Origin of the sequence: Meiothermus sp. Pnk-1, assembly GCF_003226535.1 — a bacterium.
In the GTDB taxonomy this organism is placed as follows: domain Bacteria; phylum Deinococcota; class Deinococci; order Deinococcales; family Thermaceae; genus Allomeiothermus.
The window spans coordinates 1-111,280 of record NZ_QKOB01000002.1; the positions used below are offsets into that span (position 1 = coordinate 1).

General features: G+C 65.4%; 111 protein-coding genes, 1 tRNA gene, 1 rRNA gene, 2 pseudogenes and 1 riboswitch (1 of these 116 cut by a window edge). Of the genes and pseudogenes, 65 read left to right on the top strand and 50 right to left on the bottom strand.

Annotated features, from left to right (window positions below; all coding sequences use genetic code 11):
* Nucleotides 1-168, bottom strand: a 16S ribosomal RNA gene (locus DNA98_RS02815); the annotation flags it as partial.
* 237 nt (nt 169-405) lie between these two features.
* On the opposite strand from DNA98_RS02815, the gene DNA98_RS02820 reads away from it, so the two are divergent.
* Both DNA98_RS02820 and DNA98_RS02825 read left to right on the top strand, forming a co-directional pair.
* Nucleotides 406-1,128, top strand: coding sequence for a PIG-L deacetylase family protein (locus DNA98_RS02820; RefSeq protein WP_110525453.1), 723 nt, complete (start codon nt 406-408; stop codon nt 1,126-1,128).
* Nucleotides 1,129-1,145: 17 nt separating this feature from the next.
* Nucleotides 1,146-1,808 carry a hypothetical protein gene (locus tag DNA98_RS02825; RefSeq protein ID WP_110525456.1) on the top strand — a complete coding sequence of 221 codons (663 nt, stop codon included), beginning with the start codon at nt 1,146-1,148 and terminating at the stop codon, nt 1,806-1,808.
* A 45-nt stretch (nt 1,809-1,853) separates the two neighbouring features.
* On the opposite strand, the pseudogene DNA98_RS02830 reads toward DNA98_RS02825, so the two are convergent.
* The 3 genes and pseudogenes from DNA98_RS02830 to DNA98_RS02840 form a co-directional block, all read right to left on the bottom strand.
* Nucleotides 1,854-2,180: pseudogene (locus DNA98_RS02830) on the bottom strand (tRNA (cytidine(34)-2'-O)-methyltransferase); the annotation flags it as partial.
* 29 nt (nt 2,181-2,209) lie between these two features.
* Nucleotides 2,210-2,560: a P-II family nitrogen regulator gene (locus DNA98_RS02835; protein WP_110525462.1), complete on the bottom strand. Its 351-nt coding sequence runs from the start codon at nt 2,558-2,560 to the stop codon at nt 2,210-2,212.
* A gap of 14 nt (nt 2,561-2,574) precedes the next feature.
* The gene (locus DNA98_RS02840; RefSeq protein WP_110525466.1) at nt 2,575-3,936 is read right to left on the bottom strand and encodes an ammonium transporter; all 1,362 of its coding nucleotides are present in this window, start codon (nt 3,934-3,936) and stop codon (nt 2,575-2,577) included.
* 219 nt (nt 3,937-4,155) lie between these two features.
* On the opposite strand from DNA98_RS02840, the gene DNA98_RS02845 reads away from it, so the two are divergent.
* The gene (locus DNA98_RS02845; RefSeq protein WP_110525469.1) at nt 4,156-5,070 is read left to right on the top strand and encodes an HrcA family transcriptional regulator; all 915 of its coding nucleotides are present in this window, start codon (nt 4,156-4,158) and stop codon (nt 5,068-5,070) included.
* Between the two features lie 10 nt (nt 5,071-5,080).
* Here DNA98_RS02845 and DNA98_RS02850 read toward each other — a convergent pair whose 3' ends face one another.
* Nucleotides 5,081-6,040, bottom strand: coding sequence for a polyprenyl synthetase family protein (locus DNA98_RS02850; protein ID WP_110526475.1), 960 nt, complete (start codon nt 6,038-6,040; stop codon nt 5,081-5,083).
* A gap of 129 nt (nt 6,041-6,169) precedes the next feature.
* Between DNA98_RS02850 and DNA98_RS02855 the strand changes: the two genes are divergently transcribed.
* The 8 genes from DNA98_RS02855 (at nt 6,170) to recF (ending at nt 13,231) form a co-directional block, all read left to right on the top strand.
* Nucleotides 6,170-6,871, top strand: coding sequence for a class I SAM-dependent methyltransferase (locus tag DNA98_RS02855; protein ID WP_110525472.1), 702 nt, complete (start codon nt 6,170-6,172; stop codon nt 6,869-6,871).
* Between the two features lie 250 nt (nt 6,872-7,121).
* Nucleotides 7,122-8,096, top strand: a complete 975-nt coding sequence (locus DNA98_RS02860; RefSeq protein WP_110525475.1) for a GNAT family N-acetyltransferase — start codon at nt 7,122-7,124, stop codon at nt 8,094-8,096.
* Entirely contained in the window at nt 8,093-9,067 is a 975-nt protein-coding gene (locus DNA98_RS02865) for a GNAT family N-acetyltransferase (protein WP_110525478.1), read from the top strand. The genes DNA98_RS02860 and DNA98_RS02865 overlap by 4 nt, the downstream gene beginning before the upstream one ends.
* Complete coding sequence (locus tag DNA98_RS02870) at nt 9,064-9,951, top strand: N-acetyltransferase (protein WP_110525482.1); 888 nt, start codon at nt 9,064-9,066, stop codon at nt 9,949-9,951. Before DNA98_RS02865 ends, DNA98_RS02870 begins: the two co-directional genes overlap by 4 nt.
* Before the next feature lie 66 nt (nt 9,952-10,017).
* Nucleotides 10,018-11,082, top strand: a complete 1,065-nt coding sequence (locus DNA98_RS02875; protein WP_110525484.1) for a C45 family peptidase — start codon at nt 10,018-10,020, stop codon at nt 11,080-11,082.
* A 3-nt stretch (nt 11,083-11,085) separates the two neighbouring features.
* Nucleotides 11,086-11,613 carry a GNAT family N-acetyltransferase gene (locus DNA98_RS02880; protein WP_110525487.1) on the top strand — a complete coding sequence of 176 codons (528 nt, stop codon included), beginning with the start codon at nt 11,086-11,088 and terminating at the stop codon, nt 11,611-11,613.
* A gap of 36 nt (nt 11,614-11,649) precedes the next feature.
* Entirely contained in the window at nt 11,650-12,129 is a 480-nt protein-coding gene (locus DNA98_RS02885; protein WP_110525491.1) for a macro domain-containing protein, read from the top strand.
* A 58-nt stretch (nt 12,130-12,187) separates the two neighbouring features.
* The gene (gene recF / locus DNA98_RS02890) at nt 12,188-13,231 is read left to right on the top strand and encodes a DNA replication and repair protein RecF (RefSeq protein ID WP_110525495.1); all 1,044 of its coding nucleotides are present in this window, start codon (nt 12,188-12,190) and stop codon (nt 13,229-13,231) included.
* Between the two features lie 3 nt (nt 13,232-13,234).
* Here the strand turns inward: recF and DNA98_RS02895 are convergent, their stop codons facing one another.
* On the bottom strand, nt 13,235-14,008 hold the full coding sequence (locus tag DNA98_RS02895) for a sulfite exporter TauE/SafE family protein (protein ID WP_110525499.1): 774 nt from the start codon (nt 14,006-14,008) through the stop codon (nt 13,235-13,237).
* Nucleotides 14,009-14,092: 84 nt separating this feature from the next.
* Here DNA98_RS02895 and DNA98_RS02900 point away from each other — a divergent pair, with 84 nt between their 5' ends.
* A complete protein-coding gene (locus tag DNA98_RS02900; protein WP_110525502.1) occupies nt 14,093-14,908 on the top strand; it encodes a DUF721 domain-containing protein in 816 nt (271 codons plus the stop codon).
* A gap of 3 nt (nt 14,909-14,911) precedes the next feature.
* Here DNA98_RS02900 and DNA98_RS02905 read toward each other — a convergent pair whose 3' ends face one another.
* Complete coding sequence (locus tag DNA98_RS02905) at nt 14,912-15,637, bottom strand: M48 family metallopeptidase (RefSeq protein ID WP_233493043.1); 726 nt, start codon at nt 15,635-15,637, stop codon at nt 14,912-14,914.
* Nucleotides 15,638-16,015: 378 nt separating this feature from the next.
* Between DNA98_RS02905 and DNA98_RS02910 the strand changes: the two genes are divergently transcribed.
* The 6 genes from DNA98_RS02910 (at nt 16,016) to DNA98_RS02935 (ending at nt 20,927) form a co-directional block, all read left to right on the top strand.
* Nucleotides 16,016-17,110 (top strand): SDR family NAD(P)-dependent oxidoreductase, encoded by a 1,095-nt coding sequence (locus tag DNA98_RS02910; RefSeq protein ID WP_110525505.1) that lies wholly within the window; start codon nt 16,016-16,018, stop codon nt 17,108-17,110.
* Nucleotides 17,107-18,243 carry an S-adenosylmethionine:tRNA ribosyltransferase-isomerase gene (locus tag DNA98_RS02915; RefSeq protein ID WP_110525508.1) on the top strand — a complete coding sequence of 379 codons (1,137 nt, stop codon included), beginning with the start codon at nt 17,107-17,109 and terminating at the stop codon, nt 18,241-18,243. Before DNA98_RS02910 ends, DNA98_RS02915 begins: the two co-directional genes overlap by 4 nt.
* Nucleotides 18,244-18,346: 103 nt before the next feature.
* Complete coding sequence (locus DNA98_RS02920; RefSeq protein ID WP_110525511.1) at nt 18,347-18,688, top strand: hypothetical protein; 342 nt, start codon at nt 18,347-18,349, stop codon at nt 18,686-18,688.
* Nucleotides 18,685-19,053: a nuclear transport factor 2 family protein gene (locus DNA98_RS02925; RefSeq protein ID WP_158531593.1), complete on the top strand. Its 369-nt coding sequence runs from the start codon at nt 18,685-18,687 to the stop codon at nt 19,051-19,053. Before DNA98_RS02920 ends, DNA98_RS02925 begins: the two co-directional genes overlap by 4 nt.
* 94 nt (nt 19,054-19,147) lie before the next feature.
* The gene (locus DNA98_RS02930; protein WP_110525517.1) at nt 19,148-20,308 is read left to right on the top strand and encodes a GAF domain-containing sensor histidine kinase; all 1,161 of its coding nucleotides are present in this window, start codon (nt 19,148-19,150) and stop codon (nt 20,306-20,308) included.
* A gap of 4 nt (nt 20,309-20,312) precedes the next feature.
* Nucleotides 20,313-20,927 (top strand): response regulator transcription factor, encoded by a 615-nt coding sequence (locus DNA98_RS02935; protein ID WP_110525520.1) that lies wholly within the window; start codon nt 20,313-20,315, stop codon nt 20,925-20,927.
* A 468-nt stretch (nt 20,928-21,395) separates the two neighbouring features.
* Here the strand turns inward: DNA98_RS02935 and DNA98_RS02940 are convergent, their stop codons facing one another.
* From DNA98_RS02940 to DNA98_RS02950, 3 genes are read right to left on the bottom strand one after another with little or no spacing between them, the layout of a single operon-like run.
* On the bottom strand, nt 21,396-22,583 hold the full coding sequence (locus DNA98_RS02940) for an alanyl-tRNA editing protein (protein WP_110525523.1): 1,188 nt from the start codon (nt 22,581-22,583) through the stop codon (nt 21,396-21,398).
* Nucleotides 22,584-22,629: 46 nt separating this feature from the next.
* The gene (locus DNA98_RS02945) at nt 22,630-23,541 is read right to left on the bottom strand and encodes a tripartite tricarboxylate transporter substrate binding protein (protein WP_233493044.1); all 912 of its coding nucleotides are present in this window, start codon (nt 23,539-23,541) and stop codon (nt 22,630-22,632) included.
* Between the two features lie 22 nt (nt 23,542-23,563).
* On the bottom strand, nt 23,564-24,229 hold the full coding sequence (locus DNA98_RS02950) for a GntR family transcriptional regulator (protein ID WP_110526481.1): 666 nt from the start codon (nt 24,227-24,229) through the stop codon (nt 23,564-23,566).
* Nucleotides 24,230-24,339: 110 nt separating this feature from the next.
* On the opposite strand from DNA98_RS02950, the gene DNA98_RS02955 reads away from it, so the two are divergent.
* Nucleotides 24,340-25,110 carry a pseudouridine synthase gene (locus DNA98_RS02955; protein WP_110525529.1) on the top strand — a complete coding sequence of 257 codons (771 nt, stop codon included), beginning with the start codon at nt 24,340-24,342 and terminating at the stop codon, nt 25,108-25,110.
* A gap of 85 nt (nt 25,111-25,195) precedes the next feature.
* Here the strand turns inward: DNA98_RS02955 and DNA98_RS02960 are convergent, their stop codons facing one another.
* From DNA98_RS02960 to glp, 3 genes are all read right to left on the bottom strand, one after another.
* Nucleotides 25,196-25,606: a thiol-disulfide oxidoreductase DCC family protein gene (locus tag DNA98_RS02960; RefSeq protein WP_110525532.1), complete on the bottom strand. Its 411-nt coding sequence runs from the start codon at nt 25,604-25,606 to the stop codon at nt 25,196-25,198.
* A 184-nt stretch (nt 25,607-25,790) separates the two neighbouring features.
* Nucleotides 25,791-27,380, bottom strand: a complete 1,590-nt coding sequence (locus DNA98_RS02965; protein ID WP_110525535.1) for a DEAD/DEAH box helicase — start codon at nt 27,378-27,380, stop codon at nt 25,791-25,793.
* Nucleotides 27,381-27,579: 199 nt separating this feature from the next.
* On the bottom strand, nt 27,580-28,797 hold the full coding sequence (gene glp / locus DNA98_RS02970; RefSeq protein ID WP_110525538.1) for a gephyrin-like molybdotransferase Glp: 1,218 nt from the start codon (nt 28,795-28,797) through the stop codon (nt 27,580-27,582).
* A 59-nt stretch (nt 28,798-28,856) separates the two neighbouring features.
* Here glp and ilvA point away from each other — a divergent pair, with 59 nt between their 5' ends.
* The gene (ilvA, locus tag DNA98_RS02975; protein WP_110525541.1) at nt 28,857-30,089 is read left to right on the top strand and encodes a threonine ammonia-lyase; all 1,233 of its coding nucleotides are present in this window, start codon (nt 28,857-28,859) and stop codon (nt 30,087-30,089) included.
* A gap of 157 nt (nt 30,090-30,246) precedes the next feature.
* Here ilvA and DNA98_RS02980 read toward each other — a convergent pair whose 3' ends face one another.
* A complete protein-coding gene (locus DNA98_RS02980) occupies nt 30,247-31,035 on the bottom strand; it encodes a DUF692 family multinuclear iron-containing protein (RefSeq protein ID WP_158531594.1) in 789 nt (262 codons plus the stop codon).
* Between the two features lie 56 nt (nt 31,036-31,091).
* Nucleotides 31,092-32,276 (bottom strand): acyl-CoA dehydrogenase family protein, encoded by a 1,185-nt coding sequence (locus DNA98_RS02985; RefSeq protein ID WP_110525548.1) that lies wholly within the window; start codon nt 32,274-32,276, stop codon nt 31,092-31,094.
* Between the two features lie 86 nt (nt 32,277-32,362).
* Here DNA98_RS02985 and DNA98_RS02990 point away from each other — a divergent pair, with 86 nt between their 5' ends.
* The 7 genes from DNA98_RS02990 to thiD all read left to right on the top strand — a co-directional run bounded on the left by DNA98_RS02990 (nt 32,363) and on the right by thiD (nt 38,920).
* Nucleotides 32,363-33,865, top strand: coding sequence for a PASTA domain-containing protein (locus DNA98_RS02990; protein WP_110525551.1), 1,503 nt, complete (start codon nt 32,363-32,365; stop codon nt 33,863-33,865).
* Between the two features lie 37 nt (nt 33,866-33,902).
* Nucleotides 33,903-34,009, top strand: a riboswitch (TPP riboswitch).
* Between the two features lie 58 nt (nt 34,010-34,067).
* Nucleotides 34,068-34,724 (top strand): thiamine phosphate synthase, encoded by a 657-nt coding sequence (gene thiE, locus DNA98_RS02995; RefSeq protein ID WP_110525554.1) that lies wholly within the window; start codon nt 34,068-34,070, stop codon nt 34,722-34,724.
* Complete coding sequence (gene thiS / locus DNA98_RS03000; RefSeq protein WP_110525557.1) at nt 34,711-34,917, top strand: sulfur carrier protein ThiS; 207 nt, start codon at nt 34,711-34,713, stop codon at nt 34,915-34,917. Before thiE ends, thiS begins: the two co-directional genes overlap by 14 nt.
* A 2-nt stretch (nt 34,918-34,919) precedes the next feature.
* Nucleotides 34,920-35,717 carry a thiazole synthase gene (locus DNA98_RS03005; protein ID WP_110525560.1) on the top strand — a complete coding sequence of 266 codons (798 nt, stop codon included), beginning with the start codon at nt 34,920-34,922 and terminating at the stop codon, nt 35,715-35,717.
* The gene (locus DNA98_RS03010; RefSeq protein ID WP_110525563.1) at nt 35,714-36,721 is read left to right on the top strand and encodes an FAD-dependent oxidoreductase; all 1,008 of its coding nucleotides are present in this window, start codon (nt 35,714-35,716) and stop codon (nt 36,719-36,721) included. Before DNA98_RS03005 ends, DNA98_RS03010 begins: the two co-directional genes overlap by 4 nt.
* A 12-nt stretch (nt 36,722-36,733) precedes the next feature.
* Nucleotides 36,734-38,071, top strand: a complete 1,338-nt coding sequence (thiC, locus tag DNA98_RS03015; protein WP_110525566.1) for a phosphomethylpyrimidine synthase ThiC — start codon at nt 36,734-36,736, stop codon at nt 38,069-38,071.
* Nucleotides 38,072-38,128: 57 nt separating this feature from the next.
* Entirely contained in the window at nt 38,129-38,920 is a 792-nt protein-coding gene (thiD, locus tag DNA98_RS03020; RefSeq protein WP_110526484.1) for a bifunctional hydroxymethylpyrimidine kinase/phosphomethylpyrimidine kinase, read from the top strand.
* Between the two features lie 366 nt (nt 38,921-39,286).
* Here the strand turns inward: thiD and coaBC are convergent, their stop codons facing one another.
* Together coaBC and DNA98_RS03030 are read right to left on the bottom strand one after the other, a co-directional pair.
* A complete protein-coding gene (gene coaBC, locus DNA98_RS03025; RefSeq protein ID WP_110525569.1) occupies nt 39,287-40,510 on the bottom strand; it encodes a bifunctional phosphopantothenoylcysteine decarboxylase/phosphopantothenate--cysteine ligase CoaBC in 1,224 nt (407 codons plus the stop codon).
* Nucleotides 40,507-41,271, bottom strand: coding sequence for a type III pantothenate kinase (locus tag DNA98_RS03030; protein ID WP_110525572.1), 765 nt, complete (start codon nt 41,269-41,271; stop codon nt 40,507-40,509). The genes coaBC and DNA98_RS03030 overlap by 4 nt, the downstream gene beginning before the upstream one ends.
* A gap of 31 nt (nt 41,272-41,302) precedes the next feature.
* Here DNA98_RS03030 and DNA98_RS03035 point away from each other — a divergent pair, with 31 nt between their 5' ends.
* Nucleotides 41,303-41,629, top strand: coding sequence for a YraN family protein (locus DNA98_RS03035; RefSeq protein WP_110526487.1), 327 nt, complete (start codon nt 41,303-41,305; stop codon nt 41,627-41,629).
* Here the strand turns inward: DNA98_RS03035 and DNA98_RS03040 are convergent.
* Nucleotides 41,626-42,117: a YbhB/YbcL family Raf kinase inhibitor-like protein gene (locus DNA98_RS03040; RefSeq protein WP_110525575.1), complete on the bottom strand. Its 492-nt coding sequence runs from the start codon at nt 42,115-42,117 to the stop codon at nt 41,626-41,628. The genes DNA98_RS03035 and DNA98_RS03040 overlap by 4 nt on opposite strands.
* An 86-nt stretch (nt 42,118-42,203) precedes the next feature.
* Between DNA98_RS03040 and DNA98_RS03045 the strand changes: the two genes are divergently transcribed.
* The 3 genes from DNA98_RS03045 (at nt 42,204) to DNA98_RS03055 (ending at nt 44,841) form a co-directional block, all read left to right on the top strand.
* Nucleotides 42,204-44,021, top strand: coding sequence for a menaquinone biosynthesis decarboxylase (locus DNA98_RS03045; protein ID WP_110525578.1), 1,818 nt, complete (start codon nt 42,204-42,206; stop codon nt 44,019-44,021).
* Nucleotides 44,022-44,136: 115 nt separating this feature from the next.
* Nucleotides 44,137-44,559: a hypothetical protein gene (locus DNA98_RS03050; RefSeq protein ID WP_110525582.1), complete on the top strand. Its 423-nt coding sequence runs from the start codon at nt 44,137-44,139 to the stop codon at nt 44,557-44,559.
* Nucleotides 44,560-44,571: 12 nt separating this feature from the next.
* Nucleotides 44,572-44,841 carry a hypothetical protein gene (locus tag DNA98_RS03055; protein ID WP_110525587.1) on the top strand — a complete coding sequence of 90 codons (270 nt, stop codon included), beginning with the start codon at nt 44,572-44,574 and terminating at the stop codon, nt 44,839-44,841.
* 75 nt (nt 44,842-44,916) lie between these two features.
* Here DNA98_RS03055 and DNA98_RS03060 read toward each other — a convergent pair whose 3' ends face one another.
* From DNA98_RS03060 to DNA98_RS18010, 6 genes are all read right to left on the bottom strand, one after another.
* Nucleotides 44,917-45,912: a LacI family DNA-binding transcriptional regulator gene (locus DNA98_RS03060; protein WP_110525590.1), complete on the bottom strand. Its 996-nt coding sequence runs from the start codon at nt 45,910-45,912 to the stop codon at nt 44,917-44,919.
* A gap of 220 nt (nt 45,913-46,132) precedes the next feature.
* Nucleotides 46,133-47,092 (bottom strand): branched-chain amino acid transaminase, encoded by a 960-nt coding sequence (locus DNA98_RS03065; RefSeq protein ID WP_110525593.1) that lies wholly within the window; start codon nt 47,090-47,092, stop codon nt 46,133-46,135.
* Nucleotides 47,093-47,276: 184 nt separating this feature from the next.
* The gene (nrdR, locus tag DNA98_RS03070; RefSeq protein WP_110525596.1) at nt 47,277-47,747 is read right to left on the bottom strand and encodes a transcriptional regulator NrdR; all 471 of its coding nucleotides are present in this window, start codon (nt 47,745-47,747) and stop codon (nt 47,277-47,279) included.
* A gap of 73 nt (nt 47,748-47,820) precedes the next feature.
* Nucleotides 47,821-48,531 carry an SDR family NAD(P)-dependent oxidoreductase gene (locus DNA98_RS03075; protein WP_110525599.1) on the bottom strand — a complete coding sequence of 237 codons (711 nt, stop codon included), beginning with the start codon at nt 48,529-48,531 and terminating at the stop codon, nt 47,821-47,823.
* 186 nt (nt 48,532-48,717) lie between these two features.
* The gene (locus DNA98_RS18005) at nt 48,718-49,086 is read right to left on the bottom strand and encodes a DDE transposase family protein (RefSeq protein WP_233493050.1); all 369 of its coding nucleotides are present in this window, start codon (nt 49,084-49,086) and stop codon (nt 48,718-48,720) included.
* A gap of 117 nt (nt 49,087-49,203) precedes the next feature.
* Nucleotides 49,204-49,815 carry a transposase family protein gene (locus DNA98_RS18010; RefSeq protein ID WP_233493052.1) on the bottom strand — a complete coding sequence of 204 codons (612 nt, stop codon included), beginning with the start codon at nt 49,813-49,815 and terminating at the stop codon, nt 49,204-49,206.
* 89 nt (nt 49,816-49,904) lie between these two features.
* Between DNA98_RS18010 and DNA98_RS03085 the strand changes: the two genes are divergently transcribed.
* The 5 genes and pseudogenes from DNA98_RS03085 to DNA98_RS03105 all read left to right on the top strand — a co-directional run bounded on the left by DNA98_RS03085 (nt 49,905) and on the right by DNA98_RS03105 (nt 54,431).
* A complete protein-coding gene (locus DNA98_RS03085) occupies nt 49,905-50,567 on the top strand; it encodes a PspA/IM30 family protein (protein ID WP_110525602.1) in 663 nt (220 codons plus the stop codon).
* Between the two features lie 74 nt (nt 50,568-50,641).
* Nucleotides 50,642-51,091, top strand: coding sequence for a hypothetical protein (locus tag DNA98_RS03090; protein ID WP_110525605.1), 450 nt, complete (start codon nt 50,642-50,644; stop codon nt 51,089-51,091).
* 76 nt (nt 51,092-51,167) lie between these two features.
* Entirely contained in the window at nt 51,168-51,824 is a 657-nt protein-coding gene (locus tag DNA98_RS03095) for a hypothetical protein (RefSeq protein WP_110525608.1), read from the top strand.
* A gap of 86 nt (nt 51,825-51,910) precedes the next feature.
* Nucleotides 51,911-53,776, top strand: coding sequence for a 1-deoxy-D-xylulose-5-phosphate synthase (gene dxs, locus DNA98_RS03100; RefSeq protein WP_110525611.1), 1,866 nt, complete (start codon nt 51,911-51,913; stop codon nt 53,774-53,776).
* 14 nt (nt 53,777-53,790) lie between these two features.
* Nucleotides 53,791-54,431: pseudogene (locus DNA98_RS03105) on the top strand (MBL fold metallo-hydrolase).
* Between the two features lie 122 nt (nt 54,432-54,553).
* Here the strand turns inward: DNA98_RS03105 and DNA98_RS03110 are convergent.
* From DNA98_RS03110 to DNA98_RS03155, 10 genes are all read right to left on the bottom strand, one after another.
* Complete coding sequence (locus tag DNA98_RS03110; protein ID WP_110525614.1) at nt 54,554-54,994, bottom strand: hypothetical protein; 441 nt, start codon at nt 54,992-54,994, stop codon at nt 54,554-54,556.
* Between the two features lie 37 nt (nt 54,995-55,031).
* Nucleotides 55,032-56,645 (bottom strand): amidohydrolase family protein, encoded by a 1,614-nt coding sequence (locus DNA98_RS03115; RefSeq protein WP_110525617.1) that lies wholly within the window; start codon nt 56,643-56,645, stop codon nt 55,032-55,034.
* Nucleotides 56,646-56,746: 101 nt separating this feature from the next.
* Complete coding sequence (locus DNA98_RS03120; RefSeq protein WP_110525620.1) at nt 56,747-57,061, bottom strand: hypothetical protein; 315 nt, start codon at nt 57,059-57,061, stop codon at nt 56,747-56,749.
* A gap of 4 nt (nt 57,062-57,065) precedes the next feature.
* Complete coding sequence (locus tag DNA98_RS03125) at nt 57,066-57,788, bottom strand: zinc ribbon domain-containing protein (RefSeq protein WP_110525623.1); 723 nt, start codon at nt 57,786-57,788, stop codon at nt 57,066-57,068.
* 98 nt (nt 57,789-57,886) lie between these two features.
* Nucleotides 57,887-58,801 carry a hypothetical protein gene (locus DNA98_RS03130; protein ID WP_110525626.1) on the bottom strand — a complete coding sequence of 305 codons (915 nt, stop codon included), beginning with the start codon at nt 58,799-58,801 and terminating at the stop codon, nt 57,887-57,889.
* A 93-nt stretch (nt 58,802-58,894) separates the two neighbouring features.
* A complete protein-coding gene (locus tag DNA98_RS03135; RefSeq protein WP_110525629.1) occupies nt 58,895-59,824 on the bottom strand; it encodes a nucleoside hydrolase in 930 nt (309 codons plus the stop codon).
* A gap of 36 nt (nt 59,825-59,860) precedes the next feature.
* Nucleotides 59,861-60,784, bottom strand: coding sequence for a hypothetical protein (locus DNA98_RS03140; RefSeq protein WP_129865725.1), 924 nt, complete (start codon nt 60,782-60,784; stop codon nt 59,861-59,863).
* A 111-nt stretch (nt 60,785-60,895) separates the two neighbouring features.
* A complete protein-coding gene (locus DNA98_RS03145) occupies nt 60,896-62,935 on the bottom strand; it encodes a molybdopterin-dependent oxidoreductase (RefSeq protein WP_110525635.1) in 2,040 nt (679 codons plus the stop codon).
* Between the two features lie 46 nt (nt 62,936-62,981).
* Nucleotides 62,982-63,494 carry a GNAT family N-acetyltransferase gene (locus tag DNA98_RS03150; protein ID WP_158531595.1) on the bottom strand — a complete coding sequence of 171 codons (513 nt, stop codon included), beginning with the start codon at nt 63,492-63,494 and terminating at the stop codon, nt 62,982-62,984.
* Nucleotides 63,440-64,522: an MFS transporter gene (locus DNA98_RS03155; RefSeq protein ID WP_110525641.1), complete on the bottom strand. Its 1,083-nt coding sequence runs from the start codon at nt 64,520-64,522 to the stop codon at nt 63,440-63,442. The genes DNA98_RS03150 and DNA98_RS03155 overlap by 55 nt, the downstream gene beginning before the upstream one ends.
* 101 nt (nt 64,523-64,623) lie before the next feature.
* Here DNA98_RS03155 and DNA98_RS03160 point away from each other — a divergent pair, with 101 nt between their 5' ends.
* The 3 genes from DNA98_RS03160 to moaA all read left to right on the top strand — a co-directional run bounded on the left by DNA98_RS03160 (nt 64,624) and on the right by moaA (nt 68,755).
* Nucleotides 64,624-66,819, top strand: a complete 2,196-nt coding sequence (locus DNA98_RS03160) for a primosomal protein N' (protein WP_110525643.1) — start codon at nt 64,624-64,626, stop codon at nt 66,817-66,819.
* Between the two features lie 223 nt (nt 66,820-67,042).
* Entirely contained in the window at nt 67,043-67,432 is a 390-nt protein-coding gene (locus DNA98_RS03165) for a S1 RNA-binding domain-containing protein (protein ID WP_110525645.1), read from the top strand.
* Between the two features lie 348 nt (nt 67,433-67,780).
* Entirely contained in the window at nt 67,781-68,755 is a 975-nt protein-coding gene (gene moaA, locus DNA98_RS03170) for a GTP 3',8-cyclase MoaA (RefSeq protein WP_110525648.1), read from the top strand.
* A 74-nt stretch (nt 68,756-68,829) separates the two neighbouring features.
* Here moaA and DNA98_RS03175 read toward each other — a convergent pair whose 3' ends face one another.
* Together DNA98_RS03175 and DNA98_RS17885 are read right to left on the bottom strand one after the other, a co-directional pair.
* Nucleotides 68,830-69,369: an inorganic diphosphatase gene (locus DNA98_RS03175; RefSeq protein ID WP_110525651.1), complete on the bottom strand. Its 540-nt coding sequence runs from the start codon at nt 69,367-69,369 to the stop codon at nt 68,830-68,832.
* A gap of 290 nt (nt 69,370-69,659) precedes the next feature.
* On the bottom strand, nt 69,660-70,859 hold the full coding sequence (locus tag DNA98_RS17885) for an Ig family protein (protein WP_199489349.1): 1,200 nt from the start codon (nt 70,857-70,859) through the stop codon (nt 69,660-69,662).
* Nucleotides 70,860-70,979: 120 nt separating this feature from the next.
* Between DNA98_RS17885 and dcd the strand changes: the two genes are divergently transcribed.
* The 11 genes from dcd (at nt 70,980) to DNA98_RS03235 (ending at nt 81,391) form a co-directional block, all read left to right on the top strand.
* On the top strand, nt 70,980-71,528 hold the full coding sequence (gene dcd / locus DNA98_RS03185; protein ID WP_110525653.1) for a dCTP deaminase: 549 nt from the start codon (nt 70,980-70,982) through the stop codon (nt 71,526-71,528).
* Nucleotides 71,529-71,654: 126 nt separating this feature from the next.
* A complete protein-coding gene (locus DNA98_RS03190; RefSeq protein WP_110526490.1) occupies nt 71,655-72,275 on the top strand; it encodes a peptidylprolyl isomerase in 621 nt (206 codons plus the stop codon).
* Between the two features lie 4 nt (nt 72,276-72,279).
* Nucleotides 72,280-73,377: an ATP phosphoribosyltransferase regulatory subunit gene (locus DNA98_RS03195; protein WP_110525656.1), complete on the top strand. Its 1,098-nt coding sequence runs from the start codon at nt 72,280-72,282 to the stop codon at nt 73,375-73,377.
* Nucleotides 73,374-73,994 (top strand): ATP phosphoribosyltransferase, encoded by a 621-nt coding sequence (gene hisG / locus DNA98_RS03200; RefSeq protein WP_110525659.1) that lies wholly within the window; start codon nt 73,374-73,376, stop codon nt 73,992-73,994. The genes DNA98_RS03195 and hisG overlap by 4 nt, the downstream gene beginning before the upstream one ends.
* A gap of 100 nt (nt 73,995-74,094) precedes the next feature.
* Nucleotides 74,095-75,111, top strand: a complete 1,017-nt coding sequence (locus DNA98_RS03205) for an aldo/keto reductase (protein WP_110525662.1) — start codon at nt 74,095-74,097, stop codon at nt 75,109-75,111.
* Between the two features lie 44 nt (nt 75,112-75,155).
* Nucleotides 75,156-75,824, top strand: a complete 669-nt coding sequence (gene trmH, locus DNA98_RS03210; RefSeq protein ID WP_110525666.1) for a tRNA (guanosine(18)-2'-O)-methyltransferase TrmH — start codon at nt 75,156-75,158, stop codon at nt 75,822-75,824.
* Nucleotides 75,825-75,833: 9 nt separating this feature from the next.
* Nucleotides 75,834-77,048: a M20 family metallopeptidase gene (locus DNA98_RS03215; protein ID WP_110525669.1), complete on the top strand. Its 1,215-nt coding sequence runs from the start codon at nt 75,834-75,836 to the stop codon at nt 77,046-77,048.
* Nucleotides 77,049-77,261: 213 nt separating this feature from the next.
* Nucleotides 77,262-78,767, top strand: coding sequence for an ABC transporter substrate-binding protein (locus DNA98_RS03220; protein ID WP_110525672.1), 1,506 nt, complete (start codon nt 77,262-77,264; stop codon nt 78,765-78,767).
* 86 nt (nt 78,768-78,853) lie between these two features.
* Nucleotides 78,854-79,801, top strand: coding sequence for an ABC transporter permease (locus DNA98_RS03225; RefSeq protein WP_110525675.1), 948 nt, complete (start codon nt 78,854-78,856; stop codon nt 79,799-79,801).
* Nucleotides 79,794-80,603 (top strand): ABC transporter permease, encoded by an 810-nt coding sequence (locus DNA98_RS03230; RefSeq protein ID WP_110525677.1) that lies wholly within the window; start codon nt 79,794-79,796, stop codon nt 80,601-80,603. Before DNA98_RS03225 ends, DNA98_RS03230 begins: the two co-directional genes overlap by 8 nt.
* Nucleotides 80,600-81,391 carry an SDR family NAD(P)-dependent oxidoreductase gene (locus DNA98_RS03235; protein WP_110525680.1) on the top strand — a complete coding sequence of 264 codons (792 nt, stop codon included), beginning with the start codon at nt 80,600-80,602 and terminating at the stop codon, nt 81,389-81,391. The genes DNA98_RS03230 and DNA98_RS03235 overlap by 4 nt, the downstream gene beginning before the upstream one ends.
* Here DNA98_RS03235 and DNA98_RS03240 read toward each other — a convergent pair.
* Nucleotides 81,388-82,617, bottom strand: a complete 1,230-nt coding sequence (locus DNA98_RS03240) for a 2,3-bisphosphoglycerate-independent phosphoglycerate mutase (protein WP_110525683.1) — start codon at nt 82,615-82,617, stop codon at nt 81,388-81,390. The two genes, DNA98_RS03235 and DNA98_RS03240, sit on opposite strands and share 4 nt — an antisense overlap.
* Before the next feature lie 42 nt (nt 82,618-82,659).
* Nucleotides 82,660-83,190: a GNAT family N-acetyltransferase gene (locus DNA98_RS03245; protein WP_110525686.1), complete on the bottom strand. Its 531-nt coding sequence runs from the start codon at nt 83,188-83,190 to the stop codon at nt 82,660-82,662.
* Between the two features lie 694 nt (nt 83,191-83,884).
* On the opposite strand from DNA98_RS03245, the gene proS reads away from it, so the two are divergent.
* From proS to DNA98_RS03260, 3 genes are all read left to right on the top strand, one after another.
* On the top strand, nt 83,885-85,318 hold the full coding sequence (gene proS, locus DNA98_RS03250; protein WP_110525689.1) for a proline--tRNA ligase: 1,434 nt from the start codon (nt 83,885-83,887) through the stop codon (nt 85,316-85,318).
* A 45-nt stretch (nt 85,319-85,363) separates the two neighbouring features.
* Nucleotides 85,364-86,029, top strand: a complete 666-nt coding sequence (gene nth, locus DNA98_RS03255; RefSeq protein ID WP_110525692.1) for an endonuclease III — start codon at nt 85,364-85,366, stop codon at nt 86,027-86,029.
* Between the two features lie 68 nt (nt 86,030-86,097).
* Nucleotides 86,098-87,234 (top strand): MFS transporter, encoded by a 1,137-nt coding sequence (locus tag DNA98_RS03260; protein ID WP_110525695.1) that lies wholly within the window; start codon nt 86,098-86,100, stop codon nt 87,232-87,234.
* 81 nt (nt 87,235-87,315) lie between these two features.
* Here the strand turns inward: DNA98_RS03260 and DNA98_RS03265 are convergent, their stop codons facing one another.
* Nucleotides 87,316-87,942, bottom strand: coding sequence for a LysE family translocator (locus tag DNA98_RS03265; RefSeq protein ID WP_110525697.1), 627 nt, complete (start codon nt 87,940-87,942; stop codon nt 87,316-87,318).
* 17 nt (nt 87,943-87,959) lie between these two features.
* On the opposite strand from DNA98_RS03265, the gene DNA98_RS03270 reads away from it, so the two are divergent.
* The 3 genes from DNA98_RS03270 to DNA98_RS03280 all read left to right on the top strand — a co-directional run bounded on the left by DNA98_RS03270 (nt 87,960) and on the right by DNA98_RS03280 (nt 90,718).
* Nucleotides 87,960-88,592 (top strand): VOC family protein, encoded by a 633-nt coding sequence (locus DNA98_RS03270; RefSeq protein ID WP_233493053.1) that lies wholly within the window; start codon nt 87,960-87,962, stop codon nt 88,590-88,592.
* Between the two features lie 66 nt (nt 88,593-88,658).
* Nucleotides 88,659-90,293, top strand: coding sequence for a long-chain fatty acid--CoA ligase (locus tag DNA98_RS03275; RefSeq protein ID WP_110525700.1), 1,635 nt, complete (start codon nt 88,659-88,661; stop codon nt 90,291-90,293).
* 17 nt (nt 90,294-90,310) lie between these two features.
* Nucleotides 90,311-90,718: a thioesterase family protein gene (locus DNA98_RS03280; RefSeq protein ID WP_110525703.1), complete on the top strand. Its 408-nt coding sequence runs from the start codon at nt 90,311-90,313 to the stop codon at nt 90,716-90,718.
* On the opposite strand, the gene DNA98_RS03285 is transcribed toward DNA98_RS03280, so the two are convergent.
* From DNA98_RS03285 to DNA98_RS03310, 6 genes are all read right to left on the bottom strand, one after another.
* Nucleotides 90,715-91,200 carry a dihydrofolate reductase gene (locus DNA98_RS03285; RefSeq protein WP_110525706.1) on the bottom strand — a complete coding sequence of 162 codons (486 nt, stop codon included), beginning with the start codon at nt 91,198-91,200 and terminating at the stop codon, nt 90,715-90,717. The genes DNA98_RS03280 and DNA98_RS03285 overlap by 4 nt on opposite strands.
* A gap of 1 nt (nt 91,201) precedes the next feature.
* On the bottom strand, nt 91,202-91,996 hold the full coding sequence (locus tag DNA98_RS03290) for a thymidylate synthase (protein WP_110525709.1): 795 nt from the start codon (nt 91,994-91,996) through the stop codon (nt 91,202-91,204).
* Between the two features lie 137 nt (nt 91,997-92,133).
* Nucleotides 92,134-93,393: an S-layer homology domain-containing protein gene (locus tag DNA98_RS03295; RefSeq protein ID WP_233493055.1), complete on the bottom strand. Its 1,260-nt coding sequence runs from the start codon at nt 93,391-93,393 to the stop codon at nt 92,134-92,136.
* Between the two features lie 335 nt (nt 93,394-93,728).
* The gene (locus tag DNA98_RS03300; RefSeq protein WP_129865723.1) at nt 93,729-93,959 is read right to left on the bottom strand and encodes a hypothetical protein; all 231 of its coding nucleotides are present in this window, start codon (nt 93,957-93,959) and stop codon (nt 93,729-93,731) included.
* A gap of 41 nt (nt 93,960-94,000) precedes the next feature.
* Nucleotides 94,001-94,669, bottom strand: a complete 669-nt coding sequence (locus DNA98_RS03305; protein ID WP_110525714.1) for a hypothetical protein — start codon at nt 94,667-94,669, stop codon at nt 94,001-94,003.
* An 83-nt stretch (nt 94,670-94,752) separates the two neighbouring features.
* Nucleotides 94,753-96,621: a peptidyl-prolyl cis-trans isomerase gene (locus DNA98_RS03310; RefSeq protein ID WP_110525717.1), complete on the bottom strand. Its 1,869-nt coding sequence runs from the start codon at nt 96,619-96,621 to the stop codon at nt 94,753-94,755.
* 40 nt (nt 96,622-96,661) lie between these two features.
* Here DNA98_RS03310 and DNA98_RS03315 point away from each other — a divergent pair.
* The 4 genes from DNA98_RS03315 (at nt 96,662) to DNA98_RS03330 (ending at nt 99,514) form a co-directional block, all read left to right on the top strand.
* Nucleotides 96,662-96,738 (top strand) — tRNA-Arg (locus DNA98_RS03315).
* Nucleotides 96,739-96,932: 194 nt separating this feature from the next.
* Entirely contained in the window at nt 96,933-98,081 is a 1,149-nt protein-coding gene (locus tag DNA98_RS03320; protein ID WP_110525720.1) for an MFS transporter, read from the top strand.
* Between the two features lie 80 nt (nt 98,082-98,161).
* Nucleotides 98,162-98,983 (top strand): universal stress protein, encoded by an 822-nt coding sequence (locus DNA98_RS03325; protein WP_110525722.1) that lies wholly within the window; start codon nt 98,162-98,164, stop codon nt 98,981-98,983.
* Nucleotides 98,984-99,082: 99 nt separating this feature from the next.
* Nucleotides 99,083-99,514 (top strand): CBS domain-containing protein, encoded by a 432-nt coding sequence (locus DNA98_RS03330; RefSeq protein ID WP_110526498.1) that lies wholly within the window; start codon nt 99,083-99,085, stop codon nt 99,512-99,514.
* Between the two features lie 42 nt (nt 99,515-99,556).
* On the opposite strand, the gene DNA98_RS03335 is transcribed toward DNA98_RS03330, so the two are convergent.
* Together DNA98_RS03335 and glmS are read right to left on the bottom strand one after the other, a co-directional pair.
* Complete coding sequence (locus DNA98_RS03335; protein WP_110525725.1) at nt 99,557-99,910, bottom strand: phage holin family protein; 354 nt, start codon at nt 99,908-99,910, stop codon at nt 99,557-99,559.
* 154 nt (nt 99,911-100,064) lie between these two features.
* Nucleotides 100,065-101,879 carry a glutamine--fructose-6-phosphate transaminase (isomerizing) gene (gene glmS, locus DNA98_RS03340; protein WP_110525728.1) on the bottom strand — a complete coding sequence of 605 codons (1,815 nt, stop codon included), beginning with the start codon at nt 101,877-101,879 and terminating at the stop codon, nt 100,065-100,067.
* A gap of 687 nt (nt 101,880-102,566) precedes the next feature.
* Between glmS and DNA98_RS03345 the strand changes: the two genes are divergently transcribed.
* A complete protein-coding gene (locus DNA98_RS03345; protein ID WP_110525731.1) occupies nt 102,567-105,413 on the top strand; it encodes an S-layer homology domain-containing protein in 2,847 nt (948 codons plus the stop codon).
* 44 nt (nt 105,414-105,457) lie between these two features.
* Here the strand turns inward: DNA98_RS03345 and DNA98_RS03350 are convergent, their stop codons facing one another.
* The 3 genes from DNA98_RS03350 to DNA98_RS03360 all read right to left on the bottom strand — a co-directional run bounded on the left by DNA98_RS03350 (nt 105,458) and on the right by DNA98_RS03360 (nt 107,491).
* Entirely contained in the window at nt 105,458-105,865 is a 408-nt protein-coding gene (locus DNA98_RS03350) for a type II toxin-antitoxin system VapC family toxin (protein WP_110525734.1), read from the bottom strand.
* A 3-nt stretch (nt 105,866-105,868) separates the two neighbouring features.
* Nucleotides 105,869-106,138, bottom strand: coding sequence for a CopG family transcriptional regulator (locus DNA98_RS03355; protein WP_110525737.1), 270 nt, complete (start codon nt 106,136-106,138; stop codon nt 105,869-105,871).
* A gap of 297 nt (nt 106,139-106,435) precedes the next feature.
* Nucleotides 106,436-107,491: a glucose-1-phosphate thymidylyltransferase gene (locus DNA98_RS03360; protein WP_110525740.1), complete on the bottom strand. Its 1,056-nt coding sequence runs from the start codon at nt 107,489-107,491 to the stop codon at nt 106,436-106,438.
* A 222-nt stretch (nt 107,492-107,713) separates the two neighbouring features.
* Here DNA98_RS03360 and DNA98_RS03365 point away from each other — a divergent pair, with 222 nt between their 5' ends.
* The 4 genes from DNA98_RS03365 to DNA98_RS03380 all read left to right on the top strand — a co-directional run.
* Nucleotides 107,714-108,679 carry a LacI family DNA-binding transcriptional regulator gene (locus DNA98_RS03365; protein WP_110526501.1) on the top strand — a complete coding sequence of 322 codons (966 nt, stop codon included), beginning with the start codon at nt 107,714-107,716 and terminating at the stop codon, nt 108,677-108,679.
* A gap of 37 nt (nt 108,680-108,716) precedes the next feature.
* A complete protein-coding gene (locus DNA98_RS03370; protein ID WP_110525743.1) occupies nt 108,717-109,952 on the top strand; it encodes an extracellular solute-binding protein in 1,236 nt (411 codons plus the stop codon).
* A 62-nt stretch (nt 109,953-110,014) separates the two neighbouring features.
* Nucleotides 110,015-111,109: a carbohydrate ABC transporter permease gene (locus DNA98_RS03375; RefSeq protein WP_110525746.1), complete on the top strand. Its 1,095-nt coding sequence runs from the start codon at nt 110,015-110,017 to the stop codon at nt 111,107-111,109.
* Between the two features lie 16 nt (nt 111,110-111,125).
* Nucleotides 111,126-111,280, top strand: partial view of a carbohydrate ABC transporter permease gene (locus DNA98_RS03380; protein WP_110525749.1) — the 5' end (the start) only. The gene runs 1,213 nt beyond the window's last position; only the first 155 of its 1,368 coding nucleotides appear in the window; it begins with the start codon at nt 111,126-111,128; its stop codon lies beyond the right edge, outside the window.

The following is a 111,280-nucleotide window of genomic DNA, read 5'->3' on the forward strand; positions in this document are numbered from 1 at the left end:
TCCGGGATTAGCTAAGGTTTCCCCTAGTTGTCCCAGACTTTGGGGTAGATCACCCACGTGTTACTCACCCGTCCGCCACTAGCCTGACCGAAATCAGGCCCGTTCGACTTGCATGTCTTAGGCACGCCGCCAGCGTTCACCCTGAGCCAGGATCAAACTCTCCGATAGTGAACGCGGTTTTTAAACCGCATTGGTTACCCAAAGGATTGGGATTGTGGCTTTGGTGGTTCCTAACCTGTGCTTTCAAGATTCCCGCATCACCCTTAGGCGACGCAAAGAAGAGGGTATCAAAGGGGAGAGTCTATGTCAAGGGGAGAGCTCGAGCGGGGAAGCCTACAGCGGCTTTTGAGGCCTGCTACGGGCTCTCGAGCTTCGCCGTCGCCCTCAAGGAGTAGGATGGACGCCATGGACTTGTTGGTTATCGTGCCGCACCCCGACGACGAAGTCTTCGGGGCTGGAGGGACCCTCATTCAGTACGCTGAGCGGGGCCTCGAGACCGGTCTGATCACCCTGACCAAAGGCGAAGCTGGTCGCACTCTAGGGCTTTGTGCACCGGAGGAACTCGCCGCGGTTCGCGCGGAGGAGCTGCGTCGGTCGGCGGAAGTGCTTAAGGTGAGCCACTTGGAACTCTACGACTTCCCCAACGCCCGGCCCCCGATCACCCGAGAGGGAGAGGCGCGGGGAGTAGGGTTCGCCACCACCGCTGGGGTAGGGGACCACCCCGAGATCGCCGATCTTCTGCTGTGGCGCCTGGAGGTGCTGCGTCCTCGCGCTATCATCACCTTTGCGCCCAACGGCTCCAATCGTCACCCCGATCACGTGGCGACCCACCGCTGGGTCAAACGGGCGGTGGAGCGCTCGGGCCGAAGGATCTCCCTCTTCTACTACGCCCCGCTCAGACCTTTACCCGAGTTCGCCGAGGGCTGGCTGCCTCCCACCCATATCCGCCGTATTCCTCTTGAGGTACTCGCTCAGAAGCTGCGCGCGATGGCCCAACACAAGACCCAAGCGCTTTCGGTGCTTCAGTTTATGGACCGCTTCGCCGAACGCCTTTACCTCGAGAGCTTTCACCTGGCTGGCTACGAGGGACCTATCCAGGACGAGCTACTGTGGTACGCCAGGCCTTGAGCGCATTAAACTGGAGCATGCGCCGATGGGCTATCCTGCTGGGGACGCTGCTGGGCTCGGCCTTAGGCCAAGGCTTCGGCTTTGTGTACTACATGGGGTTCACCTGGACCCTACCCACCGACCTCACCGTGGTGCAGCGAGGGTATCCTGATGCGGTGGTAAAGGGGGCTGAATTCTCGGGGCGGGACTTTACCTACCCCTGGTACTACGGGGTGCGGCTATGGTACGGCGAAGCGGCGGGGCTTCGCTACGAGCTCGAGCTGATCCACCACAAGCTTTACTTCGAGGGTGCTGTGGAAAACGCCGACCTCTTCGAACGTTTCACCGTCACCGATGGGTTTAATTACTTGCTGTTCAACCTGGCTTACCCGCTGAGCGATGGCCCTTTGCGGGCGGTAGGCCGGGTAGGGGTGGGGGTGATGCTGCCCCACCCCGAGACCGAGGTGCGCGGACAAGCCTACGGTGTGGATGGGGACTGGCGCTACTACCAGTTTGGCGGATTTGGGGCCCAGGTGGGAGTATCGGTAGAGCCGGTGGGCAGCGGGCCGATCGGTCTGACCGGAAACCTCGAGGGTAAGCTCACCCTCGCCTCGAGCCGCTTCACCATCGCCAACGGCTATGCCCAGGGATTCTTCTTTAGCCTCCACGGGGTTTTGGGCGTAGGGTTGCGTAGCCCCTAATCCCTATCCGTTGGCCCGGAGCTGACGCAGCGCTTCAAACAACTGGGGCAGCCCCCGGGTTTCGGGCCCGAAAAGCAGATAATCGCCCGGTTGGTAGTGCACCTGGGTGTACTCCTGAACGGCTTTGCTGCTGAAGGCCCAGATCCTGGGGTGCCCCGCTCCCAAAGTCTCGTTGAAGGCTTCCCACGAGTCGTGCAGCACGTAACGCACGTGATCCCAGTAGTCGAGCCCGGCCCGCTTGAGCTTGGGATCTCCCCAGCGAAAACCCAAAGGGCGGATCAGGTGGAGCTCGGCTCCGGCTGCCGCGCAAGTGCGGGCAATGTTGCCCGCGTTCTGGGGAATTTCGGGTTGGTACAAGACGACCTTGAGCACCCCCCTAACTTACCCCGGGCGCCGGCGATTTACGATACCGGGGTGACAGCGGCGGTGTCCTCTTCGCCGGTGCGGATCCGGTAGACTTTTTCCACCGGCAGGACGAAGATTTTACCGTCTCCCACCTCCCCAGTGCGGGCCGCCGCCATAATGGCCCGCACCGTGGGTCCTACGAAGGCGTCCGAGACCCCGATCTCCAACCGCACCTTCTCGTGCAGTTCCATCTTGACGGTGGTGCCCCGGTAGGTTTGTACCTCGTCGGTCTCTCCTCCATGGCCCTGTACCCGGCTGATGGAAAGCCCCCGCACTTCGGCTTTGAACAGGGCCTCGAGTACCTCGTTGATCTTCTCCGGACGAACGATTGCGACCACCAGTTTCATGGGCCCTCCTATGGTCAAGCTTGGGGTTTGGGCTTGAGGGCAGCTTGCGGAAGCTCAGCTACCAAGATGGCCCCCTCCCCGCTGGTATAAGCCTCTTCCCCGTGCTGGGTCACGTCCATCCCAGTGGCCTCCTCCTTGGGGCTCGCCCTGAGCGGGGTGAGCAGTCCGATCAGCTTGAGCAGCACAAAGGTGCCCAAGGCGCTTACCATCACCGCGGTCCCGGCGGCCAGAGCTTGTACCAGCACCTGGTTGAGGTTACCTGCCACTAGCCCGTCGAACACCCCGTTGACCGACTTCTGGGCGAAGACCCCGGTCAGGATGGCCCCGGTGATTCCCCCTACTCCGTGCCCGGCGAACACATCCAGCGAATCGTCGAGCTTGCTCCGCGCCCGCCATAGCAGCACGAAGTAGCTGGGAAAAGCAGCGATAGCCCCCAGCACGATGGCAAATCCCGGAGCAATAAAGCCCGCCGCCGGGGTGATGGCGACCAACCCCACCACGATGGCGGTTGCCGCCCCCACCGCGGTGACCTTACCGCTGCGGCTCAAGTCCAGCAGGGCCCACGCCACCAAGGTAGCCATCGGGGCGAGCATAGTGTTGACGAAAGCCAAACTCCCGATCCCATTAGCGGCCAGAGCGCTTCCCCCGTTGAAGCCGAACCAACCGAACCACAGCAGGGCTGCTCCTAGAAGGGCAAAGGGAACGTTATGGGGCAGCATGGCCTGCCGGCCAAAATCCCGGCGCGGCCCCAACACCAGGGCAGCGATCAGGGCCGCCACCCCGGCGTTGATGTGCACCACTGTACCCCCGGCAAAATCCCAGGCTCCTAGCTGGGCCAGAAGACCCCCGCCCCAGACCATCTTGGCCATCACCGCGTAGACCGTGAAGCTCCATACGGTGATGAAGAGCAGATAAGCCGGGAAGCGCATACGGTCGATGATGGCTCCCGAGATGAGCGCCGCGGTGATAATACAGAAGGTCATCTGGAAGCCCATGTAGAGCAGATGAGGTATGGTGAGGACGCTATCCACCACCGAGCCTTTGTTCTCCAGCCCTACGTTATGCAAAAGGGCCAGCGACAGGTCGCCGATGAATTTATTTCCCCCGGGCGATAGGGCCAGCGAGTAACCCAGGAGGGCCCAAGCGATGCCCACGAAGCCCAGAGCGGCGAAGCTCATCATCATGGTGTTGAGGGCGCTTTTGGCCCGCACCAAACCTCCATAGAAAAAGGCCAGCCCCGGGGTCATCAGCAACACCAGCGCGGTGGATATGAGCATCCAGGCGGTGTCGGCACCCGAAAGCTGCGGAGCTTCGGCGGCAAACGCCAGTGAGCCCAGCGCAAGGGCTGCGAGTAGAGCTGTACTCCAAACGGCCATTCCATCCCCTCCCAAGATCGAGCGTACAGGAGGGGGTGCATATTGTCAACACATTTTTGCTCAAGCGTTCGATTTTTGCTTGACGATATGCAAATAGAGACGGCTAAAACTGTAGATGATATTAGAGAACTTGCTAACTGAAAACTTTTCGCCGGACAACTTGTTAAACGTAACAGCTTCTACCCTATACCCTGGCAGGGGCTCTAGACTTAAGGAGAGATGACCTCGAGGCAGCGCCGACTGCTTTACTTGCTGGCGGAGACCTACATCCGCACCCAGACCCCCGTGCCCTCAGGGATGCTGGCCGAGCGGATGGGGCTTTCCCCGGCGATGGCGCGCTACGAACTGATCGAGCTGGAACAGGCGGGACTCATCACCAAGCCGCACGCTTCGGCGGGGCGAATTCCAACCCGACAGGGGTTTCAGAGCTACGCCCTCTCGCTCTTACCCCCCAACCCCTTGCCGCAGACCACCCAGGATCAACTGGCGCAGGTGATCGAGGGGGCCGGGGCCCGACGCGAGGTGCTGCTGGTGCAGGTAGCGGCCCGGCTGTCACGCTACCCGGCGGTGTTGAGGCTCAAACCCCGCCGCGCCCCCCGCTTGCTCCAGGTCCACCTCTCCCTCCTGGGGACAGGGCAGGTGCTGGCGGTGGCAGTGCTCGAGGGGGGTCGGGTGCGTGAAGCCCGCCTAGAGGTTTCGTTCTCCCCCAGCGAAGCTCAGCTCGCCGAAGCTGAAGGGTTGCTCAAAGGGATTTTTGCGGCCGAAGCTCTTCCCACCCCATCCAATCCGGCGCTGCGCGACCTATTCGCGGCCTTGAGCCGAGCGTTCGCGCGGGGCGGCCTGGAGGAGTACCGGGAGGGCATGGGCCTTATCCTGAGTGAACCCGAGGCTCAAAATCCCGCTTTCGTGCGACAGGCTATCGAACTCTTTGAGGCCCCTAAAGACGAGCCGCTTACCCCGCCAGGTGGGGTGAACCTGCGGGTAGGGGAGGGCGGGGGGTTCTCGCTGGTGCAGGCGGGGATTGGGGTAGGCGAAGTGGTGGGCGAGCTGACCCTGCTCGGCCCGCTGCGGATGCGCTACGGGGAGGCCCTCTCGGTGGCCCACACCTTGGGCCGGGCCTACATGCGGGGTTAGTCCGACGAGGTCACGCTTCCCGGCGAACCAAGCGTTCCAGCAGCTGTAGGGTGGTTTGGGCGGCGTCCTGTTCGGGAAGCTCCGCCAAAATCGGGCGCAGGGCCTCGAGCCCTGCGGAGAGCCGGCGTTCGGCCTCCTCTCGAGCATAAGCTACCGCTCCGCTCTCCTGGAGGCGACGGTGCAGCCAGGCTACCTCCTGGGGGTTTTTGGCCTCGCGGGGGGTACGCAGCAACGTTTCCGCCCGGATGCGCTCTGGCTCGCTGGCCCGGGATAGCCAGTGCAGTAAAATCAGGGTGCGTTTTCCCTCCCAAAGGTCTCCGGCGATCTCTTTGCCGTACTTGGCGGGGTCGCCCTCGAGGTTGAGCACGTCGTCCATGATCTGAAAGCCAATCCCCAGGTTCAACCCGGCCTCGGTGTATACCTCCGGCGGCTCTTCCCCGGCGCTGAGGGCTCCCAGCCGCAAGGGGGCTACGGCGGTGTAGTAAGCGGCTTTCTGGGAGCACATCAGCAAGTAGTCTTGCTCGGTGAGGTCGAAGCGCTGCCCCTGCATCCAGCTCATCTCCAGGTGCTGCCCCTGGGCAGTGAGGTCTACCACCCGCACAAATTCGTCCAGCACCGAATAGGGAGCCCGCGCCTCGATCAGCATGGCCCACATCCGGGCGTGGAGGGCGTCTCCCGCGTTGAGGGCCAGCGGTACCCCGTAGAGGCGGTGCAGCGCGGGGCGGCCCCGGCGCTCTTCGGAGGCATCTTCGATGTCGTCGTGGATCAGGGCCCAGTTTTGGAACAGCTCAAGCGCAGCGGCTACCGGCAAAAGCCGCTCAAACTTGGCCCCAAAGGCCAACCCGGAATACACCAGGAGCATACCCCGCAGCATCTTGCCGCCGCGCTCGGGGTAATCGCGCAGCATCCGAGCATACTCCGCCAGCTCCGCCCGCTCGGCTTGTGTGGGATGAGGTAGGGCCGCAAGCATCCGGGCCTGGATTTGGGCGCGGAGGTCGTGGGGGTTCACGCATCTATGCTACAAGGAGGGTGTCGCACACCATAAACGCGGGGAATCACCAGGTGGTATAGACGCTTTTGCGGGCCTATACTTGGCTCCATGACCCGTAATGCCTATGGCTGGCTTTACGACAGGATCTATAGCTATAAGGATTACCGGGCCGAGGCCGGGGCTGTCCATGCGCTGATCCAGCGGGTAAATCCGGGGGCAAAAAGCTTGCTCGAGGTGGCCTGTGGCACCGGGAAGCACCTCGAGCACCTAAAAGCCCACTACCAGGCGGTCGGGCTCGACCTCGAGACAGAACAGCTCGAGGAGGCCCGCCGGCGCAACCCCGAGGTTCCCTTCTACCAAGGGGATATGCGGACGTTCGACCTGGGGCGCACCTTCGACGCGGTGACCTGTTTGTTCAGCGCCATTGGATACGCAGGTGGCGTGGAGGGGCTCGAGGCGGCGGTATGCACGATGGCCCGCCACTTGAACCCCGGTGGGGTATTGTTGCTGGAGCCCTGGCTCTTGCCCGAAGTATGGCAGAATAACCGCCCCCACGCACTTTTTGTCGATGAACCCGACCTCAAGGTGGCCCGGATGAACGTGAGCCGCCAGGAGGGGCGCGAGAGCGTGCTCGAGTTCCATTACTTGATCGCCACCCCCCAAGGCGTCGAGAGCTTCACCGAGGAGTTGCGCCTGTTTTTGTTCACCCAGGAGGAGTACCTGGAGGCGTTTAGAAGGGCGGGGCTCGAGGTCGAACACGACCCCCAGGGGCTTACCGGGCGGGGGCTATATGTGGGGAAGAAAGCGTAGATACCCCCGGCTTGCCAAGGGGGCAGCCTGTATGCGACTATGAGGGACCGAGGAGGTAAACCGCAGATGATGATCCCGCATTGCTACCTATCTGCCGAAGCCTTGGGCGTCGTCGAAGCGGTATCCCTTCGGGTTGTTACGCTATCAACATAACGAAGTACGCGTATATGTCCGGGGGGATACCAAAACCCCCGGACGTTGTTTTGGTATGACCGAGCCACCCTGGACTCGAGCCCAAAGGAGCCCCCGCATGAACCCCAACCTCAAAATTCGCCCCTTCGACTTCAGCGAAGCTGATTACGCCGCTTATGTGGCAATCTACAACGCCGCCCATCCCGAGGCGAACCGTACCGTGGAGAACCTGCGCTTTCTGGACCGGACGCGCAAACCCGAAGACCTGCCGACCCGTTTCCTGGCCGAAGACCAGGGCCGGGCGGTAGGGCTCGTCTCCTATGAGCGCCCCTTCTACAACCCAGGGCCAGACCGCCACCCCTCGCTCCGCTCGGCGAAACCACGCCTCGAGGTGCATTACCGGGTGCGTCCCGGCTACGAGGCCCTCGCCGAGCCCTTGTGGGGTTTCCTGATGGAGCAGCTCAGGCCCCACACGCCGACCCTCCTGATGACCCAGGGCCGCGAGGACTGGCCCGAGGTGGCTTTTTACCTGCGCCAAGGGTTCCGCGAGCTAGACCGGATGTGGGCTTCCACCCTCGACCTCGAGACCTTCGACCCCAAGCCGCTCGAGCGCCCCCTAGCCCAAGGCATTACCCTCAGCACCCTGAGCGAGTTGCCCTACCGGGACAAGGCCTGGCTGCGCCAGCACTACGAACTCATCATCGAACTGTTGCAAGGCGTGCCCTCCGCCGAACCGGTGGTGCCCTGGGACTTCGAGACCTGGCTCGAGCGGACCCTACAGAGTCCGGATTTACTCCCTGAGGGCTACTTCATCGCTGTGGAGGGGGAACGGCAGGTGGGAGTGTCCCAGCTCTGGAAGTCGAGCCGCCCGCAGACCCTCCAGACTGGGTTAACCGGGGTGCTGGCCTCCTACCGCCGCCGGGGAATCGCCTTGGCCCTCAAGCTCCAGGCCGCCCGCTTCGCCAAAGCCTATGGGGTGCGCTACCTCCGCACCAATAACCACTCGGTCAATCGGCCCATGCTCGCTATCAACGAGGCGATGGGCTTTGTCAAGGAACCGGCCTTCGTCACCTTGGTGAAGGAGATGACATGACCGCCCAGCTGATGATTCGATTTTTCACCCAAGACGACTACCCGGCTATTGCCGAACTGCTCACTGCCGTTTGGCCCGAGTACCCCACCACCGCCGAGGCCATGGCCCACGATGACGGCACGAACCCCCAGTATATCCGCTGGAACCGCCTGGTGGCCCTGGAAGACGGCAAGATCGTCGGGCAGGCTGAGTATACCCAGTTTCTCGGCATGTACCACCCGCAGAAGTTTGGGCTGTGGGTCTCGGTGCACCCCCTGCACCGCCAACGCGGGATCGGAAAGCTGCTCTACGCCGCGGCGCTGAAGGCCCTCGAGCCCTACGACCCGATCTCGCTGCTCACTTCTACCCGCGAAGATCAAACCGGCGCGATTCACTGGCTCCACTTCCTCGGCTTCCAGGAGGTCAAACGCTACTGGGAATCGCGGCTGGAGGTGAATAGCTTCGACCCCGTGCCCTTCGCCGGGGCCGAGGAGAAGGTACGGCAGCACGGCCTGGAGATCACCACGCTGGCCGAACTCGCCGCGCTCGAGCCGGAAACCTATCAGCGGAAGTTTTATGACCTATGGTGCGAGGTTCGAGAGGACGTCCCACGCCCCGAACCCGCCACCCCGGTGAGCTTCGAGGAGTTCCACAAGTGGACCTTCGAGAGCCCTCGGCTGTTGCCGAAAGGGACGTTTGTTGCGGTGGACCCCCGCACGGGAGCCTACGTGGGCCTGAGCCAGCTCTGGAAGCCAGCGGGCGGCGAGCACCTCGAGACCGGCCTAACCGGCGTCCGCCGAGCCTATCGCCGTAAGGGGCTGGCCTTGGCGATGAAGCTCCGCGCGGTGGAGTACGCCAAGCACGTAGGAGCCCCGGAGATCCGCACCGGGAACGAGTCCAACAACCGCCCGATGCTGGCCATCAACGAGGCCCTGGGCTTCAAGAAACAGCCGGCCTGGATTGATTTTGTCAAGGTGCTGAAAGAAAAATGATGTTCACCTCGAGACCTTACCAACCCCCCGACCTCGAGCGCCTCTGCGCTTTCCTGGCGCGGTGCCACCAGATGTCAGCCGTGCCCGATGCGTTCATCCACCCCGGAGACCTGGTCTGGCGCACGCTCCAAGACGCCCACTACCGGCCCGAGCGGGGGATGCGCGTCTGGGAAACGGGGGGTGAGACCGCGGGCTTTGTCTGGCAGAAACAGCTGAGCTTGGACTTCGCCGCAGCCCCTTGGCTGGCCCGGGAACAGCGGCGAGCGCTGATGGCCGCCATGCTGGCCTACGCCGAGCGGCAAGCGCGCGCCTGGGGCCTTGAGGGAAGGCTCTTCACCAGCGTCTCGGAGAACGACCGGGAGTCCGCCTCCGTCTTGGAGAGCGCCGGGTACGCGCGTGACGACGACGTCATGTACTCCCTCGAGCGTTCCCTGCGCGAAGAGATTCCCGCCCCTCAACTGGCCGAGGGCTTTGGGGTGCGCCACCCCGAAGCGCACGAACTCGCGGAGCGGGTGGAGCTACACCGCGAGGTCTGGCACCCCTCGAGGTTCACCCTGGAGAGCTATCTGAATATCCGCTCAGCCCCTGTTTACCGCCCTGACCTCGACCTGGTGACGCTGACCCCCGAGGGTCGGTTCGCCTCGTACTGCGTCGTCTGGTACGACCCCCTCAACCGGGTGGGCGAGTTCGAGCCGGTGGGAACCCGCAAAGCCTGGGAGCGCAGGGGGTTGGGCAAGGCCGTGCTCATGGAGGGCTTCCGGCGGCTGCGAAAGCTGGGGGCCAAGAAGGCCGTCGTCTATTGCTACGAGGACAACCTGGCCTTTTACCGATCGGCTGGGTTTGAGGAGTTCAACCGCTGGTGGGGGTTCAGCAAGCCGTTGTGAGCCTCGCGCCCGCCCTGGTCAAAGAAGGGGCGTAGGCCAGAGTTCAGAGCAGGCATAATAAAGACCATGAGCTTTCCCTATCTCCAACTCGAGGGTGACCCCTACACCCAGGGGCTCACCCAAGGCCAACGGCTCGGGCCGCAGATCGGGCACAATCTGGAGGTCTACTTCCGCCGCTTTGAGGTGGAGGGAAAGCTGCACCGCAGGGCTGTACTCGAGCGCTCGGAGCGCTATCTGAAAGCCCTCGGCCGCCAAAACCCCGACTACTTCGCCGGAATGAAGGGCCTCGCCGACGGGGCGGGCTTCGACCTGCTGGAGATCGGAGCTCTGAATTTCCGCTACGAGATCCTCTATCACCAGTTCGCCCATGAGCCCCCCCAGGGCTGCACCGCCTTTGCCGTGCTGCCGAGCGCGAGCGCCGATGGGGCTTTGTGGATGGGGCAAAACTGGGACTGGATGATAGGCGTGAAGGGGGCCCTGCTCCACACCCGCCACCCCGACGGCCTCGAGACCCTCTCCTTCACCGAGGCGGGGATCTTCGGCGGGAAGATCGGGATGAACTCTGCCGGGCTAGGGCTGTGCATCAACGGCCTGGTCTCCGCGGACGACGACTGGTCTCGGCTGGGCAAGCCCTTTCACCTGCGTACCTACGAGGTGCTGCGTTCGCGCACCCTCGAAGAGGCCATCGCCAAGGCTACCGAGGAACCCCGTTCGGGCTCGGCCAATTTTCTCCTCGGTCAGGGCGAAAAGGCGGTGAACTTAGAGACTGCCCCCCATGCGCTGATCCGGCTCGAGGGGGAGCGCCTGGTCCACGCCAACCACTTCCTCGACCCCCAGCGGTACGGAGTCCGGCTCTCGCCGGTGGAGTGGTTGGACCGCTCCCATCACCGCCACCGCCGGCTAGAGGCGCTGATTGCCCAGAAGAAGCCGGGGCTCGAGGACTTCAAAGCGGCCCTCGCCGACGGCGAGGGCCACCCCTACGCGGTCTGCCGCTACCCCAGCCCGGAGGAGTTTGAGCTGGGCGAGCCCTACCAGACGGTGGCCTCAGTGATCATGAACCTGAACACGCGCGAGATGTGGATCTCGGACGGGCCGCCGGACCGGAACCCATACGAGCGGTACCGCTTCTGAATTATGATCGTCGCCCAAACCGACCGGCTCCTCCTGCGCCACTTTCACCTTCTCGATGCCCAGGCCCTATACGGGGTCTTCGGCGACCCCGAGGTGATGCGCTTTAGCCAGGGCGGCCCCCAGACTGCGGAGTGGGTGCAGGGCTGGCTCGAGCGCCAACTGGAAAACTACGCCCGGTGGGGCTTTGGCCGGTACGCCGTGCTCGAGCGCGACCGCCGGGAAGTGATCGGGTACTGTGGCCTGGCCTTCCACCCCGACCTGGGGGGGCGGCCCGAAGTGGATCTGGGCTACCGCTTGCTGCGCCGGAGCTGGGGGCACGGCTACGCCACCGAAGCGGCCCGCGCGGTGGTCGCTTACGCCTTCAACACCCTGGCCCTAGGCCGCCTGGTCGCCACCATAGACCCCCAGAACCTGGCCTCGCTGCGGGTGGCGGAGAACATCGGGATGCGCTACGAAAAAGATCTAATGCTCGAGGGCTATACCCATCCCGATCGCCTTTACGTAATCACGCCCCAGGACTTTGCCCCGTAGCCCTGGGGAAAGATGTCCGCGGGCTACAATGGGGGCATGGCGCTCATCAAGATAGCCCAGGGCGACCTCACCGAGTTCACCGGGGATGCTATCGTGAACGCGGCCAACAACTATCTCCAGCTCGGTGCGGGGGTAGCGGGGGCCATCCGTCGCAAGGGGGGGCCGCGGATCCAGGAGGAGTGCGACCGCATCGGCAAGATCGGGGTAGGCGAGGCCGCCGTGACCGGGGCTGGAAATCTGCCGGTCAGGTATGTCATCCACGCCGCCGTGCTGGGGGACCAACCCGCGACCCTCGAGACGGTTCGTCAGGCCACCCGTAGCGCTCTGCGGCTGGCCCAGGCCAAGGGCCTCGAGACCCTGGCCTTTCCCTTGTTGGGAACTGGGGTGGGAGGGTTGCCGGTGGAAGCGGTGGCCAAGGTGATGCTCGAGGAGATCAAAGCCGCCCCCGACACGCTCACCGTCACCCTCTACGGCTTCCGCCCCGAGGACGCGGAGGCCATCCGCCGGGCGCTGTAGTGCCAGCTTGTTAGCTTACGCGTTGAGCCTGGGGCGGTTTGCGTATAGCCTAGGGGCTGTGCGCCTTTTGCGCTTGCGGCAGACCCATTTTCGCAACCTGAAGTCCCCGGAGTTCGCCCCTCCGCCGGGGCTTACCACGGTGGTGGGCGGCAACGCGCAGGGCAAGAGCAACCTGCTCGAGGCCATCTACCTAGCCTTGGGCGGCGAGCTCAAAAACGGCCTCTCCGAGCGGATCGCCTTCGGGCAGACCGAGGCTTGGGTCTATGCCGAGATCGAGACCCAGTTTGGCCTGAGCCGCCTGGAGAACAAGCTCTCCTTGCCCCGCTCCGGCTCATCGGGCGGACGTGAACTGTGGCTCAACGAGGCGAGCGCTAGCCTCAAGGAGTTCGCCCAGTTGCCGGGGGCGGTGTTGCTGGGGCCAGACGACTTGGATCTGGTGCTGGGCCCCCCGGAGGAGCGCCGCCGCTTTCTCGACTTGCTGTTGTCGCGCTTCTCGGCCCGCTACCGCGCGGTGCTCTCGGCGTACTCGCGGGCGTTACAACAGCGCAACGCCCTGCTCAAGATGGGGGGCAAGGGGCTCGCGGTGTGGAACGCCGAGCTGGCCAAGTATGGCGCCGAGATCCTCAGCCTGCGGCGGCGGATGCTGAGAAAGCTCTCTCCGTTGGCCCGTGAGGCGTACCGCGAGCTGGCTCCCGGCGAACTCCACCTCGAGCTGCTGGAAACCACCCCCCCCGAGGAGTTTTTACCCGCCCTCGAGGACACCATGCAGCAAGACCTCGAGCGCGGGGCGACCAGCATCGGCCCCCACCGCGACGATCTGGCGATGCGCTTGGATGGGCGCGACGCTTTGAAGTTCGCCAGCCGCGGCGAAGCCCGTTCGATCGCCTTGGCCTTGCGCCTGGGCGAGCACCGCCTCTTGTGGCAGCACTACGACGAGGCTCCGCTCTTGCTGGTGGATGAGTGGCATACCGAACTCGACCCGCGCCGCCGAGGGGCCTTGCTCAGCTATGCCCAGAGCCTGCCCCAGGCCATCCTGGCCGGGCTCGAGGCTCCCGAAAACGGCGGAGCGGTGGTCTGGATCGAGGCGGGGGTGTGGGGCTAGACCTCAAAACAGCAGCCGTAGCCCGCCTAGGAGGGCCAGCCCCAGCACCAACCGCTCAAAGAGCGCCTGGTCCATCTGGCGAAGCATCCAGCGCCCCCACAAGGCCCCCACCCCCACCGCGGGGGCCAGCAGCAAGTCGACCTGCAAGGTCTGCCAGCTGATCAGGCCGAGCCCCACCGCGAACGGTAGCTTGAAGAGGTTGACGGCCAGAAAAAACCAGGCGGTGGTGCCTACGAACTCGAGCTTGTCTAGCCGCATGGCCAACAGATAGAGGGTGGTGAACGGCCCGGCGGCGTTGGCTACCATCGTGGTGACGCCGGCCGATAGGCCCATGCCGAGGGTGAACACCCAAGAGGCCGAAGGTAGATTCCCTGTCGGGACGGCGTACCGCCGTACACCTACAAGTGGGGGGCGATCCCGGAAACGCTGCGCGAGCTGGTAGACCGTCATCGCCACGATCAACCCCCCGATCACCCCCCGAAGCTCGGCGTCGTCGATCACGGCCAGCACTCCCACCCCCAGCAGGATGCCTGCAGCGGTCCAAGGGAAAAGCCGCCAAAGCCGCGGCCAGTTGACGTGCTGGCGCAGCAATGTCACCGCCAGGAGGTCACCTACGATCAGCACCGGGAGCAGCGCCCCGGTGGACTCCCTGGCCGGGAAGATCTGGGCGAAAAGGGCAACCGCCAGGATTCCTCCGCCGGGCACCCCCGACTTCGAGGCTCCTACAATTAAGGCCGCAAGGACGGCTACAGACCAAGATGCTGGGGTCAGTTCCACCGAGCTTGACCTCCCCGCTTTGCGGCGAAAGCGGCGTCTCGGCTCTCAACATACCGCCTCCCCCTCCCAGTAGACTAAGCCCCGATGGTTAGGCGCAGCTCCAACGTCCACCGGCCCGCCGAACTTCTGGGAAAAATTCTCAAGACCCATGGCCTCGAGCACGGCTTCAGGCGGGGCAAGGCGCTGGCCCTTTGGCCCAAGGTGGCGGGGGAGATGCTGGCCCAGATGAGCGAGGCAGCCGCACTCGAGGACGGCGTGTTGATGGTCTATGTTCCTGATTCGGCGGCGGCCTTTCACCTCAAATTCCAGCGCGAGGAATTCCTCAGGCGCTATGAAAAGCACCTGCCTGGCACCGTAACCGATATCCGCTTTCGGGAAAGGCGCTTGGTGGGCAAAGCGGCGGACAAGGCCCAGCCCGCCCCTCCACCCCCCCTCTCCCCCGAGGAGGAGGCGCGGTTGCGGGCTTTGGCCGACAAGACCCCCGGGGAACTCAAGGCTGCCGTGTACCGGGCCGCCCGGGCGGTCTTGCAGCGGCAAAAGCTCTCTCCGCATCCTCCCTGCGTGATCTGTGGCTCGCCTGAGCCGGAAAACCCCTGTAAAAACTGCCAGCGGCTCCTGGGAGACCCCGCCGTAAAGCGCGAGGCCAGTCGGCTCATCCGCAAGCCGCTCCACCCCCGGCTCGAGGGGGAACCCCTCCAGGCGGCCAAATATCTGGCTCAGATGCGCCTCGAGGCCCAGCTTCGCGAGTTGCTCCCGCAGGTGGTCAAGGAGCCCCATCTGGTAGCGGTTTTGCAGGATACGGCCCGCCGCTACTTGCAACTTCGCGCGGGACAGCCCGAGGTCAGACCCTATCTCCACCTCCTCCCCGAGACCTTGCGCCAGTTCCTCAAAGAGCTCTAGGCGCTACAGCTCATACTGGTGTGCGGTGAGGGCCAGACGGCGGCGGCGCTCCTCGTAGTCGGGCATGATTTGGCCCAGCAGACGCCAGAAAGCGGGAGAGTGGTCGAAGATGAGCAAATGGCATACCTCGTGGGCTACCACGTAATCGAGGAGGAGCGAAGGGGCCATCATGAGCCGCCAGTTGAAGCGCAGCTCGCCCTTGAGGTTGCAGCTACCCCACCGCGAGCGCTGGTCGCGGATATACACCGCTTGGGGGGTGCGGCCGAGCTGTCGGCTGTAAAACTCCACCCGCGCGGGAATGCGCTCGAGGGCTCGGCCTTCATACCAGACCTCGAGGAGTTTGCGGGCGGTGCTGGCGGTGTTGGCCCAAACCTGAAAGCTACCGCCCCATAGCCGTATGGCAGGCCCCTCTTCCTCCGGTAAGCGCTCGAGGGTATAGCGCCGCCCCAGGTATAAAAGCGGTTCCCCGGTCGTGAATTTGCGCCTTGGCGGCAAGCCCATCTTGGCGAACTCGTTCTGCTTTTTCACGATCCAGGGGGCTTTGGAGAGCACGAAATCCTGCAAGGTTTCTAGGCGAACTCGATGAGGAGCGCTTACCAGTACCCGCTCGGCGTCCACCTGCAGGCCCACGGTGCGCCGCCTGGAACTGCGCCGGATCTCAAAGACGATCCGGCGCTGCCCAAACTTGACCTGGCCCCGCTCTTTATCCACTGCCCGCACCGTTTTCACCCCTTTGGGTTCCAGCGTGGGTAAACCCGGATGCCCCGGTGAGCCGAGGTGCTTTTTGTTCTACATCCTCCGACTCCCTGGGGCCAGAGGGGGGGCACAATTAAGATCGCTGCGGCGAACATTACGCCCACGGCATAACCCCCCTCCGGCTGGGAGGGCGTAGGGGTGGACCTCGAGCCAAAACCCTCTCGGTCTTAAGACCTAGGCTGCCCTCCGCCCAGGGCATGAGGTGTTCCGAGGGCCGCTTTTCTAGGCTAGGGCCAAGGAGGAGAGCATGCCATACCCCCTCACCCCGCTAATCCGAACTGCCCGGAAGGGTACCGGCGAACCGACCTGGCTTGATGGGGCGCGTGTTCACGGTAAAGGTCAGGTGGAACCATGCCCCGCGTAGCCCTCATCACCGGAGCCAGCCGGGGGCTGGGGCTGGCGCTCGCCCGAGCCCTGGCCGAGAAAGGCTGGGCGCTGGTTATCGACGCCCGGGGGGCCGAAGCGCTGGAATATGCTCGAGCCGAACTCGCCGGAAAGGCGCAGGTGGTGTCGATCCCCGGTGACGTGTCGAATGACTGGCACCTCCAAGCCCTGGTCGAAGCCGCACAGGAGCTCGGCGGCCTCGACGCCGTGGTCAACAACGCCTCGATCCTGGGGCCGAGCCCCCAGCCTCGCCTCGCCGAGTATCCCCTCGAGGGGCTCGAGCAGGTCTACCGGGTCAACGTTCTGGCCCCCTTGCGGCTGATCCAGCTTGCCCTGCCGCTGCTGAAGCCGGGAGGCTGCATCCTCAACATCACCTCCGACGCGGCGGTGGAGGGCTACGCGGGCTGGGGTGGGTACGGCTCGAGCAAAGCTGCGCTCGAGCAGCTTTCGAAGGTCCTCGCTGCCGAGCACCCCGAGTTCCGGGTCTACTGGGTGGACCCCGGGGACATAAACACTCGGATGCACCAAGAAGCTTTTCCCGGGGAGGATATCTCGGACCGGCCTCCCCCCGAGACCAGCGTCCCCGGGCTGTTGAAGCTGATCGAAGGCAAGCTGCCCAGCGGGCGCTACAAGGCCCGCGAGATCGGACAAAAACGGCAGGAGATCCAGGGGTTGCGCATCGCCCTCGCCGTGAATGATTTTGAGCGGGCGGCTCACTTCTACCGAGACGGGCTGGGCCTCGCAGCGCTCGAGGAGTGGAACCGCCCCGAGGGCCGGGGGCTGATCTTGGACGCTGGGCGGGCCACGCTCGAGCTGCTCGATGTTTCCCAGGTCGAGACGGTGGACCGGATCGAAGCCGGGAGGCGGGTCTCGGGGCCGGTGCGCCTTGCCTTTGAGGTGGAACACCTAGAGGCGGTGGCGCAGGCCCTGCAAGAAGCTGGAGCCGAGGCGATCCATCCGCCCGTTCGCACCCCTTGGGGTGACCGTAACCAGCGCTTGCGGGCTCCGGACGGGATGCAGATCACCCTCTTCCGAGCAAAAGCCAAGGAGCCGATTTCATGAGGCTGAGGGAGACTTCTCTGGATTTCGTGTTGCCCGCCGAACTGGAGGCCCACGAACCCCCCGAGGCCCGTGGCCTGGAGCGCGACCAGGTTCGGCTGATGGTCTCGTACCGCTCGAGCGATCGCTTGGTGCACACCCGCTTCCGCGAGATTCCCCAATACCTCGGGGCTGGGGACGTGCTGGTCATCAACACCTCGGGCACCTTGCCCGCCGCGCTCCCGGCGACCGCGGAAGATGGGAGGGAGCTGCGGCTGCACCTCTCGAGCCGGCTTCCGGGTGGAGTGTGGACGGTGGAGTTGCGAACCCCTGTCTCCGCTACCGAGGGAGGGGAGCAAGCCCTGACCACCAAGCCGTTCTTCGGGGGGCGGGTGGGGGAGACTTTGGGCCTGCCGGGCGGGGCCTCGGCCACGCTGCTGGCGCGGTATCGGCTAGGGCTAGAGGGGGCTACAGAGACGCCAGGCCCGGAGCGCTTCACTCCGCTACATAGCGGGGAATCCCGTCTGTGGATCGCCGCCCTCGAGATCCCTCACGGCCTACAACCCACCGCCTACCTCCTCGAGCACGGCCAGCCCATCCGCTACAGCTACGTGCCGCAGCCCTGGCCCCTCGAGTTCTATCAGACCGTCTACGCCACCGAGCTGGGCAGCGCCGAGATGCCCTCGGCGGGGCGGGCCTTCACCCCGCAGATCATCACCCGGCTGGTGGCCCAAGGAGTGCAGGTGGCGCCGCTGCTGCTGCACACCGGGGTGGCCTCACTGGAGGAGCACGAGCCGCCCTACGAGGAGTTCTACCGCGTTCCCCCGGAGACCGCCCGCTTGGTCAACCAAGCCCGGGCGGATGGCCGGCGGGTCATAGCGGTCGGTACCACCGTGGTGCGGGCTTTGGAGACCGTCACCGATGTTTACGGTGTGCTCCACCCCGGCGAGGGCTGGACCAAGCTCGTCATCACCCCCCAGCGCGGGGTGCGGGCGGTGGACGGTATCCTCACCGGCTGGCACGAGCCCAAGGCCACCCACCTGCTGATGCTCGAGGCGATCGCCGGGAAACGGCACGTGGAAATCGCGTACCGAGCCGCACTGCGCGAACAATATCTATGGCACGAGTTTGGCGACCTGCACCTGATTCTGCCCTAGCAATGAGGCAAGGGTCGCGACGGAAATCCGTGGACAGAAGATAGCGGGAAATGCATTTCAAACCTGCTCGAGGGCGACAAGGCAAGCTATCCAGGAGGTAAAGATGACCTATTACCTGATGCGGGCCAAAGCCAAGGGCAACTTGGCAGAACTCAAAAGGCGCCTGGACGGGGGCGAAATCCAGGTTATGCGTATGCGGCCCTTCAGGGCCGCGCTGGACGATTCGCTGCAGGGGGCCCGGCTCGAGCCCGACGGAACTTGGGTCTGGGAAAGACAAGACTACTGCGTGCCGCCCCTGGCAATGGAGCGGGCAGCGGTGCTCGATACCTACTTCGAGGAAATCGTGGCGTTGTCTCGTGGCGCTAGCCGGGTGGTCGAGACCGTGCAGAAGGGTCAGGGCCGGAAACGGCTCGAGGGCTTGCCGAGCGCCTGGGGGAAGCAGTGACCCGCGAAGGGGTGCAAGCCTGGCTCTCCTTTCTGGGGCAGGCCTGGGAAGAAGCCGATGCCGAGCGGGCAGCTGCGCTGTTTGATCCCCAGGTCAGCTATCAAGAAAACCCCTTCAACCCACCCATTCAGGGGTTTGAGGCGGTGCGGCGCTACTGGCGGGAGAACTTGGCCACCCAAAGAGCCGTGAAATTCGAGGGGTGGGTTTTAGCGGTGGATGGCGAGGTCGCAGTGGTGAACTGGAGGGTGGGGTTTGTCCGAGTGCCCGGCGATGAGTATGTCCGGCTGGATGGGGTGAGCGTGGGCCATTTCGGCGCCGAAGGTAAGCCGGTGCTGTGGCGCGAGTGGTGGCACCGGGAAGAATAAGGGTATGGCAGAGCGCGTTGTCATCGTTGCCGGAGGCGACACAGGGATGGGCCGGGTTGCCCAGGGTTTCGTGCAAGCTAAGAAATAGCCTGTTATGGTTATCCAGCTGGATCAAAACCGCCTCGAGCGCCGCCTCAAGGAGCTTTCCACCCTCAACCGCATCCTCGAGGTGCTCAACTCCGAGGCCGATTTCGAGCGGGCGCTCGAGACCGCCTTGCACGAGCTGGTAGAACTGCTGGGCCTTAGCACCGGCTGGGTCTTCCTGACCCGGATGGAGCCGGGGGACGCCCACCAGGGCGGCTTCAGCCTGGCCGGGTTTGCCGGGTTGCCTCCCGCGCTCGATCGGGAAGAGCAGGCCTGCTTGCGCGAAGCCGGTTGCGACTGCCAATGGCTTTTCAAAAAGGGCCGCTTGGATAAGGGAGTGAACATCGTGGAGTGCAGCCGCCTCGAGAAGGCTAAGGGCGACAAAGGCGGCCTCGAGGTCCACGCTAGCGTGCCGATCCTGGCCGAGTCCGGGCCGGTGGGCATCCTGAACCTGGCCTCGCCCGGTCCCGACCCCTTCGACCCCGAGACCCTGGAGTTTCTAACCGCGGTAGGCCGGGCGTTGGGGCTGGCCTTCAAACGGGCCCGGCTTCAGGAGCAACGCACCCGCGAGCGCGAAGCCCTGGCCACCTTGGAAGAGCGCGCCCGGCTGGCCCGGGAGATGCACGACTCGGTGGCCCAGCTTCTGTTCGCTGCTGACCTCTCGCTGCGGGTGGCCCGGGAGGGGCCGAGTGGGCCGCGGGAAGTGGCCCTCGAGCGCTCCGCTCTTCTGGTGGCCTCGGCGTTGGACGAACTGCGGGGCCTGGTCGAGCTGCTGCGCCCCGCCGATCTTTCGCAAGGGCTCGAGGCGGCTTTATGCCGCCTGGCCGAGCGGGTCAGCGGGTCGGTGCGGGTCCACTTTGAATCGCTCGCCCACAACCTTCCCGAAGAACTGGCCGAAACCCTCTACCGCATCGCCCAGGAGGGGGTGCATAACGCGCTCAAGCACGCCAAGGCCAAGAACATCTGGATTCGTATTGAAAAAAAGCCCCGGCTGGTGCGTTTGCGGGTGGAAGACGATGGCAAGGGTCTACCTCCCAGGTTCAGCCGGGGCCTGGGGCTTTTATCGCTGGAGGAGCGGGCCAAGAGCCTTCAGGGAACCCTCCGGCTCGGCAACCGTCCAGGGGGTGGGGCCAAGCTCGAGGTGGTATTCCCGATCTCCTTCAAGGGTTGAACTCATGCCGCTGCGTTTGCTCATCGTGGATGATCATCCCATAGTTCGGGAAGGGCTCAAGGCCTTTTTGGGGCTTTATCCTGACCTCGAGGTGGTGGGGGAGACCGATAGCGGTGAAGAGGCGCTGAACAAGAGCCGCGCGCTCTCTGCGGATCTGGTCTTGCTCGATCTTCAGCTTTCCGATGGGCACGGCCTCGGCTTCTTGCCTCGCTTCCTATCTCTTCCCAACCCGCCTAAAGTCTTGATCCTGACCAGCTTTCTCGAGGAGGACAGCCTGCGCCAGGCCCTCAGCCTGGGGGCCTCGGGCTACCTGGTCAAGCACGCCGGGCCGGTGGCCTTGCTCGAGGGCATCCGCGCAGCAGGCCGGGGTGAGGTACCCCTAGACCCTGCGGCGGTGCGGCTTCTGACCCGCCCGGCCCCAAACCCGCTCGCCAGCCTGACCCCTAAAGAGCGCGAAGTCCTCTCGCACTTGGCCCAGGGGATGAGCAACAAAGCCATCGCCCAGGCCCTGGGGGTGAGCGAGAAAACCGTCAAGACCCACGTCAGCAGCCTCCTCGCCAAGCTGAACCTCAAGGGGCGTACCCAGGCGGCACTTTTTGCCAAGGAACAGGGGCTCTGAATAGACGCCCCGTTCGAAGCGTTTCACTTCCTGCGTGCCTGGCTGGACAGCGCTGGCCCGAAAGGGGTACGGATCCGACCACGAGCCGCGTCAGGACCGGAATACAAGACAGAACCCGCATGGCCTTCACATTCCACTTCGTACGCCGTACGCAAAACGCTAAACGCGGGGTGCTCCCTCCCCTAGCAGGGGAGGGCTGGGGTGGTGTGTTGGTGTACGTCATACGTTGTACGTCGTACGAAGGAGATCGGTCCCTAGGTGTACCGGTTCCGCCGGTCCCGAAGGGAATCTACCTCCGGGTGTACGGAGCTTGCTCCGTCCCGATAGGGGATCGTCCCTTGGGTGTACGGCAGTACGCCGTCCCGTAGGGGATCGTCCCCCGCGTTTAGCGTCTGGCGTTTTGCGTATTGCGTATGACCTACGACGTCTAAGTCAGCACAAATCAAGCTACCAGACCGCTTAGGGCCGCTATTGTTTAGGGCATAACTTTTTCTTGAACCCCTCGAGCGCCGCGTGCACCGCCCCGCTGGGCAGCACCCCCAGCTTGACCAAGGCTCCACCTCCCTTGGCGCCCAAGGGCTCGAGGACCTCCTTCCAAATCGTTTGCAAGTCCTCCGGGCGGCTAGGGTGCTTGGTCAGGACGCAGCGAGCCTTTCCCTCACCAGGGGCGACCAGCAGAGCTAGCACCCCTGGCCACTCAGCGAGCCGCTTGCCCACGGCTTCGATCACCACCGCCGGAACCTGGGCAAAGATGGTGTGCTCCGGGAATTCGGCCAACAGCTCGCGCATGACCCGTTCGGCCAGTTCCTCTTTGAGCGCGTGATTTTCGCCCTTGAGCCTGAAAAATTCGTCGCGGAGGTTGTGGATGGGTTTTTCGACCTCGAGGTAATGCGCGCTGAACCTCTCGGCCACCCGGGTGAGGATGGCGTGCTCCTGATGGAAGGTCTCGAGGGCCTCCCACCCGGCCATGAAGTAGACCCGGGTGCCCCCCTTGTAACGCTCGTACTTCACGACCTTGATCGGCCCGGCTTCGCCGGTGCGGGCTACGTGGGTTCCGCCGCAAGCCACCATGTCCCAGCCCTCGATCTCCACGATGCGAATCCGCCCCGAGACCTTGGGCGCCCGCCGCAGCGGATACGAGCCTACCTCGGAGTCTTCGATCCAGAAGGTCTTGACCGGGGTGTTGGCGTATACCGCCCAGTTGGCCAGCGCTTCGGCCTGCTGGACGGTGGCCCGGTCAGGCTCGCCGGAGAAGTCAATGGTGCAGACCGGGCCGCTCATGTTCACCGCCAGGGTCTCCCAGCCCGCCGCTCGCCAGAAGGCTTGGGCTAGGGTGTGCTCGGCGGTATGGCGCTGCATGTGGCGGTAGCGGCGGGTCCAGTCGAGTTCGCCCTGAACCTCCTGGCCTTCCGGGAGGGGGGCCTCGAGCACGTGGATTACCTCTGCTTTGGCCTTGCCCTCCCCCCGGCCTTCCGCCTCTTTCACGTCCAGCACCCTTAGTCCGTTCAGGGTGCCGGTGTCGTTGGCCTGCCCTCCAGCGGTAGGGTAAAAAAGGGTCCGATCGAGCACCACATAGTGCTTGCCGCCCTCGCTCCAGGCACGGAGCACGCGGGCAGTAAAGCGGCTTTCGTAGGGAAATTCGTGGTACAGGCGCACCCCTTAATTATCCGCCTTCGAGGGCCAATACGCCGCGGGGCATCGGCTACTTGGTCAGTCCAAGCTCCCTCGAGAGCCCCCTAAGGGCGTGCACCTGCCGCTCCACCAAGACTTGAAACTCCACCCCCAAGGATAAGAACTCGCCTAGGCCGTTCTGCTCACGCACCTTGGCCCATTCCGGGGATCTGGCCACTTTACGCAGGGCCTGTACCCAGAAGGTGTAGGCCTGGGCAGAAGTGCTCTTGGGCATGTAAAACCCCTGCCAGACTACCCAGTCCACGTCGTAGCCCAGCTCTCTCAGGGTGGGGACGTCGGTGTACGGACCGGGCAAGCGTTGGGGGGCCATCACCCCCAGGGCCCGCAAGCTGCCCCCCGCGACCTCCTCTCGCAGCACGGAGGCATCTCCAAGGAAGATCTGGACGAGGTCGTGCTTGAGCGGGGTCGGGTCTTCCGCGGGGGTGTATCGGATCGAGCGGGGATCAATCCCCACCGCTCGGCCCAGCAGGGCCACCCTCAGGGGGTCTGGCCCGCCCGTCGTAATCCTGCTGGGGTCGGCCTTCCAGGCGGCGAGCAGCTCTTGCAGGGTTTTCCAGGGGGCTTCGGCTTTGACCGCGACCAACCCAAAATCGGCAGCGATGGCCCCCAGCCAGCGCACGTCGCGTTCGTTGAACGGGCCGTACTGCCCTTGGGCAAGCCGCACAGCGGTGGTCGTGCTCGCCGCCACGATCAGCTCGGGGTCGTCATCGCGCTGGCTCACCACATGGGCGTAGGCCACCCCACCTCCGGCCCCGGGCAAGTGGCTCAGCGTAAAGGGCTGGGGGACGATCTTGAGTTGGTACATGAGCTGGGCCACGGCACGGCAGGTGAAGTCCCAGCCGCCCCCGATACACTCCGGGTGCCGCGGGAGGAAGCCTTGCGCCACCCCCAGGCCAGATATCAGCAAGCCGATCCAAGCCATGCGCCACATAGGGTACCTCGCGTCAAGGACGAGCCAGCAGCTCTCCTCGAGGGGAACGGCGGCCTTCCAGCATCCGTTGACGCGAGCGCTCGAGGTGCTCTTCGATCAGACGCGCGGCCTCTTCACCCTGACCCTGTTGTACCAGCTCGAGTAGCCGCTGGTGGTCCCGGCGGGCCTGGAGGCGGCCCTCGGGGGTCATGACCTCTAGGAAGCGCACCCGGTAAATGCGGGAGAGGACGGTGCCCAGCGCTTCAAGTAAAAAGCGGTTGCCGCAGAGTCGGGCCAGCTCGAGGTGAAAGTCGGTGGCCTTGGCCAGCTCAGACTCGGGGTCGAGATCCTCTCCTAGCGCAGCCAGCACCTGTGCCACCCCTTCGGCGCGGGGCTTCCGCGCGGCGGCCATGCGTACGGCGGTGGTCTCCAAGACCTTGCGGAAGGCAAAGGCCTCCTCGAGCTCGTCCCAGTCCAGCGGGGCCACCCGGTAAGTGCGCCCCTCCCGCCGCACCAGCCCTTCTTGGGCCAACAGCCCTAGCGCCGAGCGGATGGGGGTGCGTGAGACGATGAGGCCTTCTCGGTCACGAAAGTATTCCTCGAGCCTGCGCTCCACCAAGGCCTCTCCGGGGGGAAGCTCGAGGGAGAGGATCATCTGCCGCAGGCGGCGGTAGGCTTCTTGGGTTTGCGGTGCGATCACGTAGGGCTCCTTTGCGGGTTCACGCTGCAAGTACTTGACGAATACTGTATATGTCGGTACACTGAAAATATCAAGCCCGGAAAGTTCCGGGGTTTTTCGTTTAAAGCACCATGCCCAAGGAGCCCCACCCCTCACCGCGCTCGGCGAAAGAGCGCCTAGACAAGATCCTAGCCCACCTCGGGGTGGGGAGCCGCAAGGAGATCCACCGGCTGGCTCGAGCCGGGCGCATCACCGTAGACGGCCAGGTCATCACCGACTCGGCCTTCAAGCTCGACCCCGGACAGGCGCGGATCGCGGTGGATGGAGAAGAGGTCTTCTACCACGAGTTCTTTCACGCAATGCTCCATAAACCCGCCGGTTACGTGACCTCCACCCAAGACCGTGACGGACCATCCGTGATCCAATTGCTCAAGGTGGCGCGCAGGGATTGGATGCCGGTGGGTCGCCTCGACAAGGACACCGAGGGGCTTTTGCTCGTCACCACCGACGGGGAGTTGGCCCACCGCCTCACCCACCCCCGCTGGAAGGTGCCCAAGCGCTACTATGCCGAGCTGGCCAGACCCGCCACCCAAGACGACGTGGAGGCTTTCGCGGCTGGGCTGGAGATGGACGGGGAGCCGCTCCAACCCGCTGAGCTGACCCTCCTTGCCGATCCCTGCCGGGTCGAGCTGGTCATCCGCGAGGGCCGCTACCACCAGGTAAAGCGGATGTTCGCGGCCCGGGGAAACCGGGTGCTCTACCTCAAGCGGGTAGCCTTCGGCCCGCTCGAGCTGCCAGAAGACCTCGAGCCGGGGGAGTCTCGCTCTCTCACGGCCGAAGAGGAGCAGGCCCTGTACGGGGCAGTGGGGCTCGAGCCGCAATCGAAAATCTTCCGCGGCTAGCGGCCCGATGACACGAGTTGGATAACCCGCAATAAAAAATGTTAGCAGCCGGGTTGCGTGGCTTGGGGCTGACCGCTAGGGCAGCTCAGCGATCGAGGAAGCGTCGGCGCAGGCTAGGGTTAGGGAGCGTACAGCTTTCCCGCTTGCCGAAGATGCGGTAGCGATGGCGGGCCACCCAGCGATAGACCCGGTCACGCCAAGGCTTGGGAATCCAGCGAAAGAGGTAAGCCCAGCCCCATACCCCCCCTAGCCGGTGGAGAATCTGTAGCGCGGCGTCGGACTCGAGGTAGACCCGCCCGCCCTCGAGGACCACCACGCTTTCGCCCTGGGCTTGCGCAGTCGAGATTCCATGTCTGGCCAGAAGCCGTTGCCCGGCCTCGGACTGCTGCGCGGCGAACAGAAACCTCTCCTGGGGGTCATGCTGCAGGACGAACTGCACCACCCCGTTGCAAAGGTTACATGCCCCATCGAAGAGGACGATGGTGGCGACCTTCATGGCTCGAACTTAGCCGGTTTTGGCGTCCCGCGCCGTGAGGCGGACGACCGTTATGCCAGGGTTATGGCCACTCCACCTCCGCCCTTCCCTGCTAGGGCGATTTACGCCAAACGCGCTGGTAGCGCGGGTTCTGGGTCGAAGGCAAAAGTGCGCACATCGCCGCGGGCGCAGCAGAATGCGCCACCTAGCGGGAGACCACCCGGCGACGCTCCGAGGGAGCACGCTCCCGCCGGTGCGCCCGGTCTTCGCTCTCGCCGCGCTGGCGCGAGGGGCTTTCCGCCGGGATCTCGTGGGCACGGGAGAGGTGGAACTCGCTCAGGTTTTTCTGGATGGACTCGAGTTCGTCGGCCTGCACGTCGAGATACGCAGCGTCCTGCGAGAGCACGATCCGCCCGATCCGGCCCGCTCCGGCCTTCTTGAGCACTGCCACCACCCGCGCAACCGTGAGGCGCGGCCCACTGAGCTTCACCGTGACCAGGCCCTCCTCGCCGGTGATGAGGCTCCTGGGGGCCGAGACGGTGCCCAGCATGAAAGCCAACAGCCCGGCGATGGCCTCGCGGTCGTTGACCAACCGATCCGCCAGCTCGCGCCAGGGGGCGCGTTCGTGAGCGGGTTGACGGGCGAGACGGGCCAACAAGCCCTGCCACTTGGCCTCTTGGACCTCTTCGGGGGTGGGAGGATTGACCCGCTTGAAGCGGCGCTTGACGGCGGCCTCGAGGTTCTCCAGCTCGCGGCGCTCGCGCGGTCCGTACAACAGGATGACCTGGCCACTCCGCCCTGCCCGGCCGGTGCGCCCGGAGCGGTGCTGATAGGGTTCGGCCTTCTCGGGAAGCCGAAAGTGTACCACCAAGTCCACTTCAGGGATATCAAGGCCTCTAGCGGCCACGTCGGTGGCGACCAGCACGGTATCCTTCCCCTCGCGAAAGCGACTCAGCACCCGCTCGCGTTCGCGCTGGCTCATGTCGCCGTGAATGGGCGCCGCCCCGATGCCGCGGGCTTGCAAGCCCATGGCCAGGTCGTCCACCTCGGCCTTGGTACGGGTGAAGACGATGGCGCGCTCTGGGGCATAGGCAAAGATCACGTCGGCCAGAATGCTCAAGCGGTTGTGCAAGGGGGCCTGTATGGCCAGCTCCTCGTAGCTCACCCGCTCATCCTTGATCACATTGACGTGGACGGGATCCCGCATGTAGCGCTCCGCCAGGCGCTTGGCCCAGCTGGGCACGGTGGCCGAGAAGAGGAAAGTCTGGCGGGAAGCCGGGGTCGCCCCCAGCAGCTTTTCCACATCTTCCTCAAAGCCCATCGAGAGCATCTCGTCCGCCTCGTCGAGCACCGCGATCTCGATACGTGAAAGATCCAGGATCCCCTGATCCAGATAGTCGATGGCCCGCCCCGGGGTGGCCACCACCACGTCGGCCCCGCGCCGTAGCCCCTCGGCCTGCGCGCCATACCCGGTGCCGCCATAGATGGGCAACACGTGCAGGTGTGGCGCCACCCAGGCCAGCTCGCCCGCGACCTGGAGGGCCAGCTCACGGGTGGGGGTGAGGATGAGGGCGCGGGGCGCCCGCCCACGTTGGCGGCTGGCCTCGAGCCTATGGGCGATAGGTAGGGCAAAGGCCAGGGTCTTCCCAGTGCCCGTACGGGCCTGGCCCAACACGTCTCTACCCTCCAAGGCCAGAGGAATAGCCTGCGCCTGAATGGCGGTGGGGGTGGTGAAACCTTTGGCCTCGAGGGCCGAGAGCACCTCGGGCCGCAACGCAAAATCTTTGAACTCCATGCAAGTCCTCCAGGGCTTTACCGCTACCCCGAAAGAACGCGCGCACGCTAACCCTAAGCGGGGAATTCACGGTTTTCAGCCCATCAGTGCACGTTAGCGCACCAATCCCCGTCCGAAAACCCGCTGGTTTTGTAAGGGGATGTTCTGCCCGGCGGCAAAACTTCTCCAGTATGACCGATGTCGACAGGAAATTCAAGACCTAAAGGACGAAGCCCAGGGGGATCACCCGCACCTTTTGCCCCACCTCTGCGCCGACCCCGGCCTCGAGCACCACCAGGGCGTTCCCCAGCGCCATCGAACGCAGCACGCCGCTGGATTGGTTGCCGGTGGTGTGGACCCGCAAACCCTCCGGCCCCCAGGAGAGCACCCCGCGCCGGTAGGCGACCTTGCTGGGGTGGGGGCTAAAGGGGGTGGCCGCGACCGCCTCGAGCAGGCTGTAGGGCGCATCATTGCGGGAGAGGGTCTTGAACAGGTAAGGCCGCGCGAACAGAAAGAAGGTGACCATGCTCGAGACCGGATTGCCCGGTAGGGCGAAGATGGGCAGGTCGTTCCACTGGGCAAACAGCAGCGGCCCGCCGGGTTGCAACCGGACTTTCCAGAAGTGGATCCGCCCCTCGCGCTCGAGGAGCTGCCGCACGATGTCGTACTGGCCCATCGAGACCCCACCGGTAGTGAGCAGGAGATCGAGCCCACCGACTCCCTCCAGCTTTTCCCGCAACCGCTCGGGCTGGTCGGGGATCTTGCCCATCAGCACCGGCTCGCCTCCGGCCTCGCTGACCAGCGCGGCGAGCGAGTAGTTGTTGGCGTTGTAGACCCCGCCGTAGGGCAGGGGCTGGCCCGGCTCCACCACCTCGTCCCCGGTGGTGAGGATGCCCACCCTGGGGCGGGCGAACACCGCAACCCTGGGATATCCCATCGCCGCACATAACCCCAGCCGTCCCGGGGTGAGGAGGTCGCCCTTGTTCAGCAGCACCTCGCCCGCCCGGAAGTCGTCACCCTTGGGGCGGATATCGCCCGGGTTGGCAGGCCTGAAAAACAGCACCGTGTCCCCCTCGCGCCGGGTGTCCTCCACCCGCAAAACGGCGTCGGCCCCTTTGGGAATGGGGGCTCCGGTGAATATCCATACCGCCTCGCCGGGGCCGACCTCGCCGGGAAAGGGCTGGCCCGCCGGAGCCTCTCCGATCACCCGCAAGCGCACCGGGGTTTCCGGGGTAGCGGTGAGGGTGTCCTGGGCTCGAGCCGCGTACCCATCCAAGGAGGTATCGTCCTGGTCGGGATGGTCAACCTTGGCGGCGAGGTCTTGCGCCAGGATGCGCCCGTGGGCCTGGGACAAGGGAAGCTCCTCGGTTTTGCAGAAAGACGGGGCCTGCTCGAGGATGACCTCGAGCGCTTCTTCCACCGTGAGGTCGTGCCGCATGGGTTCATATTAGGCCTTTGCGGGCAGGAAACGCTGGAGGATGGACATACAATCAAGGGGTGAGCCTTAGACTCTCCGACATCCAAGCCGCCCGGAGACGACTCGCCGGGCTGATCCACGAAACCCCCCTTCTCCACGACGCCGCGCTCTCGCATGAGCTGGGGGTACCCGTCTATGCCAAGGCCGAAAACTTACAAAAAGCCGGCTCCTTCAAAGTGCGCGGGGCCTACAACAAGATCAGCCAGCTCTCGCCCGAGGAAAAAGCTCGAGGGGTCGTTGCTCCCTCGGCGGGAAACCACGCCCAGGGGGTGGCCCTTGCCGCCAAGATGCACGGGGTCAAGGCGACCCTCGTGATGCCGACCTTCGCTCCCCTCACCAAGGTGATGGCCACCAAGGGCTACGGGGCCGAGGTGGTGCTCGAGGGCCACTCCTTCGACGACGCCGCGGCCATCGCCCAAAAGCTACAGCAGAGCAAAGGCTACGTCCCGGTGCACGCCTTCAACGACTACCTGATCATGGCCGGGCAGGGCACCATCGGCCTCGAGATCCTCGAGGCTTTGCCCGAGGTCTCGGTGCTGGTGGTTCCCATCGGCGGGGGCGGGCTCATCGCGGGGATCGCCACCGCGGCCAAGGCCCTCAAGCCGGAGGTACGGGTGGTGGGGGTGCAAGCGGCGGGCTGTGCAGCGGTGAAGCCGAGCCTCGAGGCCGGACATCCGATCGCGGTACCCGTGGCCCAGACCATTGCCGACGGGATCGCGGTCAAACGTCCCGGCGACCTCACCCTGCCCATCATCCGCGAGCGGGTAGACGAGGTGGTGGAGGTGACCGACGACGAGATCGCCCGGGGCATCGTCCACTGCGTGCAGAAGAACAAGCTGGTGGTCGAAGGGGCTGGAGCGGCGGGAGTGGCCGCCTTGCTCGCCGGGAAGATAGCGTTGAAGCCCACCGATACGGTCTGCACCGTGCTGTGCGGCGGGAATATCGACGGAAACCTGCTGGCCAGGGTCATCGAGCAGGTGCTGGTGCGCCAAGGCCGCTACATCCTGCTCAAGCTCGCCGTGGTAGACCGCCCCGGAGCCCTAGCTGCGGTGGTCGAGAAGGTAGCCGAAGCCGGGGCTAACATCATCGACATCTTTCACCGCCGGGCTTTGTGGTTGGCCCCCCTGGGCAAGGTAGGGGTGGAGCTGGTGCTGGAGGTGCGCGACGAGGCCCACGGGCTCGAGGTGGTGGAGCTGTTGCGCAAAGCCGGATATTCGGTAGAGCGGGAAGGGCCGTTTGCCTGGCCGGAGTGATATGAACCCCGTCCGAGGGGTTTGTTTCGCCGACCGTAGGGCGTAGTAGCGTTCCGCCAAGGGCAAGCGGAAAGCAATCCGCTGTAACCGAGGGGCCAACTTGGGGCGGCAACGCCGCGAAACCCGTTCGTCAACGGGCTCGCTAGGCGAACCGCTTTCAGCGGTGATTGAGCCGGTGCCGCAGGGCGTCCAAGCGCTCCAGCTGCTCGAGCCAAACCTCCGGCCCGCCCCGTCCTCCGGTAGAGTTTTTCCCCTGGTACTCCAGGGTCAGCATCTTGAGCCGGGGGGTGCGGCGCACTGCCCACTCGAGCAGTTCGTAGTCAGGCCCGCTCAACGCCTGGTGGCGATCGCGCAACCCCCGCTCCTCCAGGCGCGGCCCCGAGACGTGGATTTCAACCGCCTGCTCGAGCGGCATCCGCTCCAGGTACGCCCCTATCTCCTCGCCCCGGTGGTAGGCGGCCACCCGGGCGTGGGCTAGGTCGAGCAGCAATGCGGCCCCGGTGGCCTCCAAGACCTCTCGGATGTACTCGGGGTCGCTGAGGTAGCGGGGGCGTTTCCCCCAGGGCACGAAAGGGAGGTTCTCCAGCAGCACCTCGAGCCCGGTGAGCCGCCGGAGCTCCTCCACGCTCTGGCGCATCCGCAACAGCAGGCCCTGAGGGGACAGCTCGCCGTCTTGGCGGGGGTCGTAGCCGATATGCGCAGAGAGGTAGGGGGTATCGCTCAAGAGGGCAAGCTCTTGCAGCAGAGCGGGCTCGGGAACCTGGGCCATGCTCACCGAGTAGCCGGGCGGACCCCAGCCGTGTAGCAGCACCGGGCGATGGGCCCGCGCGGCTCGCACCTCGGCCCTGGAGTTCGGCGAGAGCGGACACTTGAGGTAATCCAGGGGCACCACCGGGCGTTTGAGTAGCTCCAGCAGTTCCGCAAGGGCGTTGGCGGCGAGCTGCACCACCCCTCTAAGGTGCGCCAGGGTGCGCCCCGATATAGGGTTTGGGCTCACCGTTGCTAGCGGAAGCGGGCCAGCAGGTTCCGCGCGATGATGACCTTGAGCACCTCGGTGGTCCCCTCGCCGATGCGCATCAGCCGGGCGTCGCGCCAGTAACGCTCGACCGGGTACTCCTTGATGTAGCCGTAACCACCCAGGATCTGGATGGCCTCGTCGCAGGCCCGCACCGCCACCTCGGAGGCGAACATCTTGGCCTGGGCGGCCTCGCCGGAGAAGGGTCGGCCAGCGTCTTTGAGCTCGGCAGCCCGCAGGTAGAGGAGCCGGGCCGCTTCCAAGTTGGTGGCCATCTCGGCCAGCTTGAAGGAGACCCCCTGGAACTCGGCGATGGGCTTGCCGAATTGTTCCCGCTCGAGGGCGTACTTGGCGGCGAACTCGAGCGCGGCCCGGCCCAGCCCCACCGAGAGCGCGGCGATCCCGATCCGCCCCCCATCGAGAACCCTCAGCACATCGTAGAAGCCTTTGCCCCGCACCCCCAGCAAGGCGTCTTTCTCTAGGTGTAGCTCCTCGAAAAGCAGTTGCGCGGTGTCGGAGGAGTGCAGGCCCAGCTTCTCTTCCTTGCGGCCTATGCGCAAGCCCTCCACCGGGCCGTAGAAGACGAAGGCCGAAAGCCCCAGGTGTTTCTTATCCTCGCTGGGGGCAGGGTCGGTGCGGGCATTGATTACGTAGACCCCAGCCACCGAGCCCTGGGTGATGAACTGCTTGGAACCGTTCAGGACGAAGCCCTCCGGGGTCTCCCGGGCTCGAGTGCGCATCGCCGCAGCGTCCGAACCGCTGCCGGGCTCGGTGAGGCCCCAGGCCCCCAGCATCTCGGCGGTGGCCAGTTTGGGTAGGTACTCGCGCTTTTGCGCTTCGTTTCCGGCGATCAGGATGTGTCCGGTGCACAGCGAGTTATGCGAGGCCACGGTCAGGCCCAACGAACCGTCCACGCTGCCGATCTCCTCGAGCATTCGGGCGAACACTCGGGTAGAGAGTCCGGCCCCCCCGTACTCCTCGGGCACGTTGGCCCCCATCACGCCGAGTTCCCCTAGCTTTTTTACGATCGCCCAAGGGAACTCCCCCGTCCGGTCGCGCTCGGCAGCCCCTGGAGCCACCTCGGCCTTAAGAAAGTCGCTCAGCGCCCCCAGGATCTGCCGTTCTTCGGCGTCTAGCTCCCACCACAGCTCGCGGCTTTTTTCGGTCAACATGAAATTAATATAACACTTTCTCGTTGGTAAATTGTAAAAACGTCATATGATCAGACGCACCCTCGGACTGCCGTATAATCGCGGAGATGGCGTTGCTGGACGGGAAATACACCGCGACGGAAGATTTGGGCACCCAAGGGTTCCTGCGCACCTACCGGGTGCGGGCGGGGGAGCTCCAGGGTACCTTGTATTGGTTCGAGGTTCATACCCCCGAAGCGAGAAGCGCCTTTCACCGTTACCGCAACGCCCTCAAACGCCTCGAGGCCCTGGGCGCCACCCCGAGCGCCCTGGAAATATCCGCCAAACCGGGTCGCTACTACGTGTTCTGGCCAGATCTCGCGGCCCCCTCACCGGGGCGCCTTCCCAAACGCACCCGGCTCGGCCCTTGGCTCGAGGCCCTCTCCCCTTTCGGCTACAGCGAAAGGGATTTCCAGCTGGGTGAACAAGACGGCAAGCCGGTGCTGGCCGACCTCAACCCGCTGGCGGGGCTGGCCGGTGGTAGCAAAGCCAGCCCCACCCGGTCCGAGGCTCCTGGCGGACGGGCGGTTACCCCCGCGCCTGCGCCCGGCAGCGATGCGGCCCGAGTCCGCTCGTCGCGCCACTACCGCTTCAACTGGCCGGCCTGGGTTCCGGGGCTGGTGCTGATGTTCTTGGGTGGGCTGGCGCTATTTCTGGGGGCCGAGCGCTACCTGAACCCACCCCAATACATCCTGCCCGATCTGCACGGCAAAACCCCCCGCCAGGCGGTGGAGGCGGTGCGGGGGATGGGGCTGAGGGTAGAGTTCGTAGAGGGCAGCGACCAGAGCCAACCCAAGGAGACCATCCTCGAGCAAAGCCCCGAGGCGGGCAGCATCGTCAAGCCGGGGCGCCGGCTCGAGCTAGTCCTCAACCGCCCCAAGCTAGGTAGCGTCCCCACCCTGGTAGGCCGCCCGCTCGAGGACGCCCAGCGGGCCCTGGAGACCGCCGGTTACGTGGTGGGGCCGATAAGCCGGGTCTCCGCCGAAGCCACCGCCGGGACCGTGCTGGCCAGCCTGCCCGCCCCCGGTACCGAGCTGCGCCAGGGGGAGAGCGTCCGGCTGTTGGTTTCCACCGGGCCCCGGTCATCCCTCGACACCATCCTGCCCGACCTCACCGGGCTCACCCTGGAGGACGCCCAGTACCTGCTCAACATCGCCGAGCTGAAGCCCCAGGTGTCCCGGGTGGCCTCGGGTGCGCCGGAGGGTCAGGTGCTCGCCCAGCAGCCCAACCCCGGTACGCTGATGAACAAGAATGCCGTGGTGCGGCTAACCGTGGCGGCCCAGCCCGCCGTTTCCCTCCCGCAAAACTCTCCCTTCGCTCCCTCCTCCCGCCCCGAGCCCCAGGCCGAGGTGCGCAACGTCCCCCTCAGCGTTACCCTGCCTTCGGACCAGGAAGGCGCTCAGGTCCGGCTCACCGTGGACGACGCCAACCCGCCGACACGGGTTCTCTACGAAGGTCCCCTTCCCCCCGGCGGGCGGATCGAGGTGGCGGGAGGGGTCCCGGTACAGGGCAACGCTACCTTCCGGCTGTACGTCAACGGCGAACTCTACCAGGAGTGGACCAACCCATAAACCTTGACGCGACCCTCCGCCGTCTAATAGCATCGAGGTGATCGGCTAGGGGTGCCCCCGCGGGGGCTGAGAACAGGGCGAGCCCTGTAACCCTTGGAACCTGATCCGGTTAGTACCGGCGGAGGGAAGCCCGTGAAAGTATCCCCACAACCCTACCCATACCCTTTCCTCCTGGCCCCTGGCCGGTCCGGGAGGTGATTTTCTGTTAGGCAAGCTGTACTTGGTGGCCAGCCCCCGGCCTGGCCAGCCGCAAGCGGAGCTGCTGAACCGCCTCGAGGCCGCCCTGGAGGGCGGGGTCGAGCTGCTGCAGCTGCGGGCCAAGGACCTTGAGGCGGGTGTTTCGCTGCGCGAAAGCAGCGAGGCCCAAGCCATCCTCGAGCTCGGCGAGAAGCTGCGGGAGCTGTGCGGGCGTTATCGGGTGCCGCTGGTGATCAACGACCGCCCCGACCTGGCGGCCTTGCTGGAAGCCGACGGGGTGCACCTGGGGCAGGGGGACCTGAGCGTGGCCCAGGCCCGGCGCTTCTTCGCGGGCTGGATCGGCCGCAGCACCCACGAACCCGCACAGGCCCTGCGCGAGCAGGCCGCGCTCGAGGGGGGCGAGGGCTACCTTTCGGTGGGGCCGGTCTGGGAGACCCCCACCAAGCCCGGACGGCCCGCGACGGGGCTGGATTATGTGCGTTGGGCAGCGCATAACCTTCGGGTTCCCTGGTTCGCCATCGGGGGCATCGACGAGCACACCCTGCCCAAGGTGCTGGAGGCCGGGGCCCGCCGGGTGGCGGTGGTGCGGGCCATCCTGGACGCTCCGGACCCCGAGGGGGCGGCCAAGCGCCTGCGGAGGTGGCTGGATGGTGTGGATTAACGGCAAGGCCGTGGAGGCCGAGGGGAAGAGCCTGGGCGAGGTGGTCGAGGCGGTGTGCCGCCAGCGGGGGATAAGCCCCGAGGCGGTCGCGGTGATGCTCAACGACGAGGTCTGGGTCAAAGGCCGCTGGCCGGATCGCCCCCTGGTGGCGGGGGACGTGGTGGAGGTCGTGGCCATGATGCAGGGAGGCTAGCCGTGAGCGAGCTGGTGATCGCCGGGCAGCGCCTGAGAAGCCGCCTGTTCGTGGGCACGGGCAAGTACCGCGACTTCGCGCTGATGCGGGAGGCGCTCGAGGCCTCCGGGGCCGAGGTGGTGACCGTCTCCGTCCGGCGCGTCGAGGCGGGGGCGGCGGGGCATTCGGGCCTGCTGGAGGCGCTGGAGGGGGGGCGCTACCGGCTCTTGCCCAACACCGCTGGAGCCCGCACGGCCCTCGAGGCCCTGCGCCTGGCCCGGCTGGGGCGGGCCATCACGGGGAGCGACTGGGTCAAGCTGGAGGTCATCCCCGACCCCGACTACCTGCTGCCCGACCCCCTCGAGACCTACCGCGCCGCCGAAGCCCTGGTGCAGGAGGGCTTCAGGGTGCTGCCCTACATCGCCCCCGATCCAGTGCTGGCCCAGCGGCTGGCCCGGCTGGGCTGCGCCACCGTGATGCCCCTGGCGGCCCCCATCGGCTCGGGGCAGGGCCTCAGGAACCGGGCCATGCTAGAAATTTTCGCACGGCAGCGCGCCCAGTTGCCGCCCGTGGTGGTGGACGCCGGGCTGCGCTGGCCCTCGGAGGCCGCCGGGGCGATGGAGCTGGGGGCCGACGCGGTACTGGTCAACACCGCCATCGCCGAGGCCCAGGACCCCGTGGCCATGGCCGCGGCCTTCGGCCAGGCGGTCGAGGCGGGACGCAAGGCTTACGAGGCCGGCCCCATGCCCCAGCGCGCCTTCGCCAGCCCCTCCAGCTCGACCCAGGGCGTGCCCCTGCCCCAGCCGGAGGAGCCTCTATGAGCGAGGTCGTGGTGGTGGGGGGCGGCCTCATCGGCAGCCTCATCGCTTACCGGCTAGGCCAGGCGGGGCTCGAGGTCACCCTGCTGGAGGCGGGCAAGGCCGGGCAGGCTACCCGGGCCTCGGCGGGCATGCTGGCCCCCCACGCCGAGGGCCTTAGCGGGGAGCTGCTGGAGTGGGCCCGGGAAGGGCTCGAGGGCTACCCCGAACTCGCCCGCGAGCTCGAGGCCGCCAGCGGGATCGAGGTGCCCGTGGTCCTGAGTGGCGTCTGGAGCGGGGTTCGCTCCCCGCTCCGGGGCTGGGAGGCCCTGCGGGGCCTCGAGCCCCACCCCGGCGGCTACCTCGACCCGGTGCGGCTGCTGGCCGCCGTGCAGAAAGCCTTCGTGAGCCTGGGCGGCACCATATGCAGGGAAGAGGCCCTGCACCTCGAGCCCGGCTGGGTGTACACCGCTGCCCAGTACACGGACACCGCCCGTCCCGAGAGGGGATCGTCCGCCTGGTGTACGGGTGCAACCCGTCCTGCGCCACGCCAAGGCGCGGCGTGGGGATCGTCCACCCGGCGCATCGCGGCCCGCCAGATCGTCATCGCCAGCGGGGCCTGGTCGGGCCGCTTCGGCCTGGAGGTGCGCCCGCTCAAGGGGGAGGCCCTGCTGCTGGCCGCCCCGCCGCCCTCCGGCCCGGTGTTCGCGGGGGCGGGCTACGCCTTGCCGCGCGGGGCGCAGGTCTATTTGGGGGCCACCCAGCGCAAGGGCTGGCCGCCGGGCGTGGAGGCGGAGGGACTGCGCTGGCTGCAACACTACCGCGACACCCACTTCCCCCACCTTCGCGGCGCCGCGGTCCTCGAGCGCCGCTGGGGTTACCGCCCGGCGGGCCCCCTCACGGTGGGGCAGCTCGAGCCGGGCATCCTGGCCGCCACCGGGCACGGGCGCAACGGCATCCTGCTGGCCCCGGCCACCGCCCGCCGCATCCGCGAACTGGTGTTGAAGTCCTGGAAGACACGCCGATAAAAAGGAGCCAACATGACCCAACTGGAAGCCGCCCGCAAGGGCATCGTCACCGAAGCCATGGCCTACGTGGCCGAGCAGGAGGGGCTCGAGCCCCAGTTCGTGCGGGAGCAGGTGGCCGCGGGGCGGGTGGTCATCCCCGCCAACCCCAACCACCGCACCCTGACCCACTTCACCGCCATCGGCGAGGGGATGCGGGTCAAGGTCAACGCCAACCTGGGCACCTCCTACGACTTCGCCGACCCCGAACAGGAGGTGCGGAAGGTCCAGGTGGCCATCGAAGCGAGCGCGGACACCGTGATGGACCTCTCCACCGGGGGCGACCTGGAGCGCATCCGCCAGATGACCCTAAAGGCCAGCACCGTCCCGCTGGGCACGGTACCCATCTACGAGGCCGAATTCCAGGCCGCCCGACGCAAGAGCGTCTTCGACATGACCGCCGACGAGCTGCTGGAGGTCATCGAGCGGCATGGCCGCTCGGGGGTCGATTACATCACCGTGCACGCCGGGGTGACCCAGGAGAGCCTGCGCCGCTACCGCAACGGCTCGAGGGTCACCGGCATCGTCTCGCGGGGGAGCGGGATGCTGGCGGCCTGGATGCTGCGCAACGAGCAGGAAAACCCGCTGTGGGAACGCTTCGACGACGTGCTCGAGATCGCCCGTAGCTACGACATGACCCTCTCGCTGGGCGACGGGCTGCGTCCGGGCTCTCTGGCCGACGCGACCGACCGCGCCCAGATCCAGGAACTGCTGCTGGTGGGCGAGCTGGTCGAGCGCGCGCGCCGGGCCGGGGTACAGGCCATGGTCGAGGGGCCAGGGCACATCTCGCTGAACGAGATCCAGGCCAACGTGCAGTTGCAGAAGAAGCTCACCGGCCACGCGCCCTTCTACATCCTGGGCATGCTCCCCATCGATACCGGGGCGGGGTTCGACCACATCGCGGGGGCCATCGGCGGGGCGGTCGCGGGCTGGCACGGGGCCGACCTGCTGTGCTACCTCACCCCGGCCGAGCACCTGGCCCTGCCCACGCCCGAGCAGGTGCGCGAGGGGGTGATCGCCTTCAAACTCGCCGCCCACGTCGCCGACGTGGCCCGGGGCCACCCCGCCGCCCTCCTCCGCAACCGCCAGATGAGCCAGGCCCGCTACGCCCTCGACTGGGAGCGCCAGTTCGAGCTGTGCCTGTTCCCCCAGGAAGCCCGCAGGCTCTACCAAACCCGCGCCACCCGGACCAAGGCCTGCAGCATGTGCGGCCCCTTCTGCCCGATGAACCTGGTCGAGGCCGTGCTGCGCGGCCAGGCCCGCCTGAGCGACTACCCGGCTTTCGCCGCGAAAACGCCCCTCGAGCCCGCCTGAACCCCGGTGGACGATCCCCTCTCGGGACGGGCGGTGCCCGTACACCAGGAGGCCCCGATGCCCTTTCCCATCGCCCTCACCATCGCCGGCAGCGACCCCAGCGGCGGCGCCGGCCTCCAGGCCGACCTCAAGACCTTCCACCGCTTCGGGGTCTACGGCATGGGCGTGGTCAGCCTGCTGACGGTGCAGAACACCCTGGGGGTGCAGGAGGTGGTGCCCCTCGAGCCCGCCCTGGTCGCACGCCAGCTAGAAGCCGTGCTGCACGACCCCGGAGCCCACGCCCTCAAGACCGGGGCTTTGGGGGATGCGGCAATTGTGCACAGCATCGCCCCGCTACTGGCCCAAGCGGCTTTGCCGCTGGTGGTGGACCCCGTGTTGGTCGCCAAAAGCGGCGATTCCCTGCTATCGGCACAAGCCCTCGAGGCCCTCAAGGCCGACCTGCTCCCCCTGGCCACGCTGCTGACCCCCAACCGGCTCGAGGCCCAGGCCCTGCTGGGCCAGCCCATACGCGACCTGGCTGACGCCCGCGAAGCCGCCCAATTGCTGGGGAGCCTGGGACCGCGGGCCGTGCTGCTCAAGGGCGGCCACCTCCCCGCAGAGGAGGCCACCGACGTGCTGTGGGACGGCCAGGCGCTGCACCTCTTCCCCGCCCGCAAAATCCCCTCGGCCCATACCCACGGGACCGGCTGCACCCTCTCGGCGGCGATCACCGCGCTGCTGGCCAAGGGGATCCCGCTCTACGAAGCGGTCGCTCGAGCCAAGCGCTACGTGAGCCAGGCCATCACGACGGCCCCAGGCATCGGGCGGGGCATCGGGCCGCTCAACCACTGGGCGGAGGCGGATGGCTGAGGGAGGGTCGTACGTCGTACGCTATACGCCAAACGCAAGACGCCGAACGCCGAACGCCAAACGCCAAACGCAAGACGCAAGATGCCCTTTGTTTGCCCCCCTTAGCAAGGGGGGCTGGGGGGGATAAACCCTCCCCGCGCGCGGGGAGGGACGGGGAGGGGCAAACCACATGCCACTAGCCACGAGCCACAGGCCACGAGTCGTTCTTATACCAGATTCGGTTGGTTCGCCACCGAACGGTGGCGAACCAACCCGACCGAAGGGATACGCTTTCTTCGCCGACCGTCAGGGAGGGGTGTGCTCTGGATTCAAAAAGATAGCCTCCGGGGCTCTTCGGATCGGATGATTATCTTTTTGAATCCGGTATTAGCTGCCAGCGACTTCTGCGAGGAGTCCGACCACCTGTGCCAGGATGGCTTCCGCGACTTCGCTCTTCGTCATGAGCGGCAGGGGCTCGACCACCCCGCCCGGTAGCAGCAGGAGGACGCGGTTGGTGTCCACGGCGAAGCCGGCGTCAGGGGCGCTGATGTCGTTGGCGACGATCATGGAGAGCCCCTTGCGCTCGAGCTTGTCCTGGGCGTTTTCCAGCAGCCGCTCGCTCTCGGCGGCGAAACCCACCACCACCGCCGGGCGGCCCACCCGCCGGCGCTGCTCGGCCACGGCCAGCAGGATGTCCGGGGTGTGCTCGAGCTCGATCTGGGGCAAAGCCCCCTTCTTGATCTTGTGGGCCTGGACCTGGCGGGGGCGGAAGTCGGCCACCGCGGCGGCCATGATCAACACGTCGGCTCCGTGCGAGAGCTCCAGGACGGCCTCGGCCATCTGGGCGGCGGTCTCTACATCGGTGCGCTCGGCCCCGGTGGGGGTGGGTAGGGCAGCAGCGGTGGCCCCCACCACCAGGCTGACCCTGGCCCCCAGGTCCAGCGCGGCCTGGGCCAGGGCGAAGCCCTGCTTGCCCGAGGAGCGGTTGCTGAGGTAGCGCACCGGGTCGAGGGGCTCCTGGGTGCCGCCCGCGCTCACCACCACGTGCTTGCCGGCCAGGGGACCATTCCGGCTCAGGGCCAAGCGGAGGTGCCCCAGGATCTCGGCGGGCTCGAGCATCCGCCCCAGCCCCACCAGGCCCGAAGCCATGCGGCCTCTGGCCGGGCCCAGGACCTGCACGCCTCGCTGGCGCAGGGTCTCGAGGTTGGCCTGGGTGGCGGGGTGCTCGAACATGCCCCCGTCCATGGCGGGAACCACCAGCACCGGGCAGCGCGCGGCCAGGGCGGTCAGGGTGAGCAGGTTGTCGGCCTGGCCGGTGGCCAGCTTGGCCAGGGTGTTGGCGCTGCAAGGGGCGATCACCAGCAAATCGGCTCCCTCGCCCAGGCCGACGTGGAGCACGTGGGCCTCGCCCTCCCACAGGCTGGTGTGGGCCTTGCGCCCGGTGAGGGAGGCGAAGGTGAGCGGCGTGACGAAGCGCTCGGCCCCCTCACTCAGCACCACGTCCACCGAAGCTCCGGCCTGGGTGAGCTTGCTGGCCAGGTCGGCGGCCTTGTAGGCGGCGACGGAGCCGCTGACGCCCAGCACGATGCGCTTGCCCTCTAGGGGGTTCACCGGTTCATCTCCCAGATGATGCGCAGGCCGTCGAGGGTCAGCCAGGGGGCGATGATCTCGATGACCGGGGTCTCCTGGGCGATGAGTTCGGCCAGGCCGCCGGTTCCGATGACCTTCATCTGGGGCCCTAGCTCGGCGCGGAAGCGGGCCACCATGCCCTCGACCAAGCCCACGTAGCCGAACAGGAGCCCCGACTGCATCGAGTGCACGGTGTTGCGCCCGATGGCCGCGGGGGGGCGCCTGAGCTCGACCTTGGGCAGCTTGGCGGCCCGCTGGAACAGGGCTTCGGAGGCAATCCCGATCCCCGGCGCGATGGCGCCCCCCAGGTAATCCCCTTCGGCGGTGATGGCGTCGAAGGTGGTGGCGGTGCCGAAGTCCACCACGCAGGCCGGGCCGCCGTAGAGCTTGTGCACCGCGGCGGCGTCGACGATGCGGTCGGCGCCCACCTGCGAGGGGTCGTCGTAGCGCAGGCGCACCCCGGTCTTTACGCTCGAGTCCACCACCAAAGGCTTCTGCCCCAGATAACTCTGCACGGCCTGGACCAGCGTGCCCGTCAGGGGCGGCACCACCGAGGCCATGACCGCGGCCTCCACCTGGGCGGGCGCGTGACCGCTGGAAGCCAGCAGGTTGAGCAGGAGGATGCCGTACTCGTCGGGCATCCGCTGGGGATCGCTGGCGATGCGCCAACGCGGCCCCAGCTCCTCGCCCCGGTACAGGCCCAACGTGATGTTGGTGTTGCCGATGTCGATGGCCAGCAGCATAGACACTACGTTACACCGTATGCTGGAAGCCGTGAGAGGTGCCTGGGCCGAAACCTTGGCCAAGGAGTACCTGCTAGCCCAAGGCTACGCGCTGCTCGGACAGAACCGGCGCACCCCCTACGGCGAGCTTGACCTATGGATGCAAGATGGCCCCGTCTACGTAGCGGTGGAGGTCAAGCAGAGGAAGGACGGGCGCTTTGGTACGCCCCTGGAGGCCATCACCCCGGCCAAGCTCGAGCGGATGCGCCGGTCGGTGCTCTACCTCCTGCGCCGCGACGATGTGATGGTGCGGCTGGAGGCGGTGCTCGTGTACGGTACCCCCCGGCAGTACCGCCTCGAGCACCTCAGGCTGGACTAGCGCTGGAGCCGGACCTTCTGGATCGCCTCCGCCAGGCGGTGCCGCTGGATCGCCGCTTTAACCTCGCGCAGCGTGGCCCCAGGGGGCAAACCCAGCGAAGGCACGTCCAAGGCGTACAGGTCGAGCTGGTACACCCCTGGCTGGCACGGGGCGTCGTAGCCGAGCCGCCCCAAGCCATTTTGGCCTTGCTTGACGCCATGGGCCAGCAAAGCCGTGCGGGGCAGCCCGGGGGAGAGTCGCGCCGCGGGAGGGATGTCGTAGACCAGCCAGCGGGCGATGAGGGTGCCCCTGAGCGAGTCCCAGAAGATCAAGGCCAAGCTTTGGGTGCGGGCGGGCACCTCGAGCGGGACCACCGCCGGGCTGACATTCCGCCCCTCGCACACCGAGCGAAGCGGGGCTTGGGGGGCCAAGCCGGGAAGCGCGAGCCGGAACCCCCCCTGGGCCAGGGCCAAGGCCAAAACCCCCAACGTCATCACCACGTGGGCCACTTAACCCGGTATCGGTGAACGGGCCGTGAAAGCAGGGACCGCCGCCCTACAATCGCCCGTGAAATCTCGCGCTAACCTTATAGGCGATGTATAGGAACCTCCAGGCCTATCTAGCCGACCTCGAGCGCCGCGGCGAACTGGTGCGGGTAAGGGAGCCGGTCTCGGCGGAACTCGAGATCACCGAGATCGCCGATCGGCTGGTGAAAAGGGAAGGCCCGGCAGTCTTGTTCGAATGCGTAGAGGGAAAGGACTTCCCCCTGGCGATCGGGCTTTACGGAACCGCTCCGCGCGCCGCCCGCGCGTTGGGGGTGCCCCACCTGGATGCCCTGGCGGAAAAGGTCGCCGAGCTGCTGGAGCTCAACCCCGGCAAGGGCGGCCTGAAGGCGGCGCTCTCGCTCTTGCCCAAGCTGGGCCAGCTCAAAGGCTTCTTCCCCCGGCGGGTCTCGCGGGCTCCGGTGCAGGAGGTGGTGCTAAGGGGTGAGGCGGTGGACCTCTCGAGGCTCCCCGTGCTCAAGTGCTGGCCGCTCGACGGCGGGCCTTTCATCACGCTGCCCTTGGTGATCACCAAGGACCCCGGGGGCAGCGGCGAGCTCAACCTGGGCATGTACCGGATGCAGGTGCTGGACAAGCGAAGCACCGCCATGCACTGGCAGTTGCACAAGGTCGGGCGCAGGCATTTTGACGCCGCGAAGCGGCTAGGGAAGCGCCTCGAGGTCGCGGTCGCCCTGGGCGGCGACCCCATCCTGACCTACGCCGCCACCGCCCCCATCCCGCCCATCCCTGGCGTCAACGAATTCAACCTGGCCGGGTTTTTGCGCGGGGCTCCGCTCGAGCTGGCGCGGGGCGTCACGGTGGACTTGCCCGTCCCCGCCGAGGCCGAGTTCATCCTCGAGGGCTACGTAGATCCCGCCGAAGACCTCGTGGTGGAAGGGCCTTTTGGCGACCACACCGGGTTTTATACCCTCGAAGACCTCTACCCCCGCTTTCACGTCACCGCCATCACCCACCGCAGAAACGCCATCTATCCGGCCACCATCGTGGGCCGCCCGCCGATGGAGGATGCCTACCTGATCGAGGCCAGCGAGCGGCTTTTTTTGCCCGCCGCCCGGCTCATCCTTCCCGAGATCGCCGACTACCACCTGCCCCCGGCGGGCATCGCCCACAACTGGGTCAACGTCGCCATCGAAAAGCGCTATCCGGGACAGGCCTACAAGGTCGCGGGCGGCCTGCTGGGGCTGGGGCAGATGATGTTCGCCAAGGTGATGGTGGTGCTGGATAAGGGCCAAGCGCTCAAACCCGGCTTCCCGGCCCTCCTCGAGGCCCTTCGACACGCCCTGCCGGGGCGGGACACGCTGGTCTTCCGTGGCCCCATGGATGTCCTCGATCACTCCTCGCGCGCGGTGGGCTACGGAGGAAAGCTGATCATCGACGGTACGAGGAAGCTCGAGGAAGAAGGAGGGGAAGTGCCCTTTACCCCGCTGGCCCATCGTGACCTGCCCACCTTGCCGGGGGTGCGGCAGGCCCAGTGGCCGGGGGTGTGGGCCGCGACCCTGGAGAAAACCCGGGCGGGGCAGGCCAAGGCGCTGGCAGAAACCCTGCTCGCCACCCCCCAAAGCGCAGGGATCCGCCTTCTCCTGCTCACCGACGCCGACACCCGCCTGGAGCCCGACGAGCTCCTCTGGGCGGTGCTGAACAACATCGACCCCGAGCGGGATAGCTGGGTGATGGAGGGGGCGAGCGGGCCGGTGCTGGTGCTGGACGGCACGCGCAAGCTGGCCGAGGAGGGATTCGCCCGGGCCTGGCCGCAAAAGATCACCATGAGCCCGGAGGTGGTGCGGCGGGTGGACGAGCGGTGGGAGAAGCTGGGCTTACCCCGGTTTGGGGATGCAGTCGCCGCCGACTAACGCTAGGAGGGGACGACCTCCTGCGTTTGGCGTACGCCGTCGGTGAAGCCCAATGCTCCGGGGTTGGCGTACGAATCTCACCGGCCTAGAGGCCCGCTGGGGATATCCTCGAGCCATGCACAGACTCCTGGTCCTGCTCCTCTTAAGCCTCCCGGCCTTCGCCCAAACCCTGGTGGAAGTCACCACGGTGGCGGCCATCTCCTCTAGCCTCGACGCCTCGGTGCGGCTCCCCACGGGCTCCTACCGGGCCGGGAAGGGAAGCGAGCTGATCCTGGCCCGGATGCCCGATGCGGCCAAGTTCAACCTGGAGGTATTCGCCGCCAAAGGGGTAGCGGCCCGATTGCAACCGGCCTTCATCCAGCAAGTCCTGACGAGCTTCGCCGCCGCCGGGTACCTGCTCGAGGGCCAACAAGAGCGCAGCGTGAACGGCGAGGTGCAGACCCGCTACAACCTGAGCGACGCCAGCGGAAAACCCGCCGTGCTCTTCGTAGTGCGCAAGGGCGACGAGCTGGTGTATGCCTTCGGGAAAGCCAAGTAAACGCTAGGGATTATGAGCCGCCGCGTTCGTTGGTCGGAAGTGGAATCCCGCATTGACCTGAACGAACTGCCGCGCTTTCACCGGGCCTTCCTACGGCTGCACCGGCCCGAGCTACAGGCCGACGCCCTCCCCTTGCGCCGGGTACAGCAGTACGTCATCCAAACCCTCTTCCAGCTTGCCAAAAGCGGGCGGGCTCAGCCCGAGGAGGATCCACCTTCTCGCGGGGGCAGCGGGGTGGATTTTCTGGTGGAGGAAGACGCAATCCCTGAGGAGTGGCGCTGAACGATCCTCGCCGTCCGCTCGATAGGGTTTTCATGAACCCCACCCCAAGCGTTCTGTGGGGACAGGCCGTGGCTCCTATCCTATCCTTCGCACCGATTGGCGCCCTGCCAGATCGCAAGCCAAGAGCACCCGCTTGGGCGGACTGGTATCCCCTTTGAGCCTATCCAGCAGGATCTGGGCGGCCTGGAAGCCCAACGCCTCGATGGGTTGAACCACCGCGCTCAGGTAGGGCTCGAGCAGGGTGCTCCACTCGAAATCATCAAAGCCCAGCAGGGAGATTTCCTCGGGGAACCCCAGCTTGAGGCGGCGGATGGCCTGGATGGCTAACAGGCTAAGCCGGTTGGTGCTGGCGAAGATGGCCGTGGGCCGCCGTTGCCGGATGGCCTCGAGCACGGCTTCCAGCGAGGGAGCGTCCTTGCCGCATTCGACGACCCACCGGGGGTCTTGGGGGATCCCTGCCGCAGCGAGCGCCTGGCGGTATCCTTCGACCCGGTCGCGGATGTTGGAAAGCTCGAGGGTGCTCACCAAGAGCAGGATCTCGCGGTGTCCCTGCCGGATCAAGAACTCGGTGCCGACCCGCGCTGCTTGGAAGTTATCCACCCCCACCCGGTCTAAGTCGTCTTCCCCACCGATGCGGTCTAGCAGCACCACCGGCAGCCCATCGGCCTTGAGCTTGCGCAGATACTCGGGGGAGTCCTGGGTGGGAATCACGATAAGGCCGTCCACCTGGCGGCTGGCCAGGGCTAGGGCCAGATCGAACTCGAGCTCGGCGTTCTCCTCGCTGTTCGATAGGAGCATCTGGTACCCCCGATCCCGCGCCGAGCGCTCGAGGACCCGCACCAGTCCATTGAAGAAAGGGTTGGTGATATCCGGGACGATAAGGCCTAGGGTTTGTGTCTTACGGCTGCGCAGGCTTTGGGCGACCCCGTTGGGCACATAGCCGAGGGTGCGGACGGCTTGCAGCACCGCGCTGCGCAGTTCGGGACTCACATACCGCCTGCCGTTGAGCACATTGGAAACGGTGGCGATGGAAACCCCGGCCAGTTTGGCGACATCCTTGATCGTGGCCATGGTTCCTCATCAGGAAGGATAGTTAAACGTTTTTATCGGGTGGAGCGGCTACACAATCCGTCGGCGTGACCGGGTTTAGGGGAGCACCCCCGCCCGTCCGCGGATGGGCGCGCCGTGTAAACCCCACCCGCAGATGGGCTTTTGCCAACAAGCCGGTTTTCGGGGCCCCGGCGCTTTGTCATTCGATGATCTTGCCGGCGGGGGCCCCGGGGATGCGATTTCAATTGACGTAGCTCAGCCAGGCCTCGTACTTGGAGTTTCGCCCCTGAACGGCCTCGAGGTAAGCCCTGCGCAGCCGCATGGTGTGCTCCCCAGCCATCCCCTCGCCAATAGCGCGGTGGTCTAAGTAGGAAACCGGGGTAATTTCCGCCGCCGTACCCACCATGAATACCTCGTCGGCCATGTAGAGCTGGTCTCGGGTGGCCCTGCACTCGCGCACCTCATAGCCCAGATCGCGGGCGATGACCATCACCGAGTCGCGGGTGATGCCCATCAGGTTCACCGAGTGTTCGATGGCGTACAAGGTGTTGCCCTTGAAGAAGAAGAGGTTCTCTCCCGAGCCCTCCGCCACGAAACCCTCTTTGTCCAGCAATAGCGCTTCGTCGGCCCCTCGCTGCTGCGCCTCGATGCGGGCCAAGGCGGAGTTGACGTAGTTCCCCCCGATCTTGGCCTTACCCGGCATCACATTGGCGGGGAAACGGGCCCAAGAGGAGGTAATCAGGCGGGCCCCCTTCTTCACGGCCTCATCGCCCAAATAAGTACCCCACTCCCAAGCCGCCACCATCACCTCGGCAGGGTTGTTGGGCAGGGGGTTCACCCCTAGGGTATGGGCCCCCATCCAAGCCAGCGGGCGGATGTAGCAGCTTGTATAGGCGTTTTCCCGCACTACCCGTTTGACCGCCTCGGCGATTTCTCGGGGGGTGAAGGGGATCTCCATCATCAGCACCTTGGCCGAGTGGAACAGGCGCTCCACGTGCTCAGGGAGACGGAAGACGGCCGGCCCCTTGGGGGTGTCGTAAGCCCGGATGCCCTCGAAGACGCTGGTGCCGTAGTGTAGGGCGTGGGTCAACACGCTCACCTTCGCCTCCTCCTGGGGCACCATCTGGCCGTTCATCCAGATCAGCCCGGCTTTGATCCGGCTGTCTCCGCCGATAGATTTAGCTTTGGGTTCGGTTGCCATATCCTCCTCGCTTCGCGCGAAACTGCGCTATGTCCCGCTATCATAACGCTTCTGCACGGACAAGACGAAGAACCGAGGGGCGTTGGGTTGGAGGGGGGCCGCCAGGGGAAGCGAAATGGCGGTGCGCTTCCCCGTTCCGCCGCGTTTTGCGTACGACCTATGACGGGCGCTCAGCCCAATGCCCCTAGCGCCTAGCCCCTTGGGATTTCCTTTTGCGCCGCTCGAGCCGCCGGATCTCGTCGATGAAGTTCTCTACCGAGTCGAACTCGCGGTACACCGAGGCGAAGCGAATGTAGGCCACCGGGTCCTGTTCGCGCAAAAAGGCCAGCGCCTTGAGGCCGATCTCCTCGGAGGTGATCTCGGCCGCGTCCACGTTATCCTCAAAGCTATAGGCAAATCTCTGCAAGGCTTCTATGTCTACCGGGCGCTTCTCGCAAGCCAGCAAAAGTCCGCGCAAGAGCTTTTCCGGGTTGAAGGTCTCCTTGCGGCCGGAGCGCTTGACCACCATCAAGGGTTCGACCTGGGCGCGTTCGTAAGTGGTGAAGCGCCGCCCGCATTTTTCACACTCGCGGCGGCGGCGAATGGCCCCGCCCTCGCTGGCCGGACGGGAATCGACCACGCGGGTATCGGGGGCATTGCAGTAGGGACAGGTCATAGGGGCTTTTGTCGAAGGCTATACACCATGTGCCGTGGTTTTTTCGTGTTCGGCGTATGACATTTTCCGTGACTCAAGGCAGCTCCCGCAACAGGTCGTAGATCTCCGGGGGCTGCGGCGGCTCGGGCAACAACACCTCTATCACCTGACCGCGGATCCCCTCTGAGACCATCGAGCCTAGCCCAACCGCAGCCCGCACCAGCGGCTGATCGTACTCGCTGCTCGAGGCATCCCGGCTGGGCACGATGCCGTTGACCCGCACGTTCTCGGGAAAGATCTGGGTAGTGCCCTCGATCAACCCAGCCACCGCACCCCGCACGGAAAGTACGTGCGGCTGATTGCGGCCCGAGGGGGGCAGTACCACCGTCACAAACCCCCCACCCGAGAGGTAGCGCAACCCGTGCTGCATCACGTAGAGGCTCGATTTCACGTCGGCATTGAGCAGGTCATACCACTCGCTTTCCAATAGCTCGAGGAAAGGGGTCTTGCTGTCGGCCCGGGTCACGTGAACGATGCCATCCAGGGTGCCGAATAGCTCCTCCACCTTGTCGAAGGTGTTCATCACGTCCAGCACCACCGCCATATCCCCCCGGATGGGGATGGCCGTGGCCCCCAGCTCTTCCACCTCGGAGGCTACGCTGGTAGCCAGCTCGACATCCGGGTCTACCGCCACCACCGTGGCCCCGTTACGCCCGTAGGCATGAGCCAACGAGCGCCCGTAGCCACGCCCCGCCCCGGTGACCATGACGATTCGGCCTGATAGACCCAGCAGATCCCTTGTCATGCCCCTCCATTCTACGTGAAGAAGTGAACATAATCGCAACAAACTCACCGCTTCCCCAAGCTCCACCAACCTTCGGCAGCACACGAGCTACCCTATTCGGTCGCAGGTGGATCATACCTAAGGCGTACGACGGACGACGTACCCGTGTAGCTTTGAGCGGCGGTGGGGCAACGATGCAGGCTTTTATCACGACCCCTGAATGAGCTGGAGTAGGGGATGGGGATCAACGGAGAACCTCCTCACCGAGCGCAACACCGGCCACCCTTTGAGGTGCAAGAGGCTCAGGATGACGTCCCGCAAGTACATCAACCCCGCCGCTCCCTTGCGGCTGCGGGAAGCGTCTTCCCCAAAGACCGTGTCCCGCTTGTGGTGTAGACGGTTCTCCACCCCCCAGTGGCCCCGCCATAGGGCATAAAGCTCCCTCGCCGAAGCCCCCAGGCTGGTCAGGGCATAAGCCGCCTCTTCCCGCACCTCCCCGGTGGCCTTGCACACCACCTTCCGCCGCATCCGCAAGGCCAGCCGTGAACCTCGCCAGCCGCTCACCTCCTCGGGCATGGGCAGGGCCTCCAGGTGCCATGTCCAGAGCGCTCCACCCCGCACCTCATGCCAAAGGTGGCGATCAGTCGCCGCACTCCATAAGCTCCTTGAGCTCCGCTTGATTGGCCTTGACGCTCAGCAGGTAACCCCCTTTTGCTCCACCACCGCCCCCGCCACCTCCGGCGCGCACAAACCGGCATCCCCGGTCAGCACCCAAGCCACCTCCAGCCCCTCCATCCGCACCAAAAGCCCCCGGACTGCCGTGGCCTCCCCGGAAACGACCTCTTGGCCCCCCAGGGAGAGCCCCAGCCCCTGCACCAGGGCCGAGAGGAAGACCAGGGCTTCCTCCCCCCGTCGGACCCTTCGGGTACCCCGAAGGTGTTTCCCGTCGGCGGCGATGGCCAGGGGACCTTCGTGACCCAGGGCTCGCCCCACGTCTTGAGCCCAGGAGAGCAAGGCCTGTTGTAGGGGCTCTAGCCCCTCGCTTAGCGCCCAGAAGAAGCGGTAGAGGGTGGCTTGGGCGGGGAGCTGGCGCTCTCCCTGGCAGGTACGGATACCCACCTGGTCCAGCAAGAAGCTTGCCTGGTCGTTGACCCACTGGCTGATGGCCAGGATGTTGTTCCGTCCTGAACCCACGGCGAGTAGGCAGATCAGCAGCAGGTCCTGCCAGCGGTATCGTGTCTTCAGGTGTTCGCGGGGATCGGGGACCTGAGCCAGGTAGGGCAGGGGGCTAAGTATTGGGGTCATAGGACCTCATGATAAAAGCCTGAACGATGGGCCATTTTGCCCTGGCCCTGGGTTCTAGCGGTATACTGAACGCCTAGGGGAGGGAACAAATGGGAATTGTCGACCGCCTTTCTCGGCTCATTCGCGCCAACATCAACGATCTGATTCGGCGAGCCGAAGACCCGGAGAAGATCATCGAACAAGCCCTAGAGGATATGCGCTCGGCCTTGCGTGAGGCCCGGGTAGAAGTCGCCGAGGCCATGGCCGAGCTAAAAAAACTCGAGCGCGACCAGCAAAACTACAACGAGCAAGTCGCCGCTTGGGAGAGCAAGGCCGCCGAGGCCCTGCGCGCCGGCAGGGAAGACCTGGCCCGCGAAGCCCTCAAGCGCAAGCAGCAAGCCCAGACGCTCTCCGATGGCTTCCTCCAGCAGATCACCCAGCAGCGCAACGTGGTGGACCAGCTGATGACCCAGCTCAAAGCGCTGGAGGCCAAGATCCAGGAGGCCGAGAGCAAAAAAGCCCTGCTGATCGCGCGCAAGAAGGGGGTGGAAGCCGCCGAGGCGGTGCGCCGCATGGACTCCAAAGTGGACGCCCACGCCGCCGTGCAGGCCTTCGAGGAGATGGAAAACCGCATTCAGGCCATGGAGGACAAGCACGCCGCCCTTACCGAGATGGACAAGAGCGATATCGACAAGCAGCTCGAGGAGCTGGGCTCCGACAAAGCCGTAGACGAGGACTTGGCCCGCCTTAAGAAGCAGCTGGGAATAAGCTGAGCCTTTTGCAAGGGTCGTGGGGGGCGCCGTAAGCCCCGAACAGCGGAGGGGGCAGCCACCTTCTCTTCGACCTTATGATCGCGCTTCTCGAGGTGCTGATCCTTATCGCCATAGTGGCAGCGGTGCTGTATTTCCTATGGCCCGGTGCGTCCTCCACCGAAGCAGAGCGGCTCCACCGGGTGTTGAGCGAACTTCGGCGGCAGCGGCGGGTGTTCAAGGCGGCTCTGGCGAAGCCCCTCGAGGAGGCTATAGCGTACGGCCTCGAGCTGCGCAAGCTCCTCCCGCGCATCGCAGAGCTGGAGCGGCTGCTGGGCCGAGAGGGCCTCGAGCCGGCTACGATCCGACGGCTCGAGGCTCACCGGGAGGCCCTTAGACACACCTACGAGGAGGGGGTAGGCTTCCTGGAGAACTTCAGCGCCGAGCTGGTGTTGTGGCAAGGTCCACAGACGCCAGAGGGCCTCAGCCACCTGCAAGACCTGCGCGCTGCTTTGCGCGAGGCGCTAAACCAGGACTCGCCACAGTAGTCCTCTCGGCCACCCGGGATGGATTCGTGCGGGTTTCACCCGTTTCAGCAACGGATACAGGTAAACTCAGAAAGCGATGAGACCCTACTGGGCCGTATTCTTGTTGGTCGCCTTGGCGGCTTGCGCTCCCTCTGCCACCACGCCCTCCACGGTTCAAGCACGAATAGAGGCCCCGGTTAGCTTTTATCCGAGCGAGGTCGGGCTCGAGTGGACCTATCAGCCCCAAGGGGCCCGCAGCGACGAACCTCCGTACAGGCTCAGCGCGCTGGGAACCGGCAGCTTCGCAGGGGAGGCCGCCCTGCGCTTTCGCTTTAGCGGGCGGGGCCAGGACCGGATCTACTACCGGCGAATCGGACCGGATGGGGTGCAGCTTTTGGGCTTCGAAGAGAACATCACCCAGACCCGGGTGCGCTTCAATCCGCCCCTCCAGGAATACCCCCCGGAAAGCAACCTGAAGCTTGGCGCCACCTGGGGCGGGAAGACCAGCTTTGTGACCACCCTCACCGTACAGAACAACGCCCGGATCGCCGAGGATAGCCTCGAGTACACCTACACGGTGGCCGGAGAAAGCGAGTTTAGCACCACGGCCGGGAAGTTCAAAGGCTATCGCATCAACCTCGACCTCAAGGATAGCGCAGGCCACCTAGAGCGTTACGAGATCTGGTTCGTACCCCACGTGGGCGAGGTGCGCACCCGCGAGGGGTTATTGTTGGTGGAACGGAATTTCAAGTAGGCCTCACCCGAGTTTGTTGGGGCTAAAACACTTTCACAGCGCGCAAACCGTCTAGAGTCAAGGATAAGTCATCCCGGAGGCCACACGTGGTTTTAGACAAGGTGGATAGCCCTCGAGACCTCAAGACCCTCAGCGAAGAGGAACTTTTAGCCCTGGCCCAAGAACTCCGCAGCGAGATCATCCGGGTGTGCGCCCAAAACGGCGGGCACCTGGCCTCCTCGCTGGGGGCGGTGGAGCTCATCGTGGCGCTGCACCGGGTCTTCGACTCGCCCAAAGACCGCATCCTCTTCGACGTGGGTCACCAAGCCTACGCGCACAAGCTCCTCACCGGGCGCAAAGAGCTCTTCCACACCATCCGCCAGGACGGGGGCCTCTCCGGTTTCACCAAGGTCAGCGAGTCGGAGCACGACGCCATCACCGTGGGCCACGCCAGCACCTCGCTGGCCAATGCCCTGGGTATGGCCATCGCCCGCGATACCCTGGGCCAGGATTATCACATCGTCAGCGTCATCGGCGACGGCGCGCTCACCGGGGGCATGGCCCTGGCTGCGCTCAACGTGATCGGCGAGCAGCGGCGCAAGATGCTGATCATCCTCAACGACAACGAGATGTCGATCAGCGAGAACGTGGGGGCCCTGAACCGCTATTTCAAGGAGTTTCAGATCAAGAAGTGGGTGCAGGACACCCAGAAGTGGGGCCGGGACGTTTTGGAGCACATCTCCCCGCGGCTTTTCAACCTCGTCGACCGGGCCAAGGAAGCCGCCAAGCTGGTGCTGCACCAGGAGAACCCCTTCTATGCCTGGGGCCTGCGCTACGTGGGGCCGGTGGACGGCCACGACCTCAAGGGCCTGGTTCACCTCCTACAGGAGCTCAAGGAACTCGACGGCCCCACCATCTTGCACATCGCCACCCAGAAGGGCAAAGGCTACAAGGTGGCCGAGGCCGACCCCATCTACTGGCACGGCCCGCCCGGCTTCAACCCGGAAAAGCCCGAGAAGGTCTCCAAGGGCTACTCCTGGTCGGCGGCCTTCGGGGACGCGGTGACCGAGCTGGCCTACCTCGAGCCCCGCCTCTTCGTCATCACCCCGGCCATGCGCGAGGGCTCGGGGTTGGTGAGGTATTCCCAAACCCACCCCAGCCGCTACCTCGACACCGGCATCTGCGAGGACGTGGCCGCCACCACCGCGGCAGGCATGGCCCTGCGGGGCCTCAAGCCGGTGCTGGCGATCTACTCCACCTTCTTGCAGCGGGCCTACGACCAGGTGGTCCACGACATCGCCATCGAAAGGCTGGGCGTGGTGCTCGCCATAGACCGCGCGGGCATCGTGGGCGGCGACGGCGCGACCCACAACGGGGTGTTCGACATCGCCTACCTGCGCACCGTCCCCAACGTGCAGATCGCGGCTCCTAAGGACGCCCTCGAGCTGCGGGCCATGCTCAAAAAAGCCCTCGAGCTCGGCGGCCCCGTGGCCATCCGCTACGCCCGAGACAACGTGGAAAAAGCCCCCGAGGGGAGCTGGCCCGAGATCGAGTGGGGCCGGTGGGAGGTGCTGAAAGAGGGCTCGAGGGCCTACGTCCTGGCCTTCGGCAAGACCCTCAAGTACGCCCTCGAGGCCGCGGGCGACCACCCCGAAGTCGGGGTGATCAACGCCCGCTTCCTCAAGCCGCTGGATCGGGAGATGCTCGAGCGGCTAGCATTAGAGGGCTACAAGCTCGTCACCGTGGAGGACCACCAGAAGATGGGCGGCTTCGGCTCAGCCGTGCTCGAGGCCCTGAACGAGCTGGGCCTCAAGCCGGACATCCGGGTGCTGGGCCTGCCCGACCGGTTCTTCGACCACGGCTCGATCGCCCGGTTGCATAAAGAAGCCGGAATTGACGCAGGGGCGATTCTCCAGGCCCTGGCGGAGATGGGGGTGGCCCCCAAACCCCCGGCATTGGACAGCAAGCGCTAACGGGCGAAGCGCTGATGCGAGTTCTCCCCCTCGCCGCCAATGCCTATTTGCTCGATACCCCCCAAGGTTCGCTTTTGGTGGATACGGGGATTCCCTGGGAGGGCCGCAAGCTGCTGCGCCTCCTCGCACCGACCCCGCCCGCCGCGGTGCTGCTTACCCATCACCACCTGGACCACGTGGGGGGGCCTGGAGGCTATGGCAGAAATACCGCATGCCGGTTTATGCCCATCCCCTCGACATTCCCTACATCAGCGGGGCTCGCCGCCGCCCGCCCTTCCCGCCGCTTCCCTGGTTGGGGGACCGCATCGCCAACAGCGCCGCTCCCCTACCCGAAGAGGCCCTCACCCCCGTAGAGGAAGGATCGGACGTAATGGGGTGGAAGGTGGTGCACCTACCGGGCCACACCGCGGGCCAGATCGGGCTGCTCAAAGACCGGGTGCTGATTGCAGCCGACGCCCTGCGGGTGGGAGCCAAAGGGCCGCGCGTTCCGCCGCCTATAGTCAATGCCGACACTGCGCAAGCCAAGCGGACGGTAGGCAAGATCGCCGCCCTCGAGGCCCGAGAGATCTACGTTGGGCATGGCCCCCCGACCACCCTCGAGGCGGTCATAGACCTGGCCCGAAGGCTGGGGGTGATCGCTAGCCCATCGCCCTGATCGGCCTCAAGCCGTCGAAGCATATATCTTTGCATTTTTGCAAATCGTGCTATAATGCTTTTTGTCAGCGGGCGAGAAGCCCGTTTTTTTGTTGGGATGCGAGGAGAGCGCCGACGACGCCCCTAAAACCGCAGCCAAGGCCGCCACCAAGGAATCGCCAGCAGGATCAAAAGCGTGCTGAGCCCGTAGAAGAGCAGGGCTTGGCGGTGTTTGAGGACATCGGTGGCCGCCCGGCGCACCCGGGCATTCCCGACATGGGCCAGGATCGCCGCAGCGAGCATGACCACCGGATGCTCGGCCAGGAAGAAGCGGAGTCCGGGGTTTTGCATGGCAGCTCCCAGGTTGGCCCAGGCGTTTTGCATCAGCGGGCTGAAGGCGAGCAGCAAAATGCCCAGCAGGAGCTGCAGGTCCACCGTGCTGGTGAAGGCTACCCCCGCCATCCGATCCAAGGCCTGGTACCTCCCTGAGCGCAGGCCCCGCCAGGAGCGCCAGAGGACATACACCGTCGCGATCAGGACCAACCAGCGGGTGAAGTTGTGCAGCGCAAGGATGAGATCGTACATGGGCTCAATGTAAGGCATGGCCGGTCCGCCCATTGAGCTATCGGCCTCTATAACCCGGCCCGCGCACGAAACGCCCGGGCAGTGCCCCGGTGTGGCTCCCGTCCTCGATGACCCGCACCCCGTTCACGAAAACCTGATGGATGCCGAGGGGCAGCCGATGGGGCTCTTCGAAGGTGGCGGTGTCGGCTACGGTCATGGGATCAAAGAGCACCAGGTCGGCGTAGAAGCCGGGAATGATCCTCCCGCGATCGCGGATGCCGAGGCGGCTAGCGACCGCGCCGGTCATCTTGCGAATGGCGTCCTCGAGGCCTATCAGCCCCTCCTCGCGCACGTACTTGCGCAAGATTCGAGGATAGGTGCCATAGGCCCGGGGGTGAACCGGGGTGGCCGCGGTCGCCGGGTCGAGCCCGCCGGCATCGGAGGAGAACTTGATCCAGGGCTGCTGTACCTGCAGGCGCAGGTTGTCCTCGGTCATGGTGAAGTAGAGGGTGCTGATGCGTTGGCGCTCGGACAGGAGCAGATCGATCACGCAGTCTACCCAATCCTGGCCGCGCATCTGGGCGATCTCCGAGAGCCGTTTGCCGATATAGATCCGGTTCTCCGGCCTGTAGAAGCCCACCGGCATGATGTCTTCGGCCCTGGAGGTGTTCATATCCCCGGTACCCTGTAAGACCTCCTGCTTGGCCCGGGCACGGGTGAGGGGGTTTTCCAGGTTCTCGAAGAATCTCCCGTCTGCCGCCAACCACGTCGGCAGGATCGCGTCCAACCCGGTCCCCGAGGCCGGGTAGGGGTACATGTTGGCGGTCACGTCGAGCCCCTCTGCGCGGGCTCGGTTGATCCGCTCGATCACCTGGGGCATCTTGCTCCAGTTGCGCGAGCCCGAAGCCTTGAGGTGGTAGATCTCGGCGGGAAGATTGGCCCGCCGGGCGATCTCGAGCGTCTCTTCTACCCCCTCCAAAAGTCGGTCGCCCTCCGAGCGCATATGGGTGATGTAGATCCCACCGTAGCGAGCCACCACCCGGCATACCTCCACGATCTCATCGGTACCCACGAACTCGTCCGGCGGGTAGATGAGCGCGTAGGCCACCCCCATCGCCCCGTCCTGCATGGCCTGGGCCATCACCTGACGCATGAGCTGGAGTTCCTCTGGGCTGGCCTGGCCCATGCGCATCCCACAGGCGTACTCGCGCAACGTCCCCCCCGCCAGGAAGGAGCCGATGTTGGGGGAGACCCGGCCCTCCATGTCCTCGAGCCAGTCGGAAAAGCGCCTCCAACCCTTGGCCCGTTCGCTCCACTGGTGGGCCTCGAGGCCGGTCCAACTTTGCGGGAAGGGGCGCTCGAGCTTCCCCCCAAAAGGGGCCGGCGTCCAACCCTCGCCCATGATCTCGGTGGTCACCCCTTGGGCGAGCTTGGAAAGGCAGCGCCCATCCTTCAATAACGAGAGGATCGAGTGGCTTTGGATGTCGATGAACCCCGGCGCGAGCACCAGGCCCTCAGCCCAGAGGATCTCTCGCCCCGAAAGCTGTCCCGGCGGGGTGACGGCTGCGATTTTGTCCCCTATGATCCCTACATCGGCGTAGAACCAGGGGTTGCCGGTCCCGTCCACCACACGAGCCCCTCGGATCACCCAATCGGCCTGAAGATGGTTCATGGGGCTAGCATACCGGCAATCCCCCTACTGACCCTGGCAGGGCGCAGCATTTGGGGCAGGGCAAGGACGATCTGCTTGTGGGGGTGATGGGATATAGAGCGCTACGAGGGATTACGTTGCTCGTTGAGCGTCGCCGCTATGATCCAGGCTTGGGCTTCTTCCTCGGTTTTGGTGGTATTGACCGGTGTATCGTCGCCTGTGCGCTTGTCCCAGATGCCGTAAGCCCGCCGGTCGAGGAGCAAGCGGTAGCCGTAGGGGGCCGCCCTGAGAAACTCCTCGAGTTCCACCCCTTCAGGCAAGTGCTCCTTCAGCCAGGCTTGAAACGCGGCCTCCCGTTTGCGGTTTACCCACAGGTTGACCAGGCCCAGTAGCCCCACCAACACAAAAAACGCCAGAAAAACGCCAACCACCGACATAACGCTACTCGCCCTTCCACAGGATGCGTCCGCAGGCCGGGCAGCGCACCACCTTGCCAGACTGGATCACCTGCTGGGCCACGTGCATCGGGAGCTGCACGTTACAGGCTCCGCAGCGATACCCCGAACCACCCCGTAGCATCTTAGCGACCCCGGTTCCCTTGCGGGCTTTGCGGATGGACTCGTATTCGCGCACCAGGGTGGCCGGGATGCCGGCGGCGATTTGGTTGCGCTCGGTGAGCTTTTCCTGGTAGGTGGCCTCGAGCCTGGCGACGCGGGCCTCGTTGGCGGCCTCGAGCTCCTCCAGCCGGGGCCGCTCGGCCTCGAGCTCCGCCCTGACCCGCGCCACCTCCCCCTCCAGCCGCTCGATCTCGTCGAGCAAAGGGAGCATGGCCTCCTCGAGCTCCTCGATCAGCCCTTTGAACTGCTGGATCACGTTTTCGTACTGGGTCTGTTCACGCGCACTCTGGGCGTTGCGCTGGCTCTCCTGGGCCTTGCTGCGCTTGGCGGTGAGGTCTTTGTGCTGGAGGTCGTTGCGGCTATATTCGAGGCGGGATTCCTGCAAGCGGTCCTGCAGCCCCTCTAGCTCATCCTGTAGCGCGATCCAGCGTTCACGGGCAGCCACCAGCTCTTCGGGGATGCGGTCTTCTTCCTCTTTGATGCGATCCAGCTCGAGGTCCTTATCTTGTAGGTGGAAAAGCTGTGCCAAGGAGTCCGACCCGTTCACAAACCTTAGTCTAACATTAGTCCAAGCCCTATCTCGGCCGAAGCGGCTACTTAGCGACGCCCCGGTTCGTTGGCCATCGCAGCGGCCGGCCAGGCTTCTCACCGGCTAAGCGCTCCTACCGCTTCGGCGGTCTGCTCCTCCTCGTGGCCTTGCAGCCGTTTCCACAGCCCCCTCCACCAGTTAAGGGGAGGGCTGTCGGCGAGGGTGAACCGAGCAGCGGGGCTTTCCTTTTTCCATAGCTTGATTCGCGCCAAAAACAGCTCGAGGAAGGCGTCGCGGTATTCGGCGGTGGCGTGGCGCATGTGCAGGTGGAAGCGAATCCCTCGGTCGGGAGAGAAGGAGGCCACCATCGGCACCCCCTCCGGCCCCAGCAGGGGGATCTCGATGCGGCTGGGCACCGAGGTCATCAGGGCGAACTCCTCCTCGTCTTGGATCATCTCCAGCTCGATCAGGATCTGGGCAAAGGCGCTGGTCTCGAGGCCCGCCACCTCGTGGTAGATACGGTCATAGATCTCGTAGGTGCGCGAGAGCAAAAAGCGCTCGCCGGGCCGCTCGGCCCACCACATGGCGTACTGGCCTTTGGGAGGGAAAAGCGAAGCGCTCACGTAAAGCCGGTCGCGCCGGGCTACCGGCTCGGCGGGAGGATCGGGGTAGATGAGGGTGAGGTCGTCGGTACTGTAGAAGATCGGGCGGAAGCGGCGAGTTTTGCGGGCCAAAGCTTGCAGGGCCTCGTAGTGCCCGGCGGCTTGGGGATCTGGGTCGGCGTAGAAGAAGAGGTCGTATTCGCCCTCTTTATCCCGAACCCGCAGCGGTACCTGCACCGCCCCTCCCGGCGTGATGCGGATCACATCGGCCTCCAACACCTGGACTTGCGAGCCGCGAAAACTGGTCTCCACCGCGGTGGCGAAGTGGAGTTGATTGGCTTTGCGGTGCTCGGGGCGGTTGCTAGGGACAAACTCCCTGAGGCGCACCGTCGGCCAGGAAGCAGGGGCGTTGGTGATGAGTTCTTCCATGAAACAGGCGCGGGGCTAAGCCGGCGGCAAAGCCGACAATCCAAGTGTAATGCGGTATTTATATAGGGCTGTGACGTATGGGCCAGGGCGCTTTTATCTATACTTACCGACGCGCTCCACCAGCAGGTCGAACAGTCCTTCGGCGTCCACCGCAAGCCCCACCTGGGCGTTGGCGGGCCGACCGGTGACCCCCCACCGGTCGCAGACGGTGCGGCCAAAGTTGAGCCCCTCGTTGGTCTCGATGGCCACGTACATGGCCTGGGTCTTGAAGAGTTCGGGCCGGATCAAGTAGGCCACCGCGCAAGGGTCATGCAAGGCAGCGCCTTCCCAGCCGTAGCGGTCTACATGGTGCTCGCGGAAGAACTCGAGCAGCTGGGCGGTGAACTCGCCCACCGGGGTCCCTAGGGCCCGGAAGCGTTCGACCCAGCGGGGCGTAGCAATGACCTGGTGGGTCAAGTTGAGGCCCATCATCACGATGGGGATGCCCGATTCGAAGACGATCCGGGCGGCGTGGGGGTCGCAGAGAATGTTGAACTCCGCGGCGGGGGTCCAGTTGCCGGTGTCCAGGGAGCCTCCCATCAGCACGATCTGCGGGATGAGCCCGGCGATCTGGGGCTCGAGCCTTAGGGCCAAGGCCAGGTTGGTGAGCGGCCCGGTGGGTACCAGCGTGACCTCCCCGGGGTGGGCCTTCACCGTTTCGATGAGAAAGGCCACGGCGTGCTTTTGTTCCAGGCCCCGCTTGGGTTCTGGCAGGTGGGGTCCGTCTAGCCCCGAGACCCCGTGGACGGCCTCGGCGCTGATCCGCTCGCGCACCAAGGGCCGGTCGGCCCCGGCGTAGACGGGCACCTCAGCTCCCAGGATCTCCCGCACCACCAAGGCGTTGCGGGCGGTGCGTGCAAGGCTCACGTTGCCGTGGACGACCGTCACCCCCAGCACCTCGAGCTCCGGGCTGGCCAGGGCCAGCATCATGGCGATGGCGTCGTCGTGGCCGGGGTCGCAGTCGTAGATGATCTTTCGGGGCACGAGGCTAGTCTACCCCTTTTAGAGGCTGGGCGTGGGCTACCGGCTGAGCAGCCCCACCGCCTCGATGCTTCCCTCGAGCTTTCCTCCCAACGCCTTCCACCAAGCGTAGGCCTGGCTCTCTCCGGAACGGAGGGCGGGGTTTTGCTCCCTCCAGCTTCGCACCCGCCTCAGGAACAGTGCCAAAAAGGCGTCGCGGTGCTCGGGCGGGGTGACCCAGATAGGAAAGTGAAAGCGCACCCCACGCCCGTCTACGAAGGAGGCTACCAGGGAGAGGCCCTCGGGGCCTTGCATTGGGATTTCGAGCCGCTGTGGGTGAGGCAGGGCGGTGAAGTCCTGGGGGTGCTCAATCAGGCCCAGCTCGAGCAGGATCAGGGCAAACCCTTCTGCCTCGAGGCCGGAAAGTTCGCGGTATATCTGCTCGTAGACGCTAAAGGTGGGGCTCTCCCGGAAAGACTCGCCGGGATAGGTGGCCCACCACATCGCATACTGGCCGTGCGGCAGCCCCTCTGTGGGGCGGAGGTGAAGCCGATCATGGCGGGCCACCTGTAGGGGGTAAGGTGGGCTGGGGTAGAGGCGCAGCAGGTTCTCGAAGCAGTAGTAAAGCGGCCGTAGCCGCCGCCAGCGGCTTGCAACTTCTTGCAAGGCCCAGTAGTGGGCCGCGGCCTGAGGGGTGGCCTGAGGGTAGAAAAACACGTCGAACTCCCCCTCCGGAGAACTGAGGCGTAAAGGCACCTCGATGAGCCCCTCCGGGGTCAGGCGCAGCGCGTCGAGATCGAGGATTTCGATGCCGCTGCCCTCGAGGCTCTCGCCCAGGGCGTTCAGGAAGGAAAGCCGCGCCACCGACTCGCTGGCGAGCGAGCGTTCGGGCGGAAGCTCAGCCATACGTACCTTAGGCCAGGAGGCGGGGGCGTTGGAGAAGAGGATCGGCCTGAGGCTTCGGACCGTCCCACGATCAGCCATCCTAATCTAGAGGCTAGGCCAAGCCGCACGCCGAGGCTGTGATCTCTGCGCGCGATCCCGGAACAACCCCGTAAGGATCGGCGTTTTGTAGGGATCCTCGCAAGAGGGCTTCTATACAGGCTCGAGCCGCACCGGGTTGGAGTGGAAGGTGCTTCCCTCTCCCATATCGGTGAGGTGCTCGCCGGTGAGCCAGTTGATGCCCTTGCCGTCGGGAGCCGGGGCCTCCCACCAGGTGCCCTCGAGCACCACCGTCCCCGGCATGGGGGCCTGGCTCACACGGGCCTTGCGCACCACCGCGCCGTGGCGGGAGCAGATGCGCACCCGCCCGCCGTCCTGCACGCCGCAGGCGGCGGCGTCTTCGGGATGCACCAGCAGCACCGGCTCGCCGCCTTCGCCCTGCACCAGCCGCTCGAGGTGGCCGTAGGTGGAGTTGAGGAAGTGCTTGGCCGGCGGGGTCATGAGGATGAGGGGGAACTCCTCGTCGGGCTCGGTGAGGATCACCGGTGGGGGCGGATCGAAGCGCACCTTGCCGCTGTCGGTGTTGGCCCCGTCCTTGAAAGGCAGGAAGGGGCGGGGGATGTGGAGCCGCACGAAGCCCTCGGCCTTGAGGCGCTCGAGGCTGATCCCCTCGAGCCAGGGGTGGCCGCTGGCGAGGAGGCTGCGGGCCAGGTCCTCGGCGCTCCAGTAGAGGGTGGGCTCCTCCAGGGAGAGCCGCCGGGCCAGCTCGGCGAAGACCCAGGTGTTGGGGCGGGCCTCGCCCTGCGGCCTCATCACCGCCTCGTTCCAGGAGAGGTAGAAGTGGCCGTAGGCGGTGTAGAGGTCGGGGTGCTCGAGGAAGGTGGTGGCGGGCAGCAGGTAGTCGGCGTAGCGGGCGGTCTCGGTGATGGCCTGCTCGAGCACCACCGTGAAGAGGTCCTCCCGCGCTAGGCCCTGCTGCACCAGGTCGGAGCGGGGGGCCACCACCGCGGGGTTGGAGTTGAAGACGAAGAGCATGCGGATGGGGGGCTCGAGCCGGGTCAGGGCGCTGCCGAACTGGGTCATGTTGACGTGGCGCACGGCGGGGTTGGGGCGAAAAAAGCCTTTGTGCTCGTGCTTCTCGGCGAGCAGGTGGGCCCCGCCCAGGTAGGTGCGCTCCAGCCGGAAGGCCCCCGAGGTGGTGAGCAGGGCCCCCCCGCCCCGGTACTGCCAGGCCCCGATGAGGGCGGGCAGCAGCAGCACCGCCCGCTGGGCGCTGGCCCCGCCGGGGTGGCGGGTCATGCCGTAGCTGGTGCGGATGAGGCTGACCCTGGCGCGGGCAAACTCCAGCGCCAGCCGCTCGATGGTGGCCGCCGGGACGCCGGTGACGGCTTCGGCCCGCTCGGGGGGCCACTCCAGGGCCACCGCCCGGTATTGCTCGAAGCCCTGGGCGGCGCGCCCCAAGTAGGCCGCGTCGTAGAGCCCCTCGCGCAGGATCACGTGGGCCATCGCGTAGGCCAGCGCCCCATCGCTGCCGGGGCACAACTTGACGTGCTCATCGGCGAAGCGGGAGGTGAGGTTTTCGTAGGGATCGACGTGGACGATCTTGGCCCCGCGGTGGCGGGCTTCCTTGAGGAAGGGCGTGAGGTGGGTGTTGGTGTGCAAAGAGTTGATGCCCCACAGGAAGATGAACTTCGCTTCGGGCACGTCCTCGGGGTCTACGCCGTAGCGGGGGGAGCCATAGGTGGCCTCCCAGGCCGCCGCGCCCGCCGTGGCGCAGATGGTCTCGTCGAGCTCGCAGGCCCCGATGGCGCGGAAGAAGGCCAGGGGATGGGCGTACTGGTGCAGGCCCATGGTCCCGGCGTAGTGGTAGGGCAGCACCGCCTCGCCGCCGTGCCGCTCGAGCACCTCGCGCAGCCGGCTGGCGATCTCGTCCAGGGCCTCCTCCCAGCTCACCCGCTCGAACTGGCCCGAGCCCTTGGGGCCCGCGCGGCGCATGGGGTAGAGGGGGCGCAGGGAATGGTGGTTGCGCTCGGGGTAGCGGTAGGTCTTGACGCAGGCGAAGCCCTGGGTGAAGGGGTGGCGGGGGTCGCCCTCGACCTTCAGCAGCCGGTTCGCCTCCTCGTCGATGGAGAGGATCAGCGAGCAGGCGTCGGGGCAGTCCAGGGGGCAGGTGGCTCGAGCCGTACGGGTCATGCTCCCTATCGTACCGCGCGGGCCACGCGGCTTTGTCACCTGGTTCCTACGGGTCGGGGCGGGCGTAGCCCAGCGCCAGGAAGCCGCTTTCGTCGGGCTCGAGGCTGTGGGGGGCGAAGCCCAGGGCCTGCAGCGAGCGCAGGCTGGCGTGGTTGTCGGGCTCCACCGAGGCCACGAAGCGCCGGTAGCGGGCGAGGCCGGGGTGCTCGAGCATGGCCCGCACGATGCGCTTGCCGTAGCCCCGCCCGCGCAGGTCGGGGCGCACCGCGAAGGCGAAGTGGAAGGCGGTGGGGTCGTGCTCGTCGGGCTCGCCCTGCACGTAGCCCACCGCCTCCTGCCCCTGCCAGGCCAGCCAGGGCTCGACGCCGGGCGCGCGGTGGCGCAACAGCCTCCAGACCGCGTCGGGTGGGGAGAGCCAGCGGGCGAGTTCTGGGTCTTCGAACCAGGCTTCGATCAGCCTTCGCCCCGCCTCGTCTGCGGGGGCCAGCCGCAGCCGTTGGCGAGCTATGCCGGGCTCCTTCCTGCCCCACCCTCGAGCGCCCTTTTCGCCAGCCCCCACGATAGCGCAGCTATCAAAGCGGCCAATCCCAGCGCTGGCCCCGCGCCCAAGTGCAAAAAGGGTGGATACACCAGCCCCGCCGCCGTCCCCCCCAGGTAGAACGCGGCCACATACGTGCTGCTCACCCCGCTGCCTTGCCGACCCGAGGCGCCCCCGCAAATGCCCTGGGCGGTGAAGAGCCCGGCCATCATCCCCACGAACCCCAACACGATGGCGAAAGATCGCTCTGGAAGCTGCACCAGCAACCCCAGCACCACAAGCGAGAACGCCAGCCGCACCGCCCTCACCTCGCCCAACCTCCGCACCAGCGGCCCGGTCAGGGCGCTCCCAGGGATCCCGGCCAGGTAGGCCAGCATCACCCCGCCGATCTGAGCTTTGGAGAGCCCCAACCCCTCGAGCCGGTAGGGCAACAGGTTGGCGACGAAGAAGTTGATAAACAACAGGGAAAACCCCATCAGGTAGAGCGGCCAAGCCCTGAGGTTATAGCTGGGGGCCGGGAGGGTGAGGGTTTCTCGCTCGCGCAAAAGCCAGAAGGCCGGAACCGCTGCGGGCAGCGCCAGGAGCAAAAGGGCCAGGCGTTCCCCGACCACCTCTCCCAAAAATCCCCCCAGCGCCCGCCCCAGCCCTCCACCCAGCACGTTTCCCGCCACCCATAGCCCGGCCATCTCCTGGGCCCGCTTGGGAAAAAGGCGCGGGAGGAGCGCGAGCGAAAGTCCGGGAACGGCCGCCGCCGCGACCCCCTGCAAGGCCCGGGCCACCAGCCACAGTCCGAGCGTAGGGGCCAAGGCCGCGAAGCCCCCCAGCAACCCCACCCCTAGGAGACCTCCACCCACAACCCGCCCTACCGGGAGCCGCAAGCGCGGCACTAGGGGAGAAAATAGCACCAGCGCGATAAACGGCAGGCTGATGCCCAGCCCCGCCGAGCCGGGAGGGGCGCCAAAGAGGCGCTCGAGGGCCGGGAGCAACGGCACAGCGCTGTACAAAGCCGCGTACAGGAGGGTGCCCGAGAGCAGCACAGCCCAACGCACCAGCTTAGGCTAAACGCCAGGCCTCAAATGCTCAACACCTGGGACCTCTTCGGCCCGCCCGGTCTATCCATGTAGAGTTAAGCACCAGGTTGAACCACACTATGCCCACCGTTCTCAAAGTCGCCCTCCCACTGCCCCTGGAGGCCATGTCCTACCGCCCTCCGCACGGAGATGGGCGCGAGGCTTTGGGGCAGCGGGTGGTGGTGCCTTGGCGCGGTGAGCTGCGGGTGGGGATCGTTACTGCGGTAGAGGCCGATAGCCAGCGGGCTTTTACCCTGCGCGAGGCCGTGGCCTATCTGGATGAGCAGCCCTGGCTACGTCCGGAAGAGCTAGGTTTCTTGCACGCCGCAGCGCAAGATTGTTTCTGCCCCCTGGGTACCCTGCTCGACGATCTCTTGCCCTTCCTCGAGCCCCCCCTCACCCACCGGGTGCGGCTGGTGCCGGGAGCCCCGCCCAGCATACTTCCGGCGGGGATGGGGGATCTGCTGGAGTGGCAGGAGGCCCGAGGCTATGACCCCCGTCTCCTGGACATGCTGCGCGAGGCCGGGGTGCTAGAAGAGGAGGTGCGGGCGGATCGCCCCAGCCGCAAATTTCTCATCCCGCTGCGCGAGCCCGATGCGGGCCTCTCCGCCAAGGCCCAAGCAGCCCTGCGCACCCTGCTCGAGCTGGGCGAAGCCCCCAGCATGGCCGAGCTGGCCCGCCAGGCGGGGGTAGGGCCGGGGGTGGTCAAGACCCTGCTGGAAAAGGGATATGCAGGCTGGCAGGAGCGCAGGCTGGAGCCGCCCCTCCCCGGGGGCAGCCCGCTGGAACCGCTCGTCTTGCCTGAGGTTCCGGCCCGGCTCAACGGGGGTCGGCTGCGCGACCGCCTGCGCCTTCTGGCCGGGATCGCCTCCCAGGGCCCAACCCTGGTCCTGTTTCCCGAGGTGGCGCTGCTTGAGCGCTGGCTAGAACACTTCCCTCAGGCCCGTCCCTTCCACGGAGAACTCTCCGCTGAGCTGCGGCGGCAGGAGTTTGCTGGGTTCCGCACGGGCGGGGTGGTCTTCGCCACCTACCAGGGGTTGCTGCTGCCCTTCACCCCGCGGCGGATCGTGGTGGTGGAAGAGGCCAGCGAGGCCTATAAGCTCCCGGCGGGCTCGCGGGCCCACTGCGTGCGCCTGGCCGAGCGCCGCGCCGAACTCCTGCGGGTGCCCTTGACCTACCTCTCCCAAGTGCCCAGCGTGGAGACCCTCGAGCAGCCCGGGCTGAGCTTCCCTCCGCCCCGACCGCGCGTACACCTGCTAAACCTCAACCAGGAGCGGGGTTACCCCTTGAGCGGGGCCGCGGTGGCGTTGCTGCGCCAGGTGGAGGAGAAACGGCGCCAGGCAGTGGTGCTAGCCCACCGCCGGGGGTATAGCGCGGTCCTGCGCTGCCACCGCTGCGACTGGAAGGCCATGTGTTCCAACTGTGCGGTACCGCTGCGCTACCACAAGGGCGCTCGGGCCGCCTTGCGCAGCCCGCATACGAGGGCTGGGGTTTTAATCTGCCACCAGTGTGGCCTCGAGCAGACGGCCCCTCAACTCTGCCCCCAGTGTCAGTCGGAGACCTTCGACTTTCAGGGACCCGGGGTGGAGTGGGTACAGGACGAGCTGAGAAAACACCTGCCAAATTTGCCCCTATTCCGCTATAGCGCTGAACTCAAAGACGACCTGAGCCCGCTGCTGGGCGGCCAGCCGGGAGTGTTGGTCGGGACCACCGCGGTATTGCGAGCTCCGGTGCTGCCCGAGCTGGCCCTAGTGCTGTTACCCTACGCCGACGGGTTCGTGCTCGAGTCCGACTTTCGCGCCGCCGAGCGCTACCACCGGCTGTTGTGGCAGCTCACCGAACTGCACCCCCGCCGCCGCCCGCTCATCGCTTTGCAAACCTTCGAACCGGCCCATCCGGCCCACGAGGCCCTGCAAGCTGGGGACCCAGAAGCCTTTCCCCGCAGCGAGCTGGCCTTGCGCCGGGCCTTGGGCTACCCACCCGTCAAGAGGATGCTCAAGCTCGAGGTTAGCCACCCCAAGGAGCCCGTCGCCCGCGATGCGGCAAACCAGCTAGCCCTGGCTTTGGCCCCCCGGCTCGAGCCTGGAGAGATGCTCGGGGCGGGCCCGGTCCCCGCGCCGATCCCGCGGGTGCGCAACCAGTTCATCTTCCATCTCTTGCTGCGCAGCACCTCCGAGCGGTTGCGCGAGTTGATCCGCGACCTACCCCGTTTCCGCGGGGTACGGGTGCGCCTGGATCCCGACCCGCAGAGCTTCGTGGGACTGCTCGAGGACTGATCTGCTCTCATCGTCCAAACGGGGCGCTTCGGGCCATAACGTGCGCGCTGGGTGCGGGCGGGCCCAGGACCTGCCTATTTCCCGACCTTTCCGTGCTATAGTGAGGCAGTCGTGAGATCCCCCACTCTTTGTGCTCGACCTCTGCGGGGCGTATACGACCTCGATCCCCCAGGGGCGAGAAATCTGGTTGCTTTGCCCAGCGAGCAACAGGAGGAAAAACTGAATGCAAATTGAAGCGGGTGCTATCGTGGAAGGCCGCGTCACGCGGATCATGGACTTTGGGGCTTTTGTCGAGCTTCCCAACGGAGAATCTGGGCTGGTGCACATCTCCCAAATCGCCCATGAGTTCGTCAAGAACGTGCGGGACCACCTCTCGGAAGGGGAGGTGATCCAGGTGATGGTGCTCGGGCGTGACGATAAGGGACGGCTCGACCTCTCCATCAAGGAACTCACCCCAGCCCCGGTCGAACCCCCCCGGCCCAAGCGGCTTCCACGACAAGCGCCGGAGTTCGAGAACAAGCTCAAGAGCTTTTTGCGCGGCTCGGGTGGCTTGGGGAGTGGGAGCGGTAAGAAGCCCGGCGGCAAAGGTAAGGGCGGGCGTGGGCGGCGCTAGTGGTCTGGTGGCTTGATTTGTGCTGACTTAGACGTCGTAGGTCATACGTCATACGAAGGGGATCGGTCCCCTAGGTGTACGGCGGTACGCCGTCCCAAAGGGGATCGTCCCTCGGGTGTACCGGCCCTGCCGGTCCCGATAGGGGATCGTCCCCCGCGTTTAGCGTAAGACGTACGACGTAAGCCGCGTTTAGCGTTTTGCGTATAGCGTACGACGTAAGTCGCGGTGGATCGAGCCAATCGTGCCGCCAGCCCCAGCGGACATTTGTAATTCGCCTGACCTGCTATGGAGAGCGTATTGCATTAAAATGCGATACGGCCCTAAGCTTTCACGGTCCAGGGGGAATGCATGAAGCTATTCGACAACTACGGGCGCCTCATCAAGGATTTGCGGCTTTCGGTAACGCCCCGTTGCAACCTGCACTGCCTGTACTGCCACCCTCTGGGCTGGGAGCAAAGCGAACCCCCTGGCGCCGTCACGGTAGAGGACGTGCGCAACTTTCTCACCGCCATGCGCTTGCTGGGCCTCGAGGCAGTGCGCTTCACCGGGGGGGAGCCCCTGGTGCGCAAGGAGCTGTCCCAGATGATCGAGGCCGCGCACGAGGTCGGCATTCCCGATATCGCCATCACCACCAACGGCATGCTCTTCAAGCGCAAAGCTAAGGAGCTGGTGGCTGCCGGGCTGGGCCGCATCAACCTCTCGATGGACGCGGTGACGCCCGAGGTCTTCAGAACCATGACCCGGGGTGGGGACGTGAAGCGGGTCTGGGAAGCCATCGAGACGGCCTGGGAGCTGAACTTGCACCCGGTGAAGATCAACGCCGTGATGATCCGCGGTATGAACGAAGCAGAGGTCATCCCTTTGGCTTCCCTCTCGCTGGATAAGCCCTTACATGTGCGTTTTTTGGAGTACATGCACCTCGACAACTCCAACCCCGAACTCTACCGCTCGCGCTTTGTCGCCGGAGCCGAGACCCGGGCCAAAATCGAGGCCCACTTCGGCCCGCTGCGAAAGCTGGCCACCGACCCCAGCGCCCCGGCGAAGGTCTACCAGATCCCGGGCGCAGTGGGCACGGTGGGATTCATCAACCCGGTGACCGAGCCCTTCTGCGCTAGTTGTTCGCGGTTACGCCTGACCTCCGATAAAAAGCTCCGCCCCTGCTTGCTCACCGACCTCGAGCTGGACATCGCCTGGGCCTTCGAGGCGGAAAACCCCGTAGAGGCCCTGGTAGATGCTATCCTTCTGGCCACCGACCGCAAGCCCGCTTTTGGCAACACCCTGCCTAAGCTGCGCGAGCGGGTGATGGTGGGGATCGGGGGTTAGGGCGCGACCGGCTTAGCCGCGCTAAACCCAAAAACGCCCGGGAGCGGTCGCCGCCCGCTCGAGCCCCCTGTCTATCAGCGGTCTTTGGCCGCCTGGAAGCGCGCGATACAGGCCTTGACTTCCTCTACGGCCCGCTCCCGGCCCTCCCAGCCGGTCACCTTGACCCACTTCCCCTTATGGGCCTCGAGGGCCTTGTAGGTCTCGAAGAAGTTCTGGATTTCCGCCTTGGTAGCCGCCGGAACGTCGGATAGATCCTGGATGTGATCCCAGCGGGGGTCTTCGGCCACCACCCCCAAAATCTTGGCGTCGCCGCCCTTTTCGTCTTGCATGTCCACCATGCCGATGATCCGTACGTCCACCACCACCCCCGGCAAGAGCGGGTAGGTCGAGAGGATGATCCCGTCCAGGGGGTCGCCGTCCTCCGCCAGCGTCGAGGGGATAAAACCGTAGTCGCCAGGATAGAACTGGGCGGTGGGAAGTACCCGGTCGAGCTTGATGGCCTCGAGCTCGGGGTCGTATTCGTATTTGTTGGTCGAGCCGCGGGGGATCTCGATGACCATGTGTACGATTTCGGGGGCTTTTTTGCCAACCGGCAAATTCTTGAGGTTCGCCATAGCGGGAGTATTCTAACCCGCAGTGCAAGAGTTGGGTCATAGCGGGTGGGGCATTGCGCGGCCTCACGCCTGGGGGCGTACGTCAAACGTCATACGTCGAACGAAGGGGATTGGTCCCTCAGGTGTACGGGCGTAGCCCGTCCCGATAGGGAATCTACCCTAGGTGTACCGGCTCCGCCAGTCCCGATAGGGGATCATCCCCCGCGTTTAGCGTCTGGCGTTTTGCGTATTGCGCATGGCGTACGACACCGGCGGGCGCGGTTTGGTTCTCCACCCCGGCCGGCTGGTGGCTATTTACCGCTGTTCCCCGAAGAATTTCCCTCCGCAGGGTTGTCCTGCTCACCCGTGTTGCCACGGGAGGGCGGCGCGGGGGGATTCGGTGAGGTCTGGCCGGGCTGCTGGGGTTGGACCGGGGTCGGGGCGGGGTTGCCCACGTTGCTCCAGCGGTAGGAGGAGCGCAGCAGCTCGAGGTCTTTCTGGTCCACCACCCCGTCCTCGTTGAGGTCGCCGGGAAGGTTGGGTTTGGGGGTCGGCTGGGGTTGGGCCTGCGCGGGGGGGGTTTGCTGATCGGTCGGGGTCTGAGCGGCCTGTTGGGGAGCCGGTTGCTGGGCTTGCTCCGGGTTGGGTTGCGACGGAGGGGCCGGTGAGGTGGTTGCGGGTGAGGTCTGAGCAGGCGGGGCTGCGGGCTGAGGAGCCGAGGGTGGCGGGGGCGGGGTTTGGGTGCCCGGCGTCTGGGGGTTGGCCTTCTTGCCAAAGTTCTGGGCCAATGTGAGCAGGTCGGCATAGGTGTACTTGCCTTCGCCGGTGGCCCGCTCAAAGGAGGGGTTGTTGGGGAAGGGTTTAGCCTCCTTGTCATAGAAGGCCACCCGGGGTTGGAGCGCCGGGCGCAGGGCCTTGGTAGGGGAGAGGGTCAGGCGCAGCACCTCGAGGTCCCGCCTAGGCTGGGTGAAGGCCACGTCCAGGTCCATCACCTCGCGCTCGGGGTTGTAGCGGGCCACGTAAACGACCCCCGCCTGGGCTTGCAGGCTTTCCAGCGCCGGCTTTAGGTCCTTCAAGGGAATCTGGGCCTGGAACCCCCGTGACTCGCGGCCCTCGAGCCGAAGCAGCAGGATAAAGGGTTGGTTCACCTCGGACTGCGGTTGCACCAGGGTCAGCCTGGGCGGGGGGGGATCGGAGACGACAAGGGTGAGGTCTTTGTAGGTTTTGGAAAGGTTTGCGTCTTCGATGATGAGCCGAAGCTTGTAGTTTCCCTTTTCCTGGGGGATGCCGCTGAGCCCGGTGCGGTTGAAGGTAAGGCCCTTAGGGAGGGAGCCCTCGAGCTTGAAGGTATAAGGCTGCACCCCGCCGTCGGCGGTGAAGGTCGCGTTGTAGGGATCGCCCACATAGGCCGGCGGCAGGCTGGTATTGATATTCAATGGCTGCTTGGAACCCCCCTGGTCGGTGCCGCAGGCGGCCAGTACCAGCGAAAGCCCCAGAAGAAAGACACGCATGGTCTTAACTTAGTTTGACCTCATGAGAGTAAGTTCGGATAAAGCTTCATGATTGCGGCAGGTCGTAGCTGCTTCCACCTTGCTTTTGCGCCGTCTCAGCACCCCGTATAGTGTGGAACGATGAGCATCAAACCCGACTGGTGGATACGCGAGCAGGCCAAAAGGGGCATGATCGAACCCTTCGAGGAGCGCCTGGTGCGCGAGGGGGTGATCAGCTACGGCCTCTCCAGCTTCGGCTACGATCTGCGGGCTGCGCGGGAGTGGAAGATCTTTGCCAATGTCTTCCATACCATCGCCGATCCCAAGGGTTTGGATCCCAAGAGCTTCGTGGACTATGAGGGCGACGAGGTGATCATCCCTCCCAACTCCTTCGTGCTGGCGCGATCAGTAGAGTATATCCGCATGCCCGACGACGTGCTGGCCATCGCCATCGGCAAGAGCACCTATGCCCGGGTGGGCATCGTGGCCAACATCACCCCCCTCGAGCCCGGCTGGGAGGGGCACGTCACGCTCGAGTTCTCCAACACCACCCCGCTTCCGGCCAAGATGTACGCGGGGGAGGGCTGTGTGCAGCTAGTATTCTTCCAAGGCGAGCGTCCCGAGATCACCTACGCCGACCGCAAGGGCAAGTACCAAGGGCAGAAGGGGATCACCCTGCCCAAGCTCTGACGGGAAGGACGGGGTTCTTGCGGTAGACTATCCCGGATGAGAGTTGCGGCCGTCGCGGTTGTGCTGCTGCTGGTGGTGGGCGGGGTGGCGCTGCTCGTTTCCCGGGGTACGACCGGGGGAATCGGCATGAGGGCGGCCACCAGCGGTTCGGCTTCTCTCCAGCCTTCCGCCGCCCCGCAAGGAGAATCTGGAATGGAAACCTTACCTTACCTGTCCCAAACCCCCGTGCGCCAGTTCGCCAAGCCCGAGGATGTCTTGCGGCCAGGCCTGGACTACTACGCCGTGTTTGAGACCACCAAGGGCAAGTTCACCGTAGATCTTTACGAAGAGCAAGCCCCCAAGACGGTCAACTCTTTCGTCTTTCTGGCCCTCCACCACTACTTCGACGGCCTCGTCTGGCACCGGGTGATCCCCGGCTTCGTGGCCCAGAGCGGCGATCCCACCGGCACCGGGACGGGTGGACCGGGGTACCGCTTTGGCCTCGAGGTCACCCCCAGCCTCAACTACGACAAGGAGGGCGTATTGGGCATGGCCCGCACCTTCGACCCCAATTCCAACGGCAGCCAGTTCTTCATCACCTACGGCCCCACCCCCAACCTCAACCAGCAGTACACCATCTTCGGCCAGGTTACCGAGGGCATGGACGTGGTGAAGCAACTCGCCCCCACCGAAGGGGTGGCCAACCCGGCTCGGGGCGAGGCACGGGATAAGATCCTGGCGGTAAAGATCCTGGCCAGGGCTAAATGAGCCCATGATCCCTGAGGGTACCCGCTACTACCTTCCCCCCGAGGCCCGGTTGCGGCGCGAGCTTGCCGAGCGGCTTACTGCGCTGTTCCATGGGTGGGGGTATGAGCTGGTGGAGCTTCCAGCGCTCGAGCTGTATGATCCCCGCCACGTGCTGGCCGAGCGCTCGTTTAAGCTGGTGGACAAGACCGGGGACGTGCTGGCGTTGCGCTCGGACTTCACCAGCGCCCTGGCCAACCTGGTCGAGGCCTTCCCGCCTGAACACCTCCCCGTGCGCTACCAGTACGCCGGGCAGGTCTGGTTGCGCGAGGCCGACGCCGAGCTGGGGCGGGTGCGCGAGTACACCCAGTTTGGGGTGGAGCTGGTAGGGGTCTCGAGCCCCCAGGCCGATGCGGAGGTTCTCGAGCTGGCCTGGGAGGCCCTGCGAGCCCTGGGCTTCGTGGGGGCCAAGATCGAAGTGGGGTTGCCTTCCTTGGTGCGGGATTTGCTGGAGTCTGTCGGTCTTGAGCCCTCCAAGACCGAGGCTTTGCGCCAGGTCATCCACCGCAAGAATATCCCTGAACTCGCTAGCCTGCTCGAGGCGTACCGCGTGGGCCACCTGGCGCCGTCTATTCTGGCCCTGCCCGATCTATACGGCGGGCGCGAGGTGTTGAGGGAGGCCCACAGGCTCAGCCTGAGCGAAAAGGCCAAAGCCGACCTCGATTGGCTCGAGGAGGTGCTGACCCTCCTCCCCCAGGTCCCGCTGCTTCTCGACCTGGGCCGGGCCCGGCGCCTAGACTACTACACCGGGATCAACTTCCAGGCTTACACCCAGGACTTCGGCCTGCCGCTCTTGGGCGGGGGGCGCTACGACGGAACCCTCCTGCCGCAGGCCTGTGGCTTTACCGTGGGGCTCGAGCGGGTCATGGAGGCCTTACGCTTGCCGAGCGAGGCCGGGGTGCCCCAGGTGCTGGCCGTGGACCGGGCCCTAGCCCGACAGCTCCGCGCCCAGGGGCAGCGGGTCGAGCTGGCCTGGACCGATGATCTCGCCGCACTGCGGCGCTACGCCCGCAGCCGGGGAATCCCCCTCATCGCGGTGGAGGGAAGGCTCGAGGAGATCCCGTGATCCGCGGACGCTATTCCCTGGTTCTGGCCCTGCCCAAAGGGCGCAACTTTGAAGACGGCTACGCGGCTTTGCAAAAAGCTGGCCTCGAGCTTCCCAAAGTCCAAGGCGAGCGCACCATGATCCACGGGCGGGAGGGTGGGATCGCCATTTTGGAGCTGCGCAACGCCGACGTGCCGCTCTACGTAGACTTGGGCATCGCCGATGCCGGGGTGGTGGGCAAGGACGTGCTCTTGGAGTCTGGACGGGACGTGTACGAGCCGGTGGACCTGCGCACCGGGGTTTGCCGCCTCTCGCTCATCCGCCATCCCGAAAGCACCGGCCCCATCCGCCGCATCGCCACCAAATACCCCAACTTCACCACCAGGGTGATGCGCGAGCGCGGCTGGGTAGCGGACGTGCTCGAGCTCTCGGGTAATGTCGAGCTCGCTGCGGTTACCGGCCTGGCCGATGCGGTGGTGGACGTGGTGCAGACCGGGGCCTCGATCCGGGCAGCCGGGCTCGAGGAGGTCGAGGTGCTGGCCTATTCCTCGGCCCGGCTCATCGTCAACCGCCAGGCCCTAAAGCTCAAGAGCGAACTGCTGCGCCCGCTGATCGCCAAGTTGCGGGAGCAGGTTTAGCGCTTCGCTCATCCTAAGCAGGCAGCGCCCCTCCTGAAGCGAGCTAAAAAGTCTCCTCCCTCACTTGGGCCACTCGAGGTGCGGGGATATGATGCCCTCCATGAGCTACCGCAGGCTGGGAAGAAGCGGTTTGTTTGTCTATCCGATCGCCCTCGGCACCATGCAGTTCGGCTGGACGGCGGACGAGGCCACGGCGCAGGAGGTCATGGACGCCTTCGTGGAGATGGGCGGCACCCTAATCGACACCGCCGATATCTACACCAACTGGGCCGCGGGCAATCCCGGCGGGGTCTCGGAGGAGATCATCGGGCGCTGGATGAAAAGCCGCGGCAACCGCGAGCGGGTGGTGATTGCCACCAAAGTACGCGGCCCCATGGGCCCAAACGGCTCGGAGGGGCGGGGCCACCCCTTACAGCGGGAGGGCTTGTCGCGCAAGTGGATCCTGCGTGCGGCCGAGGACTCCCTGCGTCGCCTGCAGACCGATTACATCGACCTCTACCAGGTGCACTGGGTGGACAACCAGGTGCCCATCGAGGAGACCCTTTCCGCCCTCAGCGATCTGGTGCGGCGGGGCTGGGTGCGCTACATTGGGGCCTCCAACTTCTCCGCCTGGCGGCTCATGCAGGCCTTGTGGGCTGCAGATAAGTACGGCTACGAGAGTTTTATCTCGCTGCAGCCGGAGTACAGCCTGACCCAGCCCACCCGGGCCAACTTCGAGCGGGAGATCGCTCGGGTGTGCGAGACCTACGGGATCGGGGTGATCCCCTATAGCCCCCTAGCGGGTGGCTTCCTCACCGGCAAGTACCGCCGCGACCAGCCTTTGCCCGAAAGCGTGCGGGCCCAGGAGATCACCAACCGGCGCTACAGCGAGCAGAACTGGGCCATTTTGGACAAGGTGCTCGAGCTCGCCCGGCAGCGAGGGATCCCTCCGGCCCAGGTCGCGCTGGCCTGGCTGTTGGCCAAGCCCTACGTGAGCGCGCCGATCGTCGGGGCCAACAGCGTAGCCCAGCTGCGCGAGCTGATGCCCGCGGCCAGCCTGCAGCTAAGCCGCGAAGAGGTGGCCGCGCTGGACCAGGTCTCCGATTGGCCGCGCTCGAGGACCGAGCGGGAGGTCTGAGGGGCGTCTTGCCCGGAGAGTTCTGCGTTCCGCATAATCGTCCCGTGACGCCCGAGCGCTGGAGGAAGATCAATGCGGTGTTGGATCGCCGCCAGCCCGACCTGACGGTGCTGATGGAGCGGGTCCACAAATGGCACAACTTCTCGGCAGTGCTGCGCAGCTGTGACGCGGTGGGGGTGCTCGAGGCCCACCTGGTCCCCGCCGCTCACGGCATCCCCGAGGACAAAAACCCCAGCCGCCCCACCGCCGCCACCTCGGGAAGCGCGGCCAAGTGGGTGGGGGTACGCCTCCATCCCGATACGCCCGCCGCGTTCGCGGAGCTGCGGGCTCGAGGGTTCATCGTCTACGCCGCGCACTTCTCGCCTGTGGCGGTGGACTATCGCGAGGTGGACTACACCCAGCCTACGTGCATCCTGCTCGGTACCGAGAAGTGGGGCGTGACTGAAGAGGCGGCTGCGCTAGCGGACGGGCACATCGTTATCCCTATGATGGGCATGGTGCAAAGCCTCAACGTTTCGGTCGCGGCGGCGGTGATCCTCTTCGAGGCCCAGCGCCAGCGGATGCGCTTGGGGATGTACGATGGGTCTAGGCTCGAGCCCGCCTTACGCCAGCGCCTTCTTTTTGAATGGGCCTATCCCGACTGGGCCGAGCGCTGCCGCAAGGAGGGGCGGGATTACCCCCCCCTTGGCCCCGAGGGCGAGATCTTGTGGTAGGAGGAACCCTTGCCCAACGCCCAGCACCTTGCCCAACAAGCCGCTCAGGCTGTGGACGCCGAGGAAGTGGTGCGCCTGGCGCGAAAGCTGGTTCAGATCGAGAGCTACTACCCCGGCCCCGGCGAAGGGCCGGTGGTGGAGTACCTCGAGCCCTACCTGCGGGAACGGGGGTTTGAGACCGCCGTTCAAGAGGTAGCGCCAGGCCGCCCCAACCTGATCGCGGACTTGGGAAAGGGGCCGGGAGGGCTTATCCTCGAGGGCCACACCGACGTGGTGACGCACGGGAGCCTCGAGCGCTGGACGGTCCCCCCCTACGAGGGGCGGATCATGGGTGGCCGGCTCTACGGGCGGGGTGCCTGCGATATGAAAGGAGGGTTGGCGGCGGCGGTTGTGGCGGCTCAGGCGGTCGGCGAGGTCCTGGGGGAGCCCAGCAAGGCCCTGCGCCTAGCTTTGCTATGCGACGAGGAGGGCTTGATGCTGGGGGTCAAGGCCTTTGTCCGGGCCGGGCACGCCCAAGGCTTCGCCGGGGCCATCGTCTGTGAGCCGGAGGAGAACCAGATCTGTTTGTGGCAAAAGGGCGCGATGCGGGTATGGATCCACTTCCAGGGCCGGATGGCCCACGGAGCGATGCCCTACGCCGGGGCCAACCCGATCCCCTCGGCGGCGCGGTTTGTGGCCGAGTTGGGCCGCCTCCAAAGCGAACTCCACTCCGAGAGCTTCCACGAGCATCTGGGAAAACCCTGGCTCACCCCCACGGTCTTCCAGGGCCTCGCAGGGGAGGGCCAGTTTAACGTGATCCCCGATCGGGTAAGGGTGGGCCTGGATATCCGCACCAACCCCGGCCAGGATCACCGGGAGATCGAAGGGCGGCTGCGGGCGGCCCTTGCGACCAGTTTGGATCCCGGGGTGACGGCTGAGCTCGAGGTCTTCGAGGACCGCCCGGCTACCGAGACGGCTGGGGAGGCCCGTGTCGTCCGCGCTACCCAAGAGGCCCTCCGGCTGCTGGGGATGCCAATTCAATATGGCGGGGTGCCGGGGGCTACCGACGGCACGTTCCTGTGGGCCTGGGCGGGGCTGCCCATCGTCACCATCGGCCCCGGGGGGCGCACCCTGCCGCATCAGGCCGACGAATACGTGGAACTCGAGGAGCTCATCGCCGCGGCCCGGCTTTACGCCGCGACCAGCGTACTCTTTCTGGCCGATCCCGGCCCTCTCCCCACTTAGAGGGCGGTGTGATATTGTGAACCCACGGACGCACCAATGGAACGTGTCTCAGAGCTAAAAAGTTGCCATTGGGCCGGGGAGCCTGAGAAGGGCTCGCCCGGTGAAGGGTCGAGGGCCGAGGGGTAAGGGCCCCGTCGGTCCGCCTGAGATACGCAGAACCCCGCTCCGGCGCGAATATAACCCGCGAAAACACCTTCTTCAGGAGGAACTGTCATGTGCAGACGCTGGTTGTTCGTCGGATTATTGGCCTTGCTGGGCCTTGCCTGGGCCCAGAACCGGGGCGGAACTCTCACCATCGCCATCCAGACCGAGCCCGCCGCCTGGGATCCCACCCAAGTGGCCGGGGCCGATATCTCGCGGGTGGTCTATGACAACGTGCTGCAGGGGCTGGTCAAGCGCAACGCCAAGGGAGAGATCGTCCCCGCCTTGGCCGAGAGGTGGACGGTCTCGAACAGCGGGCTAACCTACACCTTCAACCTGCGGCGCGGGGTGAAGTTCCACGACGGCTCCGACTTCACCGCCGCCGACGTGGTGGCCAAGTTCAACCGGGCCCGTAACCCCGACACCAAGGCTTCCGGTCACCTGCGCCCTGACCTGTACAAAGACATATCGGCCGTGACCGCACCCAACCCCTATACGGTGGTGTTTACCCTGCGTCAGCCCAACAACGACTTTTTGTTCACCCTCTCGCGGCCCGAGTCGCTCATCACCCCCAGCGGGGCTAAGCTCGAGGATTTACGAGCCAAACCCATCGGCACCGGCCCCTTCCGCTTCGCTGCGTGGGAGCGCGGGGTAGCGGTACGGCTCGAGCGCAACCCCAACTACTACATCCCTAACCTACCCTACCTGGACGGGGTGAACTTCCGCTTCCTGGGTGACGGCGATGCCCAGCTCGCGGGCCTACGCGCCGGTGACCTCGACGTGATCGCCTATAGCCTCTTGCCCGAAAACGCCCAGGTGCTAAGCCGCGACAACCGCTTCAAGGTCTTCTCCGGCTCCGGCACCGCCGAGGCCGTAGCCGGTTTCAACCACAGCCGCCCCCCCTTCAACGACGTGCGGGTGCGCCGGGCCATCACCTTGGCCACCAACAAGGACGAACTCATCCAGGGCGCGATGCTCGGTTACGGCACCAAGATCGGCTCGATGCGCAGTCCCGGCGAGGCCTGCTACGTAGACCTTTCGAACTTCAACCCCTACAATCCCGAGGAGGCCCGTAAGCTCCTAGCCGAGGCGGGATTTACTGCCCAGAACCCCCTCAAGTTCACCTACACCTTGGCCGCTGAGTTCCCCTACGAGCGCCGCATCGGCGAGGCCATGGTGGCCCAGCTCAACAAGTTGGGGCCGATGCTCCAGGTAAACATCCAGGTGGTGGATTTCAACACCTGGATCCAGCGGGTTTTCACCAACGCCGATTACGCCATGACCATCATCGGGCACGTGGAGGCCAACGACATCGGCAACTGGGCCAACCCCAAGTACTACTGGCGCTACAACAACCCCCGCTTCCAGCAGCTGTTCACCGCCTATTTGCGGGCCCCCAACATGCAAAAAGCCTGCGAGAACCTGGCCGCGGCCCAGCGCCTTTTGGCCGAGGATGCCGCCGCGGTCTTCACCATGAGCCTGCCTGCGTTGGGGGCCTACCGGGCCAACCTCCAGAACTGGCCTGGCTCCAGCCTCTCTCCGGGCATCGCCGTAGCCGAGGTATGGTGGCAAAAATAGGCTAAAGATGCCGCTTTTCGGGTAGCCGAAGCTGGAGCAAGGGGAGCTTGCTTCCAGCCCCGCGCCTTCGGCCGTTAGTTGCTGCGATGTTTGCCTATATCCTTCGCCGCTTGGCCTTTGCAGCCGTCACGCTCTGGTTGGCGACCTTGCTGGTGTTTGGCGCTTTGCTCTTGATCCCCGGCAACCCCGCGCAGGCCATCTTGGGGATCGACGCCACCCCCGCCGACGTGGCTGCGCTCGAGCACCGCCTGGGCCTGGATAAACCCCCCCTCGAGCGCTACCTGAACTGGCTGGGCGGGGTGTTGCGGGGCGACCTGGGCCAGAGCATCCGCTACGAGACCTCGATCTCGGGGCTTATTGCCGCCCGGTTGGGGATCACCTTGCCCATCGTGATCGCCGCGCTCCTGCTGGCGACGTTGATCGCGGTGCCTTTGGGGATCTTGGCCGCGCGGCGGGCCGGGAGCTGGGCGGACCTGGCGGTGTCGGCGGGGTCGCTGTTGGGGGTCGTGCTGCCCTCGTTTTGGGTGGGGTTGATGTTTATCTACGTTTTTATCGTCTGGCTCAAGTTGCCTTTGCCCTCGAGCTTCCCCATCGGCGGCTGGAGGGAACCGGCCAAGGCCATGGCGGCTTTGGTGCTGCCGGTGCTCACTGTGGGGCTGGCCAGCGCCTCGCTGCTGGTGCGGCTGGTGCGGGGGAGCGTGCTCGAGGTGCTGCACCAGGACTACGTGCGCACCGCCCGCTCCAAGGGGCTCTCCGAGCGGGTGGTGCTGTACAAACACGCCCTGCGCAACGCGGCCTTGCCGGTGGTGACGGTGCTGGGGCTGGAGTTCGCCAGCTTGCTCATCGCTACGGTGGTGGTAGAGACGGTCTTCGGTATCCCCGGTCTGGGCTCGCTCTCCTTGCTGGCCATCAGCGCGCGGGACTACCCGTTGGTGCAGGGGGTGGTGCTGACCATGGCCAGCTTTATCGTGCTGCTCAACCTGATCGTGGATCTGCTGTACGCGCTGCTCGACCCGAGGGTGAGTTATGCCTAGCCGGATGCCGCTTTCGCTGCGGATCGGCGGGGCGATCCTCGCCTTGATCCTGCTGATGGTGGTGGCGAGCGCGTTCAACCCCGTAGACCCCAACGCCACCACCCCCAACCGGCTTTCTCCCCCTTCGCTGGCCCACCCGCTGGGTACGGATATCCTAGGGCGGGATACGCTGGCGCGGGTCTTGGCCGGGGCTGAGAACGCCCTGTACGTGGGCTTGGTGGCGGTGGGCATCGGCTTATCGCTGGGATTGGTGCTGGGCGTTTTAGCCGGTTACTTTGGTGGCTGGCTCGACCAGGGGTTATCGGTGCTCTTAGAAACCCTCTACGCCCTTCCCGCCCTCCTGATCGCCCTGCTGCTGGCGGCCATTTTCAACCCCGGCGTCACCACCTCCATGCTGGCCATCGGGCTGGCGGCGGTCCCGGCCTTCGCCCGGGTAGCGAGGGCCAGCGCGCTTTCGGTGAAGGCCCAGCCCTATATCGAAGCAGCCCGGGCTTTGGGCATGGGCAACCTGCGGATCATGCTTCGGCACGTGCTCCCAAACATCCTGGGGCCGCTGGTAGTGCAGGCCAGCCTGGCTTTCGCGGCGGCGATCCTGGCCGAGGCTGCCCTGTCGTACTTGGGCCTGGGCACCCAGCCCCCCAACCCTAGCTGGGGCCGGATGCTGCGCGAGGCCCAGAGCTACCAGGAACTCACGCCCTTCCCGGTGATCTTTCCGGGTATGGCCATCGGGCTGGCGGTGCTGGGGTTTAACCTGTTGGGGGATGGGCTGCGGGACTGGCTCGATCCCCGGAGGAGATCATGAACTACAAGGATATGTTCCGGATGGACGGCGAGGTGGCGTTGGTGGTGGGCGGTGGCTCAGGGATCGGGCAGGCCGCCGCGGAGGCGCTGGCGGCGCAGGGGGCGAGGGTGGTGGTGGCCGATTTGAGGCTCGAGGGGGCTGAGGAGACCGCCTCCCGCATCCAGGCCGCTGGAGGCCAGGCCGAAGCGGTGCAGTTGGACTTGCTGGACGGCGGCGCAGTGCGCCACCGGATCAACAACATCCTCACCAAGTACGGGCGGCTCGATACGGCCGTCTCGACCCCCAGCATCAACGTGCGCAAGCCGCTGCTCGAGTACACCGACGAGGAGTTTGACCGGGTGCTCAGCGTAAACCTCAAAGGAACCTTTCACCTGCTGGCCGAGGCCGGTCGGGCGATGGCCGATCGGGGCTCGGGTTCCCTCATCGCTTTTTCTTCCATCCGCTCCTTGGTGGTCGAGCCAGGGCAGGGCGTGTACGCGGCCACCAAGGCCGGGACGGTGCAGATGATCCGGGCCCTGGCCGCCGAGCTCGGCCCCAAGGGAGTGCGGGCCAACGCCATCGGCCCCGGGGTGATTGACACCCCGCTCACCGCGCCCATCAAAAACCAGCCCGACTGGTACAACGCCTACGCGGCTAAGAGCGTGTTCGGCCGCTGGGGAAAACCCGAGGAGGTGGCCGGGGCGGTGGTCTTTTTGGCTTCCAAGGCCGCTTCTTACATCACCGGCACGATTATCTTCGTGGACGGCGGCTGGACGGCTGTGGACGGGCGGTTTACCCCCCCGCTCTAAGCCCCGTATTTTTGCAGCTTACCCGCGTGGGCCAAGAGCAGCGGCATCAGCTCCACCCCCCGCAGGTGCCCTAGCGAGCCCCTGGCCGCCTCGTCCTCGGTGAAGCGCTGGGCGGCATCATTGCGGAGGTAAGGGGCATGGAGCAAAAGCGGTACCGGGTGCCAGGAGTGGGCCTTGAGGAGGCTGGGGGTGGAGTGGTCGCCGGTGATGGCCAGCACGTCGGGCTTTAGGGCCAGGAGTTCGGGGAGCAGGGCGTCGAAGATCTCCACCTTGTGGGCTTTCTCGGCAAAGTTGCCGTCCTCGCCGGTAGAATCAGTCTTTTTGAAGTGCAGGTAGAAGAAGTCAAAGCGCTTCCAGTTCTCCTGCAAGGCTTTGATCTTGCCCTCCGGGGCGTCCTCCGCACCCTCGACGGGCAAGACCTCCATGCCCACCAGGCTGGCCACGCCCTTGTACATGGGGTAGCTGGCCACGCAGGCCGGGGTCAGCTTGTAGACCTGTTCCATGGTGGGGAACTTGGGCCGCTCGGAAACTCCGCGGAAGAGGGCGCCGTTGACCTTAGGCTCTTCTTTTAGCACCTCCCGGATGCGCGCCGAGAGGGCGTTGAGGATGGCAGCTGTCTTGGCGCTGGCCGTATCGCTCGGATCGAGGGCGTGGGACTGTAGCGGGGGCACCCCGGTTTTTTGGGGGTCGGTGTCGCTCACCTTGTCGCCCAGCCCCGCGGCGCGCAGGATCACCACGAAGCGATGCTCGCTCTCGGTGTAAAAGTGGATGCGTACCCCTTCGATCTCCTCGATGGCCTCTTTGAGCTTGGCCACGATGCGGCGGTTCTCCTCGTCGGAGGGCCGCCCGGCGCGGCGGTCGAGCACGTTGCCTTGGGTGTCTAAGGTGGCGAAGTTGCCCCGTACCCCGATGTCGCCATCTTGGAAGTCGGCCCCGATGCCGATGGCCGAGAGCGCTCCGCGCCCCACCAGGTACTTGAAGGGGTCGTAGCCAAAGAGCGCAAGGTGGCCAGGGCCGGAGCCGGGGGCTAAGCCCGGGTGGACCGGGGTGAGCAGCCCCAAGGCGCTTTTTTGGGCCAGCGCATCGAGGTTGGGGGTTTTGGCGGCGGCCAGCTCGGTGGGGCCACCGGGCTGCTGGGGCAGACCGCCTACCCCGTCCAACACCACCAGCAGGATCTTGGAGGGGGTTTTCTGGCTGAGTTCCTCGAGGATGGGGAATAAGTCCATGCGGCCATTCTACCCGGCTTCGGAGGGCTGCCGTACCCCTGTTCAGTAATAGATGGGCGGTCGGCTGCTCAACCACTCCTCGGGCAGGAGGCTATACATATACACATCCCAGGGCTCGCCGCGGATCCAGCGGTAGCGTCGCAGGAGTCCCTCACGGCGAAAACCCAGCTTCTCCAACGCCCGCTGCGAGCGCACGTTGTTTACGTGCACAATGCTCTGGATACGCCGCAGGTCGAGCGGTCCAAAGGCGAAGTCGAAGAGCACCACCTTGGCCTCGGTGTTGAGGCCCTGTCCCCAGTAGGGCCGCCCCACCCAAGTCTCGGTCTCGCCGAGCTTGTTCTCCCAGTCCACCTCCAACCCCACCACCCCGCAGGCTCGCCCTGCGAACTCGATGACGAACATCCCCTCCTTAGCTGCGAGGCGCTCGAGGTAAGCCCGGGTTTCCTCCTCGCTTTGGTGCGGGCTCCAGTACAGATAGGAGGTGAGCTGAGGGTCAGAGGCCAACGGGAAGAGGTCAGGGGCGTCCTCCCCTCGAGGGGGGCGCAGCAGTATCCGGGGGCCGCGCAGTTCCATGTGTAGGAACAGCTTAGCTCTTGTGTGGCGGGCGGGATAGTCTATCCCCAGACGAGGCAAGGGCGTAACGCCGTACGCCAAACGCTAAACGCGACTTAGGTCATACGTCGTACGTTTTTTCATACGCAATACGCAAAACGCCAGACGCTAAACGCGGGGGTAGATTCCCTATCGGGACGGCGTGTCGCCGTACACCTAGGGGACGATCCCCTGTCGGGACGAGCAAAGCTCGTACACCCGGGGTAGATTCCCTGTCGGGAAGGCGTACTACTCGCAGAGGGGGTTAGGGTGGGGACGGTGTATGTCGTAGGCCCTCCTGGGGGTGCTGAGCCCGCGGATTGCAAAGGCCGGAGAGGTCCGGGTTTCCCAGTCAGCGGGGTTGTTCTTGTTGCCGGTGGGCTCGAGCCCCTAGAACCGGTTTGAACTCGGCCTCGGGGTTGACTCGGTTTCCTTGTACGTAGAGATGTAGTTCCCCTCCCAGGCCAGGACGAAGATCCCGCTGGGGTGGTGTTGCGCTCGGTGAACCAGGCCCGGCCGGCTTTGTTGGATCGGCTTGTCTGGCTGCTGAAGATGGCCACCGGATAGATCCGGAAGAGCACATTTTGGCATAGATCGCCGGAGTTCCCGGCTAAGGCAGCGCTCCCGCCCCTACGGCGTGCGTCGAGCCCTCGGCGTTTCGCTATGATGTTCGGGTATGGCGAAGGATAGAGGCCTGACCCCGCAATCTGAAGATTTCAACGAGTGGTACAACGAGGTGGTGCTCAAAGCCGACCTGGTGGACTACGGCCCGGTGCGCGGCACGATGGTCATCAAGCCCTACGGCTACGCCCTGTGGGAAGGCTTGCAGCGCGAACTCGACCGGCGTTTCAAGGAGACCGGCCACCAAAACGCTTACTTCCCCCTGTTCATCCCCATGAGTTTCTTCCAAAAAGAGGCTGAGCACGTCGAAGGCTTCGCTCCCGAGTTGGCGGTGGTGACCCATGCCGGAGGAGAGGAGCTCGAGGAGCCCCTGGCCGTGCGGCCCACCTCCGAGACCATCATCGGGCATATGTGGGCGAGCTGGATCAAGAGCTACCGCGACCTGCCGCAACTGCTCAACCAGTGGAATAGCGTAGTGCGGTGGGAGCTACGCACCAAGCTTTTCTTGCGCACCAGCGAGTTCTTGTGGCAAGAGGGCCACACCGCCCACGCCACCCAGGAGGAAGCCGAGGAGGAAACCCGCCGGATGCTGGAGATCTACGCCGCAGTCTTGCGCGAGTACGCCGCGGTGCCGGGTTGGGAGGGCCGCAAGACCGAGTCGGAGAAATTCGCCGGGGCTGAGTACACCCTCACCTACGAGGCCATGATGCGCGACGGCAAAGCCTTGCAAAGCTGTACCTCCCACTACTTTGGGCAGAAGTTTGCGCGGGCGTTCGAGATCAAGTTCCAGGACAAAGACCTCCAGACCAAGTACGCCTACACCACCTCCTGGGGTTTCTCCACCCGCGCGGTGGGGGCCATCATCATGACCCACGGCGACGACAAAGGCCTCATCCTGCCGCCCAAGCTGGCTCCCATCCAAGCGGTGATCGTGCCCATCTACAAGGAGGACACCCGCGACAGGGTGCTCGCGGCAGCGGCGGGACTGGCCCAGGCGCTCAAGGCGGCGGGGATCCGGGTTCACCTCGACGACCGCGACCAGTACAGCCCCGGGTTCAAGTTCAACGAGTGGGAGCTGAAAGGGGTGCCCTTCCGCCTCGAGCTGGGTCCCCGCGACGTGGAAGCCAAGACCGTGGTGCTGGCCTCGCGCCTGGGTGGGAAAGAGGCCCTGCCCATAGAAGGGATGGCGCAAACCCTAGCCGATAGGCTCGAGGCCTTCCACGAGGCGTTGTACCGGCGGGCGCTCGAGTTCCGCGACACCCACACCTGGGCAGCCGACGACTACGAAGAGTTCAAGGCCAAGGTTCAGGAGGGCTTCGTCAGGGTGTTCCACTGCGGCGAGGCGGAGTGCGAGCGGGAGATCAAGGCCGAGACCACCGCCACCACCCGTTGCATCCCCTTTGACGAGCCCGAGGCCCACGGCCCCTGCATCCGTTGCGGCCGCCCCAGCGCCTACGGCCGGCGGATCCTTTTTGCCAAGGCGTACTGAGGAGCGGATGACCCGCTGGTCAGTTGCGGGGTATACTCTTAGGCTGTGAGCCCCGCCCCCTGTCCTAGGGAGTCCACCAGGGCGAAGAAAGAGCGCGCCGCGAGGATCCTTGCGGTGTTGGAGCAGCGCTACCCCGGCGCCGCCAGCGAGCTTGCGCACCGCAATCCCTTTGAGCTTTTGGTGGCCACCGTGCTCTCGGCGCAGGCCACCGATGCCTCGGTAAACCGGGCCACACCCGCGCTGTTTGCCCGGTATCCTGACGCCCGCGCCTTGGCGCAAGCCACCCCGGCGGAGGTAGAGCCCTTTATCCGCTCTATCGGGCTTTACCGTAGCAAAGCCCGAAACCTCGTCGCTTTGGCCCAGCGCCTGGTGGAGAGGCACGGTGGAGAAGTCCCCCAGGACAAGCAGGCCTTGATGCAGCTGCCGGGGGTGGGCTGGAAGACCGCTACGGTGGTGCTGGGAGCGGCCTTCGGGATCCCCGGGATCGCCGTGGACACCCACCTGACCCGGCTCTCCCGCCGGCTCTGCTTCTCCCAAGCCAAAGACCCCGAGCGGATCGGGGCCGAGTTGGAACGCCTCTTTCCCCGCGAGAAATGGGTTTTCACCCACCACGCCCTGATCCTCCACGGGCGCTATGTCTGCACGGCCCGCAAACCGGCCTGTGAGCGCTGCCCCCTCTACGCCTACTGCCCCAGCAAGGGCGCCTGGTAGCTGGCGTGGCGGGCGCTCCGCCTAAAGTCTGATGCATCGCTTGGGGATGTATGCCATTACTCTCTCGTATGAACCCTATCTACCGCATCCTCGCCGCCTCCTTTTTCTGGGGCATGGGCGGGAGCCTGAACTGGCTTTTCCTAAATTTTCACCTCGAGGCCTTGGGCCTTAGCAAGTCCCTGATCGGTTACGCGAACGCCACCCCCGCGGTGGCCGGGGTGCTCTTCAGCCTCCCCTTGGCCTTTTTGATCCCCCGGCTGGGGTATGCCCGCAGCATCCTGCTCGGAGGACTGCTGGCGATATTGGGGGTACTGGGTGTGGCCTCGGGGGTAGCGGTGTTTCCCGGGCTTTTCCTCTCTGGGGCGGGCCAGCTTTTCGTGACGGGAGCGGTGGCCCCTTTATTGGCCCGGCTGGTGCACCCCGATCAGCAGGTCAGGGTGTTTGCTTGGCAAGGGGCGTTGGGTACGGGCTCGGGTTTTCTGGGGAGCCTGATCGGGGGGGTGCTGCCCCACCTGATTGGGCGGGAGTTCGTAATGTACGGGGTGGCCCTCTCCTTTGTGCTCTCCGTGCTCTGCGTGAGGGGCCTGAAAGACGCCCCAGGGTCGGCGAGGCGTTTTGCTCTGCGGAATCCACGGGCTTGGCTCTTGCTGCTGTTGCCTCAGGGCATCGTCTCGCTCGGGGCTGGGCTCACCATGCCCTTTCTCAATCTTTTTTTGCGGGGTAAGTTTGCCCTCGATTACACCGCCGTGGGGGGGCTCTTCGCCCTTAGCTCCCTCGCTACCATGGCGACCATGCTGGTGCAGCCTTATCTGGTGCGGCGGATGGGCAAGGTGGGGGCCATCATCTTCGTCCAGGCGGCCTCGTTGCCGTTTTTGGTGATCCTGGCCTGGGTGCCGTGGCTCCCTTTGGTCACCGTGGCCCTCTTCGTGCGGGGGGCCTTGATGAACGCGGCGGGGCCGGTGTACACCGCGCTGGTCATGGACCATCTGGACGAAGAGGAGCGCTCGGGCTTTTTGCTCGTCGAGGGGAGCGTTTGGCAGCTGGGCTGGGCGGGTGCAGCGGCGGTTTCGGGGCGGGTGCAGCAGGCCATGGGGATCGGGGGGTTCGATTATCTGTTCGGGGCCATGCTGGGGCTGTACATGGCTTCGATCCTGTGTTACCCGCTCTTTTTCCGCCCGCGGCGGCGTGCGGCGGAGGGGGTTTAGGGTCAGCTCGCCGGTAGGGAAAAGCCAAGCGCACGGTTACATCAGCCGCAAGCTGGGATCAAGTGCGTTGAAGGCCTTGAACTATTTTTGCTCCGAGACCGCTGCGTAGGCTCCCAGGGCGATCATCGTACAACCCGCCGTGACCCTCGAGCCCCGGCGAAACCGGGGGCTATGGTTCATGCGAGCCCCCAGCGGGCCGGCCAGGAGCGCCACGATCACGTCGGCCAGGGTGTTCAAGGCCACCGAGATCGAGCCCAGCAGGACGAACTGCCAAAATACTCCTCCCGCTGCCCGGTCCACGAACTGGGGGATAAAGGCCAGGAAGAACAGGGCGGTCTTGGGGTTGAGCACCTCGGTCACGATGCCCTGGCGAAAGGCGGCCCAGTTGCTGCCGAGGACTTTCACTTTCGGCTGATGCGGTTCGCGGCTCAGCAGGGTGCGCACCCCGAGATAGACCAGGTACGCGGCCCCGGCATACTTCACCACGCTAAACGCCACCGCTGACGTGGCGAGGAGCGCCGAGATACCGATGGCTGCGGCGAGGACGTGAACCATACCCCCGACCCAGGTTCCCAGCGATGAGGCTATACCCTCCCCCCGGCCCCCGCGCAGGCTACGGGCCAGCACATACAGCATTCCCGGGCCGGGGGTCGCGGCCAGCACTACCGCAGCGGCCAAGAAGGTGGCGAAGGCGTGGGGTTGGGGCATGGGGTTATTATATTGGAGTGACCGTCCTTGACCACCTTGTCGTCGCGGCCCGAACCCTGGGCGAAGGCTCCGCTTACGTCGAGCAGGTTCTGGGCCTACCGACGAGCCCCGGCGGGAAGCACCCCAAGATGGGTACCCACAACCGCCTACTGAACCTGGGTGGCGGGGTCTACCTCGAGGTCATCGCCATAGACCCTCAAAGCGCTCCGCCAGACCGCCCGCGCTGGTTCGGCCTCGACTCCCAAGCCGTGCGAGAAAGCCTCGAGGCTGGCCCCCGGCTCATCCACTGGGTGGCCCGCACCGATGGGTTGGAAGGGGCGCTGGCAAGACTGCCCGAACTGGGCCGTATCCACCGCATGAGTCGGGATGACCTTTCTTGGGACATCACCATCCCCGACGACGGGAGCCTGCTCGAGGGTGGCCTGGTCCCCACCCTGATCAGCTGGGGCGATACCCCCCACCCCACCACCCGGCTCCCCGAGGTGGGGTGTCGGCTGGTGGGGCTGCGCGGGGTTCATCCCCGGCCCGAGCGGGTAGCCCAGGCGCTTTGGAAACTGGACATGGCCGAGGCGCTCGAGCTGCACCAGGGCGAGCAGGTCGGCCTCGAGGCCAAAATTCAAACCCCCGGGGGCTTGCGCCTGCTCCGATAGCCCGGCGGCCTATACCTTTTCCCGGTAAACTTGGTAGGCTAGACCCACAACCCCAAGGAGTCAGCCATGAACGGCCTGATGATGGATTTCCCCCTCACCCTAAACCACTTCCTCGAGCGCGCCGGGAAGCTCTTTCCCCAAGAGGAGATCGTCACCCGCCTTCCCGACAAATCGCTCCACCGCTACACCTACGGCGACTTTTACCGCCGCGCGCGGGCCTTGGCCGAGGCGCTGCAAAAAGCCGGGCTCGCTCCGGGCGACCGGGTAGCGACCCTCTCCTGGAACACCTACGCGCACCTCGAGGCCTACTTTGGCATCCCCGCGGCGGGGGGCGTGCTGCACACCCTCAACCTGCGGCTGCACCCCTCCGATATCGCCTACATCATCAACCACGCCGAAGACCGCTTCCTCATCGTAGACGACGTGCTCTTGAAGCTTTATGAGGCCATCAAGGATCAGGTCAAGCTGGAGCGGGTGATCGTCGTGCCGCTCACCGGGCAGCCCGTCCCCGAGGGGCTTACCAGCTACGAGGACTTCCTGGCGACCGCCAGCGGCGATTTCGCCTACCCCGAGATCGAAGAACGCGCCGCGATGGGCCTGTGCTACACCTCGGGAACCACCGGGCGGCCCAAGGGCGCCCTCTACTCCCACCGCTCGATGGTGCTGCACAGCCTGGGCTCGGCGTTGCCGGATGCCCTCAACCTATCTGGCCGCGATACCTTGTTGCCGGTGGTGCCGATGTTCCACGTGATGGCCTGGGGGCTGCCCTTCACCGGGGTGATGACCGGGTGCAAGCTGGTGATGCCGGGGCCGCACTTGGACCCGGTGAGCCTCCTGGACCTCTACGAGGGCGAAAAAGTCACCAAGACCGCCGGGGTTCCCACCATCTGGCTGGGCATCCTCCAGGCATTGCAGAAAGAGCCCAACCGCTGGAAGCTCGAGCCCATGGAGATGGTGGTGGGGGGTTCCGCTGCCCCCGAAGCGATGATCCGGGCCTTCGATCAGTTCGGCCTCAAGGTGTTGCACGCTTGGGGCATGACCGAGACCAGCCCGCTGGGAACCACCAGCCGTCTCAAGCGCCACCTGTTGAACCGACCCCCCGACGAGCAGTACCGCTACCGGGCCAAGCAGGGCCTGCCCACCCCGCTGGTCGAGGTGCGGGCAGTGAACGAGCAAGGCCAGGTGCCCTGGGACGACAAGACCCTGGGCGAACTCCAGGTGCGGGGGCCGTGGGTGGCCTCGAGCTATTTCCGGCTCGAGGCCGAGCGCGACAAGTGGACCGAGGACGGCTGGTTCCGCACCGGCGACGTGGTGGCCATCGACCCCGAGGGCTACGTGCGCATCGCCGACCGCACCAAGGACCTGATCAAGTCGGGCGGGGAGTGGATCAGCTCGATTGACCTGGAAAATGCCCTGATGAGCCACCCGGCGGTCAAGGAGGCGGCGGTAATCGCCCTACCGCACCCTAAGTGGGATGAGCGCCCCCTGGCGGTGGTGGTGCTCAAAGAGGGGATGAGCGCCACCCCGGAGGAGCTGCGGGCGTACCTCGAGCCCAAATTTGCCAAGTGGTGGCTGCCCGACGCCTTCGTCTTCGCAGACGAGATCCCCCGCACCAGCACCGGCAAATTCATGAAAGCCCGCCTGCGCGAGCAGTACCAGGGATATCGCTGGGAGCAGGGCAAAGCGAGCGCCGAGGGATAGCGCAGCCTGGGCAGCGGATGGATAAACGCCGTCACCGCCACCTCATCACCGTGCAACCCGGAGACATTGACGAGCTGGGGCACGTCAACAACGCCGTGTACCTGCGCTACCTCGAGGACGTAGCCCGGGCTCACGCCCGGCGGGTGGGGATGCCGCTCGAGCGCATGCGCGAGCTGGGGGCGCTCCCGGTGGTGCGCCGCCACGTCATCACCTACCACCGCGCCGCCACGCTGGGTGAGCGGCTTTGGGTCTCGACGGAGATCCTGGAGGCGGGGGGCCTCCGCGCCAAGCGGCACAACGAGGTGCGCCGGGCCACGGACGAGGCGTTGCTGGTGGAAGCCGACACCGACTGGGTATGGGTGGATCCGGTGCGGGGGCGGCCCTGCAACTGCCCCGCGTTGCTGCTTGAAGCTTTTGGCTTTTAGCGCCGCTCGAGGTCTAGGAAGCTGAACGAGAACGCATGCCGTCCGTCGGCGGGGTGAAACACCCGGTTCGTTTCCCTCCACCCGGAGAGGTCGAACTGGGGAAAAAAGGTGTCCGCTCCCGCGATCTCGGCATCCACCAGGGTTAGCCGCATCCGCTGGGCGAGGGGAAGGGTGAGGGCGTAGACTTCCCCGCCCCCGATTACCATGATCTCTCCGCCCCCCAGGCCGGCCTCGAGGCTGTGGACCACCTCCACCCCCTCCGCCCGGAAGTGGGGATCCCGGCTCAGCACCACGTTCCGGCGCCCCGGCAGGGGCCGCCCCAGGCTCTCGAAGGTTCTGCGCCCCATCAGCACGGTATGCCCCAAGGTGAGGGCCTTGAAGCGCCGCAGGTCGTCGGGAAGGTGCCAGGGGAGCCGCCCCTCCTTGCCGATGGCGCGGTTGCGGTCCATGGCCGCAATCAGGGTGAGGGAGGGGGCCTCCATCTCAGACCGCGACCGGGGCGGGAATCGGGGGGTGGGGATGGTAGCCCTCGAGCCGGATATCCTCGTAGCGGAAGGCGAACAGGTCGCGCACCTCGGGGTTGAGGCGCACGGTGGGGAGCGGGCGCGGTTCGCGGGTGAGCTGGAGCCGGGCCGGCTCGAGGTGGTTGTTGTAGAGGTGCGCGTCGCCCAGGGTGTGGATGAACTCGCCGGGCTCGAGGTCCGTCACCTGCGCGACCATCAGCGTGAGCAGGGCGTAGGAAGCGATGTTGAAGGGCACCCCCAGGAAGACGTCGGCGCTGCGCTGGTAGAGCGAGCAGGAAAGCCGGCCGCCGGCGACGTAGAACTGGAAGAGGGCGTGGCAGGGGGCCAAGGCCATCCTGGGCAGGTCGGCCACGTTCCAGGCGCTCACGACGAGCCGCCTGGAGTCAGGGTTGCGGCGGATCTCCTCGAGCACCCAGGAGATCTGGTCTATGGTCCTGCCGTCGGCCCCTTCCCACGAGCGCCACTGCTTGCCGTAGATCGGCCCCAGCTCGCCCGATTCGTCGGCCCACTCGTCCCAGATCGAGACCCCGTGCTCCTTGAGGTAGCGGATGTTGGTGTCCCCGCGTAAAAACCAGAGCAGCTCATAGACTACGCTCTTCCAGTGGACTTTCTTGGTGGTGACCAGCGGGAAGCCCTCCTGGAGGTCGAAGCGCATCTGGTAGCCGAAGACCGAGCGGGTGCCGACCCCGGTGCGGTCGGACTTGGGTACCCCATGCTCGAGCACATGGCGCAGGAGTTCGTGGTAGGCCTGCATCGGGGGTAGTTTACCGCGTGGCGGTCGCTAAAGCGAGCCTTGCAGCGGTCGCTAAAGCGAGCCTTGCGGCGCGGCCAAAGGGAAAACCCCCTCCTGGCTAGGACGGGGGTTTTCCCAACGAGGAGGCCCGAAGACTTCTAGAAGGAGACCTTCAAGCCGGCGCGAGCGCCCAGCCCGAACTGGAGGTTCTGTTCGAAGCGGGGGTTGGCCTCGGCAAACAACCCGAGGTTGCGGGAGAAATTGAGGCCAAAGCCGACCACGCTGTTGCCGTAGGTGTTGGCCAGGATGTCGCCGGGGGCGCTCAGATCTACACGGGCGCCCAGACCGAGGTAGGGATCGAAGAAACCGCCAGGGTTGAGCGAACGGATGAAGTTCAGCTCGAGCGCCAAGTTGTTGTTGCTCAGGCGGTAATCCACCCCCAGCCGGGGCCCGAAGCCCAAGAAGAGGTCGCGCAGACCGATTGTCGCGGAGACGCTCAGGTTATCGGTGAAGTTGGAGGAGACCGGGTTGGTGGTGATCGCCGGGTAGGCCGCGCCGATGCCTAGGTATACGCTGGGCAGCGGGGCGGGGGTCGACTCGGTGACCGGAGCGGGAGCTGGGCTCGGGGTGGGAGCCGGGGCAGGAGCCGGCGCCGGGGCAGTGGACTGCTGACGCAAAGCGGCCAAGTCAGCCTGGAGGCTCTTCACCTGCTGCTCCAGAGCTGCGATGCGCTGGGCCTGGGCGGTGTTGGCTTGGCTGAGCTGTTGCACCTGCCCCTCTAGCGCGGTCACCCGGGGGGTCAGGTCGGGGCCGGCGGCAGGGGCTGGCTGGGCCGGAGCCTGGCTGAGCTTTTGCACCTGTTCCTCAAGGGCGGCAATTCGCGCGGCGAGGGCATCGCTCTGCGGGGTCTGGGTGGGCTGCCCCCCAAGGCTCTTCACCTGCTGCTCGAGCGCGGCGATTCGGTTGGTGAGTTCGGTGGTGTCGGGCGTGGGGCGACCTGCGAGCTGCTGCACTTGCTGCTCGACGGAGGCCAGGCGTTTGTCTTGGGCAGCGCTGGCCTCCTCGAGGGCCGCCAGGCGCTTCTGGAGGGCGGCTAGCTCGGCTTGGACTTGCTGCATCCCCTGCTGGATCATGCCCTGATCCTGCGGTGGCACCTGGCTGAGGGCGCCCGATTGCAGCAGGCGGTAAAAGATTAGGGCGGCCTGGTAGCGGGTGAGGTTCTCGTTGCCCCGGAAGGTGCCATCGGGGAAGCCCTGGATGAGGCCGCGCTGCGTGATGTACTCCACCGCCTCCCTTGCCCAGTGGCCCGCCGGCACATCGCGGAAATTGGCAGGCGGGTTTTGGGCTTGGGCCAGCGACAGCGAACCCAAGCCCAGCGAAAACGCTAACACCGAGGAGAACCATGGTTTTCTACGCATTTCAAACACCTCCGAGGATCCTAGGGCTGCAAGCCAAAGACCGGCCTGCACACCCCCACCCTATTGGCCTTGGATGAAAGGACTCCCAAAAACAGGTTGTGGCCTCGTTGGGCGCGCTGTCATCTGTCTCATGCAAAGCCAGAGCCTAAGCCCATAGCCTTCAAGGCAAAGCCAATGGGGAAGGTGAATCCGAGGCCGGGCATTAAATGGGGACCGGCTCAAGATTTGATAAAACCTAGCCGTTTGCGGAGGAATCCTGGTTGGCGCCCTGCGAAGGCCGCGGCGAGAGGGGGGGGCCAGAACGGGTGCGGGGTCGGCGGACCAACTGCAAAGCGCTACCCCCGAGGTGGGGATAGCCTTCGCCTGCGGATACGCCGCCATCCGCCTCCCAGGCGCAGCCGCACGCGCTGCCAGCCCAAGGCACCGAGGCCGACCAGCCCTCCGATCAACGTCAGGAGCCATAGGGTGGTAAACAGCCAAACGACCACCAATAACCCAAGCCCTGCGGCCAGGCCGAGGGCCAGCCAGGCCCAGGGGCCTTGCAGGGGGAGCATTCGCGGCTTCACGCCTTCTAGTTTAGGCTCGAGAAGTTAGCGGGGACTGAGAGCTATGGTCCCAGCTTGCGCTTGAGGTAAAGCATGAGCTCCTCGAGCGCTGATCGCAGGGCCTTTTGCTCGCGAAGGAGTTGCTCTAGGGGATCCTCGCGGTTGCCGAAGGAGAGGGTTTTATAGAGCAAGGTGGCGTTGCTGCAGCGCGGGCAGGCCAGCCCTGAGGCGGCGATGCTGGGGGCGTAGAAGATGCGGGTGTTGTCGCGGGGGCACAGCAGGTACTTGATCCCGGCGGCCTCGCCCCGGCGGATGCTCTCGGCCAGGCTCTCTGCCTCTTCGAGCGGGTAGCCCACGAAGAAATCCCCGGCCACCTCTAAGAAGCCGACTCCAGGTTCGCGGGTGGCCTGGATCTCGCTTTTAAAACCCCTAGGAGCCGCCCAGCCGGTACCGTTCCAGCGAAAATGGCGCAGGTGGCGCTTTCCTTGCTTGTCCTCGATCTCTACGATCAAGGTGATCTCGGGGTCGCGGGGATAGTAGAAAAACCGCACCGCAGCCACTCCTTGCAGACTGGGGTCTCTGGGCAAGGTGTAACAGAGCGGACCCTCGCCCTTCTCGGGGTAACCCACCAACTGCTGTAGGTCGTAGAGGGTCAACCCAGGGTGTTCTAGGTCACCCTCCAGGAGCGAGCGCACCTTGTCAAACGCTTGATCGAGCCCGGCATCGGCCATACTTAGAGTTTATTAGATGGTTTTGTTTGAAGTTTTAGCCCATCCCTAAGAAGGGATGGGCAGAAGAGGGGAACCGCAGGAGGTTATGGCTTGCTCGAGGGGGCTTGGTTGTCCTGCTTGGGTTGAGCCGGGCTTTCTGGCTTCGAGTCCGGGTTCGCTTCGGCAGGCTTGGTCTCCTTAGGGGTGATCTCGGCCAGCACTTTGTTGAGGTTATTTTCTACCTTGGTCTGCTTGCGCAGCTCAGCGACCCAGTCCTGGGCGGCCTTGCTTCGCTTTTGCGCCAACACCTGTTCCCGTGCTTGGTCGGCTACTTCTTCGAACGGCCGCAGCTTTTCGGCCACCCGGTTGTTGACGATGAGCACCTGGTAGCTGCTGTCGTCGAGCTTGATCACCTCGCTCACTTCGCCTAGCGGCCCCTGGGGGAAATTTTCCTTGGTGAGGAAGACCAAGCGGTTGGCGATCGGGGGTAAGGTGCCGGGGTTGACCTTGCCGTAGTCGGTCACGCTGCCGCCGTTGGCTTTGGCCAACTCTTCGAGCTTCCCACCTTTGAGGGCTGCCGCACGGAAAGCCTTAGCCTTGGCCTCATCCTCCTTTTTGAAGCTCACCCCCTTGACCTCTGCCGAGGCTGGAATCGTGAAGGAAGCGGGATTCTCGTCGTAGTACTTGCGCACTTCCTGGTCGGTGACCGTGATGTCTTTGGTGTGATAGGCCTGCACCTCGCGGGCGATCTGGTCGCGGGCCCCCACAAAGGGCTGGTTGAGCTTCTTAGCTTCCCTTACCAAGATTTCGCGGGTGATGAGCTGCTCCAGGGCCTGTGGCATGAAGAACTGCACCGCCAATTCCCCTAGACCCTGTTGGATAAGCTGGGGAATCTGCTGGTTAGTGAAGACCAGCTGGGTCAGCTCGGGGAGTTTGATCTCGCTCTCGCCTACTTTGGCCACCACCGGATCCTTGTAGGTATAGGTGATGTTCTCGGCGAAGCGCACCTGGGTTTTCTTGCGCAGCTCGAGCAGGTACGCCTCTAGGGCCTGATCGCCCTTGATCTTTTTGACGTCCTCGCTGACGCGGTCTTTGACCTCGTCGAAGTTGGGTTCACCGCCCGGTTTGAACTCCTCCACCTTCACGATGTAGTAGCGCCCCCCCGAGGCGATAGGCGCGGTGAGGCCGCCCTGCTTGAGCTTGAAGACCGCTTCGGCCACCTCGCTGGGGAAGATCACCCGGGTCACGAAGCCGGGCTCGCTCTTGCCGGTCTCGGCCCCTAGCGCCCCACCCTGGTCGGCCGCCACCTTGGAGTTCTTCTTGGCTAACTCGGCGAAGTCGGCTCCGGCCTTGAGCTGGGCGTAGAGCTCGTCGGCCAGTTTCTTGTCGTCTACCACGATCTGGCGGGCCTTGACCCGGTCTTCGGTCTTGTAGCTGGCCTTGTTCAGATCGAAGTAAAACCTGACCTCTTCGGGGGTAGGGGTAGCCTTCTTTTGGATTTCCTCGATCCGCTTTTGGATCTTCAGGTTATCGCGCAGTTCGTTGCGCAGCTGCGAGTCGGTGTAGCCGATCTGGTTCAGCAGCTGGTCGTATTGCTCCTTGGTGGTGGCCCCGGCGCGTTGCTTGAGGTCGTCGAGGGCTTTGCGCACCTCTCCCCCGGAGACGCGAATGCGGCTCGAGTCCTGCTGCACCGCCTTGGTAAGGATCACCTGCTCGATGAAGAAAGTGTCCAACAGGGGTTTCATCACCCCTTGCGGGTTGCTCGAGAGCAGCGGGTCGCGCGACTGGAGGCGGGCCAGCTCGAGTTCGCTGACCGGCCGACCGTTGATCCACATCACGGTGGGGCCTTCGCTGCGATTCCTGCCCAAGTTGCCCCCTCCCTGTAGGGCGAAAAGGATGGTTGCCCCCACCAAGAACGCCAGGGCGAGGAAACCAAAGATGATGGTGATGACGCGCTTGTTGATTCCAAACACTTGACTGCCTCCTTAGGCGGTGCTACCCTTGCTGATGCGTGCGCCCGTAGCTCAGTTGGATAGAGCGTTGGCCTCCGGAGCCAAAGGTCAGAGGTTCGAGTCCTCTCGGGCGCGCCACCGCTTATTTTTTATCCCAACAAGCTTAGCCCCCGATGAACCCGGTTGGTTCACGCGGTCACGGTGTAGAGCAACTCGAGCGCAGAGCCTAACCATGGTCTCGCCAGCAGATAGCCAGAGCGGATTCTAGCACACCCACCCTGCCTAGCCAGCAAGGTGACCAGCGGGTCAAATTGGGAGTATGCTTAGAGCCTATGCTGCCGCTGCTGCTCTCCTGGCTGCACGCCACCAACGACCTCTTCGGGGCTTTCTTGACGCCGCTTTTGCCCAAACTCCAGGCCGCTTTCGGGGTGGGCTACGGGACGGTTTCGCTCCTGGTGGCCACCTACTCCCTAAGCGGTAGCCTGCTCCAGCCGGTAGCCGGCCTGATCGCCGACCGCTACGACCGGCGCTGGCTGGCTGCCCTGGGGCCGGTGTTGGTAGCGTTGGGCGGCGGGTTGATGGGGTTTTTCCCCACCCCGCTGGCGCTGGGGTTGATGCTGGCGTTTTCTGGCTTGGGCTCGGCCCTGTTCCACTCGGCGGCAGCGGCCCTGGTCGGGCAGTACGCGCTCCCTGAACGGCGCGGTTTTTGGCTCAGCTTCTTCTCCACCGGGGGGTACGTGGGGATGGCCCTGGCTCCGGCCCTCTCCTTGAGCGTGGTGAACGCCGGAGGGCTTAGGGCGCTGGCTTGGCTGGTTCCGCTGGCCTTCGTCCCGGCGGTGCTGCTCCTGTGGAGGGCCCCAGCGGTCCGCCTACAAACCAAGCCCTCGACCTTCAGCGACCTGGCCCGGGTCTTCAAAGGCCAGGTGGCCCGGTTGTGGGCGGTTTCTACTTTGCGCAGCGTGGTGTTCATGAGCTTTTCCACCACCATCCCTTTCTGGTTCGCCCAGCGCGGCCTCTCCGATGAGTGGGTCAAGGTCACCCTCACCGCGTACAGCGTATCCGCCACCGCGGGGGCTTTTCTGGGAGGAACCCTCTCCGACCGGTTGGGGCGGCGCACGGTGTTGGTGGGAACCATGATCTGTGCCATACCCCTATATGTGGCGCTGTTGCTGCTCCCCCCGGAGCACTGGCTGTTCGTGGGGGTGCTTTCCCTTACCGGGGCCTTGATGAACGCCGGGGTTCCCACCGCGGTGGCCATGGCCCAGGAACACGAGCCTAAGCAGATGGCCACCGTTTCGGGGCTGTTGATGGGCTTTACCTGGGGCTTTGCCGGGCTGCTCTATGGGGTGGTGGGGCCGATAATTGAACGCTTCGGGGTTATCGAGAGCCTGAGCGTGATGGGGCTGTTGCTCATCCCCGCCCTTACCCTGTCCCTGGCGGTGCGGGAGGCAAGGCCTCGAGTAGCCCTGAAAGGCGATTGATTCTCCCGCCTCGGGTACGGCGGGGCGGTGTGCGGGGCCGGATGACATCCGGCCCCCCGCTTTGGGTGCACAATGGGGCTATGATCAAACGCATCCTGCTCGCTAGCGATGGCTCGGCTCCGGCTAGGGGTGCGGAAGCCCTGGCCGAGTGGCTCGCATACGAGCTCGAGGCCCACCTAGTCGGTCTTTTCGTGCGCGATAGCCGCTGGATCCGGTTGCCCGAGTTCCTCGACCTGGGGGCGCTCTCGGTGCCGTTGCCCGCCTACCACCAGGAGATCGAGCAGGCCCTCACGGTGAAGGGGGAGGGTATCTTGAAGCGGCTCTGGGATTCCGCCCAGGGGGCTGGGGTGAGCTTCGCCCGTAAGCTCGAGACCGGGGTGCCCGCCGAGGTGATCGTCCAAGAAGCCCGCACCGCCGACCTGGTGGTGCTAGGCCGCCAGGGAGAGAATCACCCCCAGGGAGAAGCCCTCGGCGGCACGGCCGAACGGGTGGTGCGTACCAGCCCGGTCCCGGTGCTCCTCACCCCACCCGCATATACCCACCCCGAGCGGCTGCTGATCGGCTATAACGGCTCCGAGCCCGCACTGCGGGCTCTGCACTTCGCAGCGTCGCTGGCGGTGGAACTCGGCTTGGGGGTCCAGGTGCTGAGCGTGGATGACAGCTTGGACCGCGCCGAGGGGTTAGCCCGCGAGGGGGCCGAGTACCTGGCGGCCTACGGCCTGAACATCGAACCGGCGGCGCTTCAGGGCGATCCTGCCGAGCGGTTGTTGGAAGCCCAGGGGCCAGCCGACTTGCTGGCTTTGGGGGCGTTCGGCGGCGGCCCGGTGCGGCGCTGGCTCTTGGGTTCTACCACTGAATACGCCCTGCGAACCTGCCAAGGACCGGTGCTGGTGGTGCGGTAGATATCAGCGGCCAACGCGGCAGGGCGCCGCAAGAGAAAGCCTTCCCGAGCCATGGGGTAGACTGGAATTACAACCCTCAGGACCAGTCGGGAGGTGCTCATGACGGCGACGGTGCGGCAGTTGTTACAGCTCAAGGGCAACCGGGTCTTTGACATTTCCCCCCAAGCCACGGTGTACGAAGCGCTCGAGCGCATGGCCCAGCACGACGTAGGGGCCTTGCTGGTGCTGGAGGAGGGGCGGTTGGTAGGGATCTTTTCCGAGCGCGACTACGCCCGAAAGATCATCCTGATGGGCCGGGCCTCGCGGGAGACCCCCGTCCGCGAGGTCATGACCACCGATCTGGTCACGGTCAGCCCGGAGGCCACGGTGGGCGAGTGCATGGCCCTGATGACCGAACGCCGCATCCGCCACCTGCCGGTGATGGAGGGGGGACGGCTGGTAGGGGTGATCTCCATCGGAGATGTGGTGAAGGCCATCATGACCGAGCAGGAGTTCCTGATCGCCCAGCTGCAACAGTACATCAACTCCTAAGGGGCCTGGTGACGAGATTGGTTGCGCACGCCAGTGCCCCCGTCACTTTCGATCCCCAACCAGCGCGTTGAGCAGGTAGCTCACGATAGCCAGGAGGATCGCGCCGACGAAAGCCCCGCCAAAGCCGCGCACCTCGAGGTTGGTAAAACCCGCCACCACCGCCAGCACGACGGCGTTGACGACCAGGGTGAAAAGCCCCAGGGTGACCAGGTTGAGGGGCAGGGTAAGGAAGAGCAGGACGGGCCGAATCAGGGCGTTGGCCAGCCCCAGGATGAGCCCTGCTACCAAGTAATCCAAAAGCCCCGAGCCCGGGGCGAAGAAAACCCCGCCGTACAGCTGGGCCACGAGCCATAGCGCCACGCTATTCAACAGGAGGCGGAGCAGGAATCCTCGCATACCCTCAGGGTAGCATCCATAGACCGACGAGGGCTCCCCGTCGCCGGGTAGCCCTCGTGACCGGTGGGCGTTGGCTCGCCCTTAGGGGTTAGGACGACCCACCGCGCCTTGCGCTTGGCGTATAGCGTACGACATGAGCTCCGAGAAAGCGCCTTCACTCCACCGTCACCGATTTGGCCAGGTTCCTCGGCCGGTCCACGTCGCGCCCCAGGAGCACCGCGGTCTCGTAGGCCAAAAGCTGCAAGGGCACCGCGCTCACCAAGGGGGCCAGCAGGGGGTGGGTCTTGGGCACATAGAGCACCTCCTGGGCCAACTGCTTGATCCTTTCATCCCCCTCGGTGGCGACGGCGATGACCCGGCCCCCCCGGGCCCGCACCTCCTGGACATTGGAGAGCGTTTTCTCGTACAGCGGGCTTTCGGTGGCCAGCACCACCACCGGCAGCCGCTCGTCGATGAGGGCGATGGGGCCGTGCTTCATCTCGCCCGCCGGGTAGGCCTCGGCGTGGATGTAGCTGATCTCCTTGAGCTTCAAAGCCCCCTCGTAGGCGGTGGGGGCTTGGATATGGCGGCCCAGGAAGAGATAGTCTGCGGCCTGGTGGTACTTCTCGGCGATATGCGCGACGTGGGGGCGCTGCTCGAGCGCCCGCTCCACCAACCGGGGCAGCTTGCGCAGCTCGGCCAGAAAACCGCGGGCCTCGGCCACGGAAAGGGTGCCCCGGGCCCGGCCCATCCACACCGCGAGGAGGGCCATGGCTGCGAGCATTGCGGTATAGGCTTTGGTCGAGGCTACCCCGATCTCCGGCCCGGCGTGGATGTAGAGGGTGTCGTCGGTTTCGCGGGTGATCGAGGACCCTTTGGCGTTGATCACCCCCAGGGTGCCCGCCCCTTTGCGCTTGGCCTCGCGCACCGCCTCGAGCGTGTCTATGGTCTCCCCGGACTGGCTGATGGCGATGGCCAGGGTGCTGCCGTCCGCCACCGGGTTGCGGTAGCGGTACTCGCTGGCCACCTCTACCTCGACCGGGATGCGGGCCAGCGCCTCGAGCAGGTATTTCCCCACCCATCCCGCGTAGTAGGCCGTCCCGCAGGCCACGACGTGCACCTTGTCGAAGGCGGCGGGGTCGAGCCGGAGCCCCAACTCCACGCCCCCCTCCTCTTCGCGCAGCCGCCCGCCCAGGGTATTTTCCAGCGCCCAAGGCTGCTCGTAGATCTCCTTGAGCATGTAGTGAGGGTAGCCGCCCTTCTCAGCGGCCTCGAGGCTCCAGTCCACCTCCACCACTTCGCGCTCTACCCGGTTGCCCGCAAGGTCAGTGACCCGCACCCCCTCGCGGGTGATGACCGCCAGGTCTCCGTCGTGCAGGAAGATCACCCGGCGGGTGTAGGGGAGGAGGGCCGGCACGTCCGAGGCCACGAAGTTCTCCCCCTCCCCGATCCCGATCACCAAGGGGCTCACCGTGCGGGCCACCACGATCTCCTCGCCGTCTTGGTGCGCCACCACCAGCCCGTAGGCCCCGTAGGCCTCCTGGAGCGCCGCCCGTACGGCCGCCTCGAGGTTCCCTTGGTACTTTTCCTCGATTAGGTGGGCCAGCACCTCCGAGTCGGTCTCGCTGGTAAAGACGTGCCCCCGGCGCAAGAGCCCCTCCTTGAGCGAGAGGTAGTTCTCGATGATCCCGTTGTGGATCACCGCCAGCTCGCCGTCCTCGGTGGTGTGGGGGTGGGCGTTGGGGTCGGTGGGGGCCCCGTGGGTGGCCCAGCGGGTGTGGCCCACGCCCAGCGAACCCGAGAGCTGCTGGCGCTGGAGCGCCTCCGCCAACACCGCGAGCTTGCCCGCCCGCTTCACCACCCTTAGGTGGCCGTTTACCTTTACCGCCACCCCGGCCGAGTCATAGCCCCGGTACTCGAGGCGGCGCAGCCCTTCCAACAACACCTCCGTCGCGTTTCTGAACCCTACATACCCGACAATTCCGCACATGTATGACCTCGTTGATAACTCATGACCCAATGGCTGATAGCCGATAGCTACCCGCTGGGGAACTCTATGGGCGTTTCGCCCTTAGCCTCTTGCGTTTTGCGTCTTGCGTCTTGCGTTTTAGGCCCTGCCCCCGGATTGTCCCGGGCTCGCGCGCCGGGCTTTCTCCTAAGGGCTTATCTGAAGCGGAAGGGGAGGGCTTTCCCCTGGCGGCATCCGCGGATCTTCGATCTTTTGCAGCCGGGTGGGCTGCTTATCTCTTTCTGCCTCGGCCCGTTGGCAAATGTTGGCGCCGAGTTCAGATTCAGAGTCCGCCTCCTCGTAAGGTAAACCGTGGGTGGCTTTCTTCCGCGCCCCTTGCCCTTTCCGGCTTACCCCCTGCGCTACCCGCTATGAGTTTTATACCTCCTTTCTGCATGGTACACATCGTACCCAATAGGAGTATACATGATTCTCGGCTCTAGAGGCCCATTCTCTCTTGACAGGCGCGAGGAAAGCTCGGTATGATGCGCCCGGATGTGCAAGGTGAGACCTGGGTGAGCCCGATAAGGGCTGCAGGCGCACCGGCGAGCATCCTGGCTAAGGAAGCGGTTTGGCGGCTATAGGAGAGGAAACACGGCAACTCGCCCAGGGCCAACGAACCCATTCCTATGCCAGCAACCCCTCACGAGTGAGGGTGCGAGGAGGCATATGAAGAAAAGATTGGTCATCCTACTGGCAGGGCTCCTGACGGTGCTCTCCATGGGCTTTGGTTCCGCCCAGTTCTCCGATGTACCGGCTGGGCACTGGGCCAAGGAAGCCGTGGAATCCATCGCCGCGCAGGGGCTCATCGTTGGCTTCCCCGACGGCACCTTCCGGGGCAACGAGAACCTCACCCGCTACCAGGCGGCCTTGATCATCTACCGGCTGCTACAGCAACTCCAGGGGCAGCAGGGCCAGCCCGCGCCCAAGATCGACGAGGAGACCCTCAACACCATCCGCAACGCGGTGCAGGAGCTGGCGGCCGAGCTGGCGGCCTTGGGTGTGCGGGTCTCGGCGCTCGAGGACAACGCCGCCTCCAAGGACGACATCGCCCGCCTGGAAGCCGCCATCGAGGAGCTCAAGGGGGCCAAGCCGGAAGGGGGCATGGACCAGCAGGCCCTCTCCGACCTGGCCGACCGGGTCGAGGCCGCTAGCGTGGCCGCCGACACCGCGCTGGCCCAGGCCCAGCAGCTCGCCGACCGCCTCGATGCCGTGGAGGGCGATGTGGCGACGGTCAAGACCCAGCTCGAGGCCGATGCCGACAGCATCCGTGCCCTGAACGAGCTCTCCGTGCTCCTGAACCAGGACGTGCTCTCCCTGCAAGACCGGGTGACCGCCTTGGAGAAGAGCGTGGGCACCCTGAGCGAGACCGACTTCAACGAGTTCGCCACCAAGGAGGACGTGGCCGCGGTGCAGGAGTTCGCCACCGCCCTGCGCGGCGACCTGGTGCGCCTCTCCGACCGGGTGGGCACCCTCTCCACCACCGTGGATGACATCAACAAGCGGGTAGGGGCCCTCGAGTCGGTGAAGTTCACCCTCAGCGGCAACATCTCCGCCACCTACGGCTACGCCACCGCCACCGGCCCCAACTTCGACATCGACCGGCTCTTCTCCAGCAACCAGCTCAGCTCGGGCAGCGGCGCGGATGACTCCAGCGGGGCGCGCCTGCGCGTTGCGGTGCGCCGGGGCGACTTCAACCAAAACTACACCGACTTCAGCAGCGGCCTCAACTTCGGCCTCAAGTTCGCCAGCGGCCCCATCTCCGAGGTGAGCGTCAACACCGACTTCAGCGCGGTCAACGCGGACCTCAGCCGGGCCCTCAAGGTCAACAGCGCCAGCATCAAGGGGAACCTCTCCGGGCAGAGCTTCACCGTTCAGTACAACAACGACGACGTGAAGTTCCGCTTCAACCCCTACCTCTTCTCCAACAACACCGACGGCGACGTGACCGTACGCCCCGGTGTGGTAGCCACCCTGAACGCCACCGCCCTGCCGCTCTCGCCGAGCTTCACCGTGGTGGCGGGCTCCGGGGCCAGCACCGACGGTACGAAAGGCGGCGGCAACACCGTGCTGGCGGACGACTACTTCGGCACGCGGGCCGAGGTGGGCCTGCTGGGCCTCAAGTTCGGCCTCTCCTACGCCGAGCGCAACAGCGGGCTCTCCGGCAGCTACCCCGCGGGGGGCACCGTGACGGGCGGGCGTTCGGCCTTCGGAGCGGACTGGAACGGCAAGCTCTTCGGCCTGCTGTCCCTGGAAGGCGCCTACGTCGCCTCGCACGACTTCGCCAACCCGCTGGACTTCTCTAACCAGCTCACCACCGACCAGGCCTTCTACACCAAGGTGGGGGTCAGCCTCGGCCCGGTGACCCTCAACGCTAACTACCGCGCCATTGACCCGCAGTTCGACAACGGGGTGGCCGGGATGTCGGGAGACTCCGGTTACTACTACTTCGGGCTGGGCGGCAACGGCGAGGCCCCCTTCGGCCCCAACAACGTGGGCTACGGGCTGGACGGCTCGGTCAAGCTCGGGATCCTGAACGGCATCGAGCTGCGCTTCCTCTACGACAGCTCCTCCGACTTCGCCACCCGCAGCCTGACCGCCAGCACCCTGAGCGTGGGCGGTACCGTGGGCCTCTTCGCGGGCTTCAGCCTGAGCGGCTGGTACAACAACACCCAGGTAAACGGCAACCAGGTCTCCGGCGTGGACGGCACCCAGAGCGGCCTCAACGGCAACTACAACTACTTCCTTTACGGCGCTCAGGACGACCGCTGGTCCAGCGGCTTCGGGGTCAAGCTCTCCCACGACGGCAAGGCCTCCAACGCCCTCATCAGCGGCCTCAACCTGAACCTGGCCTACCGTACCTTCTACAACCCGGCCAGCTCTAGCAACAGCTTCACCGACATCGAGGCCGCGGCCTCCTACTCGGGCAAGCTGGCCATCCTCAGCCTGAACCCCTTCGTCCGCTACCACACCTTCACCGATTCCAACGCCACCCCGACCACTTACGACTACAACACCCTCAAGTTCGGCATCAGCGCCTCCACCGACCCCCTGGGCATCCCGCTGAAGCCCTCGCTGGACGGTGCCTATGCCCAGCGCAACACGAACATTACCCGCGGCTCCACTAACAGCCCGAGCGAGCAGTTCTGGCGCGCTGGCCTGACCCTGAACGAGTTCTTCGCCGCGGGGAGCAAGTTCAAGGTGGGCTACGCCAGCTACCAGGCCACCAACGTGGTCTCTCCGCTGCCGCAGGGTGGCGCCCCGGCCCGCGGCTACACCGGCGCCTTCAACAGCATCTCCAACGACCGCATCTTCGAGTACCCCGGTGAGGTGCAGTTCCCCTGGAACCTCACCACCGGTGCGGGTACCAACAGCGGCGGCGTGGCCGGGATCTACACCGAGTGGACCTACGGCAACCTGACCAGCGCTTTTGGGGTGTTCAACCTCACCGACGGCTCGGGGAATGTCCTCTCCAAGGGCACGGCCTTCAAGGTCAGCTACAACGTGAGCTTCTAACCGCTAGAAGCCCCTTACCCCCGCCCTTGGGCGGGGGTTATTCTTTAAGGCAGCAGCTCGAGGCCAATCTTGGCCTGCACCGCCCCCAAGTGCCGGCGGTCGGTGGTGGCGATTGCTCCAATGCCCAGTTCCTCGGCAATGGCGATGATGGCTGCGTCTACGAATCCCAGGCGCAGGTCGGCGTACTGCTGGTTGAGCTGCAAGACCCGTTTATAGCCTTCTGGGCTGAGGTTGGCGACCAAATAGACCCCCTGCGTGATGTCGTCGTACAGGGCAAGTTGGCCTTGGAAGCCCAGCCGGGTGGACAGCAGGTAATCGGCCTCGGCGATGGCCGGAGCAGGCAACACGGGCGGGCTATCCTCGGCATCCAGAAGGGCTCGAGCCTGGGGGTGCCAAAAGTCCTTTTTATCGTAGTAGGCAAACAAGATGCCGGTATCCACCAGTAGCGGCACGCATTACCTCGAGGTCCCGAGCGCTTCGACCTGTTCTGGCGATAGCGAATCCAACCCTAAACCCTCGGCCAGCAGTTCCTCGGCCCGTTCCGCGGTGTCGGTGTGACCGCTGTCAAAGGCCCCAGCGTAACGGGAGCGAGGGCGGGGCTGTTTTCCCAGCTCCTTCCGCAGCAGCTCGCGGATGATCTCGGCCATGGGTTTTTTGCGACGCTGGGCCTCGAGCTTCAGCCGGATTTCCAGATCGGGGTCGAGGTAGATGGTCGTGCGCTTCATATGTTTATGTTAGCATACCTGAATGGCCCGGCCAACGAGCAACTACATCCGAAACGGCCTTAGGTCGTCTAAAACTGGCCCCAGAACGGGATACGCCCGTGCAACCTGGGTGCTACGTCCTACGTCGTACGTCATACGAAGGGGATCGGTCCCTCGGGTGTACGGAGCTTGCTCCGTCCCGATAGGGGATCGTCCCCTAGGTGTACGGCGGTACGCCGTCCCGATTTTTTCCCCCGCGTTTAGCGTCTGGCGTTTTGCGTACGACGTACGACGTACGGCTGGCCTACTTTCGGTGGCTCAGCCCAGCTCCGCCGAGGAGAGATCCCCCAGCACCAGCTTGTGGGCTTTGGGAAGGCCGTTGCGGCTGGTGACCCGGGCCCCTACCCCCAGAATGCTCTCGTGCAGCCGCAAAGGCACATCCTCGACCACCGCGCCGTCCTCGAGGATGGAGAACTCCACCTCGGCCCGGCGCACCACCGCTCCTGGCCCCACCGAGGTAAAAGGCCCGATGTAGGCCCCATCTATGATGGCTCCGCTGGCGATCATCACCGGCCCTAAAATGGTGGACTCCCGTACCACCGCCCCCTCTTCGATCACTACTTGTCCGGTGATCTGGCTTTGCCAAACCTGGCCTTTGGTCTCGGGGTGCATCTCCGCCAGCAAAAGCCGGTTGGCGTCCAGAAGGTCGTGGGGCCGCCCGGTGTCCTTCCACCAGCCCTCTACCTCCATCCCCAGCACCGGATGGCCTCTTTCCAGCAGCCCTTGAATGGCGTCGGTGATTTCGTACTCGCCCCGGGCGCTGGGCTCGAGGCCGGCGATGATGGGGTGGATCTCCGGGCCGAACACGTAGACCCCGGCCACCGCCAGGTCCGAGGGCGGTTCTTTGGGCTTTTCGACGAGCCGCACCACCCGGCCCCCCTCCAAGACCGCCACCCCGAACTGCCGGGGGTCGGGGACCCGTACCAGGGCGATCACCGCCCCTACCCCAGCCCGGTAGCCCGAGACGAAGCGGGCGATCCCCGACTGAAACAGGTTATCCCCCAGATACATCACGAAGGGGCTTTCGCCCAGCCATTCCCGGGCCACGCCCACCGCGTGGGCCAACCCTCGGGGCTCCTCCTGCACGATATAGCTCAGGCTCACCCCGGGGAAGCCCTCCAGGGCTTGCATGATGTCCTCGCGGTTTTCCGGGGATACCACCACCCCGATCTGCTGTATCCCGGCCTCGCGCAGGTTCTTCACCGCGAAGTAGATGATGGGTTTGCCTGCGACGCGAAAAACGTGTTTGGGGCGCGTGTAGGTGAGGGGCCGTAGCCGCGTTCCGCGCCCGGCGGCGAGAATGAGTCCTTTCATTTGTCCCATCTTACCCCGCTCGAGCCCGGATGGCCGGTAAGCTCCCCAACACCCCCAGCGCTCACGCCGAGGGTCGGGCAAGGAGAGAGAGGACGACCCAAGGGCGTGCTGAAAGCGTTTACAATAGAATCCCCAAAGGGATGACCTACTGCGTTGACAAAACCGATAGTATGGCTTACACTTCATCTACGCAAACTTTGTAAGCGGTTACGAGGTTTGGCCGTGCGTCCGCGCCGTGTCCCCACCATCAGCGATGTCGCCCGCCTGGCCGGGGTTTCCACCGGAACGGTGAGCCGGGTGCTGAACCGGCGTCCGGGGGTCCACCCAGAAACCCGAGAGCGCGTGCTGGCGGTGGTCGAGCGTCTGGGGTATGTTCCCATGGCCGCAGCCCGGGAGCTTTCGGGACACACCGACAAGGTGGGGGTGCTGGTCTCGCCGCGGGTGTGGAAGTACTCGCCGTATTTCATCCTGCTCTTCGAGGCGCTTAGCGATTCGCTGTGGAACGAGAACTTCAAGCTCGAGGAGATCCCTTTGGACCCCTCGGGCCAGCCTATGACCGAGGCCGAGGGGTATATCGTGTTGGGGGCCCACGATCACGATCCCCGGCTCGAGCAGATGGTGCGGCAATACCCCGCCACGGTGCTGGTGGGGGTGCAGCCGGGGATGTTCTGGGTGGCCCCCGACGACCCCGGCGGGGCCTACCGGGCCACCGAGCACCTCATCAAGCTAGGGCATCGGGAGATCGCCCACCTCTCCGCAGCGGGCCAGGTGGGCCGCGAGCGCTTCGAGGGGTATCGCCAGGCGCTCGAGGACTATCGGGTTCCCTATCGGCCAGAGCTGGTATTTGACGGGGCTTTCTCCACCTTACCCGCTTACCGCGCGGTGCGGCGGGCTTGGGAGCAGGGGGTACGCTTCAGCGGCCTGTTCGCAGCTTCTGATGAGATGGCCTTGGGGGCGATAGCCGCGCTGGAAGACCTCAACTTGCGCATCCCTCAGGATGTCTCGGTGGTGGGGTTCGATGACCTGCCCGACCTGGGCCGTCCCCTTACCACGGTGCGGCAGGAGATCCCTGAGATTGCCCGTACGGTGGTGCAGCTTTTGCGGGAGGCGATCTCCCGCGCACCACCTCGAGGGGTGCGGGTCCCCGTGCAGCTGGTGGTGCGCGACACCACTGCCCGGAAGCGCTAGATCGCGCGGGTTGGCTTTTCGGTACAGGAGGAAGATCATGAAGCGATGGTTGGTGGCGGTTTTGGCGTTGGCGGGACTTGGGGGCGCATTGGCCCAGACCACGGTGCGGCTGCAAGGTTTCGGGGGCAACGACCCTGCGGTGCTCCAGGGGTTGCTGCGCGAGGTGGTGAACCCGGCGTTGGAGAAGGACAACATCAAGGCGGTGTATGAGGGGGTGGAGGGAGACTATAACGCTACCTTGCTCAACGCCCTCTCCGCGGGGACCGCAGGCGACCTGTTCTATGTGGACGTGTTCCAGTCCGAGCCGATCTTCGCCTCGGGGAAGGTGGAGCCGCTCGACAAGTACTTTACCAAGCAGGAACTCGGCCAGTTCCTACCCAGCCTGCTCCAGGCATTTACCCTGGGCGGAAAGGTCTACGGCATCCCTAAGGACTTCAATACCCTGGCCATCGAGTACAACAAGGACCTCTTCGACGAGGCCAAGGTGCCCTACCCTAACCAGACCGATACCTGGGACACCTTCAAAGACAAGCTGAAGAAAGTCCAGGCCGCGCTGGGCGACGTGGCTGGGGTATGCGTGGTGGCCGACTACGCCCGCATGGGGGCCTTCGCCCACGCGGCCGGCTTCCGGCCCTTCAACGCCCAGGGCAAGACCGTGCTAGACGAGAATTTCCGCCGCGCCTTCGAGTGGTACACCTCCTTGGTCAAGGACGGGGCGGGCAAGTTTGCCCAGGACCTCGGCGAGGGCTGGACTGGCGGCTGCTTCGGCAAAGAGAAGGCCGCGGTCGCCATCGAGGGGGCCTGGATCGGCGGCTTCTTGCGGGATAGCGCTCCCAACCTCCGCTACGGCACCACCTTCTTACCGCTGGATCCCAAGACCAAGCAGCGCGGCAACTTCGTCTTTACGGTCTCCTGGAGCTTGAACGCGGCCTCCAAGAACAAGGAAGCGGCCATCAAGGTGCTCAAAGCCCTGACCAGCCCCGAGGCGCAGAACTGGGTGCTGGCGCGCGGGTTGGCCCTGCCCAGCCGCACTGCTTTGGCCAACAGCCCCATCTTCCAGCGCACCGGCAAGGAAGCCGAGCTCAACCGCACGGTCTTCAACGGCTCTACCAAGATCGGCGGGGCGGTGCTGCCCTTCAAATTCGGCAAGTACAACGGGGCTGACTGGATGCGTCCCATCAACGAGGCCCTGCAGGCGGTGATCACCGGGAAGAAGAGCGTGGACCAGGCCATCGCGGACGCGCAGGCTGAGCTGAACCGCCTCGTTCGATAATCGTCCGCAAGCAAAGCCGGGGCACACGCCTGGCGTGTGCCCCGGCCTCCAAAGGAGGGAAAATGCCTAGGGCAAAACGCACCGAACTGCTCTACGCGCTGCTGTTCACGGCCCCCTTTTTGCTCTACCTGCTGGTGTTTCATGGCTATGCCTTTGTGCGCGCGGTCTTTTTCAGCCTGACCAACAAAGATCTGTTCAATGCCCCGAGCTTTGTGGGCCTAGCCAACTACGTCTATTTGTTTCGCGACGAACGCTTTTTGTTGGCCTTGCAGCACTCGGTTTCTTTCACCTTGGTGGTGACGGTCTTGCAGACCTTTTTGGCACTGGTGATGGCCGCCATCGTCAACCAAAAAATCCGCGGGATCATCTTTTTCCGAACCGTCTACTATGTGCCCAGCATTCTTTCCTCGGCGGCGGTGACGCTCATCGCCATCTGGTTCTTTCAGCGCAACGGCTTCCTCAACTCCATCATCGGCTGGTTCGGCGCTCACGGGCCGGTGATCCTGGCCTTCCTGGGCATCTTCGCCCTGGCGCAAGCCGTCCAGGTCGTGTGGGAGCGCTCGAGGGGACTCCCGGTGAGCGTCTTCGACCCGGCTTTGGCCAGCCTATCGCTTTTGGTGGCCATCGCCGGGAGCTGGATCCTCTGCGCCTTGGGGTGGGTGACCCCCCGCGAAGCGGCCCCCTTTGACCTGGCCTGGCTTTCCGAGACCCGCAGCTTTTTGGGTATCCCCATCCCGCTTTGGGCCATCATCCTCCTCAACACCTTCACCACCATCCCTACCTTGATGCTGATCTTTCTGGCGGGCTTGCAGGACATTCCCAGGAGCGTCTACGAAGCGGCGTCCATCGACGGGGCCACCCCGGTGCAGCAGTTTTTTCACATCACCGTGCCGATGCTACGCCCGGTGACCTTTTTGGTAGTCACCCTCTCTCTGATCGGAACCCTACAGATGTTCGACCAGGTGGCCCTCTTGGGCAACGCCTCTTCCCTGGATTCCATCATCACCCTGGCCTATTTCGTCTACAACAACGTCTTCAACTCCAACGTGCCCGGCAACGTGGGAATCGCTTCGGCGGCGGCGCTGTTTTTGGCGTTGCTGACCTTTGCCATCGTGGGGCTACAGCGGCTGTTCGGCATCTCCGAGAAAGGGTACTGACCTCTAAGGAGGCGACATGGCAGCGCAGATCGCTCGACCCAAAGCCAAGCTCGACGAGCGCTTTCTGGCCCGCCGGCGCTGGGCCAGGGTGGGCTGGGTGTACGGGGCCATGCTGGCCCTGACGGTATTCTTTATTGGCCCTTTCTACGTAGCCTTTCTGGGCAGCCTCAA

Coding starts and splice junctions, on each gene's coding strand:
- DNA98_RS02820 (WP_110525453.1), top strand. CDS start 406: ATGGACTTGTTGGTTATCGTGCCGCACCCCGACGACGAAGTCTTCGGG.
- DNA98_RS02825 (WP_110525456.1), top strand. CDS start 1,146: ATGCGCCGATGGGCTATCCTGCTGGGGACGCTGCTGGGCTCGGCCTTA.
- DNA98_RS02835 (WP_110525462.1), bottom strand. CDS start 2,560: ATGAAACTGGTGGTCGCAATCGTTCGTCCGGAGAAGATCAACGAGGTA.
- DNA98_RS02840 (WP_110525466.1), bottom strand. CDS start 3,936: ATGGCCGTTTGGAGTACAGCTCTACTCGCAGCCCTTGCGCTGGGCTCA.
- DNA98_RS02845 (WP_110525469.1), top strand. CDS start 4,156: ATGACCTCGAGGCAGCGCCGACTGCTTTACTTGCTGGCGGAGACCTAC.
- DNA98_RS02850 (WP_110526475.1), bottom strand. CDS start 6,040: ATGCTTGCGGCCCTACCTCATCCCACACAAGCCGAGCGGGCGGAGCTG.
- DNA98_RS02855 (WP_110525472.1), top strand. CDS start 6,170: ATGACCCGTAATGCCTATGGCTGGCTTTACGACAGGATCTATAGCTAT.
- DNA98_RS02860 (WP_110525475.1), top strand. CDS start 7,122: ATGAACCCCAACCTCAAAATTCGCCCCTTCGACTTCAGCGAAGCTGAT.
- DNA98_RS02865 (WP_110525478.1), top strand. CDS start 8,093: ATGACCGCCCAGCTGATGATTCGATTTTTCACCCAAGACGACTACCCG.
- DNA98_RS02870 (WP_110525482.1), top strand. CDS start 9,064: ATGATGTTCACCTCGAGACCTTACCAACCCCCCGACCTCGAGCGCCTC.
- DNA98_RS02875 (WP_110525484.1), top strand. CDS start 10,018: ATGAGCTTTCCCTATCTCCAACTCGAGGGTGACCCCTACACCCAGGGG.
- DNA98_RS02880 (WP_110525487.1), top strand. CDS start 11,086: ATGATCGTCGCCCAAACCGACCGGCTCCTCCTGCGCCACTTTCACCTT.
- DNA98_RS02885 (WP_110525491.1), top strand. CDS start 11,650: ATGGCGCTCATCAAGATAGCCCAGGGCGACCTCACCGAGTTCACCGGG.
- DNA98_RS02900 (WP_110525502.1), top strand. CDS start 14,093: ATGGTTAGGCGCAGCTCCAACGTCCACCGGCCCGCCGAACTTCTGGGA.
- DNA98_RS02910 (WP_110525505.1), top strand. CDS start 16,016: ATGCCCCGCGTAGCCCTCATCACCGGAGCCAGCCGGGGGCTGGGGCTG.
- DNA98_RS02915 (WP_110525508.1), top strand. CDS start 17,107: ATGAGGCTGAGGGAGACTTCTCTGGATTTCGTGTTGCCCGCCGAACTG.
- DNA98_RS02920 (WP_110525511.1), top strand. CDS start 18,347: ATGACCTATTACCTGATGCGGGCCAAAGCCAAGGGCAACTTGGCAGAA.
- DNA98_RS02930 (WP_110525517.1), top strand. CDS start 19,148: ATGGTTATCCAGCTGGATCAAAACCGCCTCGAGCGCCGCCTCAAGGAG.
- DNA98_RS02935 (WP_110525520.1), top strand. CDS start 20,313: ATGCCGCTGCGTTTGCTCATCGTGGATGATCATCCCATAGTTCGGGAA.
- DNA98_RS02945 (WP_233493044.1), bottom strand. CDS start 23,541: ATGGCTTGGATCGGCTTGCTGATATCTGGCCTGGGGGTGGCGCAAGGC.
- DNA98_RS02955 (WP_110525529.1), top strand. CDS start 24,340: ATGCCCAAGGAGCCCCACCCCTCACCGCGCTCGGCGAAAGAGCGCCTA.
- DNA98_RS02960 (WP_110525532.1), bottom strand. CDS start 25,606: ATGAAGGTCGCCACCATCGTCCTCTTCGATGGGGCATGTAACCTTTGC.
- DNA98_RS02965 (WP_110525535.1), bottom strand. CDS start 27,380: ATGGAGTTCAAAGATTTTGCGTTGCGGCCCGAGGTGCTCTCGGCCCTC.
- glp (WP_110525538.1), bottom strand. CDS start 28,797: ATGCGGCACGACCTCACGGTGGAAGAAGCGCTCGAGGTCATCCTCGAG.
- DNA98_RS02985 (WP_110525548.1), bottom strand. CDS start 32,276: ATGTTGACCGAAAAAAGCCGCGAGCTGTGGTGGGAGCTAGACGCCGAA.
- DNA98_RS02990 (WP_110525551.1), top strand. CDS start 32,363: ATGGCGTTGCTGGACGGGAAATACACCGCGACGGAAGATTTGGGCACC.
- thiS (WP_110525557.1), top strand. CDS start 34,711: ATGGTGTGGATTAACGGCAAGGCCGTGGAGGCCGAGGGGAAGAGCCTG.
- DNA98_RS03010 (WP_110525563.1), top strand. CDS start 35,714: ATGAGCGAGGTCGTGGTGGTGGGGGGCGGCCTCATCGGCAGCCTCATC.
- thiC (WP_110525566.1), top strand. CDS start 36,734: ATGACCCAACTGGAAGCCGCCCGCAAGGGCATCGTCACCGAAGCCATG.
- thiD (WP_110526484.1), top strand. CDS start 38,129: ATGCCCTTTCCCATCGCCCTCACCATCGCCGGCAGCGACCCCAGCGGC.
- DNA98_RS03030 (WP_110525572.1), bottom strand. CDS start 41,271: ATGCTGCTGGCCATCGACATCGGCAACACCAACATCACGTTGGGCCTG.
- DNA98_RS03045 (WP_110525578.1), top strand. CDS start 42,204: ATGTATAGGAACCTCCAGGCCTATCTAGCCGACCTCGAGCGCCGCGGC.
- DNA98_RS03050 (WP_110525582.1), top strand. CDS start 44,137: ATGCACAGACTCCTGGTCCTGCTCCTCTTAAGCCTCCCGGCCTTCGCC.
- DNA98_RS03055 (WP_110525587.1), top strand. CDS start 44,572: ATGAGCCGCCGCGTTCGTTGGTCGGAAGTGGAATCCCGCATTGACCTG.
- DNA98_RS03060 (WP_110525590.1), bottom strand. CDS start 45,912: ATGGCCACGATCAAGGATGTCGCCAAACTGGCCGGGGTTTCCATCGCC.
- DNA98_RS03065 (WP_110525593.1), bottom strand. CDS start 47,092: ATGGCAACCGAACCCAAAGCTAAATCTATCGGCGGAGACAGCCGGATC.
- nrdR (WP_110525596.1), bottom strand. CDS start 47,747: ATGACCTGTCCCTACTGCAATGCCCCCGATACCCGCGTGGTCGATTCC.
- DNA98_RS03075 (WP_110525599.1), bottom strand. CDS start 48,531: ATGACAAGGGATCTGCTGGGTCTATCAGGCCGAATCGTCATGGTCACC.
- DNA98_RS18005 (WP_233493050.1), bottom strand. CDS start 49,086: ATGCCCGAGGAGGTGAGCGGCTGGCGAGGTTCACGGCTGGCCTTGCGG.
- DNA98_RS18010 (WP_233493052.1), bottom strand. CDS start 49,815: ATGACCCCAATACTTAGCCCCCTGCCCTACCTGGCTCAGGTCCCCGAT.
- DNA98_RS03085 (WP_110525602.1), top strand. CDS start 49,905: ATGGGAATTGTCGACCGCCTTTCTCGGCTCATTCGCGCCAACATCAAC.
- DNA98_RS03090 (WP_110525605.1), top strand. CDS start 50,642: ATGATCGCGCTTCTCGAGGTGCTGATCCTTATCGCCATAGTGGCAGCG.
- DNA98_RS03095 (WP_110525608.1), top strand. CDS start 51,168: ATGAGACCCTACTGGGCCGTATTCTTGTTGGTCGCCTTGGCGGCTTGC.
- DNA98_RS03110 (WP_110525614.1), bottom strand. CDS start 54,994: ATGTACGATCTCATCCTTGCGCTGCACAACTTCACCCGCTGGTTGGTC.
- DNA98_RS03115 (WP_110525617.1), bottom strand. CDS start 56,645: ATGAACCATCTTCAGGCCGATTGGGTGATCCGAGGGGCTCGTGTGGTG.
- DNA98_RS03120 (WP_110525620.1), bottom strand. CDS start 57,061: ATGTCGGTGGTTGGCGTTTTTCTGGCGTTTTTTGTGTTGGTGGGGCTA.
- DNA98_RS03130 (WP_110525626.1), bottom strand. CDS start 58,801: ATGGAAGAACTCATCACCAACGCCCCTGCTTCCTGGCCGACGGTGCGC.
- DNA98_RS03140 (WP_129865725.1), bottom strand. CDS start 60,784: ATGGCTGATCGTGGGACGGTCCGAAGCCTCAGGCCGATCCTCTTCTCC.
- DNA98_RS03145 (WP_110525635.1), bottom strand. CDS start 62,935: ATGACCCGTACGGCTCGAGCCACCTGCCCCCTGGACTGCCCCGACGCC.
- DNA98_RS03160 (WP_110525643.1), top strand. CDS start 64,624: ATGCCCACCGTTCTCAAAGTCGCCCTCCCACTGCCCCTGGAGGCCATG.
- DNA98_RS03165 (WP_110525645.1), top strand. CDS start 67,043: ATGCAAATTGAAGCGGGTGCTATCGTGGAAGGCCGCGTCACGCGGATC.
- moaA (WP_110525648.1), top strand. CDS start 67,781: ATGAAGCTATTCGACAACTACGGGCGCCTCATCAAGGATTTGCGGCTT.
- DNA98_RS03175 (WP_110525651.1), bottom strand. CDS start 69,369: ATGGCGAACCTCAAGAATTTGCCGGTTGGCAAAAAAGCCCCCGAAATC.
- DNA98_RS17885 (WP_199489349.1), bottom strand. CDS start 70,859: ATGCGTGTCTTTCTTCTGGGGCTTTCGCTGGTACTGGCCGCCTGCGGC.
- dcd (WP_110525653.1), top strand. CDS start 70,980: ATGAGCATCAAACCCGACTGGTGGATACGCGAGCAGGCCAAAAGGGGC.
- DNA98_RS03190 (WP_110526490.1), top strand. CDS start 71,655: ATGAGGGCGGCCACCAGCGGTTCGGCTTCTCTCCAGCCTTCCGCCGCC.
- DNA98_RS03195 (WP_110525656.1), top strand. CDS start 72,280: ATGATCCCTGAGGGTACCCGCTACTACCTTCCCCCCGAGGCCCGGTTG.
- DNA98_RS03205 (WP_110525662.1), top strand. CDS start 74,095: ATGAGCTACCGCAGGCTGGGAAGAAGCGGTTTGTTTGTCTATCCGATC.
- DNA98_RS03220 (WP_110525672.1), top strand. CDS start 77,262: ATGTGCAGACGCTGGTTGTTCGTCGGATTATTGGCCTTGCTGGGCCTT.
- DNA98_RS03225 (WP_110525675.1), top strand. CDS start 78,854: ATGTTTGCCTATATCCTTCGCCGCTTGGCCTTTGCAGCCGTCACGCTC.
- DNA98_RS03230 (WP_110525677.1), top strand. CDS start 79,794: ATGCCTAGCCGGATGCCGCTTTCGCTGCGGATCGGCGGGGCGATCCTC.
- DNA98_RS03235 (WP_110525680.1), top strand. CDS start 80,600: ATGAACTACAAGGATATGTTCCGGATGGACGGCGAGGTGGCGTTGGTG.
- DNA98_RS03240 (WP_110525683.1), bottom strand. CDS start 82,617: ATGGACTTATTCCCCATCCTCGAGGAACTCAGCCAGAAAACCCCCTCC.
- DNA98_RS03245 (WP_110525686.1), bottom strand. CDS start 83,190: ATGGAACTGCGCGGCCCCCGGATACTGCTGCGCCCCCCTCGAGGGGAG.
- proS (WP_110525689.1), top strand. CDS start 83,885: ATGGCGAAGGATAGAGGCCTGACCCCGCAATCTGAAGATTTCAACGAG.
- DNA98_RS03260 (WP_110525695.1), top strand. CDS start 86,098: ATGAACCCTATCTACCGCATCCTCGCCGCCTCCTTTTTCTGGGGCATG.
- DNA98_RS03265 (WP_110525697.1), bottom strand. CDS start 87,942: ATGCCCCAACCCCACGCCTTCGCCACCTTCTTGGCCGCTGCGGTAGTG.
- DNA98_RS03275 (WP_110525700.1), top strand. CDS start 88,659: ATGAACGGCCTGATGATGGATTTCCCCCTCACCCTAAACCACTTCCTC.
- DNA98_RS03280 (WP_110525703.1), top strand. CDS start 90,311: ATGGATAAACGCCGTCACCGCCACCTCATCACCGTGCAACCCGGAGAC.
- DNA98_RS03285 (WP_110525706.1), bottom strand. CDS start 91,200: ATGGAGGCCCCCTCCCTCACCCTGATTGCGGCCATGGACCGCAACCGC.
- DNA98_RS03290 (WP_110525709.1), bottom strand. CDS start 91,996: ATGCAGGCCTACCACGAACTCCTGCGCCATGTGCTCGAGCATGGGGTA.
- DNA98_RS03295 (WP_233493055.1), bottom strand. CDS start 93,393: ATGCGTAGAAAACCATGGTTCTCCTCGGTGTTAGCGTTTTCGCTGGGC.
- DNA98_RS03305 (WP_110525714.1), bottom strand. CDS start 94,669: ATGGCCGATGCCGGGCTCGATCAAGCGTTTGACAAGGTGCGCTCGCTC.
- DNA98_RS03320 (WP_110525720.1), top strand. CDS start 96,933: ATGCTGCCGCTGCTGCTCTCCTGGCTGCACGCCACCAACGACCTCTTC.
- DNA98_RS03325 (WP_110525722.1), top strand. CDS start 98,162: ATGATCAAACGCATCCTGCTCGCTAGCGATGGCTCGGCTCCGGCTAGG.
- DNA98_RS03330 (WP_110526498.1), top strand. CDS start 99,083: ATGACGGCGACGGTGCGGCAGTTGTTACAGCTCAAGGGCAACCGGGTC.
- DNA98_RS03335 (WP_110525725.1), bottom strand. CDS start 99,910: ATGCGAGGATTCCTGCTCCGCCTCCTGTTGAATAGCGTGGCGCTATGG.
- glmS (WP_110525728.1), bottom strand. CDS start 101,879: ATGTGCGGAATTGTCGGGTATGTAGGGTTCAGAAACGCGACGGAGGTG.
- DNA98_RS03345 (WP_110525731.1), top strand. CDS start 102,567: ATGAAGAAAAGATTGGTCATCCTACTGGCAGGGCTCCTGACGGTGCTC.
- DNA98_RS03355 (WP_110525737.1), bottom strand. CDS start 106,138: ATGAAGCGCACGACCATCTACCTCGACCCCGATCTGGAAATCCGGCTG.
- DNA98_RS03360 (WP_110525740.1), bottom strand. CDS start 107,491: ATGAAAGGACTCATTCTCGCCGCCGGGCGCGGAACGCGGCTACGGCCC.
- DNA98_RS03370 (WP_110525743.1), top strand. CDS start 108,717: ATGAAGCGATGGTTGGTGGCGGTTTTGGCGTTGGCGGGACTTGGGGGC.
- DNA98_RS03375 (WP_110525746.1), top strand. CDS start 110,015: ATGCCTAGGGCAAAACGCACCGAACTGCTCTACGCGCTGCTGTTCACG.